Source organism: Caballeronia sordidicola (genome assembly GCF_001544455.2).
GTDB classification, from domain to species: domain Bacteria; phylum Pseudomonadota; class Gammaproteobacteria; order Burkholderiales; family Burkholderiaceae; genus Caballeronia; species Caballeronia sordidicola.
The window spans coordinates 1-115343 of sequence record NZ_FCOC02000017.1 but is presented as its reverse complement, the minus strand read 5'-3'; the positions used below and the strand labels follow the sequence as shown (position 1 = coordinate 115343).

Below are 115343 nucleotides of genomic sequence, written 5' to 3'. Positions count from 1 at the left end.
GCTACGTTTTGATTCGTCGCATACAACTGCGCACCGTTCACCGCGTCCGTGCTAGTTGCCGACGAGATGTCACCCGCTGCTACGTTCGTGATCTTCGTACCGCCCGTGCCGCCAAGCGTGATCGTGTCGTGCGCTGTGCTGTCGTACTTCACTGCATCGGCAATTTGTGTGCTTAGCGTGCTGATATTGCTTGTGTTGGTCGCGAGGTCGCTCGTATTTGCGGCAATGGCAGTCGTGTTTGCATCCACGTTTTGATTCGTCGCGTACAACTGCGAGCCATTCACGACATCCGTGCTGGTCGAAGACGAGATATCGCCCGCGGTAACATTCACAATCTTGCGCGTCGCGCTTGTTGTACCGACCGAAACCGTATTCGCGACATTTGCGACGGAACCGTACCCGAGCGCGACCGATCTGGTCGCCGACGCGGTCGATGTAGCGCCCAACGCAGACGAATTAGCAGCTTGGGCCCTTGCCATCCAACCCAATGAACTGGAATAGGTGCCGACGGTTCCGAAGGAACTTCCGTACCCAATCGACGTAGCGCCGGGCGCGCCAGCATTTGCACCACTGCCTAGTGCTGTCGCCTGGTTGGAGCCATATGCCCCCCCTCCAATTGCAGTAGCATCCCCTAGAGTGGCAAGTGAACCTCCCCCAATAGCAATGGAATTTCCCCCTGTTGCAGTAGCTGCGCTATCCATCGTAAGGCCACTTGCGGAAGTGCTGCTTCCTACAGCTTGAACCGCAAAGCTCACATCTTGAAGCTTTTGCGAGAAAGGATACAACTGCGACCCGTTCACGGCGTCCGTGCTCGTCGCAGATATAACGCCAGCGGCGACATTGGACAATCTTGTACCCGCGGTGCCCACCAGCGTGATGGTATTGTTCGTTGAATCATCGTAAAGGACAGATCCGCCAGTCGGCGTCGCGCCAAGCAGTTGCGAACCCAACATTGACGAACCCAGAAGCCTCCTGCCCGTTCCAGCAGTCGCGGCCGAGGAACTGTCATCAGGCAGCGTGGTTGCCGCATCCTCCAATGTCAAATTCGAGCGAGTAGCATCGTCTGGCATGGTCGCCTGTTGTTCACTCGCTGGCACGCTCTCATCCGCCACCGCATGCCCCGACGACAACATTGCAATCGATGCGCTCACAGCCAGCGAAGCCGACGCCACCTTCATGGCGAGCTTGCTCTTAGCCGGTTTCCCACTAGACTTGACGTTTTCGCTCGCAGCCACATAAGTACCCGTAGAGCGGTTCAAAACTGATTTAAATGACTTGTTCATAATAAATTTCGGATTCCAAAGTTTATGCTGTGCCTGCACACGAGCGATCGATTCGTGGCATCGCCCGAATCAGCGTTAAATACAGTGAGGTTTCACCGGCACCGAGTTATCCTGCTTCGGGGATTTTTAATCGGCTTTAGGTGGGGCGGGTAATGAATCGATGAATCGGATCAGGCAGGCCTGTTCATCACTCGCTTCAGAATCCAGTTTATTGGGACAAGTCGATGATTTTTATAGGCGCGCTCTTAATACACGTTTCGAATATTGAAACGATGCGTTGTTGCAAGTCTTATATGCGAACTTGAAAGCGCTTGCCAGTTGTCAATGCCAAAAATGACGAGGAAAGAAGAGGCGAGAGACACAAAGTTTTCAGTTTTCCTTAACAATAAATCGGTCACGCTTCGTGCAACGCTTACCTCGTCCCGTTACAAAAGCGAAAAAGGCGATCCGAACATCCGGATCGCCTTTTCGCTTCTTCATGAACACTCAAAATTCAGAGCTCATAGCCTACATGTACACATGGGCGCTTATGGCCATAAGGTGTCACCAACAACGCTTACCCCTCGTTGCCACCCGCCGTCACCCGCGCATTGGCCGACGCCACCGCCGTCATATTGATGATCCGCCGCACGGTCGCGGCCGGCGTGAGAATGTGCACCGGCTTGTCCGCGCCAAGCAGGAACGGCCCGACGGTCACGCCTTCGCCGCTCACCATCTTGAGCAGGTTGTACGTGATGTTCGCGGCTTCCACGTTTGGCATGATCAGCAGATTCGCCTCGCCGGTCAGCGTCGAAGCCGGCATTGCCGCTTTACGCACCACTTCCGACAACGCAGCATCGCCGTGCATTTCACCATCCACTTCCAGGTCCGGCGCACGCTCGACAATCAGCCGGCGAGCCTCGGCCATGCGCTTCGATGAAGCCGTTGGCACGCTGCCAAAGTTCGAGTTCGACAACAGCGCGACCTTCGGCACAATCCCGAACTTCTCGATTTCGCGCGCCGCCAGAATGGTCATATCGGCGAGTTGCTCGGGAGTCGGGATCTCGTTGACGTAGGTATCGCTGATAAAGAGGTTGCGCTTTTGCAGCATCAGCAAATTCATCGCGGCGAAGTTTTGCACGCCGTCTGCCTTGCCCAGCACTTGCTCGATAAATTTAAGATGGTCGTGATACGTGTCGATCATGCCGCAGATCATGCCGTCGGCGTCGCCGAGACGCACCAGGATTGCGCCAATCAACGTATTGAACTTGCGCAGCGCGGCCTTTGCACTGTCCGGCGTCACGCCTTCGCGCGCGGCAATGTTGTGATATTCCTGCCAGCACTTCTGGTAGCGCGGATCGTCCTCCGGATTCACGATCTCGAAGTCCGTGCCAGGCTTCAACTTCGAACCCATCTTCTGCAGCCGCATTTCCACTACTGCAGGCCGCCCGATAATAATCGGCTTCGCAATCTTCTCGAGCAGCACGAATTGCGCGGCGCGCAGCACGCGCTCGTCCTCGCCTTCGGCAAACACAATGCGCGCCGGCGCAGCTTTTGCGGCGGCGAACACCGGCCGCATCACCATGCCCGTTCTATAAACCGTCGTGCCCAGTTCTTCCCGATACGCGTCCATATCTTGAATGGGACGCGTGGCCACGCCCGAGTCCATCGCGGCTTGCGCCACGGCCGGCGCGATCTTGATGATCAGACGCGGGTCGAACGGCTTCGGGATCAAATAATCCGGACCGAATTCGAGCGAATGGCCTTCGTACGCCTTGGCGACTTCGTCGCCTTGATCTGTCTCTTCGGCCAGTTCCGCAATCGCGCGCACGCACGCGAGCTTCATCTCCTCGGTGATGGTGGTCGCGCCAACATCCAACGCGCCACGGAAGATGAACGGAAAGCACAACACGTTGTTGACCTGATTCGGATAGTCCGAACGGCCAGTCGCGATGATCGCGTCCGGGCGCACCTTCTTCGCTTCTTCCGGGCGGATTTCCGGTTCCGGATTGGCGAGCGCGAGAATCAGCGGCTGGGTGCCCATGACCTTAACCATTTCCGGCTTCAGGACGCCTGCGCTCGAGCAGCCGAGGAACACGTCGGCTTGGTCGATGGCGTCCGCAAGCGTGCGGTTCGTCGTGTTGGCAGCGTAGCGTTCCTTCGATGGATCAAGGTTGCCGCGTCCTTCGTAGATCACGCCTTTCGAGTCGCAAACGAGGATGTTCGACTTTTTGAGTCCGAGGTGAACGAGCAGATCGAGACAGGCGATCGCCGCCGCACCCGCGCCCGAACACACGAGCTTCACTTCGTCGAGCTTCTTGCCGACCACCTTGAGGCCGTTGAGAATCGCCGCCGATGCAATGATGGCCGTGCCGTGCTGGTCGTCATGGAAGACCGGAATCTTCATGCGCTCGCGCAGCTTCTTCTCAATGTAGAAGCATTCCGGCGCCTTGATGTCTTCCAGGTTGATGCCGCCGAGCGTGGGTTCGAGCATCGCGATCGCATCGACGAGTTTGTCCGGATCGGTTTCAGCCAGTTCGATATCGAACACGTCGATACCCGCGAACTTCTTGAACAGGCAGCCCTTGCCTTCCATCACGGGCTTGGCGGCAAGCGGCCCGATGTTGCCGAGACCGAGCACCGCGGTGCCGTTGGTCACCACGCCGACCAGGTTGCCGCGCGAGGTGTACTTCTGGGCGTCCAGCGGTTCGTCGAAAATGGCCATGCACGCCGCGGCCACGCCTGGCGAGTAAGCCAGCGACAAATCGAGCTGGTTCGACAGCGGTTTGGTCGGCGTGACCGAGATCTTGCCGGGCTTCGGATACTGGTGATACGCGAGGGCGCTGAGCTTCAGTTGTTCGTCCATGATTGGCCTGAGACGTTTGGGAAAGTTGAAAAAAGGATGAATGTGTTCTATACGCGAGCCGTGGCGCCGGCTTCGAGCGCCTTGTAGCGGCTCATTGAATCTCGCGTGGTTGGCAACAGGATTTGTTGGAATTGGCGCGAGCTCCGATGCGCCCGGTGAAGCACCTTACGCATGGAAAGCGCCGTAGCATTTCTGGGGGATAAATAGTGTACACCGCGAGATAATTTTGACGCGGAGCACCATTTTCGACAAAACACGCGCATAAGCCGCTAAACGCATCGCATGGATTGCGCGCTGACGGCGGGAAACCGGTCTGCGCCCATCCGTCGCGACCTCGTCTCGAAGCATGGCGGTTAATTTCAAAATAGGAATGCTTGGCCGAGCGCCTTTTCTTGCGATCACCCGCAGTGCTTTACGGCGCAGCGCGGCGCGACAGCATCGGCGAAATAATCAATGATTTTTTAATTACCAGCGAAATAAAAAATCCGCCTGTTTTGTCAACAAGCGGATTCATTTTTTAATTAAATTTAATTCTTATTCACTATCTACCGGGAAGGCGTCATCCAGATTTCCGTCGCCTACGTATGCTGATAGATTGAGTAATCCATTGCTTTGAGCATATTGAAACAATTCAGAGTCCCTTTCAATACCAAGTTTTCGCATGGCGGTATTTTTCTGCGTACTGATTGTTTTTATGCTTCGCTTCAATTGGGCGGCTATTTCGGTAATTGTCATGCCGGATACAAATAAGCGCACAACTTCCAGTTCGCGTTTGGATAACACCACGTCGCGTTGCTGGCCGCTTGCGGACAAGCCCATGCTGTCAAGTGCGATCCGAACCGACGGCCCGATGTATTCCTGGCCACGCATCACATGCACGATTGCAAGACCGATGTGACTCAGGTCATCAGACTTGTTGATCACTGCTGTCACGCCCACTTCGCGCAAGCGTTTGAGCAGCGCCGGGTTTTCAAGCATGGTCAATACGACAATGCGTACATTCGGAAACTGCCGTCCAACATAACCCAGGAGCGGCATGCCGTCACCGTACTGCCCGCCCGGCATGGCGAGATCCGACACCACCACATCGCATGGCGACTTTTGCAGAAGCTGAATCAGTTCCGTGGATTGACGTGCCTGTCCAATCACCTCGATTTCGGGAAATTTCAGCAATGCCTGCGCAGCGCCAAACAGAATAACAGGATGGTCATCGGCGATAATGACTTTTATCCGTTGACCCATTATTTACCCCTCGCTCGTAAATGGATAAACCCCTTGCGCATTATAGGCATGTGCTCTCGCTTATTACAGAATCCCTTCAGACTTGAGATCAGAATCCCAGTCAAACCCGAGTCTACTGGATGCCCGTTGCAGAGTAGTGTGCCTAACATTTGAAAAATTTTGTCCTTTCGCGCAATGTTAAACTTGAATCCAGCATTAAGCCTATTTCTGAGACAAAATACATCGTTACAGTGGGTGAAACGCCAGTTCTGGCTGCGCCCGAGACAGGAGAACTCGCACCATGCGCTTGGGGACCGGGCTTGTGGTTTGTGCTGTGTACCGTGTTGTTGGCTGCCGCGTTTTTCGCTTCCGAATCTCCCGCCGCTCGTTGCTGGTTCCATTTTTCTGCGCCGCGATGGTATCAAATGCGCCGGGCGCAGTCGCCGAAGTTGTTGCATCCGTTCCATTTACGTTGACAAGCACCGACGTCGTTGCAGATCAGCGTGCGCCGCTTTCCCTTGTTTTCAATCAAAACGATTGCAAGGGCGGCAATCGCTCCCCTCAACTTTCGTGGCACAACGCGCCCGCCAACACGCAAAGTTTCGCGGTGACAATCTTCGATCCGGACGCGCCCGGCCGCGGCTGGTGGCACTGGGCGGTCGCTGGAATCCCGGCGAGCGTGGCAAAGCTGCCGTCCAACGCGAGCGCCTCGGGCTTCTTGCGCAAGATGGGCGCAGTCGAGTCGCGCAATGACTTCGACATCGACGGCTATGCGGGCCCATGCCCACCGCAGGGCAAGCCCCACAGGTACATCATCACGGTCTACGCGCTCAACAGCAGCGACTTGCGTCTGCGCCAAAGCAACCCGGCACTGATGTTCGAGCACGAAATCCGCGCGACCACCCTCAGCAGCGCGCAACTCGTCGTCACGTATGGACGTTGATCGAAAACGCCGGCAACGGCGCGCTCAGTGTGAAATTTGGCTTTGCTAGACTGGGTCTTTCCGCTCAACCCGCGACACTGCGTCGCAGAGAAGGAACGACATGCCTAAAATCGTCATCGTTTATCACAGTGGCTACGGTCATACGAAAAAAGTCGCCGAAGCGGTTCTGACGGGCGTCACCGACGCGGGCGCAGAGGCCAGCCTCCTGACCGCTGCGGATCTGGACGACGCGGGCTGGGCCGAACTCGACGCGGCCGACGGCATCATCTTCGGCGCGCCCACGTACATGGGCGGTCCCTCCGCCGACTTCAAGAAATTCGCCGACGCCAGTTCCAAGCCGTGGTTCGCGCAATCGTGGAAGGACAAGGTCGCGGCCGGCTTCACCAACTCGGCGACCATGAACGGCGACAAGCATTCGACTATCGCGTATCTCATGACGCTCGCCATGCAGCACGGCATGATCTGGGCGGGCACCGGCATGATGCCGTCGAACACCAAGGCGGCAACGCGCAGCGACCTGAACTACATCGGCGGGTTTTCGGGCTTGCTTACTCAATCTCCCGCCGATGCATCTCCCGACGAAGCGCCGCCGCCCGGCGACCTTGAAACGGCGAAAGCGTTCGGCGCGCGAATCGCGGCCGTCACGGCCCGCTGGACCGGGAAGTAGGTCCGAACCTGCCGGGCCGCCGCCGCAACGGAAAATCGTCCCGCCGAATCGCGTCTAAATGGCATCGGACGATTCGCGGGACGCCGCATCCATTCAAAACCGGTACGACACCGCCAGGAACGTGATCAGCGGATCGGCGTTCAGCTTGCCTTTGGTCGTGGCAAGCTCGGTGCCGTCGGCCGCCTTGATGATCAGCGACGAGGTCGTCTTCAACGGGATATACGTGAGCGACGCAATCAGTCCCCAGTGTTTATCGAAGTTATAGGTCGCGCCGATGTTGAACACCGGTTGCCACGACGACGACGCCTTCGCGTCCACCGTCGTCTGCCCCGGCTTGCCAGCGGCGGCGGCCAGCACCGAGCCGAGATTGTTCTGCGTCGAGTTGATGAAACCGTTGGTGAGCTTGATGTTCGTGAAGAAGTTGTACGACACGCCAATACCGGCAAATGGCCGGAACGCGGCGGTCGGCGCGTTGAAGTAGTACTGGAATATCAGCGCCGGGCTCCATTGGCGCACGCTTTTCACAATCGGATTGGTCTGGTCCAGGTTCTGATTTCCCAGCGCGCCCGCGGGTCCCGGCGGCCGGATCGTGCCGTGACCGTCGAGTTCGAACTCGGGCGGCACGCCGCCAACAAACGTAGTCGCGATGTGATCGGTGAAAAAGTGTGTAAAGACGAGGCCGAAGGTATCGGCGCTTTTGGTCGAAAGGCTAGTACCCGGCGACGTGAATTGCGACGGCAGGCGCAGCGGCGTGTTGATCGGAACGGGCGCCACGTGCGTGGTGAGCTCGCTGCTCGAATCCTGTGGCATCACGTGGAACCAGCCGAGGCCCACAACGTTGTCGCCGGCGCTTTGCGCGTGCGCCGTCAGTGAAGCGCAAGCCAGAGCGCACCCAAACACCGCTGCCGCCAGCGGTTTTCCAGCAGCCAAAAACTTTCTCATTTCGTCTCTCTTCGGTTACAGGCCGTCGCGCTTCACGCCGCTCTTGACTGGCAAGGGGCGAGGTGAAACGCGCAGCCCTTCTTGATGGGCTGCCGGACGGTCATTCCACGAATGAGCCGATGGTGAAATACGGCGTCGTTGGATCGCTTTGATCGAGATAGCCGAACACGCCGCCAGAGAAAATGAACTTGCCGGTAGGCGTCGCGCCCGTGGACGCGTTGACGACCGCGGAGGTCACGAGCCCTTGCACGGTCTGCGTGTAGTCGAGATTCAACGCCCGCGACAACGCGACCTGCGAAGGCTGGAACGGATCGATGAGCGTGGCCTGCGCACCGGCCAGCGCCGTTGTGCGGTAGTTGAACTGGTTATCCACGCCAACGTATTCGCCGTTCACCGATCCCAGCGCCACGTTCGTTTGCGGCGAGAGCATGGAGATGCCGGATTCATCATCGGCGAAAGGGGGAATGCCGCCGGTGATCGTGGCGTTCGCCGTGCCTGTTCGGACCAGAATGGGCACGTTCGCGCCGCGCAGCTTGCCGACGATCATGTAGCCCTTGCCGAGCGGACCCGCGGCGAGCGTCGGCTTGCCTTGTCCAAGGAGGTTGTTGGTGACGAATGCGCCGCTGCCATCGGGCGATGGCGTGAAGTTCGATCCCGCCTGCTGGCATTTGCCCGCATTCACGCCCGTGTTGTCGCACTCTTGCCAGGTTCCGTCGGCGTTGATGGTGATCTTCGAATCGACGGCAATGCGCGCATAACTCTGCGACGGAACCTCGTGGTATCCAAGCTGGTTATACGATCCCGCCACATTGGCGAGATTTGTCTCCAGCGTCGAGAAGCCAATGAACGGGTAATACGGAAACGTGCGGTCCGGCACGACGCCCTGCCCCAGGATGCCGTTGAACTGAAGCCGCTTGCCGGGGATCGCGCCGCCCGCCACGCCTTCGCCCACGAAGATGCGCGCGGGACGCGTCGGGTCGAGTGTCGCGCCGTTCAGCTGATACGCACACTGGTTGAGCTTTTGCGTGGGCAAGCCCGTTTCCATCGTCAGCGTGCCGCTTTGCGTGGTGCCCGCGCGCGTCGGGGAGACGGTGCCGGTCGCGGCGGGAATCGGCGACTCGACGTAGGTCACTTGCCACGTGAGCTTGGTGGTATCGAGTTGCAGCTTGACGAGTTCGCCGTCGCCGCCGCCGCCGGTGAAGCTCGTCGTGTAATCAAGCGATGCCGGGCACAAGCGGACGACCGGAGCCTCGGGCGCGTCGCTGCCGCCGCCACACGCGCTCATCAGAAACGGCGCCGCGCCCGCTACCAATACAACCGCGCCAAGAGTTTTCCATTTCATGCTGCTGTCTCCATCCACATGTGTTCGTTCGTTGGCGGCCGACGCGCGCCGGCCGCCGTGTTTTCCACTTATTTGCTCAGCAACGCGCCGATGCCGAAATACGGGCTCGCGGGCGTATCGGCGTTCACGGATGTCGACGTCGGGCCGCCGTTCACCGTGCTTCCGCCAATGAATATCCCGTAAAGGCCCCCAGCCGATATCAGCGCGCCCTTGCCGCCGTTCTGGTCCTGAACGCCGATCAAACCGGGCAGTTGCTGCGCGTAGCTCATGCCGAAGCCGGTCTCGGTGCTTTGCGTCGATGGATTGATGAACGAGCCAACCGGCCCTTGCAGCAGCGCGGCCGTGTACTTGAAGTTCGAATCCGCGCCAACGTATCCGCCATCGAATGCGCCCGATTGCAGGGCGGTAGTCGGTGCGAGCATGGCGATGCCGGATTCGTCGTCGACTTGCGCGGCGTTCGTGTTCAACGGCGTTAGCGGCGACCGCACGAAGACCTGGCCCGTGCGCACCACAACCGGAACAATCGCGCCGTTGATCTTCCCGATCACCATGTTCGCCTTCGCCACCGCCGGGAACGTGAGCGCGCCGACGAGCGGCAGCGTGGGCGTCGAGCGCTTGCCTTGCACTTGCGGCGCAACCGCGCTGGTGAAGTACGCGCCGCTTGCGTTCGCCGTCCATGCGCCGCCGGTCGTCTGGCATGATGTATTCGACGCGGGTACGGGCACGGTGCAATTGCCGGCGGTATCGAAGGATTCCTGTGCCTGCGTGGTCGTGGTCGAGTAGTTATTCGACGGAACCAGGTGGTAAAGCAGTGCGTTATACGTGCCCTTCAGGTCCGCGACGTTCGTGCTCACGGACGCAAAGCCAATAAACGGATAGAAGTCGAAGTGCCGGTTCGGCACCGGGAACAACTGCGGGAAACCGGGAATGGCATGGACGCCATCGGCGGTGAGCGTCGCGCCGCTGTACTGCACGGTCGCGCCAGGAATGCCGCCGCCCGCCACGCCTTGACCCACGAAGATGGTCGGCGGATTCGCCTGGTTGAATGCGGCGGCGGTCGTGTAGGTCGAACCGTCCGACGCCTTGCCGCCGCCCGGCGTCAGCACGAATGCACAGCGCGTTTGCTCGGCTGTCGGCAACGTCCCCGCTGGCGGATGAACCACAGCGCCCACGATGGTCGTGCCCTTGCGCGTCGGATTGACGGTGCCGGTGACGAGCGGTATGGGCGACTCGAGCCACTTCAGCGTGTACTTCATGTTCACGGCGTCGATATTCAGGCTCACGATCTCGCCGCTGCCCGCGCCGCCCAGATACGTGTTCGCGACTATGTCCGCGTTGGCCGGACACAGTGGCGCGGCGCCTGCGCCAACGGCTGGCGCGCCCTGTGTGCCACAACTCGCGCCGGAGCATTGCGGCGTGTTGATCGGACCCGGATCGTCGGCCTTGCCTCCGCCGCACGCAATAAACAACGGAGCGGCCGCAAGTGCGAGCGCGAGTCCTTTCGAAATGGCATACGGCATACCGCTGTCTCCCTGTCTGGTTTTGCGCTGTAAATTCGCGATGAGCTTTTCGTATGTCAATTGATTGAATCGTCTAAAAAGGCGATTCAAACAGCCGCTTTTCCCGGACGCCTTGACCAGCAAGGCGTGCGCGGCCCATTGAAACAAAAATTCATGAACATGCTTATCAAGAGAATTTCTGTTTAGCCAATCGACGAAACGAAGAGCTTTAAACGCGAAAGCGCCCAATCATCTACGAACGAACGTTCGTTTATAAGTTAGGAGATTCCCTATGGAGATTGCGATGAATCAAGGGAACGGATTTGAAATTGAAACGCGTGGACGCAAAAAAGCCGGTTTCGCCTCGCAGCGGAAACCGGCTTTTTATCGATGAACGCGCGGAGCGTTCAGCGTTATTCGATCAAGCGATAAGGCCCGCGCCTTCGTCAGCGCCGATCGCGAGATTCATGCATTGGATCGCCGCGCCCGACGCGCCCTTGCCCAGGTTGTCCAGACGGGCGACCGTGACGAAACGCTCTTCATTGCCAAAGACAAACAGGTCGACACGATTGGTGTCGTTATTGGCCTGGACGTCGAAGAAACCGTCGTCGAGATTGCTGTCCGCGTTGAACGGCAGCACGCGCACGAAGGGTTCGTTTGCGTAGTACTCGGCGAAAAGCGACTGCACGTCTTGCGGCTTCGCGGCGCGGTTCAGTTGCTCCGGCGAGAAGTAGGTCGTGACGGCCAGACCCTTCAGGAAGTTACCCACGATAGGTGTGAAAACCGGCGCACGCTTCAAGCCTGACCGCACGGCCATTTCCGGCAGATGCTTATGCGCGAGGCCTAGCGCGTAAGGCCGCGGGCTCATGAGCTTCGGATTTCCGCCTGCCTCGAATTCCGCGATCATCTTCTTGCCGCCGCCGCTGTAGCCTGTGATGGAATAAGCGTGCGCGGCGAAATCGGCAGAAACCGTACCGCTTGCGACCAGCGGTTTCATGGCCAGCAGGAAGGCCGACGCGTGACATCCCGGCACGGCAATGCGCCTGGCCGTGCGAAGGCGTTCGCGCTGCTCAGGCATCAGTTCAGGCAGGCCATACGCCCAGTCGTCGTGCGTGCGAAACGCCGTGCTGGCGTCGATCATGACCGTGCGACGGTTATCCGGATCGACCAGCGACACCGACTCGCGCGACGCCACATCCGGCAAGCACAGGAACGTCACGTCCGACGCGTTGATCAGCCGGCGGCGTTCTTCCACGTCCTTGCGGCGCGCATCGTCGATACGCAGGATCTCGACGTCACGACGCGCCGACAGATATTCGAAAATCTTCAGGCCGGTGGTGCCTTCCTGTCCGTCGACAAATACTTTCGTGGTCATCTCGATCTCGCTGGTTCGGTCGCGCGGCTGGCGTTGAAACTCGTACTCGCCATTGCGCGGTAAAAACGTCATTTTAATGCGCTTGCGCGTCAGCACGATGGCATTGCGGCACGGCGCGTTAAAAAACCTGGGCAAAAAAAAGCCCGCGCATGATTGGCGGGCTGAATCCATATCAGTGGAGACATGGAGGAGACAGATTCACTTTACCAAAACCATTGGTGCAATGCAACATCTCCTTCCTTCTCTTGCAACCTGATGTCTCATCGATACAACACAACGCTCAAGGTTGCGTCATGGACAGGATAAAACCCAACTGATCGATGGAAACCGGCTTGACCAGGTGGATATCGAAACCCGCTTCCTGCGTCATTTCATGGTGTTGCGGCTGGCCCCAGCCGGTGAGCGCGACCAGCATCATGGAATGGCCGCCGGGCAACGCTCGCAGTGCGCGGGCGGCTGCGAGGCCATCCATTGGCGTCATGCCGAGATCCAGAATCACCACTTCCGGTCCGAATTGGCGCGCCACGTCGAGCGCCTGCATGCCGGAACACGCCTGCGCGACCTGATGACCGAGAGCCGTCAACAGATTGGCGAGACAGCTCAGGGCGTCATCGTCGTCATCGGCTATGAGAACACGCTTGCTCATGACAGTCCCCTCACTTGCTCGATACCGCGAGCATCAACTTGCCGGCGCCAGCGGTCGTCGCCGTCACCTGCGTGCGCTCACCGCGCGCGCCAATATAGAAATGCTGGCGCGCCGCCGAATTCTGGTCGTGCGTGGCGTCCGGCAGACACGAGGCGATATCCGCGGCGACGGCTTGCAGCGCATCGGCCGTCGAGCCTGAATCCGCCGTACGGGTCCACGTGCAAGTCAGCGTGCCGGCTTTCGCCGCGCATTGCGCGTCCTGTCCATATGGTTGGGCGACGGCCTTCGCGTCATCGGGCTGGATTGAAGAAAAACCGCCCGGCGCGGCCGCGACAATGCGCTTGAGTGCGCTACAGGGCGCGGGGGTATCGTCGGCGAGCGCCAGTGTTGGCGCGTTCAGGCAAAGCACGCCAATGCCCGCCGATGCCACCATGAACATGAGACCCCGAAGAGTGCTTTTCATATGGTCACTGTCCTGTCTCCGCATCATCTTTTTATAAGCCGGGCGAGAACGGGCATTCGAGCCAGTTCGCACACCGGTTTCCCGCCGCTCATGCCCTGTCAAAGCCTGCTTGCGGCGTGTCCGCGTGTCTGTGCGCCGCCGAATGCAACGCGCTTCAAACAAGTTGAAACACGATCCAAACGGCGCGCCAAGTATACGGAACGTAGCCGCCTGTTGTCGTTATTTATTGTCGATACAGCGCCGTCTTGCTTTTACAAGTGAGCAAAAATCAAACCTTCCTTCCTGCCCGGCGCGCCGCGACTTTTCCGAGCGCTGCAAAGTCCTTGTCGCCGTCGCCGTGGGCAAGCACTTCGATCAGGTTGTCGCGAACGAGGCTTCCAACCGGCAGCGCCACATTGACGGCGTCGCCGGCCGCGAGCGCCAGACTGACATCCTTCAAGCCAAGCCGCGCCTTGAACAGCGCGGGTTCATAGCGGTTATCGGCGATCATGCGGCCGTAGCCTTGATAGACCGGTCCGGGGAACAGCGTGTTGCTGATCACGTCGAGGAACGCGTGCGGATCGATGCCATAACCCGTCATCAGCGAAGCGGCTTCCGATGTCGTTTCGATCGCCGACGCCAGCATGAAGTTCGCCGCGAGCTTGAACACGTTCGCGTGCTGCGGCGTGGCGCCGACGCGCCAGGTCTTTTGTCCGATGACATCGAACACCGGCTGCAGGCGATCGATGGCGTCGTCAGCGCCGGCCGCGACAATGTTCAGCTTGCCGGCCACCGCCACGTCCGTGCGTCCGAGAACCGGCGCCGCGACATAAGCCACGCCGTGGTGCGCGTGCAGGCCCGCGAGTTCCTCGCACAGCGGCACCGAGATTGTCGCCATGTTCGCGTGCACGAGGCCTTTGGGCGCGCGCTTGAGCAAGCCACTGTCGATAAACACCGCGCGCAACGCGGCGTCGTCGGCGAGCATGGAGAACACGGCGTCGCCAGCAAACGCTTCATCCGGCGAGTCGACCACGGTCGCGCCTTCATCGGCGAGCGCCTTGGCTGCGCCGGGCGAACGGTTCCAGACGCGCACCGAGTGACCGGCCTTCAATGCATTCAGCGCCATTGCGCTGCCCATGCCGCCAAGTCCAATAAAGCCGATATCCATGTCCTGCTCCCATAGGTTGTGTGTGAAGCGCGCTTGCGAAGCAAACGCGTCGAACCGATGCGATACTCGAAGCCATGACGACTGCCACGTTCCGTTTTCATCGGGAGTTGAATGAGTTCCTGGCGCGATCGCAGCGCGACCGGGCGTTTGCGTGCGGGTGTCCGGCGGCCTCGACCACGAAGCACATGATCGAAGCACTCGGCGTGCCGCACACGGAGGTCGGACTGATTCTACGGAATGGCGCGCCGGTGCGCTTCGACGAGGCGATTCAGGAAGGCGATTTCATCGACGTCTATCCGGCTGGCGCCGTGTCGCGTTCGCCCGATACCGCGCATTTGCTGCGCGCCCCGCTGCGCCTCGAGACGCTGCGTTTTATCGCCGATGCGCACCTTGGCGCGCTCGCGCAGCGGCTGCGGCTGGCCGGTTTCGACACGCGCTACGACAACCATTTCCCCGACGATGAAATCGAACAGCTCGCGCTCGCCGAGCATCGCGTGGTGCTGACGCGCGATCGCGAATTGCTTAAGCGCCGCACGCTGGTCCACGGCTGTTATGTACGCGCGCTGCAACCCGACGCGCAATGGCGCGAAGTCGCCGCGCGCCTCGGCCTTGCGCAGCATGTGCGCCCTTTCCGGCTGTGCCTGATGTGCAACGCGCCATTGCGCCGCGCGAACGCCGAGGAAGTCAGCGACCGCGTGCCTGACGGCGTGCTCGAACGCCACACGCGCTTTGTCACTTGCGATGTCTGCCGTCGTGTTTTCTGGGAAGGTTCGCACTGGAAGCGCATGCGGGCGCGAATAGAAGACCTGCTAGACGATCAGGCCGGGACGCCGCCGGTTCCGGCATCGGGCTAAGGGCTAGCGGGGCGAGCGCGCGACCTGCGTACAATATGCGCCTCGGCCTTTGTGTCTCCATTGCTTCAGGAAAAACGCGTGAAAAAATTCGACCTCGAAAAAAACAAGGCGCTCAAGCTCGCCAACGAATTGAAGCAAGGCAATGCGGGCCGCTTCGGCGCGAATCCGGCCGAGCCGAAACTCGACAAGCGCGAACAACGCCGCCTGGATCAGGAAAAAGGGCTCGTGCCGTTTGCCTGCAAGCTCGACAGCCATCTCGTCAAGCAATTGCAGGAACGTGCAACGCAGCACGAAGGCGGCATGAGCGAGGCGCTCGCGGATCTGCTGGTTAAGGCCGGACTTGAACGCAAATCCGCAAGTTGAAAAAGTTCGTTTGATCTGAGGATTGATCCAGAAGCCGTTCCAATGTATCCAGGAACGGCTTTTTCACGCGATCAAACGCTTCCTTCCTTTTCGATCACCAGAATCCGCGCGATGCCAACGGGCTCGGCAATGTGTTCATCGCCGGATTGCGCGTGGAAAATATCGCCGGCGTTCAGCAGGAACGCCTCTTCCACGCCATCGCGCCGCACGCGCATGCGCACCTGTCCCTGCATGACCGCGAACACTTCCTCGCCGTCGTTCAAGTGCCACTTGTATGGCGCATCGGTCCAGTGCAGGCGGCACCTCACGCCGTTCATGGCCGCGATATCGAGCGCGCCCCACGCACGCTCTGCCGTGAATTCTCCGCTTCTTACGACTTGCATGAGCTTTCCATTGAAATTGGAAATCAGGAGAGGGCGCGGGCTTCGTCGACATCGGCGTGACGCGCGGACGGAATGAAGGCAATCGCAACTAGCGACAGCACAATGCCCGCCATCACATAGAACGTGGGTGCAAGCGGCGACCCCGTGACCTTGATCAGCCACGTCACCACGAACTGCCCAAAGCCGCCGAACAGCATCACCGCAATGTTGTACGCAATCGATAACCCCGTGGAACGGATATGCGCCGGAAACAGTTCGGCGAGCAGCGCGCCGAATGGCCCGTAATACCCCGCGAGCGTGATCGAAAGGATGGCCTGCACAATGATCAGGCGCGTGACGCTGGGCTCGGCGGAAAGCCACAGAAACAACGGATAGATGATGACGAGCGTGACGATCAGCGACCACATCGACAGTCCCTTGCGGCCAATCTTGTCGGACCATGCGCCCGCCACCGGCGAGAGCACGGTCAGCAGCAGATTCCCCACGATCAACGCCGTAAACGACTGCCCATACGGCAGCTTCAACTGCTTAACCGCGAACGTCGGCAAATAACCTATCAGCACATAAACCGTCACCGTCAGCGCAATCACGGCGCCCAGTCCGCACAGCACTTCGCGGCCATGTTCGCGGAACACTTCGCCGAGCGTCGCGCGCCGCGCCATCTTGCTCGCGTGGATGAACGCTTCCGTTTCGAGCATGTTCCGGCGCAGATAAAATCCCACGGGCCCGATAATCAATCCAAAGATAAACGGCACGCGCCAACCCCACGACATCAGCGCCTCGGGCGACATGCTGCGCGTGACGATCGACCCGGCGATAGCACCCAGCAGCAGCGACGCCGCCTGACTCGCCATCTGGAAACTGCCATAGAAACCGCGCCGCGAGAAAGGCGCCGCTTCGATCAGCAAGGCCGTTGCGCTGCCAAACTCGCCGCCGGCCGAAAAGCCTTGCAACAGCCGCGCGAACACAATGATCAACGGTGCGCCCAGCCCGATCGCGGCGTACGGTGGCGCAATGGCGAGCAGCAGAATGCCAAGTGTCATCAACGCGATCACCAGACTCAGCGCGGCTTTGCGCCCGGCGCGGTCGGCATACAGCCCGAGCACGATTCCGCCGATGGGACGCATCGCGAACGCCACGCCGAAAGTCGCGGTGGTCAGGAGAATGGAGGAATAGTCGCTTCCGGTCGGGAAAAACAGCTTGGAGATCACCACCGTCATGAAGCTGAAGACCACAAAGTCATACCACTCGAGCGCGTTGCCGATCACGGCGGCGACGACTGCGCGTGTGTTCGGTGTCTTGCGGATGATGCTTTCTGTTCTCACCGATGCCATGTCACCTCCGCCCGCGAGGGCGTGTTGTATCGCTTGGTTGCGCTGGTGGGAATTGCGAGCATCGACGATGCGGCTCGCCACGCCACGGATCAAATGCCTTGCGAGTGTAAAGACCGGTGAGAACGTTTTCAAGCGCCCATAAAAAACGCGCCCGGCCGGCATGGCGGGGCGCGCTCTACGCTTGCTGATTTTCTACCGGTTCACGCTTTCTTGTTATAGGCGTTGCACCAGCCTTTCGATGCCACTTGCTTGCCCGCGAACATCGGGCATGCGGCGTATGGCTCGGTCGCCTTGGCTTGATAGAACGAGCAGTTGCCGCAGTCCTGGCCGGCGGCGTAGCGCGGGAATTTGGCTTTATCGACGGTGGCGGCGTCTTGTTTGTAGCCGAGGCTTTGCGCCATGGGATCGGATTCCGGGAGCTTTACCGGTTCGGCGAATGCCGTGCGCGACACCGCCAGCGCCGATGCCATGCCAATGCTCGAGATCAGGAAAGTACGTCGTGAGGAGTTCATGGAGATGTGCTCTGTCTTTGATGTATTGGGGGAATGCCGTTCTTGGCGACGGCGATGTCCAAGAGCATATCAACGCAGCGTATTACGGACTGACTCAAATGGCGGAGATAAGAAATTCCCGAGGGCTCACCCAATAGGGATACATGCAGGCAGCTTACCCGCCCAGCATCCTGGCAACCTTCTCGGCAATCGCGAGCGATGCCGTAAGCCCCGGCGATTCGATGCCAAACAGATTCACCAGCCCTGCGACGCCATGCGCGGCGCGTCCCTGAATCAAAAAGTCCGCCGCTGGCTGCCCCGGTCCCGACAGCTTTGGCCGGATTCCCGCATAAGCCGGCTGTAGCGCGTCGTCGGGAAGTTCCGGCCAGTACGCGCGGATCGCTGCATAAAAACCGCTGGCGCGATGGGCATCGACGGAATAGTCGATCTTCTGGATCCACTCGACGTCCGGCCCGAACTTGGCCTGGCCGCCCATATCGATGGTGAGATGAACGCCCAGTCCGGCCTCGTTGGGCATGGGATAGATCAGGCGGTCAAACGGCGTGCGCCCACTCAGGCTGAAGTAATTGCCCTTCGCAAAGTAGAGCGGCGGCACATGGCGCGGATCGAGTCCGCGAATGCGCCGCGCAATCTCGTTTGCATACAGCCCGGCGCTGTTGATCACGCAATCGGCCTGGAAGCGCAAAGGTGCTTCGCCACCTGTCTCCACGATAAAACATCCGTCCCGCGCGTCGATCTGCGTGACCGGCGTATGGAACGCGACGGTCGCGCCATCGCGTTCGGCATCGCCCTGAAGCGCGAGCATCAACTGATGACTATCGATAATCCCTGTTTGCGGCGAAAACATCGCCTCCACGCATTGAAGGCGCGGCTCGAGCGCCGCCGCTTCCGCGCCGCTCAGCCGGATCAGACCCGTAACGCCGTTTTCCATGCCTTTGTGCTGGATCGCGGCGAGTTGCGGCAACTGGTTGCGCGCGGTCGCCACCACCAGTTTGCCGCAGCGGTTGTACGGCACGCCGTGCGCGTCGCAATACTCGTAGAGCATCGCGCGGCCGCGCACGCACAACTCGGCTTTCAGCGATCCGCGCGGGTAGTACAGCCCGGCGTGGATCACTTCGCTATTGCGTGAACTCGTGCCAGTGCCGACCGCTTCGCCCGCTTCGAGCACGATCACTTCGCGTCCGCGCGCCGCCATTGCCCGCGCAACAGCAAGCCCGATCACGCCTGCGCCAATCACTACACATTCGATCCTGTCCATCTCTTCATTCTAGGTGAGCCTGCTGCCAATGCGTTTGTTGCATGAAACACGATCACAAACCCGAAACTCGCAGAAACTCGCATTACTTTCCGAAATAATCAAGGCCAAATCGGAAAATATGGCGTTTTTGCCAGGAAAAAGTCAGTTTCAGGCCATATTTCGACTACTTTTCGCAGATTTCGATAAAACCGCCGCTCAAAAGCCGATCGCTTTCCTGCGGTTGCCGTTTCCCAATTCGATGTCCTTCGACTGCACTTCGTGCCGGTTATCGATGCGCGCATTGCCAAAAGCGTTCAGCATTGCGCGCCGCATTTCCCGCGGCGAAGCTTTCGTCAGCACGTCGAGCGGTGCGTCGCCGAGCGTTTCCGGAAAGCGCGCGCCCCACGCGTGCGCGCTGCGGATCTCGTGATAGATCGACTGGGCAATCCTGCGGGCGCCATCGCGATCCGGCGGCGCGATCTCGTACACGTTCATGCGGTTGAGCAGCGGTTCGGGAATCGTGTGGGCCTGATTCGCGGTCGCGATCCACACCACATTGCCCGCATTGATCGGCACCTCGGCGAATTCATCGATAAAACTCTTCGCCGTGTCGTGTTCCAGCAGCGCGTACAACGCGCCGAGCGGATCATATTGAGCGTCGCCGGTGGCTTTGTCGATTTCATCCACCGTCATGACCGGATTCGCGTAGCTGCCATTCACGAGCGCGTCGAACACCTTGCCCGGCTTGGCGTTGCGCCATTGCGACGACGCTCCCGACAGGATCCAGCCAGCGGTCAGCGAACTCATTGCGAGGTAATGACACGACGTGCCGAGCAGCCGTGCAAGCTGCTTCGCGAAATGCGTCTTGCCGATGCCCGGATCGCCGAGCAGCAGCATTGGCATCAATTCCAGCCGATCCTCGGTTTCGAGACAGAGCGCGATCTGCTTGCGGATGTCGTTGAGCGGTTCGGCGAAATTCGGCAGGTCGGCCACCAGATCGTCGATGGACGGCATCCGGTTCGGCTTCACGCAAAAGCGCAAATTGCCGGCTTTGAGCATCTTTTCGTAGGTGGCGCGCAGCGCTTCGCTGCTGCCGTCGCTCAAGTCGTTCAATGCAGTTTCGACTTCGTCCAGGTCATAGACCTTGCTGAACGACGCCACGGCGAGTTCTTGTCTGACTACGGCGGTGCTCATTGCTTTTCCCCGTTTTGATGATCGGCAAATCCAGTTTATCGGCCATTAATGCGCACGCAAGCGAGCAGTCGCGCGCGTGTGCTGCTAATCGGGATAAATTCGATGGCATCAAGCAGGCGAGCCGTTCCGCTTGTATGATCGTTGGGCTGAGCGGGTTCGAAACGTGCGTCTGCGAGCACAGTGAACGGCCGCAGCATGGCGGCGTGTCGTTGCATTTTGTAATTTTCGCGAGTGACCGCAACTGGCTTGCAGGCTGAACCCCCGAGCGGTACGGATGTCAGAAAACAGCTACCCGGATCGACGAACGGGCGAGACGCCCGGACACAGAAAGGGATCAGGAGAAAAGCTCATATGTTGAAACACCACACGGCCGCGTTGTTTTTTTGCGCTTCGCTTGCAGTTCCGTTCAGCGCTTATGCGCAAAGCGCGCCGCCGCAATCGGTGAAATGGGAATTGCAGGTCTTGCAGGACGGTCAGCAGATTGACAGCTTCACCGGCACAACGGCCGTCGGGCAGGCCCGTACCGACACCCATCATCACGTGGTCAAGAACAATGTAGGCTGCGCGGACAAACCCGCGGGCGATATAGACTTGCAGCGCACCTTGACCCTCTCGCCCGTGCACGCCAACGCCGACGACATCACGCTGCAAATCGACGCGCAGGAAACCTTGCAGGACAGCACGGCGCCGGTCACGGTCGCCGGGTGCAAGCTCCCGCCTCAACCGCGGCAAGTCAATGCCGCACATCCTGGACTGGTACTGAAACCGGGCGAATGGTCGACATGGCAGATCGTCGATAAAAACCCGGTTCTCATCTACAAGGTCCGCGCGACGCTCGCAACGGCTGCGCAGTAAGGGCAACCCATCTAACGCATGCGAAACCCAGAACATTTCAACTCCGGCATTCCCTCCGCTCGCGAAATTCCCGATTTCGTGGCCGTGAGCTGGAACTTGCACAAGGGCCGGTCGCCGCTCGGTCTCCAAGCCTGGAACGCGATGCAGCGCTGGGTGCAATCCACCAAAGCCGACGCGTATTTTCTGCAGGAAGCCATGGCGCGCCGGATGCCGCAACCCGTGCTGGCGGCAAGTTTCGGTAATCCGCTCGATGCCCCCAGTGACGACATCTGGCATTGTCAGGCAACCGAAATCGCGACGTCGCTGGATCTGCAAATCGCGCTGGGACAGAACGTGTTCAAGCCGTCGTGGCGACACGGCAACGCGATTCTTTCGCCGCATCCGCTGGATCTGGGCGGCCGCTGGGATATCTCTGCGCACCGGTTTGAGCGGCGGGGTTTGCTGGTTGCGCGCGCCACGTTCGCCGGCCGTTCGGTCACGCTGCTGTGCGCGCATCTGGCGCTGACGCGCGCCGCGCGCTTGCGGCAAATGAACTGGATCGCGTTGTGGATACAGAAGGAAGCGCCTGAAGGCCCGCTCGTTCTGGCCGGCGATTTCAACGACTGGCGCAACGATTCCGTGCCGCTGTTCGCCGAACTCGGCATGAGCGAAGTCGCAACCATGCTCGGAGAGTCCGGGCGGACTTATCCGGCGTTTTCACCGGCGCTCGCGCTCGACAAGATGTTCGTGCGCGGCATGAAACCCGTGGAATGGATCACGCCGACGCAGGACACCGCGTGGCTGTCCGATCATCTGCCGTACATGGCGAAACTGCGGGTGGAATGATGGCGTTTCAGCGCTTTCTCTTTCTATTTAGCGCGCGAAGGTATCGGCGATTACGGTTTCTATTGCCGTAAACGACACGGGTTTCACCAGATGATGGTCGAACCCTGCGTCATGCGCTTTCTGGCGGTCACTGTCGGCGCCATAACCCGTCAGCGCAATCAGCAAGGCCGACTTCGTCTGAGCGCGCGTTCTGAGTTCGCGGGCAATGTCAAAACCATTCATGCCCGGCAAGCCGATATCCAGGATCACCACCTCGGGCGCGAATTCATCGACCATCGCGAGCGCGCTCGGGCCGTCGTGCTTGACGCGTACATCGTGGCCGAGCGTTTCTAGCAACATGGACATGGCTTCGGCTGCGTCGACGCTATCGTCAACGAGCAATACCCGCCTGGGAAGTCCAGGGCCGCCCGGGGCCCCTTCGGTCGTGTTCATGATGCCTTTCCCTCAATTCTGAGATTCTTGAATGTTCTCGCGCGCTGATTGAATCAAGCGCGCGGATAATTTCGAGATGATACCGGGAAAGTCGGTCAGCGCTCGTTTGCGGGACCACGAGGCTGCCATTTGAAGCGCGCCTGTATGCGCTCGCCGGGCAGCAAAACGCCGCCGCCGACGTCATCTTGCGGTGCATCGAGATTCAGGAAATTCACCGTGTTCGATACCGGCTCCACGCACAGCAAGTCGGGATGCGCTGCGGGCGCGTAAAGCACCATGTGGTTGAAAGGTGCGTCAGCGGTAAGGGTCACGCTGCGGTTCTCGTCCCGCCATTCGATCGTCGCCGATCCTGACCAGCCGGCGAAGTTGTTATCGAGATCGAAGGCGTCGGCGGACATTCCTTCCGCCGACGCCAGCATGGCCACACTGTCATGCGCGCTCAGGATCGTGGGCAGAAGGTCCGGCGTTGCGTGCCACATCGCGCGGACCTGGGTGTGGATGCGCGTCGATGGCGTGCGCGGATAGTACGGATGATGGCCCATGCCGAAGGGCATGGGTTTGCCAGACAGATTGCGGACGGATATCGTGACCTGCAAATCGCCGGCGTCAGTCAGTTCAACGCGCTGCATAGCTTCATACCGATACGGCCAGTGATGCGCGGGTTCATCGCCAGGCTCGTGGCTCAGACTCAATTCCACTGCATTCGCGCGCGCCTCGACCACCCCCCACGGGCGTCGCCATGCGTGGCCGTGCAGCGCGTGATCGAACGCGTTGCCATCGCGGGACAAATCCACCGCTTCGCCGTTGAACACGAAGCGCGCGTCGCGCAGGCGGTTGCAATACGGAAGCAGCGGAAAGCTCGCCATGCCGAGCGGATTGCGGGCCGCAAGCGCTTCGGCCGAAGCGGGACGCAGCCAGTGAAGCGGCTCGTGCCGGTTCGTCAGGTCGTAGACCGCCGCAATCGCCCCGCCAATATGCGGCGCGATCAACGCGCGCCGATTCCCCGCGCGGAGTGCGATCAGCGCCGGATCGTTCAGCGCGATGCGAAACGCGTCGTCATCCGCGGCGTTCAATATGCAAACCGCTGGTAGCTTTCGTCGAAGCTGCGCGGCGTCCGGTCGACTTGCGGGTTGTATCGAAGCAGCCGTTTGGCGCGCGGCGGCAACGCCTCGAAGGTGGAGCGCGGCACCTGAACCTGAACCTCCGGCCGGAAATACCACGACCGGCTGTAGCCAATAACGACCATTGGCCGGGGGGCATCGGTGAGATTGGGGGTTCCACGATGCAGACCGCGAACGTCACGGATCATCACGTCGCCCAGTTTCATGGGCACGCGCTCCGCCGGATACGTGCCGTCGGCCAAGCCGGCCAGTGCGTCTTCCCGCGATATCCGATGTGTCCCGCGCGTGGTTTCCAGCGAGCCGTTCTGTTCATCTACATCGACGAGCGGAAAATTCACGGCCAACTGAAACGACGGCGTTTCCGCGAAGTTATCGAACAGAGGCGGCGTGTCGCGATGCCAGTCCTGAAAATCGGAGCCGTGCACGGGGGTATCGGTGGCGAGCTGGCACATGACCGGGTCCAGCCCGGCGATCAACTCGACAATGCCAAGCACGTCGTCATCGCAAAAAATGGCGGGATCGGCGAATTCGCCTTCGAACGGCAGCGTCACGTAATACCGGCCCGGCCCGCGATTGCCGCTGCCGCCCTTTTCGCGCGCCTGAATCACGTGCGGCGCGAACAGCGGCTCGAACGCCGCGCGCCATGCGCCGAGCGTCGCGCGCGGAAAATGATCCCGCAACAGCACGAAACCGTCGCGCTCGAAATCTTCTGCAAGCGCCTTGCGGGCGCGCTCGTCATAGCGGGCCATCTTTGTCTCCTGGAATTGCGCCACGTCATACGGCGCGGCCGGCGCGCATGTGTTTATGCCTTTCGTGTGGCCCCAGCCATGCGCACGTCCCGAGAATCGCATGACCAGCGCCGGATAGTCAATATTATTAGTAATAACACTTAGATAACATTGAATACGCTCTTAGCCTTTCCCATCAATGGTTTTCGAGCGTTGCTCGCTGGAAATATTAGTGTTACCGTCTGCGGCATCTGAAGACATGTTTGATTGCATCGATCACGCCGCTTTTGCGCGGCCCAGAAAATGAAAAAATCCACGCAACGCCGCCCGACGATGACGGACATCGCGAAGCTGACCGGCGTCTCGCAATCGACCGTTTCGCTCGTGCTGAACAACGCGACCAGCGCGAAGTTTTCCGACGCAACCCGCAACAAGGTGCTGAAAGCCGCGCAGGATCTCGGCTACCGGATGACGACGCGCGAACCGCTTGACGCAACGATCACGGCGGAAGAAAAGAACCTGATCGTGTATCTCGCCGATGAAATCTCGACGAGCCCGCATCCGGTCGTGAACATCGACGGCGCGCGCGATACGGCGTTCGCAAACGGCCGGATGCTGGCGGTCTACTCCACGCACGGCAACGCCGAAATCGAGCAGCAGGTTCTCGACGCCACGCTCACGAATCCGAACGTGCTCGGCGTGATCTACGCGACGGTGTACACGCGAAAAGTGAGCTTGCCGGCGGCGCTGTCAAAGGTCCCGACCGTGCTCCTGAACTGCTACACAAGCGACACAGAGCTTTCGTCGGTGGTTCCGGCGGAAGTCGCGGGTGGCCACGTTGCCACCGATTACTTGCTCAACGCGGGACACCGGAGAATCGGTTATGTGAACGGCGAACCGTGGCAAGACGCGTCGCGCGACCGGCTGAAGGGATACCGGATGGCGCTTTCCACGGCGGACTTGCCGTTCGCGCCGGAACTGGTGCGCGAAGGCGACTGGAGTTCCGGCTCGGGCTTCGAGCAGACGCTTTCACTGATGCGCGAACCGAATCCGCCCACGGCCATTTTCTGTGCGAACGACCTGATGGCGCTGGGCGCCATCGAAGCGCTCAAACAACTCGGTTTGCGCGTCCCGGAAGACGTTTCCGTGCTCGGCTACGACGATCAGGAAATCGCGCGGCACACGCATCCGCCGCTGTCCACGGTTGTGTTGCCCAACTACGAACTCGGCCGATGGGCGGTCGAAACGCTGCTGCAGGAAGAGCACAACCGCGCCGCCGGCGCACCAGTCCGGCGGCGTGTCGTTAAGCTCGATGGACCGTTGGTGGAGCGTGCGTCGGTAAGGGTATTCACCGAAGCAAAACAGCCCGCAATTAATAATATTAGCGATTGACCAATAATAAAACGCAGTGGAATAATCGTCGCACTTCGACTTTTTGAGACGGAGCAAGAGGACACGACGCAGCAACGCCGAAGCATTTAAAAAAGCAAGACCATCCATACCGGAGGAAGACATGCTGTCGCTTGAAAACCTGAAAACATGCAAGACCCCGTTCCGCGTGCTTGCCACGTCTGTGCTCGCGCTTTCCATGGCGGCGGCATTCGGCGTAGCTCATGCCGATGAATCCGGCTTGCCGAAGCTCGCGAACAAGAAACCGCTGCGTGTGGGTTTTGCGCAGACCGAAAGCAACAACCCGTGGCGTCTCGCCGAAACCAAGAGCTTCAAGGACGTGGCGGCAAAGTGCGGCTGGCAGATGGTGATGACCGACGCGAACAGTTCGGCATCGAAACAGGTCGCCGATATCCAGAGCATGATCGCGCAGCACGTCGACCTGATCGTGTTCCCGCCGCGTGAAGAAAAGCCGCTTGCGCCCATCGTGCTGCAGGCGAAGAAAGCCGGCATTCCGGTGATCCTGGTGGACCGCAACGTCGACCAGTCGGTGGCGAAGGCCGGCCAGGACTACATCACGTTCATTGGTTCCGACTTTATCGATCAAGGGCAGCGCGCGGCGAACTGGCTCGTGAAGACCACGGGCGGCAAGGGCAAGATCATCGAACTGGAAGGTTCGACCGGTGCGTCGGCGGCCAACGACCGCAAGAAAGGTTTCGACGACGTGATCGCGAAGAATCCGGGTCTGCAGATCATTGCTTCGCAGAGCGGCGATTTTGCTCGCGACAAAGGCCGGCAAGTCATGGAAACGCTGCTTCAGGCGCATCCCGACGTGACCGCCGTCTACGCGCACAACGACGAAATGGCGCTCGGCGCGATCGCGGCCATCAAGGCGGCGGGCAAGCAGCCGGGCAAGGACATCACCATTGTGACCATCGACGGAACGAAGGGCGGCATGGACGCCATCGCGGCCGGCGAACTCGGCGCGAGCGTGCAGTCGAGCCCGTTCTTCGGGCCGCTTGCGTGCGACGTGGCGCAGAAGTTCGCGAAGGGTGAAACCATTCCGCCGTGGGTGAAAGTTTCCGACCGCTTCTACGACAAGAGCAACGTGGCGCAAAGCATGCAGTACGGCTACTAAAGCTGTATAGCGACGCATCACTGGGTAACAAAGGTGTTTTGAAGCGGCGCGCCCGGTCTTTCGCCGGCCGTCGCTTCTTTTGTATCCGGCGGACCATCACGAAGGAGACGGATTCGATGAACACGCCCACTCAACCGCCGCTGCTCGACATGCAGGACATCGACATCAGCTTTGGCGGTGTGGCCGCGCTGCGGCACGCGCGGCTTTCGGTTTCGGCGGGAGAAGTGCACGCGCTGATCGGGCAGAACGGCGCGGGAAAATCCACGCTCATCAAGATCCTGACCGGCGCATACCGGCGCACGGCGGGCACGATTCGTTTCGATGGCCGCGAAGCCGATTTCCGCTCGCCGAAAGAGGCGCGAGAAGCCGGGATCAGCACGATTTATCAGGAGATCAATCTCGTTCCGTTCCGCTCGATTGCCGAGAACATTTTTCTTGGCCGCGAGCCGCGGCGGTTTGGTTTGATCGACTGGCAGACGATTCACCGGCGTGCGCAGGAACTGCTCGATTCGTTCGGCTTGCAGATCGACGTCAGCAAACCCGTACGCGAGTTTTCCACTGCAATACAGCAAATGGTGGCGCTTGCGCGGGCGGTATCGTCGGAAGCGAAGATGGTCATCATGGACGAATCCACCTCTTCACTCGATGAACGCGAAGTCGAATTGCTTTTCAGCGTCGTGCGGCGTCTGCGCGACGATGGCCGCGCGGTGATCTTCGTGTCGCATCGGCTGGACGAGTTGTATGCGTTGTGCGACCGCGTGACCGTCATGCGCGACGGGCAAACGGTCGCCGAAAGCCCGATGGCCGCGCTCGACAAGCTTCAACTGGTGACCACCATGCTCGGGCGCACGCTTGCAGCCGTCGTGCAGGAAGACAGCGCGGTGAAGGAAGCGAATCTGGCGAAGCGCGGAGCGACCGCGATCAGCGCGAAGAATATCGGCGCGGGCGCGAAAGTGACGGACGTCTCGCTCGATGTCCACGCAGGCGAAGCCGTGGGTCTCGCCGGCTTGCTGGGCTCGGGGCGCACGGAAACCATGCGGCTGATGTTCGGCGCGGACGCGGCCGAGCGCGGGGCGCTTTCCATCGATGGAAAGCCGGCCAACTTCAAGTCGCCGCAAGACGCGATTGCGCGCGGTATTGCGTATCTGACGGAGGATCGCAAGGGCGACGGAATCGTGCCGGAACTGTCCGTGCGCGACAACCTCACGCTCGTTTGTCTGCGCACGCTCACGCGGCACGGCGTTGTCGATGTCGCGAAGCAACGCGCGATTGTGGACAGGTTTATTGAATCGCTCGGGATCAAGCTGCGTTCGCCGGATCAGCCGATTCGCGAGTTGTCGGGCGGCAATCAGCAGAAGGTTCTGCTCGCGCGGTGGCTGGCGACAAACCCATCCTTGCTGCTGCTCGACGAACCCACGCGCGGCATTGACGTCGGCGCGAAAGCCGACGTTGCGAAGATCATCCGCGAGTTGCGCGACTCGGGGCTGGCGGTGTTGTTGTCGGCATCGGAACTGGAAGAACTGACGGCGGTCGCCGATCGCGCGGTCGTGATCCGTGATGGCAAGACCGTTGCCGAACTCGACGGCGCGCGCATGAGCGAGGCGTCGATCATGGACGCGATCGCATATGGATCGGGCGAAGAATCGGTGCTGGCGGAAGCCGTCGATGCCAAAGAAGGTCAACCATGAATCAGAAAACTCAGCCGGCCGCCGCCGTGGCGCCTGTCGGGCAAGCCGTGCAGAAGAAGAAATACCGCATCACGATCCAGCGCGAGATTGCGGTGTTGCTCGCCATGGTCGTCTTCAACCTGCTTTTCACGCAGCACTTCTGGTCGCTGCAGACGTTCAACGTCAACCTCACGCAAGTGGTGACGATCGTGATCGTCGGCATTGGGATGACGCTGGTCGTGGCGACGGGCGGTATCGATTTATCCGTCGGTGCTTCAATGGCAATAGCCGGTTCGCTCGCGCCGATGATCTTCATGAACGTCGCCGGGCCGTTCGGGATTGCACTGGCGTTTGTGTTGCCGGTTCTCGCCGCGGCGCTTTGCGGCGTGTTCAACGGCTTCCTGGTGACACGGCTTTCCGTGCAGCCGATTGTCGCCACGCTGGTGCTGTTTATTGCGGGGCGCGGCATTGCGCAGGTTTTCACGGATGGCAGCCTGCAAGCCTTCAACAATCCCGCGTTCCAGTGGATTGCATTGGGCCGCGTCGCGGGCGTGCCGGCGCAAGTGTTCCTGATGCTCGCGCTCGTCGTGATATTCGCGTGGATCGTGCGCAAGACCTTGTTCGGGCAGTATCTGCTCGTGACTGGCGGCAACGAACAGGCCGCGTATTTGAGCGGCATTCCGACCACGCGCGTGAAGATGATCGCCTACACGTTGTGCGCCGCGCTGGCGGGACTGGCCGGCTTGATTTCGATCTCCGTGAATTCATCGTCGGATGCGAATGTGATCGGCCTCGGTTCCGAACTCGATGCGATCGCCGCCGTCGCCGTCGGCGGCACGGCGCTGACGGGCGGCAAGGCTTACATAGTCGGGACGCTGATTGGCGCGCTGATCATCCAGTTGCTCAGGTACACCCTGCTCGCCCACGGCATTCCCGACGCAGCCGCGCTCGTTGTGAAGGCGGGCATCATCATTGCCGCCGTTTATGTGCAGCGGCGCCAGCGCTAGGGAGACATCGACATGAAAAAGAACCTTCCCATCCTGTTGGCGCTCGTGGCGCTGCTCGTATTCGGCGTGATCCGATACGACCATTTTGCGTCGGCCTACAACATCACCTCCTTCTGGCGATACAACTCGATGTTCGCGTTGATCTCCGTGGGCATGGCGTTTGTGATCATCACGGGCGGCATTGATCTGTCGGTGGGCGCGGTGGCCGCGCTGGCGAGCGTGGTGGCGGCGCTGGCGAGCCCGCATGGAGGCGTGGCGGGTGTGTTGGCGGGCGCGGGTGCAGGATTGGCGGTCGGCGTGTTGAACGGGCTCGTGATCACGCATATGCGAATCCTGCCGTTTATCGTGACGCTCGCGACTAGCCTTGGCGCGCACGGCATGGCGCTGTTGCTCGGCCATAACGACGCGGTTTCCATCGCGCCCGATTCCAGCTTTGGCAACTTTGGCCAGGGCGATTTGCTCGGCTTGCCAATACCGGGAATCGTCGCGGCCGTGGCTGCGGTTCTAGGCTGGCTCGCGCTCAGAAGCACGCGGTTTGGCCGCCACGCGCTGGCGATTGGCGGCAGTGAAGAAGCATCGCGGCTGATGGGCTTGAATGTCGACCGCACGCTGGTCCTGGTCTACGGGCTGAGCGGTCTGCTTGCTGGTTTGGCTGGCGCAATCCTCGCCGCGCAGTTCGGCGCCGGACAGCCGAACGAAGGCATCGGCTGGGAGTTGTTCGCCATATCGGCGGTTGTGCTGGGCGGGACATTGCTGACCGGCGGACAAGGATCGATAGCCATGACCATTGCAGGCGTTGCATTGCTCGGGCTCGTGTTCAACCTGCTGAACTTCGAGAATGGACTGGGCTTTATCAGCTTGTCGGCGTACTGGCAGTCGGTGATTCGCGGCGTGTTCCTGCTGCTGGTGATCGTGCTGCAGGCGCGGGTGCTGAGAAAACGCGTGACGGTGACGAAAGTGGCACATTGAACGGATACGGCAAATCAGTGCGCAAACTCTGGGATAAACAATCTGCTAACTTACGATGACCAACCCAAACCCGACGCTTCGCCATGTTCGACCTTTTCGACGATATCCCCAAGCCGGACATCGGCTGGCTTCCTGACTGGCTGGACGCGGCGACGGCCTCGGACACCATGGCGGCGTTGATCGATGAAGTCGTGTGGCAGCAGGACATCATGAATACGCCCGCCGGGAAAGTGCCGTTTCCGCGGCTCACCGCGTGGCAGGGCGATCCGGGCGCGGTCTATGTGTATTCGGGCATTCGCAACGTTCCCAAACCGTGGTCGCCGGCGGTTTTACTGCTGAAAACGAAAGCCGAAACCGCCGCGAAAACCGCGTTCAACAGCGTGTTGATCAACCGCTACAGGACCGGCATGGACAGCATGGGCTGGCACGCCGATAAAGAACGCGAACTCGGGCCGGAACCGGTCATTGCATCGGTGAGTCTTGGCACCACGCGAACCTTCGAGTTCCGCCATACAAAGACACGCCAGGTGCATGCGCTGAAACTGAACCACGGCAGTTTGCTCATCATGCGCGGACGCACGCAACTGGAGTGGGCGCATCGTGTGCCGAAAGAACCTGAGGCGCGCGGCGAGCGCATCAATCTCACCTTTCGCTACGTGGATGCAACGGCAAGCCCGCGCAGATAACACTCACCGCTTCGCGACGAAATCAATCTCCACGAGCGCATCGCGCGCCAGCCCCGTCACGCCGATGCACGTGCGCGCCGGCAACGGCTTGGGTTCGAAGTAGCTTTTGTAGACATCGTTCATGGCTGCGTAATCACGTTTGAATTCGGTCAGGAAAATCCGCACGCTGACTACGTTATCCAGCGACAATCCCACGCCCTCCAGCACGAGGATCAGGTTATCCATCACCCGGCGCGTCTGCGCCTGAACGCCTTCGGGCAAGGGCTTTGAATCGTCGTCGGGGTCCGTGGGCATCTGGCCGGTGAGGAACACCCAGCCATCGGCTTCGGCCGCGTGGGAAAAAGGCGCGACGGGCGTGGGAGCGGCGGCGACCATCGTGAAGGTGGGTAAAGTCATATGTGTTTCCTTGAAAAGGCACGGCCCGTTACCGTACCGGATCAAAATTACGGCCGCTTCGTAAAACGCGTCAAAATAGGGGCGTAACCATTTACACGAAGGCCCTGATGCTCCCTCTTCCCGTTCTCACCGATGTCGTCATCCGCATGTTCTGGGCACTCGCGATTGGCTGCGTTATCGGCGTGGATCGCGATCTGCACGGCAAGCCCACCGGCATGAAGACGCTCGGGCTCGTATCTCTTGGCGCGTGCCTGACGACCATGGCCGCGATGGGCTTTACCACTCAAAGCACGACGCTGAGCACGGATGTTTCCCGCGCCATTCAGGGCATTGTGACGGGCATCGGCTTTCTCGGTGCGGGCGTGATCGTGCAGACGCCAGGACAGCACCGGATTCGCGGACTGACCACGGCGGCGTCGATCTGGGTCACGGCGGCAGTGGGCATTGTTTGCGGACTGGGCGTGTGGAGCGTCGCTGTCATTGCGACATTGATGTTGATCGCGCTATTGATAATCGGCCGGAAAGTCGAGAAGGCGCTGCACAGGCAATGGATCGCGAAACCGGCTGCGGAGCGCGAAGCGAACACCGATCTTGAAGACCTCGGATGATCGCACGACCCTACAAAATCATTACAAATCAACGGCATGCGTCTTGCTCAATGGGAGCACCAACAGGACGATCCCATGCCCAAGAAAAAATCTTCCGCCCTTCCGGGCCCCAATGATCGTCAGGCGCGGCTCACTGCACGCCGCAACATGAAAATGGCCGAATCCGCGCACGCCTACGTGCGCGGCAACACGAGCAAATTCTATGAATGGCTCGACGGCATAGAAGGTCACACCTTGCCCGAAGGCCCGGCCATCTGGATTTGCGGCGATTGCCACACCGGCAATCTCGGCCCGGTCGCCAACACGGATGGAGACGTCGAGATCCAGATTCGCGACCTCGACCAGACGGTGATCGGCAATCCGGCGCATGACATCGTGCGGCTGGGTTTATCGCTGGCAACGGCGGCGCGCGGGTCCGACCTGCCGGGCGTCACGACTGCGCGCATGATCGAAGCGTTATCGGAAGGCTATGAACATGCGTTCGACGCCACCGCCAAGGATCGCCCGATCAAGAACGCGAAGCCTGAAGCGGTGCGCGTGATGATGAAGGAAGCCGTGCGGCGCACCTGGCAGCAACTAGCTATAGAGCGCATAGAGGACGTCGAGCCAAGCATTCCGCTCGGCAAGCGTTTCTGGCCGCTCGATAAAGAAGAACGCAGCGAGATAGAAGCCTTGTTCGAGCGTCGCGAGATTGCCGACATTGCCGTCGCGTTACGCAAGAACGCCGACGAGGAAAATGTCTCGGTCATCGACGCCGCGTATTGGGTCAAAGGCTGCAGTTCGCTGGGGCGTCTGCGTTATGCGGTGCTTCTCGACGTGGATGGTGGCGCGGTGGAAGGCGACGACCTGTGTCTTATCGATATCAAGGAAGGGCTGAAGGCTGCCGCACCGCGTTATCCCGGCCAGGACATGCCGCGCGATAACGGCGAGCGCATTGTGGAAGGCGCGCGGCATTTGACACCGGCGCTCGGCGAACGCATGCGCTCGGCGCGGCTGAACGATCGCTCCGTGGTGATTCGCGAACTCCTGCCGCAGGACATGAAACTGACGGTCGAGCAACTGACGCAAGAAGAAGCGATGAAAGCCGCGCGTTTCCTCGCAATGGTAGTTGGCAAGGCGCACGCGCGGCAAATGGACAAGGCGGGACGACGCGCGTGGTTATCGGAATTGCGGCGGGCGCGCAGCAAATCGCTCGATGCGCCTTCGTGGCTCTGGAAAAGCATCGTGGCGCTGGTGAGCAGTCATGAGGCGGGTTATCTGGAACATTGCCGGCGGTATGCGCTGACGCCAGCTTTATGACGTAGCAACAAAAAAGGCCGCTCGGTTCTGCGAGCGGCCTTCGGCAAATCAGTATCCGTGGCGATCATGCCAGCGATGCTCACGCCACTCATGATGCCGCCATTCACGGCGGCGCCATTCGCGTTCACGCCAGCCATCGTCACGATAGCCACCGTAACCAACCACCACGGGCGGCGGCGGTGCATAAACGGGCGCCTGCTGCGCGTAATATCCTGGTACGCCAATCCCCACGTCCACGTTGACATGCGCGGAAGCTGCCGCCGATGCCATCAGGACGCCCAGCCCCAGTACCGCACCCAGTATCTTCTTGTTCATCTAGTCTCTCCGCGCACTTGTTTGTGCTCTTGGCTTTTGCTTGTTTACGCAACCAAGTGTAGGAGCGGCATTCAGATACAGGTGCTACGGGAATGCGATAAAAGTAACCGGGCGTATCTTGAAAAGTCCGAATCAGAAGCCAGCCGCCAATCCATCTCTCCGGCTATCGCTCGCAGCAACGTAGCCGCGCTCGGGATCGTTACGGTCCAGCTTCCAGATGTACTGCCCGGAACCAAAGTCCATATAAGGATCATCGACGGATTTGATCGTGTGGCCGTATTCCTGCAGCGCCTTCACCGTTGCCGTATCCAGCGTCGCTTCAACGTCCACCGTGAAATCGCGATTGACCTTCCAGCGCGGTGCATCGCAGGCGGCTTGCGGTTGCTGGCCGTAATCGAGCATGCGCACGATGGATTGCAGATGCCCTTGCGGCTGCATGTCGCCGCCCATCACGCCGAAACTCATCACGGCCTCTTGCGCGCCATTCACCTTTTGCGTGAGGAACGCCGGAATGATGGTATGGAACGGACGCTTGCCGCCTTCGACCACGTTCGCGGACTTCGGGTCCATCGAGAAACCGAAGCCGCGATTTTGCATCGCAATGCCCGTGTCCGGCACGACCACGCCCGAACCGAAGCCCATGTAGTTCGACTGGATGAAACTCACCATCATGCCGCGCTCGTCCGCCACCGACATATAGATGGTCCCGCCCGCCGGCGGCATGCCGAAGTCGAAGTGCTTGGCCTTGTTCGGATCGATGAGTTTTGCGCGCTCGCTGAGATACGCGTCGTCGAGCATCTGCTCGGGCGTGACATCCATTGAACGCGGATCGGCGACGTACTGGTAGACATCGGCGAAAGCGAGCTTCATGGCTTCGATCTGCAAATGCTGCGACTCGATCTTGTCCACGGTCAGCGCCTTCACGTCGAACTTGTCGAGAATGCCAAGCGCGATCAACGCGGCAATGCCCTGCCCGTTCGGCGGAATCTCATGCACGGTGTAGCCGCGATAATCCTTCGATATCGGCTCGACCCAATCCGCCTTGTAGTTGCGCAGATCGCTGGCTGTCATCGCGCCGCCGTGCTGCTTCGCGAACGCCGCGATCTTCTCGGCGATCTCGCCTTCGTAGAACGCGCGCGGACCTTTCTCCGCGATGGTGCGCAGCGTCTTCGCGTGTCCCGGATAACGCATCAGTTCGCTGATTTCCGGCGCACGGCCGCGCGGCATGAAGGTCTCGGCGAAACCGGGGTAATCCTTCAGTTCGGGAATTGCCGCCGCCCATTTATACGCAACAATGCTCGCGACCGCGTGCCCGCGCTCGGCAATTTCTATGGCCGGTTCCATCAAATCGGCGAACGGCAGCGTGCCGAATTTTGCGTGCAGCGCTTCCCATCCCGCGATCACGCCCGGCACCGTTGCTGCATCCCAACCGCGCTTCGGATTGTTCGCAATGCCGTTCTGCTCGCCATACTTGTTCTTGAAGTAATCGACATTCCACGCCGCCGGCGATACACCCGACGCGTTCAGTCCGTGCAGTTTCTTGCCGTCCCAAACGAGCGCAAACGCGTCCCCGCCAAGACCGCACGATACCGGCTCGACCAGCGTGATGGCAGCGGCGGCGGCAATGGCGGCATCGACCGCATTACCGCCCTTCCACAACATGCGCAGGCCAGCTTGCGCGGCAAGCGGATGCGAAGTCGACACAATATTGCGCGCGAACACCGGCAAGCGCGGCGTGGGATAAGGGTTCTGCCAGTTGAAGCGGGTCATGGGAAATTCGTCCCTTTGAGTAGTGAAAGTGTTGCAGTCAGGCGTTGTTCAAAGCTCACGCGGATCGAGCGCGTCGCGCAGTCCATCGCCTAGAAGATTGAAGCCGAGGACCGCAAGGAAGATCGCGATACCGGGGAATATCGACATCCAGGGCGCCTGGCTCACGAAGTCCTTGGCGGTGTTCAACATCGATCCCCAAGACGGCGCGGGCGGCAATTGCCCCAGTCCGAGGAACGACAGGCTGGCTTCCGCGATGATAGCCATGGCAATGGTCAGACTCGCCTGCACGATGATCGGCGGCAGCACGTTGGGCAAGATGTACCGGACGATGATGCGAAAATGGCCGAGCCCGATCGCGCGTGCGCCTTCCACGTAATCCTCCGCCTTGACGCTGATTGCCTGGCCGCGCGTGAGGCGCACGAAGCGCGGCATGGCCGAGACGCCAATAGCGATCATTGCGTTGGTGAGGCTCGGGCCGAGGAACGCAGCGAGCGCGATCGCGAGGATCAGGAACGGAATGGAAAGCAAGGCGTCGGTGAAACGGGAGATGACGCCATCGACGAACCGGCCGAAATAGCCTGCAAGCAAACCCAGCGGCACGCCGATCACGACCGCGATTCCCACCGACACAACGCCCGCCAGCAGGGAAGCCCGCGCCCCCCAAAGCAGACGCGTGAGGACGTCGCGGCCGAGTTCATCGGTTCCGAACCAGTGACTCGCCGAGGGCGCCTGCCGCACGGTCATGAAGCTCGCCTGAACGGGATCGTAGGGCGAAAGCCAAGGCGCGAATACCGCAACGAGGATCACCAGCAGCACGATCACCGCGCCCGCAACCGCCGCGCGATTGCGCATGAAGCGGCCCAGCGCGCGGTTGCGCTTACGCGGCAACACGGCTTCCACAATGGTCGCCATTAGCTTCTCCTCAAGCGCGGATTGAGGAGGATGTACAGCACGTCCGCGAACAGATTCACCACGATAAACCCGACCGCCGTCACCAGCACCACGCCTTGAACGACAGCGTAATCACGATTGAAAACCGCATCGACAACCAGTTTGCCGAAGCCTGGAATAGTGAACACCTGCTCGGTCAGCACCGCGCCCGCGAGCAACTCGCCGAACAGCAAGGCCAGGACCGTGACAATGGGAATCAGCGCATTGCGAAAGCCGTGCTTCACAACAACCGTGCCCTTCAACAAGCCCTTCGCGCGCGCGGTCCGGATGTAGTCGCTGCGCAGAACGCTCAGCATTGCGCTGCGCGTATGGCGCATCAATTGCGCGCCGAGCGCCGCGCCAAGCACGAACGCGGGCATCAGCATGGTCTTGATGCTCAGCCAGAAATCTTCCGCCGGAGAAACATAGCCCGATGACGGCAACAACTGCCACTTCACCGAAACAACAAAGATCAAGATGATCCCGAGCCAGAAATTGGGTATCGACATGCCGGTGAGCGCGAGAATATTCGCGCCGTAGTCGAGCGCGCGTCCCTTGTTCGCCGCCGATAAAACCCCGAGCGGAATGCCAATGCCAATGGCAATGATCATCGCCATCACGGCGAGTTGCAGCGTCACCGGCAGCTTCTGCGCAATGAGCTTCGTCACCGGCACATCGGTTCGCAGCGACGCGCCCAGGTCGCCATGGAAAATATCCCGTACCCATAAAACGTATTGCACGGGCACGGGTTCATCGAGGTGATATTTCAGCCGCAACGTTGCGATGACTTGCGGATTCTGGTCTTCGCCGGCCATCGCCAGAACCGGATCGCCGGGCAGCATTTTTTGCAGGCCGAAGATCATCATCGACACCAGGATCAGCGTCGGGATTGCAACGAGCGCGCGGTTGGCGATGATTCGCAACATGAGCGCGTTATCCCTTGATGCTCACGCCGCGCAGACGAATCAAGCCGTCAGGATAAGGCGTGAAACCCTGCACTTTCTTCGACATTGCGTACGGCCACGGCTGCGCGTAGAGATAGATGATCGGGTCTTCGTCGGCGAGGATCTTTTGCGCGGCGTCGTAGGCCGTCTTGCGATCGGCGACCGTGGACTTCACGCGGGCGTCGTCCAGCAGTTTGTCGACATCGGGATTGCAATAACGCCCGTAGTTCAGGTTGCCCTTGCACGTCACGAACTGATGCAGATTGCCATCCGGGTCCGTGCGGCCCGACCAGCCGAGATACAACAATTCGAAGTCGCCTTTGGTCGACGCGTTGAGCGCGGCCGCGTAATCGGTCGGGCGCAGCTTCAGGTTGATGCCGGCCTCCGAAAGCATGGCTTGCAGCATCTGCGCCATCTGGTTCGACACCGTGTTATTGCCGAACGTCAGTTCAATGTCGAGCTTCTCGAAACCCGCGGCTTTCAGCAATGCTTTTGCCTTCGGGATATCGCGTTTGGTGGTTTGCAGCGATGCATCGAAGTACGGGCTGTTCTTCGGAATCGCCTGGTTGATCGGCGCGAAGATGCCGCCGCCAATCACCTGATTGATCGCGTCGCGGTCGATCGACAACTCGAACGCCTCGCGCACGCGCTTGTCCTTGAACGCTTTCGGCGCGCGCGCTCCGTTCGATACGTTAAACGTGAGATCGTAGAAACCTAAACCGCTCGTCGATATGAAGTTGAGGTTCTTGTCGCTTTTCACCGATGCCACGTCGGAAGGCGCAAGACGTTCCAGCATGTCGAGCGACCCCGAGCGCAGGTTCGCGAGACGCACGGTGCTGTCCGGAATCGGCTGGAAGACGACCTTCTGGATCGGGTATTTGCCGGCGTCCCAATAGCCCGCGAATTTCTCCAGCACAACGCGATCATTCTGCACGCGCTGCACGAACTTGTATGGGCCCGAGCACACCGGATGCGTGGTAACGCCCGCGTCATCGGTCAGCGTCTTGGGCGCGAGCATCATGCCGGCGCGATCCGTAAGCGTGGCGAGCAACGCGGCGTCGGGCGCTTTCAAAACAATCGCGACGGTGCCTGGATCGACCACGTCCACATGATCGATCGACGCCAGCTCGCTCTTGCGATTGCTCGCGGGCATGGAACGCGAACGGTCGAGGTTGGCTTTGACGGCGGCGGCGTCGAACGGTTCGTCGTCGTGAAATTTCACGCCCTGACGCAGCTTGAACGTGAGCGTCTTGTTGTCGGCGCTCATGCTCCAGGAGGTCGCGAGCATGGGCACGATCTTCAGGTCCGGCCCAATGTCCACCAGCGAATTGCACAGCGAACTGAACACAATCCGGTCGACCACCTGGCTGCTTCGCGCGGGGTCGAGCGTGCCGATATCGTCCTGCAAGCCGATACGGATGGTCGAGTTCGACTGTGCCATGACGGCGCTGGTGCTGGCGGCGAGCGCCGCGGCCAAGAGAATCTTTCGCATCTGAATTTCCCCGTTTTATCGTGTATTCGAATGTTCTTTGAGCGGTTCTTTAAGCGCGCCATCAATGACGCCCTGACGCTGCCGATACACCGCGAGCCGCTCGGTCAGCTTCGGACTCACAATGGAAACAAGCGGCGCACCGCCGCCCGCGTTCTGGATTTCGCGCCAGAAATGGCAAGCCACGCGATGCCCGTTCGGCAAGGTTTCGTTGACCGGCTGTTCGTCGGCGCACCGCGCTTTTGCGTGCGGGCATCGTGGATGAAAGCGGCATCCCGAAGGCGGCGAAGTCGGGCTCGGCAAGTCGCCCGCAAGCGCCGCCTTGCTGCGGCGCTGACGCGGACTGCTTGCCGGAATTGCCTGAAGCAGCGCTCGCGTGTAAGGGTGCAAAGGTTGATCGAAGAGATCGTCGACGTCCGCCATCTCCACGATTTCGCCCAGATACATCACCGCGACGCGATCGCTCATATGGCGGATCACCGCGAGATCGTGCGCGATCATGATCAGCGTGAGACCAAGTTCCTGCTTCAGCGATTCAAGCAGGTTAATTACTTGCGCCTGCACGGACACGTCGAGCGCGGACACGGGTTCGTCGCCGACAATCAGTTTCGGCTCGCCTGCCAGCGCGCGCGCAATGCCGATCCGCTGCCGCTGGCCGCCCGAAAATTCATGCGGATATCGTTCGGCATAGCCCGGTTGCAATCCCACCGTGCGCAGCAAATCGGCGACGCGCGCCTGAAGCGCCGCGCCTGTCGCGAGACCATGCAATGCAATCGGCTCGCCGATAATCTGTCCCACCGTCATCCCCGGATTCAGCGACGCAAACGGGTCCTGGAAAATGATCTGCATCTCGCGGCGCAAACGCCGCATGGGTTCGGTGCCCAGATGCGTGATGTCCTTGCCCTGATAGATCACGCGTCCTTCGGTGCTGTCTATCAGGCGCAGCAACAGGCGTCCAAGCGTCGACTTCCCGCAGCCCGATTCCCCGACAATGGCAAACGTCTCGCCCTGCTGCACGGAGAACGACACGCCGTTGACGGCATAGACGGTCGGCGCACGCGTGAACAGGCTGCGCGTGCCGCCAAAGTGCTTGGTCAGTTCCTGCGCTTCGATGATGGGCGGGTTCATGCAGCCGCCTCGTTATACAAAGCCACGGGCTCGACCGGCGCGACCCAGCACGCAACACGATGCGAGCCATCGATCATCTTGTCGGGCGGCACTTGTTCGATACACCGCTGCTCCACGAGCGGACAGCGCGGCGCGAACCGGCAGCCCCTCGGCATCTGTTCCGGCGACGGCACCGATCCGCGAATCGTCGCCAACGCGCCTTCGCGTTTTCCCACCGATGGAATCGCGCCCATCAAACCGATGGTGTACGGATGTTGCGGGTCATCGAAGATTTCATCCACCGAACCGTATTCCACGATCCGCCCCGCATACATCACGGCGACGTGATCCGCGACTTCCGCAACCACGCCCAGGTCGTGCGTGATCAGGACCATTGCCGTGCCGGTTTCGGCCTGCAGGTTGCGCACGAGCAATAAAACCTGCGCCTGGATGGTGACGTCGAGCGCGGTCGTGGGTTCGTCGGCAATCAGCAGTTGCGGGCGGTTGGCGAGCGCCATTGCAATCATCACGCGCTGGCGCATGCCGCCCGAGAGTTCGTGCGGATAAGCATCGAGGCGTTTTTCCGGCGCGGGAATGCGCACGAGGCGCAGCATTTCCAGCGCTTCCTTGCGCGCCGCCGCGCCCTTCAATCCACGATGCCGCTGCACGCACTCCGCAATCTGATGCCCGATGGTGAACGCCGGATTGAGCGACGTCATGGGCTCCTGGAAGATCATGGACATGCGGTTGCCGCGGATATCGGCGAGTTCGCGTTCGCTGAGCTTGAAGAGATCACGGCCGTCGAACATCGCCTTTCCCGCGACGATATTTGCTGGCGGGCTTGGCAACAAACCCATCATCGCGAGCGACGTGACGCTTTTCCCGCAGCCCGATTCCCCGACAATGCACAAGGTCTCGCCCGCGTTCACGGCAAACGAGACGTCTTCGACCAGGTTGGGCACGTTCGCGGTGCGCGAGAATTTCAGCGAGAAACCGCTGACTTCGAGTACTGGAGTTTTCGTGGGCTGATTGGAAAGCGGCTTATTCAACATCGACAAATTTCAACACTCCGCGGCGTGGCAAGACAAGCGGCGAACTGCGCCATAGCTTAAGCGTAGTCGCCCAACATTCATGTTCATTATGTCCGGCGCAAAGCATCAGGAAATATTAAACTTTCTTTTCGACACTTAATGTTTCCTTGAATAACGCCGATGCCGACCATCCGGATGCTGAAGACTTTTCGCGCGGTCGTAAGGACGGGTTCCTTCGCCGCTGCCGCCGACAAGGTTGCGCTCACGCAAGCCGCCGTCAGCTTGCAGATGCGCGGCCTGGAACAAGCGCTCGGCCGGCAGCTTTTCGATCGCAGCGCGAGGCAGATTGTGCTGAGCCGCCAAGGGCACGAGATTCGTTCGAAGGTGGAACAGATCCTCGATCTGCTCGATGAACTCGAGGCCACGCCCGCCGATTCCATGCAGGGACCGGTCGTGATCGGCGCGGTGGTATCGGTGATTGGCGCGTTGTCGCTCGGCGTGGCGAAGTTGAAAACTGCGCATCCGGGGCTCGACGTGCGCTTGTTGTCAGCGCGCTCGGACGAACTCGCCGTGATGGTGGAGCAGGGCGAAGTGGATATCGCCGCGGTCGTCGCGCGGCCCGATCAGACGCTGCCCGACACGCTGAAATGGACGCCGCTCTATACGGAACCGCTGATGCTGGTCGTGAGCCGCGATATCACCGATACCGATCCGCGTCGCATTCTGGCATCGAATGGATTCTTGAGGTTTGACCGGCGGGTGCGCACTGGCGTGGTCGTGGACCATGCGCTGACGGCACTCGGGCTGGAGGTGAAGGAATATCTGGAGCTGAATTCAATTGAAACGATAGTCGCGCTCGTCAGGAAAAACGTAGGCGTGACGGTATTGCCGGAACTGCATCGGGCGGGATGGCAGGCTGATCCTTCGCTGCGGCTGATTTCGATTGCGCAGCCGCCCATTTTGCGGACGGTCGGAATGATCGAGCGGGCTTCCTATGGGCGAAGCAGCATTACCGCGGCGATTATCGAGACGCTTCACGGCTGATTTTTCCCAGTTGGTCCGGGCATCTCATTATTCGCATATCCCGAAAACAGATTTGCGACTATCAACCACAATAAACCGATAGTAAGGGTATACACTGCATTTCATCGACGCAGTGAGCAGAACAAATCAGCCACTGCGCCCCTTATCACTGAATATCGGAGCGCATCATGAAAAAGAATCTTATTGCCACGTTGTTGATCGCCACTTCCGCAGCCTTGGCTGCGCCCGCATTCGCCAGCAGCGGTTACGGCCCGGCGCCGTCGTATAACCCGACGGTCGGCGCGCCCGCTTCGCAACGCGGCCAAAGCGCACAAACCGTCGCCGCTGAAAACGCACAAGCCAACGCCGAAGCAAAGTCCTACGGCGGCGTGCAAGACACGCAATCGCAATCGGGCAGCCGCGTCCGCGCGAACACCACGCAATCGCTGTACTCGCATAACTAAGTTTGATGAATTTGCTCAAAGCCGCGATCGTCAGACTGACCCACATCCGCGACTCACGCAAAACGTAGGAAGCGGGAATGCCAATGCCGGATGAACTACACGTTCATCCGGCATTGGTTTTTGCGTGGAGCGAAAAGCTTCGGTAAGACATAGGCTCGCGCGATTGCCGCAGCTTAATGTTGCCTTAAGGATCGAGCGCTATCCTAAAGTCTTGATCCCCCTGTAGTACCCCTCTAAGGCCGCCCAGCGGCCTTCTTTTTTGGCCCTGCAAATGAAGACGCTTTGGCAATTGTGTGTGGTTGCAGCATGTCTCATTGGCGGCGTTGCCTTTGCGGTGGCGATTTTCTCCGCGATTCTGCACATTGCCTGAATTCAAGCGCCCCTCTTCAATTGCGCCTGCATGTTGAACGCAAGTCTCATAGGTTGCCATTCGGCGCTCGTTGCATTCGGCAACGGCTGCTGAAAACTCGCCATCAACGCATTCCATTCCGTGACGCGCGGATGCGCATCGGGGCCGGCGACGAGTTTATCCGGGCTAAAATCGGGTCCGGTTTCGATCAGCATGACAAGCCGCGTTTCGCGCCGCCAGATCGTCATATCGATAATGCCCGACGCCTTCAACGCCTCCAGCACCTCGGGCCAGACAGCTTCGTGATATTCATCGTATTGCGCGATCACCGCGGGGTCGTCGCGCAAGTCGAGCGCCAGGCAATGGCGGCTAACGATTGCAATCATGATTCATGCCGCCGCGCGGCCATCCACGCGAACATACGTGCGCTGCGTTCCATGAATCGCGTCCCAATCCCAGTCGATCCCAATACCCGGTTCCATTGGCGCGACCGCATAGCCTTGCTCGATCTGGACCTGCTTGCCCGTCAACGCGTCGAGTTGCGGAATGTATTCAAGCCACGTTGCGTTAGGCACGGCGGCGCACAGACTCACATGCAACTCCATCAGGAAGTGCGGGCAGATCGACACGTTCATGGTTTCCGCGAGATGCGCAACCTTGAGCCACGGCGTGATCCCGCCAATGCGCGCCACGTCCGCCTGCACGATCGAGCATGCATCCCCTTTCAGGTAATCAGCGAACTGCGCCGGGTGATACATCGATTCGCCGACGGCAACGGGCGTTGAGCTTGCCGCATTTAAACGCCGATGCGCGGCGATGTTTTCAGCGGGCATAGGCTCTTCGAGCCATGCGAGACGCAGCGGTTCGAATGCGTTTGCACGCCGGATGGCTTCCGACAACGTGAAGCCCTGGTTTGCATCGACCATGATCTCGAAGTCATCGCCCATGGCTTCGCGAACCGCTGTGAGCCGCCGCATGTCTTCCGCCAGATGCGCGCGGCCAACCTTGATCTTCGCGCCATGAAAGCCAGCGTCGCGCGCCTGCACGGTTTGATCGACGAGTTCCTTATCCGGCAAATGCAGCCACCCGCCCTCGGTGGAATACGTGCGCGTGCGCGGCTTTGCGCCGCCCGCCGCAATCCACAAGGGGATGTTTGCCACCCGCGTATTGCGGTCCCACAAGGCGGTATCGATAGCCGCGAGCGCCAGGCTCGTGATCGCGCCGACCGCCGTGGCGTGCGTGTGAAAAAACAGGTCACGCCAGATTGCTTCGTACTCCGCTGGATTTCGGCCAATCAGACGTGGTGCGAGATGATCGTGCAATAGCGCAACGATTGACGACCCACCCGTGCCAATGGTGTACGTATAACCCGTGCCTGTGCTGCCGTCGCTGCAATGGATCGTGACGAGCACCGTTTCCTGGACCACGAACGACTGGATTGCGTCCGTGCGTTTTACCTTGGGTTGCAGGTCGACCTGACGAATGTCGATGGTATCGATAGTTGTCATTCTTCTATTTCCTCTCAGCTTGATTCAACCCTTGACGCCGCCGAGCGTCAGGCCCGCGATCAAGTGTTTCTGCACAATGAACGTCAGCACGATTGCCGGAATGATGATGATCACGGCCATTGCACACATGCCGGCCCAGTCGACGGAGAACTGCGCGGTAAAGTCCATGAGCCCAACGGGCAATGTCTTGGTGTCGGGGCTTCGGCACAACTGCGTGGCGAGCGCGAACTCGTTCCAGCTCGTGAGAAAAGCGAATATGCCCGCCGACGCAATGCCGCTTTTTGCAAGCGGCAACTCGATGCGCCAGAATGCTTGCCAGCGATTGCATCCATCGATTTGCGCGGCTTGCGACAACTCGATCGGAACCTCGCGAAAGAAGCCATCGATGAGCCATACGGTGAACGGCACGTTCATCGCGAGATAGACCAGAATTACGCCAATGCGTGTATCGAGCAGCCCCGTCCACGCCCAAAGCATGAAGATAGGCAACGACAACGCAATGCCCGGAATGGCGCGCGTGAGCATCAGCGTGACGAACATGAGCTTCTTGTGCTTGAAGTCGAAGCGCGCGAATGCGTAGCCGCCAAGTATGCCCACGGCAAGCGCGGCAACCGTGCTCACGCAGGAGATGATCACGGAATTAATGAAATACTGGCTGATGGGCAGCGACGCCATCTGCCCATAGCCGAACATGCTTTTGAAGTTATCCAGTGTGTAACTCGATCCAACCAGCGGCGATTGATTCGAGAGGATCGCCACGTTGGACCTGAACGCGTTGAGCACGACCCAAAGCCCGGGCAAACAGATGATCGCCATGACGATAAACACGCCGAACCACATTGCCGACTTGCGCATGAATGCGCCTTTGATTGCCATATCGCTCATGATGTCAGGCTGGCCCCATGTGTTTGCGCGCACCGCTTAGCTTGCGGAAAAAATACAGCGTGAAGAGAATCGACACGAGCACCGAAACGTACGCAATCGCGTTTGCATAACCCATGCGCGAATCGTCGTAGGCAATGCGGCCGACCATCGTCCAGAGCAACTCCGTGCGTCCGCCCGGACCGCCGTTCGTCATGATGCGCACGATGTCGTAGGCGCGGCCGACATCGAGTGAGCGAATCGTCATCGATATATAAACGAATGGCATCAGGTACGGCAGCGTCACGTACCTGAAGGTTTGCCACGACGTGCAGCCATCGACCTTCGACGCTTCTATGGGGTCCTTTGGCAACGCCATCAAACCCGCGAGCAGGATCACCGCGAAGATTGGCGTGGAGTTCCAGACCTCCGCCGCGATCAACGACGCAAGTGCCGAGTTTGCATCGACAAGAAACGGAAACGCCGACTTGGCGCCGAACAACGTCTGCATCAGGTTGTTCACAATGCCTGTGCTGTCGTTGAGCATGAACTTGAACTGGAAGCCGACGAGGACCGGCGAAAACATCATGGGAAACATCATCACCGTGCGCAGTGCGCGCTGTCCCCTGGTCACCTGATTGAGCAGCAGCGCAACGCCAAGGCCAAGCAGGAGTTCCAGATTCAGCGCGACGGTCAGGAACAGGATCGTGCGTCCGAACGCGGCCCAGAAGTCCGCGTTCGCAAACGCACGCCCGTAATTGCGCCAGCCGATCCAGTGCGAAAGCGTGTCCGGATCAGTGAGACGGTAAGCCGTGAAGCTCGTATAAAACGAGAACAACAGCGGCAGCACAACCACTAACCCGACTGCGAAAAACGCGGGCAAAAGCAGTTTGACCGGCAGCGGAATACGCCAGCGCGGTGTTGCCAGAGCGGGCTCGCCGCCGATCGAATAAGGCGTGTTGGATTGCATCGGAAGCCTGGAGTCGTTTCGGTTGGATCAAGCGTTACTGGTCCGCCGCGTCCTGCATGATGTCCGCAACTTTCTTCGCGGCTTTGTCGAGCGCTTGCTGCGAGGTTTCATCGCCAATGATCGCCTTCTGCAACTCCGGCCATAACGCATTGGAAATTTCGTTCCATTGCGCAATGCGCGGCGGTGTGAACGAGTCTTCCTTTGCGGCTTGGCTAAACGTGGCAATTGCATCCGCCATGAAGTGATCGTCCTTCGTCTTGAACTCCTGGACGATGGCTTGCTGCGCATCCACGCGCGAAGGAATGGAGCCGAGCCGCGCTTCAACCAGTTGCGAATCCTTGCTTGTCAGAAACTGGATAAAGCTCGCCGCCACTTCCGGCCGCGCGCAGACTTTGGTAATGGAGAAGCTATGCGAACCGGACCAGCCCGGCCGCTTGTTCGCGGCGCCCAGCGGCGCGCGGACCACGCCTACATTGCCGGCGAGCTTCGACGTCTTGGGGTCGTTATAGAACGACGCAAATCCCGGCCAGTCGAGATCAAGCGCGACCTTGCCCGATGCAAAGTTATTGCCCAGATCGTCCCAGACATAGCTTGGAACGCCCTTGGGCACCACGCCGGCTTTATAGAGATTCACGAACCAGTCAAGCGTCTTTACGCCGGCCGGTGAATTGAAGACCGGCTTCATCTTGCCATCGAGTAACTGGCCGCCGTTTGCGACCAGCAGCGAATAGAACGTGCCTGTCAGCGCCTCGTCCTTGCCGGGGAATTGCGTTCCATAGAAATTCGGCGCCTTGGTAAAGAACGTGGCTTGCTGCGTGAACTCGGCAAAGTTCTTTGGCGGCGCGAGATCCTGACCAAACTTCTGCTTGTAGGCACCGCGATTCGCGGGATCGGTGTAGGCAGTCTTGTTGTAGTAGAGCGCTTCAATGTCCGTCGACCTCGGAATCTGCACGAGTTGCCCCTTCACCTCGGACTGCTTCAATAGCGCCGGCGCGAACGCCGCGAGATAGTTCGCGGGGAACAAGCCTTTGAGATCACGGAAGATCGGGTATTGCGCGGAAAAGTTCGTGTGATTCGAGGACACGCAATAGTCGATATGCTGAGACGCAATGTCCTGCTTCAACTCGCGATCAAGCTCGAAGTGACTCTTGCGCGAGATGATCTCGACCTTCGCGCCAGTTTCCTTTTCCCAGAGCGGAATACGCGTGTAAAGCGCTTCGTATTGCACGCCGCCAATCAGCTTCACGCGCAGCGTATAGCCTTTGTATTCGTTCTCGGCGCGTGCAGCGGTTGTTGCGGCCAGGCTTGCTAGAGCCAGCACGGATACGGCGATCTTCACCGCGGTTTTCATCGAGTCTTTACGCATGGTGCATCTCCTTTGTTATATGCCGTGACGTCTCGCGCCAGAGCTTTCGTGTGTTCTTCTAGCGCAGCCTGCGGCCGGTTCCGGTATCGAAGAGCAGTGTGTTGTCCAGCTCCGCGGCGAGCCGAACGCTTTGTGCAGGCTGCAAAGCCAGGCGTCCATTCACGATCACGCAGCAGCGCTGTCCCGCGACCGTGCCGAACAATTCGGTCGATGCACCCGTAGGTTCCACGACATCCACGTTGAACGGAAGACCGCCGCTGTCCGCAACCAGAAGATGCTCGGGACGCACGCCGACCGTCACTTCTTGCCCTTCGCGAGCATTGACTAGCGGAACCGGCAATGAGAAGTCGCCAATGCGCACGCGCGCGCCGTCGCTCTGCAATTCATAGCGGCCGTTGAAAAAATTCATGGACGGCGAACCGATAAAACTCGCGACGAACACATTGTCCGGATCGTCGTAGAGTTCGAGCGGCGCACCGATCTGTTCGATCACCCCGCCATTCAGCACGACTATGCGGTCGGCCATCGTCATGGCTTCGATCTGGTCGTGAGTGACGTAGACCGTCGTTGCACGCAGGCGCTGATGCAACGCCTTGATCTCCGCGCGCATCTGCACACGCAGCTTGGCGTCCAGATTGGAAAGCGGTTCGTCGAAGAGAAATACCTTGGGATCACGCACGATGGCGCGCCCCATGGCGACGCGTTGCCGCTGACCACCCGACAAATGCCGCGGATAACGCCCAAGCAGTTCTTGCAGCCCGAGAATGGCCGCCGCCTGGTTGGCGCGCGTCGCGATTTCATCGGGCTTCAGATCACGCAGTTTCAGCGCGAACGTGAGGTTCTCCAGCACACTCATATGCGGATAGAGCGCGTAGTTCTGGAACACCATCGCGATGTCACGGTCCTTTGGAGGCAGGTCGTTGACCACGCGCCCGTCGATCATGATCCGGCCTTGCGTCACGCCTTCAAGTCCGGCAAGCGCGCGCAACAACGTGGACTTGCCGCAGCCGCTCGGTCCCACAAGCACGAGGAACTCGCCGTCCTTGACGGTCAGGTCGATCTGCTTCAACACCTGCACGGCGCCGAACGATTTCTGCACCTGTTTGAATGCCACTTCAGCCATCAGCGCCCCTTGTTTGTCGCACTCTTCACCGATGCAAATCATTTTAGAGATAAAACGCTCTTTCATATATGAATTTATGTCGGTGTTTTCCCGAAGGACGAAGGCGCGCTTTTTCTATCGAAGGAGGCGCGTTGGCGGGTCTACAATCACGCCACACAAGCAGGCGAACATTCTGTAAATGACGGAGGGACTTTGGACACCACGCGATATTCGGCGCCGGCGCTCGAGAAGGGGCTGGACATTATCGAATTGCTGGCGAGCCATCCGGAGGGCTTGTCGCTGGCCGACCTTGGCAAGACGCTCGGGCGCACCACCGCGGAAATTTTCCGCATGGTCGTCACGCTCGAGACGCGCGGATACCTGCTCGCCATGGGTGATCGATACGTGTTGTCGCTATTGCTATTTCAGCTTGCGCACAGGCATCAACCGGTTCGGTCGCTCGTGACCACCGCCTTGCCGCTGATGACGCAACTCGCCAACGACGTGCGGCAATCGTTCCATTTGTGCGTGTATCAGGACGGCCGCGTGCTGATTGTTGCGGGCGTGGAAAGCCCCGAACGGTGGGGGTTTTCGTTGAAGGTGGGCACGCTGATCGGCATGACCGATACCGCTTCGGGTCAGGTCTTGATGGCGTTCCAAGAAGAACTCGAACGCAAGCGCATGTTGAAGCTTCACGTCCCGGTAGATGGCGAACTGCCTGTCGATGCAAAACAGCTTGCCGCCGATCTCGCGCGAATCCGCGAGCGCGGACATGCGCGAATGCCTAGCCGGCAAGTCAGGGGCGTGAAGAATCTCGCGTACCCGGTATTTGGACGCACCGGACATGCAATTGCCACGCTGACAACGCCATTTATAGAACGCATCGATAACGCGCCCGTGCCCGCAATGAACGAAGTCGGCGAACGCATGAAAGCGGCGGCGCAGACGCTGACTGAATTGATGGGTTTGAACGTGTATTGGGAACCTGGCGCAAGCGGCGGTTGAACGCGGCGTTTTCGTTTTCAAGTCAGGTTTCGATACTACGCAGCGCCGCCGACGACCGGACGTCTCGCCTCGTTTCGATACTACGCAGCGCCGCCGACGACCGGACGTCTCGCCTCGTCCAGTCGCCGGCACGCCACCTCTCCCCTCGAACGCGCTGCTTTTCCCCGATATCCGATGCTGAACTGATCGATGTCAGCTTGTCCCCGTGCATCGTTGGGAGTATTTAGCCATGCGCCCGCGCGCAGCGCATCCCCACAAACGCATGGATACACACGGGTGGTCGTTGAAGCTGCAATCAGGATCGCGCCATGGATGCGCCCATTGCATCGAAATCAGGCGGCAGCGGTTCGACCGCGTAACCGAGCCGAACCCATTCGTCCAGTCCGCCGTACAACGTCCGCACATTCACGAAGCCTTTTGCGCGTAGCCGGCGGCTTACCCGGCGTGCGGCGACATCGCTCGAAGAGGAATAGACCACGATCGTGGCGGCACGAAGCGCGATATCGATACTTTCCAAGAAGTCCGGATCAAGCAAACGCGCGCCGGGAATCCGGACGCCCTGTTCGTCGCGATCAGCGCACTTGCGTGCATCGACAACCACTGGCGGCGAGTTCGACCGCATCAGTTCACTGAGCTTGCGCGGCGTGATGACCCTGCGGCGCAGCCAGCGCCTGACGCGCCAGCGCAAGACGTATCGATAAATCAGGTAGAACAGCGCGGAAGCCGCGAGCACGTCCAGAATAGACGCGCCGTATGGCCTCAACACTATTAACAGCATCGCCAACTGCTGCTCAAACAGCGCCCCGCCCAACAGCCAGAACGAGGCCCACGCAAGCGTACCGGCCGCGTCCCACGCAACGAACTTCAGCGGCGAAATCATCGTCGTGCCCATCAATGGCGGCGTGATGAGCGCGAGTCCCGGAACGAATTTCGCCACGGCAACAATCGCAATACCGAAGCGCTCGAACAGATTGCGCGTGGTCCGGATGCTGGCATCGACGGAAAGCGAGCGGCGCGAGAAAAAATCCGTGAGGCGCGCGCCATAGATCCGTCCTGCGGAAAACCACGCGAAGTCGCCGATCAATGCCGCCAGCACCGCGGCGAGCAAGACGTGCGAGAAGACCAGAAGGCCGGCTGCGATCGCCGAGCCCGCAAACAGAAGCACGGGGATGATCGGCAATGGCACGCCAAGCCGCGTCACCAGCACGTTGACGAAAACGACTGCGCTGCCCCAACTGGTTATCGCCGACGGTGGAATCTGGATCAAGTGGCCGCCTCCCCAAACCTTCATTACGCGGTATGCCCGCAATGTTGCATCATGCGTTGGCGCTGATGCGTTCCATAGTCGGCGTTATCGTTCGTCCGAGGCCACGAGCGTGACAGGAATGCCACCGCAACCGGCGCTTCTCGCGACCTCCAGTTCATGCCACGGCGAGCCGTCGCCGTGTGTTGCGATCATCGATGCAACGCCTTTGTCGGGCCGCAAGACGTTGAACGGCCACGCCGGACGCACCAGCCGCTCGTGAACCAATGCGCCGAGCCAGATCGGCGTGGGCGCCTGTCCTCCCCGATGCTCGACCACATACGTCGTGGGCCAGAAACGCAGGACATCGCGTTCGTCGGCGCTCAAGTGTTCGCGCGTGAAAACAAGCGCCGAGGGTTCACCATTGTTCAGTCGCGGCAACACAGGCAACTCGGTCGCCGTTGCGTTCGGTGAAACAAGCGACAAGATACTGCGCGCCGATAAACGCGTTCCCTTCGTCCAGCCCCGCTCCTTCAATTGCGCACTGATCTGCGCGGCGGTTGCGCTCCATTGAATAGTGATCGGCTCACGCCGGTCGCCGTCCATGCTGGATCGGTAGCAAGAAAAGGTCCGCCACACGGTATCCGTCCATTGCAGCGCCGTCACCTTGATTTGCGCGGGTGCAGGTTCCTGCGCCGTTGCCCGAATGCTCGCTTCCGATTGCAGCACGACGCTCGCGCCAACCAGCGCCAGAACAATGGCGGGCATCATCGGGCGGGCGGGCGGCTTCGCGGGGTATCGCCACACCGCGGTCAGCGCAATCAGGAAGACCCAGGCCGCCGCCAACGCCGCACCGCCAACGGCATCGGAGAACGTGAAGTGGCCGAAATACACGCCTGCAAATGCAACCGAAAACAGGATGGCGAGCGTGACCATTGCGGTCAGGATTCTCGATGCCATGCCCACGCGGCGCGCGATCAGGAACGCCAGGAATCCATAGATGACCACGCTCGCCGCAACGTGGTTGCTTGGAAACGCGCGCAGCCCGGACGCAACTTCGCCGGGCAGCGGATGCACCGTCGTGATCTGGATTGCGAGGATCAGTAACTGCGAGAATGCGACGGCGGTCAGCCAGTAAGCCATGGTGCGCCAGCGGCGCTCGATCGCCATCCATACGACCACCAGGATGACGAGTGCACCGAGCGTCGGGACGCTGCCGAGCGTCGAGAATACCGCGAGGACGGCGTCGCCCCATGATGACCGGAAAGCCTGAAGGAAGCGGTAAACCGATACGTCGATTTGAACCAGCGGATCGCCGTGCGACACGTCGTGCAAGATGGAGAAGAACACCGAAGCCGATACCAGCAGCAACACGGAGATGACGGCAATAAGCGCTGCGGCCTGATGCTTCGGATCGAGCACGCCAAGCACCACGCGCCCCGCGAAACCGCGGTCATGGCGGCGCGCCCAGGCAAGCACCCGGCGGCGCGACGCGTCCGTCCAGGCGCGTGCGTGGGATACCAGCAGCGCGGTCAGCTTGAAGGTGAACCACGTCACCGCGACCGCGATCGCCAGCAAGACCACGAGCCTGAACGATACCGCGCCCGCGAGTTCTATCGATGCCCCGAATACCACGCCCGGAAGAATATGCAAGGGCGCCCAGATCAGCGCGGACACAATGTTGATTGCAAGGAAGCGCGACGAGCGCATGCCGAGCATGCCGGCGACCACGGGCACGACTGCACGCAGCGGCGCGATAAACCTTGCAAAGACCACGCTCTTCGCGCCATGCGCTTCGAAGTAGCGTTGACCCGCACCCAGCATGCCGGGATGCGTTCGAAACGGCCGCGACTGCGCGATGCTGTCCTTGTAGCGGCATCCGAACCAGTAGCTCGCGGCGTCGCCCGCAACCGCGCCGGCAATCGCGCATGCGAAAACCCAGCCAAGGTTGAGCACGCCAGTGCCGACCAGCGCGCCGGCCACGAACATCGCCGTGCTGCCTGGTACGAAGGTTCCAATGAATGCTATCGACTCCAGGAACGAAGCGAGCACTACGACCGCCAGCGCCCAACCCGGGTGCCCTGCCAGGACGTGCAGCAGTTTGAAATAAGCATGCTCCATCTGCGTCTCCGGGGCTCTGCTCTTTTGTCGGATTTTAAGACCATCCAAGGTCGGCGGGAGAGGACGGCCGCTTGACCGCTTTCCATAAATGCTGCGGTGATTGTGAAGTATCTTGGTCTAGCGCGTTCGTTTGTTTGAATAAGGGCGACAACGCCGTTGGTCCGCGTTAAGCCTTCACCGGTAAGACTGACATTGCAGAGATGCATGCAATTATGGAACCAGCAAAAATGTCTTTGCACCGTTCACTTGCAAGCACTGTCGTTCACTAGAAACATCACGCACGCAAAATGCTGCTCCTGTAACATAAACGCACGAATAATCCGAACCGGTTAACTGAATGCAAAACAAATCCCTTGAAGAACGGCTTCGTCTGCAGGCTTACCATTTGTGGGAAGCGGACGGTCGCCCGCATGGACGCTCTGAAGAATACTGGCAAAAAGCGCGCGCACTTCTGGAAAGCGAGAATGCATCAGCAAGTGCCGATCAACCCTCAAGCGGCGCAGCTGTCAAAAAGACCACTCGGTCTAAAGCAAAAGCAACAGCAACAGCTCTAGATACAGATGGTAAGGATGCGCCGAAGGCCAAGTCCAAGGCAGCAAGCAAGCCCGCCGCCAGGAAAAGCACCAAGACGAAGACCGAGGACGCGGTTGAGAAAAAGCCAAAGGCTTTGGCTGAAACGCCTGACAAACCTGCAAAGAAAACCACGGCTAAGAGCAAGGCAGCCGCGGACGCAAAACCTTCTGTAAAGACGGCCTCGAAACCGGCCTCCAAGCCATCGAAAGCCGTTACGAAAGCTCCGAAGAAATAATCAAGGTTGTAATCGAGGATACGCAGCGCACTTTGCGCTGCGTTTATGGCGCAATCATGCGTAGGGTTTTTGGCCGCGGGATTTTTGATTGCGGCGGCAGGTGCGGCCTCGCCACGAATGCCGGCGTGCTTGTGGCGCGCTTGTGGCGCGCTTTCACCTGTCTAGGATCGTCCGCAGCTTTAAGCCGTTCGCGCGGACTTGCCGGCTTTGTATTTCGATCGAATGGCAGTCAAAGGGACAACATCAATATGCAATCCTTTTCTGACCGCCAGCGAGCCTTCAATAGGCTTATATAAAGCATCATCGATCTGCAAAGAATTGAAACAAATTCGGGGATACAACGGCAATTAATATCAAGACGGTTCGGAGTACTTCCGCAACGAGTTAGTGCATGGCATAGTGCGGACAACTACTTTTCAAGGAACCCAAAATGCCGACGCTCGAACAGATTCAAGCCAAGCTACGAAAGCTCAAGTCGCAAGAAGAGACGCTCATTGCAAAGCGCAATCAATCGGTCCTCGACAATATCCGCAAGCTCATGGAAGCACACGGTCTGACGACCGCTGACATAGATGCGCACCTTTCAACGCCCAGGAAACGTAGAGGCCGCCCTGCCGGATCGGCAGTAAAGCTGGCGAAAGCACAAAAATCAGCCAAGGCGAAGTCATCAGGCACGGCAACGGGCAACGGCAAGCTGCCGGCGAAGTATCGTGATCCGAAAACAGGTGCCACGTGGAGCGGATGGGCCCGGCCACCGCTCTGGATCAAGGACGTCAAGGACCGCTCGAAGTTCTTGATCAGCGGCAGTACGGAAATTGATCCGGCCAGGAAACCGGCGGCCAAGAAAGTAACCCGCAAAAACGCTGCCGCGAAAACTGCTGGCGCAAAGAAGCTGACAACGAAACGCGCATTCGCGGCTAAGGCCGGGCGAAAATCGGCCAAGGCAAATATCGTCAATCAGGAATCTGCGGATGCATCGGGGTTATACGCCACGCCCGCCGTTTGATCGATATTTGTAGTAGAAAAGAGCGGCAATCCCGAGCCATTGAAAGCCGCTCTGACTGACCCACGCGTCTATCGATGTCCGCCGCCGCCGTGGCCGCCGCCCCCATGGCCGCCGCCAGACCATTGGCCTCCGTGTCCGCCGCCATGCCCGTATCCACCGCCATAACCATGTCCGTGGCCATTCCAGTAACCGCCGTGACCGTGGTCGTAGTAGTGTCCGCCGCCCCAGCCTCCGCCGATATAAACGCTGCTATACGCAGGCGGATATCCGTAGTAATACGGCGCGGCATAGCCCGCGTCGTAAGGTTGGGCATAACCGTAGCCCGGTGCTACTGCGCAGCCGCCGAGCAAAACCAGACATAGCGCTAATGCAACTGACTTAAGCATTTGATCGTCTCCCGTGCTTCTTAAGTAGGAACCGAATACCGGTGCTTAGTTCAAGCGCAATTGTGTCCTTGGATTACGACGCCCAAGCGCGGCGCATAAAAAACAACAAGTGGAATCGCCGGCTTGCTAGCCGACGATTCATCGCTCTCCATTACTGGACACTCTTGGGCGAATTCATCGTGCTGTCAGGCGCCATGGCGTCCGTGCCCATGCTTTTGTCCATGCCCGGACCGCGCACGGTGCCTGACGTGGCGCTATTCGAACTTGATACCGGATCGCCCCAATGCGTCATTCCCGACGTAGCCGCGCCATGCGCATTTCCGCCGCCAGTACCGCCCTGCCCGTTACCGCCGCCTTGCGCGAAACTCGACCACGAAATACACAGCGAAGCAGCCGAAACGCCCGCCACCACAACCCTCAGCATGACTTTTTTCATGGATATTCTCCGTCGGGCGCGAGTGCGAAATTGCGTCGCGTCACAGCTATATACGTGACTGACAGAACGCCGGATGCAGCGCGGGAATTCCGGGCCTTTCTTATTTCCGGATTGGCTCGACAAGCGTTGAAAGCGCGCATTTGGAGACGCAATAGATCGCGTCGCATGCCGCGATCTATTCCCAATGAAAGCTGAGCGTTATTGCTTCTGCATTGTCACGATTGTCATCGTGCCGCCCACGTCTTCCACGCGCACCTTCACCTTGTCGCCCTCATGCGCCTGCTTGAGCATTGCCGCATCTTTCGCCTTGAACGCCATGGTCATGGCCGGCATGCCGACATTCTTCAGTGCGCCATGCTTGAGCGTGACCATGCCCGACGCGGGATCGACTTTCCGGATTTCGGCATCGGTCAGCGTGGATTGGGACGATGCCGCGGGACTCATCGATCCTGCGCTCATCTTCATCCCGGCCATGTCGTCGTCGGCAAAGACGGATTGAGAAATAGCGGACGCAGCACCGAACGCCAGTGCGATACAAACAAGCTTCTTCATTTGATTTCTCCAGAATAAATAGAAGGCACCTGAGTGCCGGGGGGACGCCGCAACTGCCGGCGCTTCACGAGCAACCATGCAGCGGGAATGACGAACATGGACAGCACCGGCGCAGTGACCATGCCGCCGACCATGGGTGCAGCAATGCGTTGCATCACTTCCGAGCCCGCGCCGTGGCCGAGCATGATGGGGATCAGCCCCGCAAGCACCACGGCAACGGTCATCGCCTTGGGACGCACGCGCAGCACCGCGCCTTCGCGAATGGCATCGAGCAGAAGCGCCTCGGTGATCGCGCGGCCGTCCTGAAGCCGGTGTTCGAGCGCGCGCTTGAGATACAGCAGCATCACCACGCCGAATTCGGCGGCGACGCCGGCAAGAGCGATAAAGCCCACCGCGGTCGCGACCGACACCGCATGACCCAAAGCCCATATCAACCAGAATCCGCCAACGAGCGCAAACGGCACGGTCGACATCAGCAGCAATGCATCGGCGGCCGAATTGAAGGTCAGGAACAACAGCACGAAAATGATCACGAGCGTGACGGGAATCACGGTACGAAGCTTCTCCGACGCACGCTCCAGGTATTCGAACTGCCCCGACCACGCGATCGAATAACCCGGCGGCAAGACCACCTTTTCGGCTACCGCGCGCTGCATCGCCGTGACGGCCGACTGCAGGTCGGTATCGCGGATATCCACGTACACGTAGCCTGCAAGCCGCGCGTTCTCGCTGCGGATCATGGGCGGCCCGTCTGCAATCCTGAGCGTCGCGACATCGCCGAGCGTGATCTGTGCGCCGCGCTCGGTGACAATGGGCAAGCGCCGCAGGTTTTCCAGCGAGTCGCGGACTTCGCGCGGATATCGGATGTTGATGGGAAAGCGTTGGCGTCCGTCGATCACCTCGCCCACGTTCTCCCCGCCTACCGCCGACGAAACCACCGACTGGACGTCGGCTATCGCGAGTCCGTATCGCGCAGCCTTGAGCCGGTCGATATCGACATCGATATAACGGCCGCCGTTCAAGCGTTCCGCGAGCGCGGACGATACACCGGGCACCGACTTCACCGTTGCCTCGACTTGCGTCGCGATCGTGTCGATCACGCCAAGGTCGCCGCCCGATATCTTCACGCCGACCGGCGTCTTGATTCCTGTGGACAGCATGTCCAACCGGTTGCGAATAGGCGGAACCCATACGTTCGATAGCCCGGGCACTTTCACCGTCCGATCAAGTTCATCGACCAGCTTTTCCGGTGTCATTCCCGCACGCCACTGATCACGCGGCTTGAACTGGATCGTGGTTTCGAACATTTCCAGCGGCGCCGGATCGGTGGCGGTATCGGCACGTCCCGATTTGCCGAACACCGTTGCGACTTCGGGCACGGTCTTGATCAGCCGGTCCGTTTGCTGCAATAACTCCGACGCCTTTTCCGCCGATATCCCCGGCAGCGCCGTCGGCATGTAGAGCAAATCGCCCTCGTCGAGCGGCGGCAAGAATTCGCCGCCCAGCCGCGACAACGGAATCGCGGTGAGCGCGAGCGCAATGACGGCAAGCGCGATCGCGGCCCAGGGGCGGCGCAATGTTGCTTCGAGCAAGGGCCGATACACGCGGACCAGCACGCGATTGATGGGATTCGCGTTCTCGTGCGGAATGCGCCCTCGCACCAGATAACCCATCAGCACGGGCACGAGCGTGACCGACAACAAGGCCGCCGCCGCGATGGTGTAGGTCTTCGTGAACGCCAACGGCGAAAACAGCTTCCCTTCCTGACCCTCCAGCGAGAACACGGGAATGAACGACATCGTGATGATGAGCAGCGAAAAGAACAACGCGGGTCCGACCTCCGCCGCCGATGCCGCTATCAATTCCCATCGCTGCCCGGGCGTGGTTGGCTGATCCGGATGCGCGTGTTCATGCGCTTCGAGATGCTTGTGCGCGTTTTCAATCATCACTATGGCCGCGTCGATCATTGCACCAATCGCAATCGCAATGCCGCCAAGCGACATCAGGTTCGCATTGACGCCCTGATAACGCATCACGATAAACGCCGCGAGCACGCCAAGCGGCAAAGAAAGAATCGCGACGAAGGCGCTGCGCAAATGAAACAGGAAAAGCGCGCAGACCAGCCCGACGATCACAAATTCTTCGATCAGCTTGTCGCGCAGGTTGTCGACGGCACGTTCTATCAGCTTCGACCTGTCGTAGGTCGTGACCACTTCAACGCCTGCAGGCAAGGACTTCCTGAGCGTATCGAGTTTTGCCTTCACCGCTTCGATCGTGGTCAGTGCATTCTTGCCGGAACGCATCACGATCACGCCGCCCGCCACCTCGCCCTCGCCATTCAGTTCCGCAATGCCGCGACGCATTTCGGGTCCGATCTGAATGCGCGCCACGTCGCCAAGCAACACGGGTGTTCCGGAATCGTTGGCGCGAAGAACGACATGGCGGAAGTCATCGAGCGAATGCAGATAGCCCGACGAACGCACCATGTAGTCAGACTCCGCCAACTCGATCACGGAGCCGCCCGACTCCTGATTGGCTTTCTTCAACGCAGTGGCAACGGTCTCTTGCGTGATGCCATAAGCGCGGAGTTTGTCGGGATCGAGCACGACCTGGTACTGACGCACCATTGCGCCAACGGACGCCACTTCCGACACATCGGGCACGGCCTTGAGTTCGAACTTGAGAAACCAGTCGTTGAGCGCGCGAAGCTGACCGAGATCGCGCTTGCCGGTTCTGTCGACGAGTGCATATTCGTAGACCCAGCCCACGCCTGTGGCATCGGGACCCAACGAAACCGTCGCACCTTGCGGAAGCCGGCTTTGCACCTGATTCAGATATTCCAGCACGCGCGAGCGCGCCCAATACTGATCGGTCTTGTCGTCGAAGAGGACATAGACGAAGGCATCGCCGAACGACGAATACGCGCGAATCGTCTTCGCCCCCGGCACGCCGAGAAGTGTCGTGGTGAGCGGATACGTCACCTGATCTTCAATCACCTGCGGCGCCTTGCCCGGATACGACGCCTTGATGATCACCTGCGTATCGGACAGGTCGGGCAGCGCGTCGAGCGGAGTCTGCATGACTGAATACACGCCCCAGCCTGTGATCAAAAGCGTTGCCAGCAGCACCAGGAAACGGTTTTGAATCGACCATCGGATCAGTCGCTCGATCATTTGGCGGCCTCCATGCGTTCGACCTTCGTCAGTTCGTAGCCATCGTCCGATTGCCTGAAGTGGAAGTGCACGGTGTCGCCGGTTTTGACATCGGAGAACGCGGGTGCAGACGGTTTGCCAAAGGACATGGTCATCGCGCCCCATCCCAATGCCGCTACGGGTTGATGCGACAGCGTGATGTCGTGGCCGGTGACGGCTTCGACCTTGCCGGTGGTTTCATAGACCTGCGCGGCGACGTCCGATGCGGGTGCTGATTCAAGCCTTGGAAGCACCGACTTCAAGCTCGCTTCCGAATCGATCAGGAATTGTCCTGACGCCACGACCTGTTCGCCTTCGGTCAAGCCGCTGAGTACTTCGGTGTCGCTCCCTGTGTCGCTGCCTGTCGTGACCGCCACAGGTTGCAGCCGGCCATCGGCCTGCTTGACGATCACAACGGAACGCTTGCCGGTCGCGATCACCGACTCGGACGGCACGACGAGCCGCGATGCGGTAGTCGCACCGCCAATGCGCGCGCGCATCAGCATGCCGGGCGTGAGTTGCTGATCCTGGTTATCGATGGAAAGCCGCGCTTGCAACGTGCGGCTGCTCGCGGTGATGCCGGGCAGGATCTCGCGGATATGGCCACTGAAATGCCGGGTGGCATCGCCCGCGAACACCGCGTCCACGCTCATGCCGGTCCTGACTTGCAACGCCATGGTCTCCGGGATTTCGACCACGAGCCAAAGCGGATTCAAACCCGCGATCCTGGCAAGCGTCTGACCGGGCGCGACCATTGCGCCGTCGCGCACGTTCAGTTCGCTGACAACGCCGCTTGATGGCGCCGTGAGCGTGACATGCGTCTGCACCTTGCCGGTGTGATCGAGACTTGCGACAAGACCATCGGGAATCGACAACGCGCGCATCCGGGCACGCGACGCCGCGAGCATGGAGTCGTCCATGCCGCTGCGTTTCAACGCGAGATATTCCTCTTGCGGCGCAAGCCAATCCGGCACGAACAGCGACGCAATCGGCGCACCTTTGCTCACGCGCTGCATGGGCGCGTTCGCATACAACCGGTCGATATAGCCCGTCACGCGCGACTGAACCACGTCGGTCAGCGATTCATCGAACTGGGTCGCGCCCACGGCTTCGAAGCTTGTCGCCACGTTGACGCGGCGAGCGGTGGCGTATCGAATGCCAAGGTTCTGTTGAAGCCCCGCGTCTATTTTGATGCCGGTCGATCCCCCTCCTTCGTCCGCGAAAACGGGCTCGAGCTGCATGTCCATGAAGGGCGACTTGCCGGGTTTGTCGAAGTGCTGGTTGGGCGACATCGGGTCGTGCCAATAGAGCACTTTGCGCCCCGTCTTCGGGTCCACTTTGTCGCCGCCGGACGCAACCGCTAGCGCGGGAGCATCAGGATTCGCACGACGCGTCCCGGCCACGTATCCCGCACCCAGCAACGCGGCTGCCGCGAACATCAAGAGGACCGCGCGAGTGATTTGCAGTGTGTTCATCGTTACCTCACTGTCCGTAGGTCATGGAAGGCGGCACGACCTGATACTCGAGCTGCGCCCACGTGAGCGAGACATCGCGTTGAAGATCGAGCACTTGAAGCCGCGCATCGAGCATCGCGCGCCTGGCGGCGAAGGTATCGGCGAGCGATCCTGTTCCCGCGCGGTAAGCTGCGGTCGATAACTGCAGGCGCTGGTTCGCAGCCGGCAAAAGAGCCGTGCTCAGGTTGTCAACGCGCTCGCGCCCGCTTGCGAGCGTGGCGGCGAGATTACGGATATCGGCATTGACTTGTCGTTGCGCGTCTTCGTACATGAGACGCGCCTTGGTGCCGAGCTCGGCTTTTTCGGCGGTATCGCGGTCCTGGCGATCGCGCCGGTTCAACGGGATCGGAATGCTGACGCCCACCGACACCATGTTCGAGAACTGACCGCCGCGCTGCTGATACGCCACTTCCCATGTCCAGTTCGGATTGCGATTGCTTTGCGCCACGGCTGTGTCCGCGTCGGCCACGGCTATTTCCGAGGACGCGCTGATCAGCGCCGGCTCGACCCGCTGCAACTCCTCGGGCGGCAGCGACGCCACCACGGACTGCGGCGTGGGCGGCTCGCCGGATATATCGGTGACGGGCGCGGCGGTCCATCGCGACAAGCCAATGAGCGCCGTCTGCAGCACTTGCTGCGCCTTCAGCAATTGATCACGCGTTTGCGCGAGCATGACCTGCGCTTGGGTGACATCGGCGGCGCTGGCTTTGGCGCCCCGGTACGACGCCTGAGTGGCAGACAACTCGTGCACCATGTGATCGACGAGTTCCTGCTGCAGCGACAGCGCTTTCTTGGCATACGCCGCGTTGAGCCACGCGGTCGCGGTTTGCTCGCGCACATTCACCCATTGCGCAAGATAACCGGAGCGTTCGCGATCGACCTCCTGATTCGCGAGCGCGCTACGCAAGCGCCTTTTCTCCGACGACACCCATTCCTGTTCAATGCCGACACGCCGCATCGTCATGAAGTCTTGCCCTATGGTGAATCCTTGCGGACCATTCACAGGCAAATTGTCGATACCAGCCTTGAGTGTCGGATCGGGCAACTGGCCAGCCCTGACCACGCCTTGCGCACTCGCACGAATCGATGACTGCGCCGCCTGCATGGAGGCGGATCGATCGGTTGCCGATTGCAGCGCGGCATCCAGTGTCAAAGGGGATTCCTGAGCGCTGGCCTTAAGGGTCGCGCCGCCCAACATGAATAAGACAAGAGCGGCCGCGCGCACTTGTCCATGCCGCAATATGGGCACAATAAAAGATGAACACATTTCTCAACCCCGACGGTCGAATCCCATAGGGAATCACGTCCTGGATGCAGGACGACCTCGCCGCGCAAGCAGCGAACATTTAGCGAAGGGAATTAGAGCGGGCGAGGAGGTTTCCACAAGCCGTCAGGCTCGCGGACAAAGAGCGACTGCGTGGCGTGGAAAAACACGGGACGATAAGCGCGCAAGCTCCGCGCAATGCTTGGCGCAGAGGCCGGAATAGTCATGCAGCCCATTTGGCATTGCACGTCCATCTTGCACAGAGGACTTTTGGATTTGCTGTCATGTCCCGACATGGAATCCGATGCCATGGAATCACAACCCGGCATGGACTGCGACATGGCGCTTGCGGTGTCCATTGTCATGGTCTGCATGGGACAAGGTCCGGCCGAGCCGCTGGCTGCCAGCCCGGTTAAGGGCAGCACCGCGCAAAGCCACAAGACGAACAATGTACGCAGGATTTTCACGACGGGAAGTATAGCTCAGCGATAATTTCCGTGGTTTGACACGCCAGCATTTTCTTAGGGCTTAGTATTTGTTGAGCGGCGGAAGCGGCGATTGCATCGCGCGTTTCTTACGCGTTCGTTTAACGGCGCTACCAAGCGCATGTTGCGATTTGCGCCAATCGGACCTGCTGACCGGCTGATTGGAATAATGCGCATGAACTGCGCTAACCAGCGCGTCAAGCTGCGGTCCGCCTAGCGCATTTAATTCATCCACTTGCGCCGGATGCTTGAGATCGGAACTTCGATCCATCCATCGATACAACAAGGGAATGGTGGACTTCAAGGGCCCTTTGCGCGCCGCAACCTGCAATGCCCGCCACGCTGGCGCAGCGCTGTCTGCATGGCGTTTTCGCGCATCCAGCAACGCTTGCCTGACATGCCTGAAGCGTGCAGCCAGCCCCGGGTAAGCCCAGACCAAAGCCACCGCGAACACCAGAAGTCCAGCCGCCAGAATCGCTTGCCATCGGTCAATAATCAGAATTCGATGCACGCCGCCTTTGGACAGCGCGTCGGCGGGGATATCGAAAAGAGGTCTTTCATTGGCCGATGACGCAGAGAAGCTCACGGCTGGCAAGACAATCGATTCCTTTCTTTTCCCCGCCGTATTCCACCATTCGATAGTCACAGGCGGCAGTTTGAACTTGCCACTGCGATCGATTACATACGTCGCGGAATCCGTGCGCTCGCCGGCGACCAGCCCCGCGCGATCCTGAATGACATTCCGGGTCGCCGACTGCTTGGGGTAACGCTTGAGCCCGTCGACCTCGCTGAACTCGACTGGCGGAATCAGCATCGACTCGGTTCCAGCGGCGACCTGCGTGACGCTGCGCGTGAGCGATCCACCCGCCTTGAGATCGTGCAACGACGGCGTGAGTGTCTGGGTAGCGCTCAGCTTCTGCGTCGGGAAAAAAATGCGCATGCCCTCGGCCCCTTCAGGAACCGTGGCGACGAATTTCAATGCGGGCGTGGTCAACGTTGCTGGCACATTCGCGCCGCCCGGACCAGGATGCACCGTGATCGCAAAAGCCGGAATGCTGAGCGCGCCGGCTGCTTGCGGCACGATCCGGTACGCTCGGCTTACGCCGTACCAGGCGACGCCGTCGATGGTCTCGTGCAGGTTCTCCGCTTGTTCGTCCGGAAGAGCCACCAGCGCGCCGGGCACGTTGAACAACGGCCAGTCAGGCGCCTCAGTGAAAAACGTCGTCGTCAGGCACTCCACGACCAGCTTGACTTCCGAACCCGCCACCACTGTGCCCGATGGTTCGAGATGCGCGCGGACCTTGAGTTGAGGCACGCCTTGCGCAAAGATCGACGCCGACGCCAGCAGCGCCGCGATCATCCATATCCGCGTGATCCATCGTACTGTCATGGCGCGCTCGCGGAGTTGGCGTCGGATTCCTGCTCGAACCGCCGATGCAAAAACGCAGCCGGCGACGTATTCAGATTGCGCATCCATACGTCCTCTGCCGGAACGGCAATGAGCGTGCTCTGCTCAATCTTGCCCTTCTTCTTTTCGATCTTTATGTCGTCCGATTCTTCGTCCTCTTCGTCTTGTTGCGGATCTTGCTTGGGTTTCGCTAAAAGCTTCTTGAGCAGGTCGCGGTTGAATGCCGCCTCGCGCATGTCGGGCTTGAGCGTCAGCGCTTTGTCGTAGGCCTTGATTGCGGACGGATAGTCTTCCAGATGCGCCAGCGTGTTGCCTATGTAGAAATACGACTGCGCAGTCTTCAGCCTGGAAAAGGCCTCGAGCGCGCCGCTGAAATCGCCCGCCAGATACAGCGCGCGGCCCTTCCACAAAGGATCATCGAAGTGTTGAGCGGCCGCCTTGAAATCCGCGTGTTCGAAATACCAGCGGCCTTGTTGATCGTGCGTGGCGAATAAGTCCACCCAGTTCCACGATGCCGCTTGCGCATCGCGAGGGGCAGCGCTGAAGGAGAATGCAACCAACACGGCCGGCAGCCATTTGACCGTCCAGCCCCGGCGAAAACCTAAAGCCCCGAGTACGAGCAATGGCATGACAAGCCAATAGCCCGTCTCTTTCCAGCGCGGAGTTCGTTTCGATTCGTCGGCTTCAGCGAGCCACGTCTGCGCGCGGCGCTGCACCCACGCGACGTCATCGCTGTCTGCGCGCACGCTCGCGAGCGGAATGCCTGCGTCGTGCGCCACTTTGCGGATGCCTTCGGCATCGAATGTACCCATGATGGGCAGACCGTCGGAGCCCAGTGTGAGCGCGCCGTTCGCGCCGCGAATCGCGCCGCCATCCTCCGTTCCAACTGCGAGCCAGAGAAGCTGATGATGCGACTGCGTGGCCTTCGCAACGAATGCATCGGCATGATTTGGATCGAAACCGTCGCTGATAAAAACGATCGTTCCCGCCACCGGATCCCTCGCGAGGAGTTGCTCCGCGATCTCGAGGCCCGCATTCGCATTCTTGCCATCGCGTGGCATGACGGCGGGCGTGAGCGCTGGCAAGTACAACTCGAGCATGGCTGGATCTTCGGTTGGCGGCACGACGAGATGCGCCGTGGACGCGAACACCACGAGCCCCGTGCGCGCGCCCTTGCGCGCATTCGCGAGGTCGAGCACCTTTTGCTTGGCGCGCTCCAGCCGCGTTGGCGCCACGTCCGTTGCATCCATGGAATGGGCAAGCTCCAGCACGATCACAAGGGGCGCCTTGTCCTGATTGAACGGCCGGCGCTCTTGCTGCCACGTCGGGCCGGCCACCGCCACGGCCGCCACGCCGATAAACACGGCAAGCGCATGAACTGGCTTGATCCGTCGGCGCGCTGCGTCGCCCACAATCAGATGTTCAAGCAGCGCGGGCGAAATGATGGCGCGCCAACGCGCGCGCGCGCTATTTCGCCGATGCCAGCAGACCGGCAGCAGCACAGCCGGAACGAGCAGCCACAACCAATAAGGCCGCAGGAAATGGAAAGCGGTGAGGTCAATTTCCATGCGCCGCACCTTTGACCTGTTCGTGGCGCGGCGCGCGAAGTACGGCAAGCAGCAACGCCAGGCAGTGGTATAGCGTGAGCAGCAATAGCGCGACTGCAAGCGGTATCCAGAAGAAATCGCGCTGCGGACGATACGTCTCGCGCTTCACTTTTTCGGGCGTCATCCTGTCGAGCGTCGTGTACACGTCCGCGAGTTCCTGCGGATTGCCCAGCGCGTGAAACGACTGGCCACCGGTGATATCCGCGATGCGCTTCAACGCATCGAGATCGACTTTGTCTTCGCCCGTCGCGCTCGGGTCGCCTATGCCTATGGTGTGGATCACCAGCTTGTGATTCTTCGCAATATCCGCTGCGCGTTCGGGCGGAATGGCGCTGCTGGTGTCGTTGCCATCGGTCAGCAGGATCAGCATTTTCTCCTGGGCCTGTGACTTGTCCATCAGCTTCACTGTCAGGCCGATAGCATCGCCAATGGCCGTACGGGGACCCGCCATGCCGATCTGCATCTGGTTGAGCAGTAGAAGAACGCTGTCGTGATCGAGCGTCAGCGGCGCTTGCGGATAGGCCGCCTCGCCGAATACCACCACGCCAATGCGATCCCCTTTGCGCTTTGCCACAAAGTCTCTCACCACACTTTTAACCGCCGTCAGCCGGTCCATGCGTTCACCGGTTACTGCGTTCACGAAGTCGCGCGTGCTCATGGATTCGGACAGATCGATTGCGAGCATCAGGTCTCGCGCGGGTTCGTCGTGAGTGACAGGCGGTTCGACAAACACCGGCTTCGCCGCAGCCGTGACAAGCAGCACCCAGAGCAGCGGCATGGTCAGGCGCTGCAAGATGTTGCGTCTCAAACGCACGCCGCCGGGCGCGGGTTCCTCGCCCGCCGCTTGCGCCATCTCGTGGAAAAATGGCATGCGGATCGCCGATGTCGTCGTGCGCCACGCGGGCACGGACCACCATACGATCAGCGGTATGGGCAGCAACAGGAACATCCACGGGAAGTCAAATTTCCACATGATGGCGCTGGATCCAGTCGCGCGTGGCGCTTAGCAGCGTATCGATTTCGTTCTTCGAAAGCGCCGCGATTTCTTCAGCGGGTGCGTAGCTCATCACGGTCAGGAGCGCACCGCTGCGTTCATCGAAACGCCCGTTCGTCCGCTTGAGAAACGCGAGCCATTCGTTGCCGCTCAAAGCAGCAACGTGCTCTTTCGGCATGGCAGCGAGCGAGGTCCGTTTGATGAGCGCGGGAATCGCCGCAAGCGCAACGGCGCGGCGCGACTCATCGTCCAGAGTCGCTTCAATCTGCTTGAGTTCCTCCAACGCCGCCCGCCGATACCGCTCCCTCCTGTGCCGACGCCATCCTGCCCACGCAACCCAAAGCGCAAGCAGAATCAGTACGATGCCAACCGCCAGCCACCCGGGCGTTTGAGGCGCCCAGGAAGCCGGTTGCGGCAGTGGCAATTCCTGCAGCGTACTGAGCGCGACGGGTGTGTCCGCAGGCTTGAGCGACGCGTTTTGCGGGCCGTTCATAAGCCGCTCGCAAGCGCCGGATGCGCACGTTCGCCGAACAGGCGCCGGACCTGTTCAACGGCAGGTTCATCGGTCGATAACGCCATCAACGGCACGCCACTCGATCGCAATAACGCCGCGACTTCGTCAGTACGATCCTTGAACAACCCGGCAAGCGGCGTCCTCACCTTCTCCTGCTCGATGCGCAATTCGACCTGCAACTGCCCTTCACTGATCACCAGGGCGCGATGCTCCGGCATGCGCTGCCAAAGCGGGTCGTAGACCATCGCCGCGATGACGTCGTTGTGCCTGGATAGCTGCCGCAAAAGCTTGCGGGTGCGCTCGGTCGCGCCCGCAAAATCGCTCGCGATGCAAATCAGGTAGTCGTGTCCCGCAAGTTGCAGCACGCCTTGAAGCGCGGCGTCGAGCTGAGCGTAATTCGTCCTTGTGGCGCTATCGGCATGCAGCGCCTGGTTCATCCTGGCTAGGACGCCAAACAGCACCTTGATGCGGCTGCGGCTGCGCAATGGGCGGATGCGGACAACGTTGTTGTCGTCGAAGATCACGCCGCCCACGCGGTCGCCCGATGCAAACCCCATCCATACGGCGAGCGCCGCAACCTCTGCCGCGACCACCGACTTGAACGCGCGGCTCGAACCAAAGAACATGCTCATGCGCTGGTCGACAACAACCAGCAGCGGCCGGTCGCGCTCTTCCGTATAAGCGCGAATTTGCGCCTTGCCCAGACGCAACGACACCTTCCAGTCGATGTGACGAATATCGTCGCCGGGAAGATAACTGCGAATCTCCTCGAAGTTGAGGCCGCGTCCGCGCAACCGGGACGCATGACTTCCCGACAGGATGCTCGATACCGGCGCGGGTGCAACGAAACTCAAGCCATGCGCACGAAACTCGAGACGCGCGAGATGCGCAGCGTCTACATACACGCGGCCAATGTCGGATTCGGATGTCACGGCCATGATTAGTGCTCCCGCGTCTAAAGCTGGTCTTTACGCTGCTACGGCAACACGTTCGATGAGACGATCGATCACGTGGTCAGCGCCGATGTTGTCAGCGTTGGCATCGTAGGAAAGAATCAGCCGGTGACGCAGCACAGGATGGATAACGGCGCGGACATCGTCGGGTGTGACGTAGGTACGACCCTGCAGCCACGCATGCACGCGGCTCGCGCGGTCAAGGCCAATCGCGCCGCGCGGACTTGCGCCAATCTCGATCCATTTGCCGAGATCCGGATCGATCTCTCCGCCATGCCGCGTTGCGTTGACAAGCGACACGATGTATTCGTCAATAGCAGGCGAAACTGTGATTTGCCGAACGGCACGGCGCACCGCGAAGATGACATCCTGCGAGAGCGTCTCTGTGATCCGGGGCACGTCGTTGCTTTCGCGCCTGAGCATCCGCAACATCTCGCGCTCGCTCTCCGGCGACGGATACGTGATCAGCACCTTGAAGAGAAAACGGTCCATCTGCGCTTCAGGCAGCGGATACGTTCCTTCCTGTTCTATTGGATTTTGCGTTGCCATGACCAGGAACAGTTCAGGCATCCTGTGCGTTTTTCCCGCAACCGATATCTGCCGCTCTTCCATTGCTTCCAGCAACGCCGACTGGACCTTGGCGGGCGCGCGATTGATTTCATCGGCCAGAATCAGGTTGCCGAATATGGGTCCGGGCTGGAAGCTCAGCGTTCTTTCCGAGCCGGATTGCAACAGCGTCTCGGCGCCAGTGATGTCTGATGGAAGCAAGTCAGGCGTGAACTGGATGCGGCTCATGCTCGCCGCCAGCCGAGTTGCGATCGCCTTGACCGTGCGCGTCTTCGCAAGACCGGGCAAGCTTTCGATCAGCACGTGACCGTCGGCAAGAAGCGCTATCAGGATCTGGCGAACCACGGCTTCCTGGCCGACTATCGCCTCGCAAACACTGGCCTCGAAGCGCAGGATCGTTTCACGCATGGTTTTTAATCCCCTGATCGTTTCACTTCCGGTGGTCAGGCTGTTACCGCTTGTCCTTATGGACGTTAATGCACGCGGCGCGCTTCGTCAAAGATTCAGCGGCTCCTGAAAAATCCACTAAATGTCGCGGAAAAGTTGTTGCTTGCGCTTGGCAAATATGAGATTGGTGACTACTGATGACGGCGACGTCAGAACAGCAAAATGGAATGGGCATCGCTTAAAGCGCCTCTTTAAGCGGGCGCGATGGAGCGTGCGCCAAAATCTTCCGCTTCTTTTTTCTTCTCGAAAGAAACCTCGGGGCGAGAGATTGCCGCCACGAATAAAGCCGGCATTTTCAATGGTTAAATTCAAATTATTAGAAATGCTAATTTAATTTTCGTAATGGAAATCTGTAATTTCATCCGCCGAATATTCAAAAACCTGCGGAACGTTTGACGTTGGTCGACACAAGACGTCGAACCCGTGCGAGAGAACAAGCCATGAGCGTACGCAAGCCCGTTTCGGCCAAATCAGTCACTGCAAACACCGGTCAGCGACCATCGCGCATTGCCAGGTCTTATCGGAAGCTGGTTTTTTGGGGAGCGTTGCTGGTCCTCGCGCCGGCAGTCGTGGGCGCGGCCGTCAGTCTGGCCGTGAAGTCGCACGAGACACCCCACCCGCAGATTGTTTTCGGCGACGGTTCCCGCGGTCCGCTCGAAATGGCGTGGGTTCCGGGCGGTCAGTTCGAGATGGGAAGCGACTCAAAGCAGGCGCAGGCCAACGAACGTCCGGCGCATAAGGTACGCGTGCATGGCTTCTGGATGGATCGTCATCATGTCACCAATGCCCAGTTCGCCGCGTTTGTGAAAGCAACCGGCTACGTCACGACTGCGGAGAAAAAGCCCGATTGGGACACGTTGAAAGTTCAACTTCCGCCGGGGACGCCGCGACCGCCTGACAGCGCGTTGGTAGCGGGTGCGATGGTTTTTGTCGGCACGGGTCAGCCTGTGCCGCTGGAAGATTATTCGCGCTGGTGGCGCTATGTGCCCGGCGCGGACTGGCGCCATCCGACAGGTCCGGACAGCAGCATCGCGGGAAAAGACGATCACCCGGTCGTGCAGGTTTCGTATGAAGACGCGCAGGCCTATGCGAAGTGGGCTGGCAAGCGCCTGCCTACCGAGGCGGAGTGGGAATTCGCCGCACGAGGCGGTCTTGAGCAGGCCACCTATGCATGGGGCAACCAGTTCGCGCCCGGTGGCAAGCAGATGGCCAATGTGTGGCAAGGCCAGCAGCCGCAGTCCTTCCCGGTCGTCAATCCCAAGGCGGGCGGTGCGGTGGGAACGAGTCCTGTCGGCACGTTCCCGGCCAATGGCTACGGCCTCTCCGACATGACCGGCAACGCGTGGCAATGGGTTGCGGACTGGTACCGGGCGGATCAGTTCAGGCGCGAGGCGACGAGTGCGGGCGTGATCGAGAACCCCGTGGGGCCCGGGGATTCGTGGGATCCCGCCGATGCCGGCGTGCCGGTGGCCGCACCCAAGCGGGTCACGCGAGGCGGTTCTTTTCTGTGCAACGAAGACTATTGCCTGAGTTACCGGCCAAGCGCGCGGCGCGGCACCGATCCTTATAACAGCATGTCGCATCTCGGTTTCAGGCTCGTCATGGACGAGAGCACCTGGGCGGATCTGCATAAACGCCAGCAGTTGGCACGCGCCGATATCCCTGGCGGCTGAACATACCCATGCAGGCGAGCCACGCCATAGCGCGATCCAAAACGCTGTTTTCTCCGGTCAGGGAATCGCATTACCTCGGATGGACACGCTTGATGCATCTTCTTACCCGACGCCAATGGCTGACCCGCATCTCCGGATGCGCTGGCGCAGCACTTGTCGCGCTCTGCCTCGCGGGCTGCGCGGGCCAAGACCAGGCAAGCGGCACTGCGCCAGTGGCGGCGTCCGGCGCGCTCCCCTCATGGAGGGACGGTCCGGCCAAGCAGAGCATCACCAGGTTCGTGGCGGACGTCACGCGCGAAGGTTCGCCGGATTTCGTACCGGCGGCCGACCGTGTTGCCGTATTCGATAACGATGGCACGTTGTGGAGCGAACAGCCGTTGTACTTCCAGTTCGTCTTCTTGCTGGATCAGGTCAAGGCAGCGGCGCCGAGCCATCCGGAATGGAAAAACAACCCGGCGTTCAAGGCGCTGGCAGACAAGGATTACGGCGGGCTCGCGAGTCATCAAAAAGAGTTGCTGCAACTGGTCGCGATGGCAAACAGCGGCATGAGCGTGGATGACTACGACAAGACCATCCGCGAATGGCTTGCAACAGCGCGGCATCCGAAATTCGATCGTCCTTACACGGAGCTCGTGTACCAGCCGCAGCTAGAACTGCTCCGCTATTTGCGGGCGAACGGATTCAAGACCTTCATTGTTTCGGGCGGAACGATCGAATTCATGCGTCCGTGGGCGGAGAAAGTTTATGGCATACCGCCCGAGCAAGTCATTGGATCGAGTCAGGTTGTGAAGTACGAACTGGTCAATGGCAAGCCCACGCTCACGCGCATACCGAAGCTCGATTTCATCGATGACGGTCCGGGCAAGCCCGTCGGCATCTACCGGAACATCGGGCGCAAACCGATCCTCGCGTTCGGCAATTCAGATGGAGACCTTCAGATGCTGCAGTACACGGCGGCAGGAACGGGTCCGCATCTCGCGCTGCTGCTGCATCACGATGATGCCGCCCGCGAGTTCGCGTATGACCGCCAATCGAAGATCGGCAAGCTCGATAAAGCGTGGGACGAAGCCGTGGCAAACGGCTGGACCGTAGTGAGCATGAAGGACGACTGGCAGACCATCTATCCGCCTGCGAAATATCAGCAATAAGTAGTGGTATGCAGCAGCAAAAACGATCGGCAAGCGACACGCGATCGATCAGGTCATGCGGCATCGTTTTATGAACGAGAAGCAGTGACTGGCAATGACGTCATGGAGCAACACGATGAGACCGTTCTTTCGAAAAGGGCGCTATGCCCTGGGGGTGTCGCTTGTCGCCCTCGCCGCAATTGTTGCACTGGTGGTGCCGCCCACCAGATTGACCGCGCAGACGCAGGGCGCGGTCAAACCTGCCGCACCCGCTGCAACGAGCACGGCCAAACCTGCCAGCCAAAGTTCGTCCAAGCCGAACATTCTGGTGATCTTCGGCGACGATGTCGGCCAGACGAATATCAGCGCCTATTCGCACGGCGTGGTGGGCTACAAGACGCCGAACATCGACCGGATCGCGGCGGAAGGCATGATGTTCACGGACTACTATGCGGAGAACAGTTGCACGGCCGGGCGCTCGTCGTTCATTACAGGCCAGAGTCCACTGCGTACCGGGTTGTCGAAAGTCGGCGCACCGGGCGCACCTGTTGGCCTGCAAAAAGGCGACATCACGATTGCGCAGGCGCTCAAGCCGCTGGGTTACGCGACCGGCCAGTTCGGCAAGAATCATCTTGGCGACAAGAACGAGTACCTTCCGACCAACCATGGTTTCGACGAGTTCTACGGCAACCTGTATCACCTGAATGCGGAAGAAGAACCCGACCGCGACTACTGGCCAACCGACAAGAACGACCCTTACGTCAAGAACTTTTCTCCGCGTGGCGTGATTCACAGCACCGCTGACGGCAAGGTTGAAGACACAGGTCCGCTCAACGAAAAACGGATGGAAACCATCGACGATGAAACCGGCCAGAAAGCCGCCGACTTCATCACGAAGCAGGCCAAGGCGGGTACGCCGTTCTTCGTGTGGATGAACTTCACGCGCATGCACGTCTTCACTCACGTGCGTCCAGAGTTCAAGGGTAAGAGCGGCATGCGCGGAAACGAGTACGCCGACGGCATGTGGGAGCACGATCAGGACGTTGGCAAGCTGCTCAAGCTGCTGGATGACTTGAATATCGCGAAGAACACCATCGTGATCTACACGACGGACAACGGACCCAACCAGTTCTCCTGGCCGGACGCCGCTACCACGCCATTTCGCAGCGAGAAAGACTCGAACTGGGAAGGCGCGTTCCGAGTCCCTGCAATGGTTCGATGGCCGGGCGTCATCAAGCCGGGCGCGGTGGCGAACGATATGTTCTCCGGGCTCGACTGGTTCCCGACCTTGCTCGCCGCGGCTGGCGATGGTGGCGTGAAGGATCGGCTACTGAAAGGGTGGTCGCCGAAAACTGGCGGGGCCAGTTTCAAGAACCATCTCGATGGCTTCAACCAGTTGCCGTATATCACTGGCAAGTCGCCCAAGGGCGCACGCACGGAGTTCTATTACTTCGATGACGACGGCCAGCTTGTCGCCATGCGCTGGGATTCGGAGGGCATGGCGTGGAAGGCCGTATTCTGCGAGCAGCGGGCAAAGGGTAATTTGAACATCTGGCAGGACCCGCTTGTCTGCTTGCGCTTGCCGAAGATCTTCAACTTGCGCATGGATCCGTACGAGCGCGCGGACATCACGTCGGATCAATACAACGATTGGGTCGTGAAGAACGCATACCTGACGGGTATCGCTACGTTGAAGGCCTCGGCGTTCCTGCAGACCTTCGTGGCATACCCGCCAAGCCAGCGGCCGGCGAGCTTCAGCGTAGACGGCGTGCGCAGGCAGGTCGATAAGAAGATCGACGAGTCGTTCAAGAAGCGCGGTCTGGAGTAGACGCTTCCATGACGCCATCCGCCGCGTCCGCCGGTTTCAAAGCCGGCGGACGCGGCTCATTTGCCGAGCCGCACATGACCCAGACGCTTGCCACGCGTGCCAAGGCGCAACATCGCAATAAACGCGAACACGCGCCGCGTCGAACTGAATCGCTTTCTTTGAGCCACCCCGGCGAGCGCGGCGGTTCTTCGTTGCACATCGGCTGGGCTGCGCTGCTGTTGTTTGTATCGGGCGCGGCATCGCTGATTTATCAGGTGCTCTGGATCAAGCAACTCGCGCTTGTGGTCGGCGCAGAAGTGCAGGCGGTGACAACGGGTGTCAGCGCGTTTTTTGCGGGCCTTGCGTTAGGCGGCTGGTTGTTCGGACGTCTTGCCGATCAACAAAAACAACCGCTGCGCGTGTACGCGTATCTTGAGTTGTCCGCAATGATACTGGCGGTCGGCGCCACGTTCGCACTCGCTCGCGCTGGGCGGCCGTTCGCTGCGATGCAGGATCACACCGGCATGCTGGCGTGGGTGCTTCCCTTCGCGCTCGTCGGCGTTCCCGCCATTCTGATGGGCGGAACCCTTCCCGTCCTGATGCGCGCCCTCGCACCGCGGGCCGGTCATGTTGGGAGAGCGGGAGGGCGCTTGTATGCGGTGAACACTGCAGGCGCGATTGCGGGAACGCTTGCGGCTCCGTTCATTCTTATTCCGTCATTTGGCGTGCAAGGCAGCGCCATTGTTGCTGCCGCGCTCAATGCCGCGGCGGCGATGCTTTCCTTCCTCCTCAGCCAACGGATATCGGATCGCGTACCCGTTGAAACACGAAAGGCGGAACCTTTCGAAGGTATCGGACGCGCACGTCTCGCACTCGTGCTGTACGCGGTCGCAGGTGGCATTGCTTTGGGATACGAAGTAGTCTGGTCGCAGGCTATCGTCCAGTTCATCAGCACACGAAGCTTCGCGTTTTCCATCGTTCTGGCTACCTATCTTTTCGGTCTCGTGCTCGGCAGCGCGCTCGTATCTCGTCACGCTGACCGCGCCCGCGATCCGTGGAGTGCATTTGCGTTTCTGATCGTCGCGGCGGGACTCGTTGCGTTGCTCGAAATCGCGTTGCTCGGCGAATGGTTGCTGCGCGGGCAGGCGCAGGTATCGAGCATGGTGTTCAGCGCGACCGGCAGCATGCTCGCCGCAATGTGCGCGCGCTTCGCGCTGGCGGGCTTTTGCATGGTGTTCGTTCCCACCTTGCTGCTAGGCGCGGCGTTTCCGTTCGCGCTGCGTCTGAGTGTCGATAGCCGCAAGGTCGGGCGCGGAGTCGGCATGATCGTCGCGGTGAATACGGCGGGCGGCATAGCGGGGACCTTGATTGCGGGTTTTGTCCTCGTGCCGCTGCTCGGGCTCGTTCACACGCTCGCCGCGCTCGCACTCGCGGCGAGCATGGTTGGCGTGATCGCGGTGACATGCGCGGCGGGCAAGCGCTCGAACCTTCGATGGAGCGTGTTCGCACTCGCCGTCGCCGCGCTCGGCGCCGCGCTGCTCGCGCCGCCTGACCGGCTCGCCGCGATGCTCGCCAAAGCACGCGGCGGCGATCTGACTTTCTATGCGGAAAGCGAAGGCGGCATGGTAGCGGTCGTCACGCAAAACGCCGGCGATAACCACTTCAAACGCCTCTACATACAAGGCGTTTCCAACTCCGGCGACGCAATGACGTCACTGCGCTACATGCGCCTGCAAGCAATGTTGCCGCTGCTGATTCATCGCGGTGAGCCCCGTTCGGCGCTGGTGATCGGATTGGGTACGGGGATCACTGCCGGTGCACTGCTGCCCTACCCCGGACTCGAGCAACGCGTCGTGGCCGAACTGCTGCCGGCGGTCGTTGCGGCTGCGCCGCAGTTCAAGGGCAATTACGGCATGAGCACGGACCCGCGCATCGAAATCCGTCTTCACGATGGCCGTCGCGAACTGCTGCGCAACCCGCAGCGCTACGACCTGATTACGCTGGAACCGCCGCCGCCGTCCGCAGCGGGCGTGGTCAATCTGTACTCTTCGGATTTCTACAGGCTTACCGCGTCGCGCTTGCGGGACAGCGGTCTCGTCGCGCAATGGCTGCCCTTGCCGACGCAAAATGAAGACGACACGCGCGCGTTGATCAAGAGCTTCGTCGATGTATTTCCGTATGCCACGCTCTGGACCACCGAGTTACACGAAATGATGCTGATAGGATCGATGCAGCCCATCGAACTCGACATCCCACGCATTACTTCACGCTTCGAGCGACCCTCGGTTGCAGCAGCGCTGCGTGAGGTTGGCATTGCTTCGCCAGCGGCGCTCCTCGCCACCTGGATCACGGATCGCGCAGGACTTGCGTACTACGCCGCTGACGCCCCGCCCGTCACCGATGATCGTCCGGCGATCGAATACGCCGCATGGGTGCGTTCGACGGAGTTTCCGAATGTGCTGACACATCTGCTGGCGTTGCGCGCGCAGCCGCCGCTCAAGGGCACGGACGAAATCTTCACCAACGCCATGCAAGCGGAGTATCGGACATTGCACACTTTCTATGATGCCGGGATCAATGCGTATCGTGGTGATCGGGGTTCGTGGCAAGCGAATATCCGCAACGTCATGCGCGACGATGCGGACAATCCGTATTATCGGTGGTTCGTAGGGAATGGCGGTTAGCGGGCATGCGGCCGGGCTCGACCCTGGCCGCACACACCGGAACCGCTGAAACCGTCTTACGCGACGTGCTCACGCACACTGCTGCTCCCGCTCCTGATGACGCGCGCGCATTGCATGCAGATGCACCCTCTGGCGTTCGGCCGCCACCAGTTCGCGCTTGCCCTTGAGCGTCGCGCTCTTGAATCGCGGGTCACCCATCGCGGCAACATACGTGTCCCATCTGTGCTTTTGATATCGGCGGAAAAACTCCGGACCGGGCAAGCCGTTGTCGCACGCGAGCAGCACACCATAATCGATGTCGGGCGCATCATTGAGCGATCGCAGCGCGGCGTCGAGCACTTCATAGCGCCGTGTTAGCGGAACCGTACGCGGAAACAGCACGTGAAAGCGTTTGTACGGCAGCACCGTACTTTGTAATGCGGCCCGTTCTAGAGCCCGGATGACAAGAGCCAGCGGATTCGAGTCCATACCTATCTCCGGTTGATCAAGATTTATCGTCAGGATGCGCGTCAATTCATGCCAATCACGTTTTCGAAAAACGATAAGCACTCCGCACCGTGACGCCAAGGAAACCAGCCGGTATCGATATCGATTAGCGAAGACCGGCTGGGCGTTGAAGCAACTTACCTGGGCGCAGTTACCACGATGTACTGCACTTGTGTCCCGTAGTACTGCGGCTGATACCAGTTCGGACCGCAATGCTGGTAAGCAATGCCGTTGACAATCACGCTCGAACAGCTTGGCGGCAATGTAGCCACCGTCGCGCCGACGACAACCGCCGTAGTCACGCCCACCGCTACACCAACCGCGACCGGGTCGACGTACCAGCCGTCGTGGTAGTGATCATCATCGTGATGATGATCGTCGTCGTGATGGTGGTCGTCGTCATGGTGATCGTCGTCGTGGTGGTGGTCATCGTCGTGGTGGTGGTCATCGTCGTGGTGGCCATCGTCATGGTGGTCGTCGTGGTGACTGTTGTTGCCGCCGCCATTGTTGTGGCCGCCACCGCCGCTGTTACCACCGTTGTTGTGATCACCGCCGCCGCTGTTATGACTGCCGCCTCCGCCGCCGCTGTTGTGACTGCTTCCGCCGCCGTGACTTTCGCCAACGTTGCCGCCATGCGCCGCGCCGCCGCCCGCATGGCCACCTTGCATCCCGCCTTGCATCCCGCTTCGAGGAGCGCCGCCGTGAAAGCCTCCTCCGCCGCCATTAAAACCGCCACCGGGTGGCGCGTGGATACTCGTGCGTGCGCCGCCGCGAAAACCGAATGCGTGCACGCTTATGGATGTCGCGAGGAAAACGCCGGCTATGCCGGCAACCGCAAGTTGTCTGGTGCGAAACATCATTCACTCCCCTCAAACGGCGTGCGCGAAGCAGGCTTGAGTTCAATAGCCTTCGCGTTCGCCGCCGGCCGGAAAGTAAAGGTCGATGCCGGGAATTCCGGATTGATCTTCCAGTGATAAGTCGCGACATGCCGAGGACGCGCACTCTGCGATGTATCGACAATCGCCATGCGGCATGGCAGCGGCCTTGATCCGCTCTGGATCCATATCTCCCAGTCGGCCCCGCTCTGCTGATACGCATAATGGTTGCACCAGCGAGTATCCACGCGCTCCAGTCCAAGAAACAAAGCAGAAGTCAGCGTGACGTCGTCCACCTTGCCGTTGCCCCAATAGAACAGGTCGGCAAGCGGAGTATCGATGTTGTAGGTCGTCGATAATTCACGCACGAGCAAATCGTTCGACGGGGGCGCGGGGTTCGTCGAGTAATAGCCTTCCGCCGTATTGAAGATCGTGAAATGCCGGCCATCGTAGATCAGGCCTTTTGGCGCACGGCTGCCCGTGACGTCCGCCCTCATGCGATTGGGGCGCTCCACCTTGAGATCGGTCTCGTGAAGGAAGGCAACGGTCTGGCCGCTATCGAGCACGGCATCGGTTGACGTGGACGCGGTGACATCGAAGCGATTCAGCGAGCGCAGGTACTGCGACATGGCGCCCAGTGCATCGAGTGCCTTTTGCTGGCGCTCGGGCTGTGCGGTCGCGGCGGTGCTGCTCGCGGGGGTTGGGTTTGACTGCGCGATCGCGTTCGTCGCGCTGACGCCGTATGCGACGCACGCAGCGGCACACGCAACGGCAAGCGCAGCACGCGCGGTTTGAGGCTTACGGCTTGGCACATCGTCCTCCTTACTGAAAAGTAGCACCGACCGAGAGCTCGACGGCATTCCCCTTCGGCCGGTTGAGCACATCAAATTCGTCAACCATCTTTGTGCTCGTTTTTCTAGCGCCTCACCTGTCACCTATTGGACGGTATAACCACGTCCCTGCATGCAGGCGCCATATGAGCGCCAGTAGGTATTCATTTCGGACTGCGTATTAGCCTGTGCGTTCTGCGCTTGCGCCGCGTGCTGACGGCGGCTGCGCACCCCGCCCGCCACGGCGCCCGCCGTCGCCCCGACCGCTGCGCCGTGTCCGGGATCGTTATGGTTGACATCGCCGATGAGTGCGCCCGCCGCAGCGCCCCGCGCAGCGCCGCCTACTCGCGCACCTGTGGGCCCTTGCGGCGGAGGCGGCGTGCCCGCAACCACCGCGGGATCAATGCCCGTGTTCTGTTTTGCCCATGCGTAGCACGCGCCATCGTCCTGTGACTGTTTGCTGGCGCTTTGCCCATGCGCGGGATAAACCGCCGGCTTCTGGGCAAGCGCCGCGTGTGTGGCGACGGTAAGCGTGGCAGCTATTGCCAGATAGGATGTTTTCATGACGACCTCGAAAAACAATTGGTGCGATGGAGCTTCCCGCTCGCCGGATGCAATAACGCCGCTTTGTTTTGTAGTCTCGTTTGCGCGCGCAATATTTGCGGTACGCCGATCGAACCGTTTGATCCCAGAGCAGGATTGGGCGCAGGAGAAAAATCGTTTGTGCGGGCGTTCGCGCCAAAGGCGCTTGCCGCATGGTGCTTTTTGAGCATTTAATGACGCAGCAAAAATCGGCGCATTATTGCTTTTATTAAGATTGTCCGCGCTGCTTTTCCCGAGCGCGGACCTCGACAATATTGCGACAATCGAACTGTTACAGAACGATCGGACAATTTTCGACGGACGAACACGCATGGCTTTTCCGATTTAAAAAACCGAAGCGCATAGTTAGCCCAAAAGCGTTAATCAAACGACGCTTTCATTTCAACTATGCGAATTGATCCCTCCAACTCAGGAGAGGGATTGAAGTGATTCCATAAAATCAGTCTCCGCTAAACCAACGCGGTGATGCGGCTCAGGCTATACGCCTGAGCGAGTAAAGGCCATGCATAAATCCTCTCAGGGCGAAGGCAGGTGTGGACGAGTCCGACAGATTTCGGCCTTGCGCAGCACTTTTTTGGCTTACGTTTGTAGCGGATGCTAGCAAACGTTTTCTGGTTTGCCAAACTTATTTTGTAACGGTACCCAGTCTTAATTCAAATGATCAAAGCGTTTCAGAAAACGTTAGCAAACATTCGACACGGTTTTAAACTTCATCTCTCGATAGGCGAATTCGGACGGAATATCAAGCAGAAAAATTTCTCCGAGATCGCCCCAAATCGCGTGAAACGAGATATTGGTGAAAACATTGAACCCATTAGAACCATAACGCCAATGACTAGAGCAAATAGTTATTAATTATCTAGTAAATTATTAAATTTCCAATTGTCTTCTCGTATTGATTCTCCTCTGAATCAAAACGAATCGCTGGACTGTTTCAGTATGAGATCCAGAAACTGCGACGAAGCGGAGATAGAAACAAGCGGCGACGACCACCGTGCATTCCTGAAGACAAGGACATTCGCACAGATGCTTTCTCAGCCCGAAAACCTGCCTAGCGTTGTGCGCCGGATGACAGCGGGCCAAATGCTGCTTGACGGAGCCTCAGTGGAGAACGTGGCTGAAGAGCTTCACTTGTCCCTGGCAACGGTCAGGCGCTACAAGGCGCTTATCGACGCGGGCGGCCTCGATGCATTGCGGCAGCTGGGCGTTGGCGGCCGATCCTCAGCGCTTGATCAACACGCGCTCGAATGGATATCGGCGGCGTTGCAGGGCCCGGCGAAAGTCCACGGCTTCGACAGCGACGCCTGGACAAACGCGCGCCTGCGCTCGCTCATTGAAACGCGATATGGCGTGCGCTACTCGCGCGTCTATATCTGGCAAATCGCAACCAATCTGGGCCTTGGTCACCTTTTGTCGAAGTCTCGCAGGTAAGCAATACAACGAGCAACGCTGCGCCACTCGTCCGTCACACTCTGCATAGGAACTACATATGAAAAGTCATTACCGCACGCCCTCGTTCAGCATGCACGTTGCACGAACTGCTCTAATCGTCTGCGCTCTGTTCGCGGCGCCCGCAATGGCGCAAACGGCGGCATCGAGCGTCGGGCCCGACGGCATTGGCGCGGCCGCGACCGCCGAGACACAGGCGCAGGTCGTCGGTATCGATACCGCGTCGAACAGCGTCGCCCTGCGAGGCAAGAGCGGAAAAATCGTGAACGTCGCGGTCAACCCGGACATAGCGGATGTCGGCAAGCTGCAACTCGGCGACACCGTCGATATCCGCTATGAAAATGCCCTGCTCGTGCGTGCGACCAAGGTGAAGTCCGACGGCATACGCGAGCGGATTGTCGAGACTGCGGCCGTTCCTGAATCCGGCGGATCGACCGCCACGGCGCGCCGCGTACAGGTTGTCGCGACCGTCCAGAAGGTCGATCAGGCGCATCGGACCATTACGCTTCGCGGTCCATACAAAACGGACACGTTGCGCGTCGGTCCGGACGTGCCGCTTAAAGACATCAAAGTGGGCGATAGCGTGCGGGCGGAGTTTGTGGAGGCAACCGCCGTTCTCGTGACCCGCAATGGCGCTCCAGTCAAATGAGCGGCCATCGAGACGAAGGCCCGGACGTCGATCACAAGCCCGGCAAGAGAGGCGTTAATGGCGGGTGAAAGCAAGCTGGCGTCGCGCATCGCAATGGGCAAGGCGTATCGGGAAAACATGGGCCGGTCCGCGCACGCGAAGCTCGGCAAGATCGACCGCGATCCAGTGGAATTGCTCGAACAGAGCAGCCTCGGGCGCGTGAACCGGCTGGTTCCGCTCCGATACGGACGGATGATGGCATCGCCATTTTCGTTCTTCAGGGGTAGCGCAATCCTGCAGGCAAATGATCTCGGCAAGAGCCCAAGCACGGGGCTCGTCTTGCCCATCTGCGGCGATGCGCATCTGATGAACTTTGGCGGATTCGCGACGCCCGAGCGCCAGCTCATCTTCGATCTCAACGATTTCGATGAGGTCGCTCTCGGCCCGTGGGAATGGGACCTGAAACGGTTGACGGCAAGCTTCATGGTGGCGGCGCGCCACATGCGCCTGAGCCGGCTGGCCGCGGAGAAACTGGTCGAGACCGTGGTCGCGCAATACCAGACCCGGATGCGTGAGTACGCGGATTTCAGCGCGCTCGAACTCTGGTATGAGCGCATCACGTTCGAACGGATGCTGGATACGGCTGTCACTCCTGAACGCAGGCGTCTCCTGCGCAAGGGAATGGAAAAAGCCGCGAGCCGCACGCACGAAAGCATGCTCGAAAAGGTCGCCGAGTTCGACGGCGAGAATTGGACCCTGCGCGACATGCCTCCAGGCATGTTCCATATTCACGGCGCCAACACCCTGTTCGATTCAGACGACGACTGGTTCAAGCTCGGCAACTGGGAAGCAGTGATCAAGCGCATGTTCGCGCAATACGTGAAGACGCTTGCGCACGATCGCCGCGCGCTGCTGCGCCATTTCACCGCGCAGGATCTGGCCTTCAAGGTAGTGGGTGTAGGCAGTGTTGGAACCCGATGCCTCGTGCTGCTCATGATGGACGAACTCGGCAAACCCATGTTCCTGCAGATCAAGGAGGCGCGCCTGTCGGTAATCGAGCAGCACTTCGAGGCAGAGAAGCTCGCCCATGCCGGAGAACGCGTGGTTCGCGGTCAACGCGTGATGCAGGCCGCCAGCGATATCTTCCTTGGCTGGGGTACGGGTCCTTCCGGGCGTCATTTTTATTTCCGTCAACTGCGTGACATGAAGCTGTCGGCGAATATCGAATTGTTCGATGTCGATGTACTCGAAGGCTACGCACGCCTGTGCGGCTGGATCCTCGCGCGTGCGCATGCAAAGGCGAGCGGCAAGGCGATCGAGATCAGCGCGTATTGCGGACAAGGCAGCCAGATGACAGAAGCACTCGTCTCTTATTCGACGGCCTACGCGGATCAGGTCGAGCGAGACTTCGATCTTTTCACCCAGGCCTGCAGAAGCGGCCGGCTACTCGCACGCACCGACGAAGACATGGCGGCGGACTTTCACGTCTGAGAGCCAACACAGCAGTCGTGAACATTGGAAAAGACATGTTGATGTGGTCGATTTTTAAAATCCCTGACCTACACTAATTGCGTAACCGACAGCACCTATTCACTAACCCCGAGTCAGCAGACAAATAGTCAGTACGACTAGCTACAAGGCCGATCATCGAAGGAAAATAGTGTCGGCCAACAGAAAGTCAGTTGAAGCAGTCTGCCGGCTTATATCGCAAACCGTTAGAACTAATGGAAGGCACATCATGCGATTACACCAACGTCTCACTGCGGAATTATTTGGCACGTTTTGGCTAGTAATTGGCGGATGCGGCAGTGCGGTGCTTGCCGCAAAATTCCCGGGTATTGGAATTGGTTTTGTGGGGGTATCGCTGGCATTCGGATTAACCGTGCTGACCATGGCTTATGCACTCGGCCATATTTCGGGCGCCCATCTGAATCCGGCAGTCAGCATTGGCCTTTCGGTCGCCGGCCGCTTTCCGCCCAGGGAACTCCTGCCGTACATTGTTGCGCAGGTGATTGGCGCAACGCTCGGCGCATTCGTGCTGTATCTGATTGCATCGGGCGTACCGGGATTCGACGCCGCCGCTAGCGGCTTCGCCACCAATGGTTACGGCGCGCGCTCGCCTGGCGGCTATTCGATGACCGCCGCCTTGATCTGCGAAGTCGTGATGACGTTCTTTTTCGTACTTGTCATTCTGGGTACAACCGATGGCCGCGCAATTTCCGGATTCGCGCCGCTCGCAATTGGCCTGTGCCTGACGCTGATTCACCTGATATCCATTCCGGTCACGAATACGTCGGTCAACCCGGCGCGCTCGACCGGACCTGCGCTCTTCGCGGGCGGCGCGGCGCTGGGACAACTCTGGCTATTCTGGGTGGCGCCGATTATTGGCGCGTTTATCGCGGGGGCGTTGTATCCGCGGCTCTTCCCGGAAAAAGTCACGGCGGTCGCGCCGGCGCCGCTTGCTATCGATGCCGCACCCTGACTCGGGTAGAACTGGGACCCGCACCATAAAAACCATAAAAAATGGCCCGCCGAAGCGGGCCATTCAGTCATGCAATCAAGCTAGCTGTAGCGAATTACAGCGGCTGGATGTTCGATGCTTGCAGACCCTTCGGGCCTTGCTTCGCTTCGTAGCTCACTTTCTGGTTTTCCTGCAGGGTTTTGAAGCCTTCCGTGCGGATTTCCGAGAAGTGCGCGAACAGGTCGTCACCACCGCCGTCCGGCGTGATGAAGCCAAAACCCTTCGCATCATTAAACCACTTCACAATACCTGTTGCCATTTGCTGATTTTCCTAGAAGAGACGTAATTCCGTTTGGTAGCGCCACCCGCCGTCAAACGGCAAAGCGTTGCTGCCTCCTTTTACCACGCGAAAATGACACTCGGCAATTGGATTCTCCCCGAAGTTTTGGGAATTTACGTCCAAATGCCCGTGTACATCGTGCGGAGACGCTTGCCGTTCATCCGAGCGGACATGCGAATAATAATTAAAACATTTGGTAAGGCAAAGAAATAAGTCGATTTTTATCGATCATTGATCGTCCCTAGACGCCGAGAAATGAGAAAAGCCGTCGATACCGGCGTTTGCGGCGCCGTTGTTTTTCGCGAGCGATCTCAGGAACGGTGAAGGTTGCGTGTAGTTCGTCCTCACCGTCAACCGTATGAAAGTTGTTTGTAACAAACGGGTCTTGGGGTCATCAGCGGGACTTATAGCGGCAGCCGGCAGCACCGCGGTATTTGCGCGGGACGCTTGCGATCAGTGCCGACAATCCGCTGCCTGCCTCGGCAGATACGCGGCTAATGCGCAGCCGGCGTTTGCATCGGCTGGAACCGGCGCATTGAACGTACGCGGACGGCTTACGAACAAGGAGTGGGCGCAAATCGCTGGTGCTTGTCGTGCCTCGAAATTACATCAGACGAACGCCAGCAGTGCGCTCAACACGGCATTCGGGCCGCATGAGTCGTCACTTGGCCGACTGCGCGTCAGAGGCGGTAAGGCAAGCGGTTCCAGCACGTTGCTGATTAACAACGTCGGCGGCACGGGCGCTGCGACCGCTGCTAATGGCATACCGCTTCGTCGCGCAGTCCGTGACCGCGAGCTATCCCGCCAATCCCGGTGGCTCGCATCAACTGATGATTGGCGGCAATGCCGCAGTCTGATGGAAATGGTGGAACCCGCGCCTTTATTGGCCGCGTTTCGGGGCGCTGCAATCGGGCGCGCCGTTGGCTTTGAGTAGCGGTGTGATTCCCTGTCCTTCGGCAATGAGGTATCGGCAGCCCGTTTCGTGATCCGTTTCCAGCTGAAGGTTGATGTCCTCGGTCGTCTCGCGCGTGAATCTGTTAAATCCTGCGCTGGAGGCAGATCGCGGTTCGGTGTTCTGGGCATGCGCCGCGAATGACGCACTTGCCGTGAGCAATACAAGCAACCACTTCATAGGTGTCCCTCGTGACATTTTTTGCGCAAGACTTTGCGCAAAACAAGCAATTCCGTTCGATGGAATCCTTCACCCGAGGTTCAACTAACCGCACTGCTCGCGCAAATAGTTATCGAAGATGCCGAGGACATCGGGCAGATTGCGCCGTCCCACGCCAATGCGAATGTGCGTGTCGCCGTGATCCAGCAGCGCCCCGGGAAGCAGAAGCACGCCGGTACGCTCAAGCACTTGCGAGCAGAATCGCGCCGCTCCGCCCTGCTTCAGACGCGGGAAAGCGACCGTGCCCGCTGTAGGCCGCTGCCACTCCAGAATCTCGTGATGACGCGCAAAGAACGGATCGAGTGCGGCCAGATTGCTCCGGACGATGGCCGTATTTCGTTGCGTCAACGCATCGGTATGGCGCACGGCGATGGTCGCAAGATATTCGCTCGGCGCGCTATTGCAAATGGTTAGGTAATCCTTGAACGTGTTCATGGCGGCGAGCACATCGCGATCGCGCGTCGCGACCCAGCCTACGCGCAAGCCCGCAAGTCCATGCGACTTCGATAACGCCCCGAGCGAGATCGCTTTCTCGTAGACATCGCATGCGGCAGGAAGCCGGTGCGCAGGATCGTGTTCGAGTCCCCGATAGACTTCATCGCTGAAAAGCCATAGCCCGCGGCTGCGCGCAAAGCGCACGATTGCATCGAACCGTTCGCGATCCGGAAGATAACCCGTTGGATTGTGCGGCGCGCAGATGAGCAAGGCCTTCGTCTCGGGGCGCACCAACTTCTCCAGTTCGTCAGGATCGAGCGCCCAGCCCTCGGACTCCCGCGCCATCCATGGCGACACGGAAACACCCAGCGCCTGCGCCACCGAGTAATGCGACTGATAGCCAGGCATGTGCACGATCATGTGATCGCCGGCCCTGAGCATGGTGTTGACGAACGAGAAGATCGCTTCCTGCGCGCCGGTGTGCACGATCAGATCATCGATACCAATCGATTCATACAACGTGGCAAGTTCACGCCGAAGCGCTGGCGCGCCGGGGTATTCCGTATAGCCGAGCCACGTGTGGCTGAAGTTATCGGCGCAACCGGGTTCCAGCGCAAGAAGATCCGCAATCGACATGGATTCCGGGTCGGAACTGCACATCAGATAACGGGCGGTGAATTCGTGAACGGCGAAGTATCGTTCAAGCTGAAACGGCGCTGGATTCATGTCGGGTCCAAGGAGAAAAGTCGTGGCGTCCCGCTTCTGGACGCGCACGACAGAGAGGCGTAGTCTGCGCGTCGTCTGCGCTTAAAAAAAGCTAACTCTCCTAATGCCACTTAAGAAACGCTAATGCTCGATTACGCCCTCCTCGATGCGCTCGGCGCAGTTGTGCGCCACGGTTCGTTCGATCGTGCCGCGCGCGAGCTCAACGTCACGCCATCAGCCGTATCGCAACGCGTGAAGCTGCTGGAAGAACGTGTGGGAAGCGTGCTCGTGAAGCGCGGCCAGCCGTGCATGGCGACGCCGCCGGGCGCGTTGCTGTGTCGTCATATAGAACGCGTGCGGCGGCTCGAAACCGAGCTTGGCAGCCAGATGCCGGCGCTCCCCGGCATGCTTGCAGAGGCGTGGCCGACCTTTCGCGTGGCGGTCAACGACGACAGTGTGGGCACGTGGTTTATCGACGCGGTATCGGATTTTTGCGTCGAGCGTGCAATGCTGCTGGATCTCGTGATAGACGACCAGGACCACACCGCACAACAACTGCGAGATGGCAGCGTGCAAGGCGCGGTGACCACGCAAGCCGAAGCTGTCCAGGGATGCCGCTCGACCAGGCTCGGGCGCATGCGATACCTGCCCGTATGTTCTCCCGTGTTTTTTGATCGGCACTTCGCCGCAGGTTTGACACGCGACGCCTTACGCCATGCCCCGCGCGTCGAGTTCAACTCGAAGGACCAGATGCAACGGCGCTTTATTCGCCGCATCACGCGCGCGGATCTCGACCCGCCGCGACATCTGATTCCGCACGTGGCGGGTTTCGTGCGTGGCTGCGCGTCCGGAATGGGTTGGGGCATGTGTCCCGAGCGCATGATCCGGCCGTTGCTCGAAACAGGTGAACTCGTTCGGGTCGTGCCGGGCGCGCATATGGATGTCGATCTTTATTGGCAAAGCTGGCGGTTGTCCATCGGCTGGCTCGACGACTTCAGGACCATGCTGCAGAAAAGCGCGAAGGCGTTCCTTGACTAGCACTGGTTCCGTCGTTATTGCTCATCCGCCGCTCATTTGCCGATGTCCCGGCGATGCAACGCACGTCTGCAGCGCGTTTATTGCCACGCTCGCCAGATTGAGCGTTTCCTCGCAAGCCGCCACGTCGCTCAGCACGCGGCATCCGCCGCCGCGATTCACTTTCGTCACCGCTGCCCGCGCTGTGTCGAGCGCCGCTTCCGGCGATCCATTGTCTTTTATGAAGGCAGACATATTGAAGACGCTGCCTGCTCGCGACTCGACCAGTTGAGGACATGAATCAGTCGCTAAGACATCTGTCGCGAACAGCGTCGCAGAGAAAATCACGGCGAGTATCATGCGGCCATGCTTGATACGGAACGGAGCTTTCATCGGCAGCACCTCGTTACGGCGTGAAGTTCGGCGATGGCCGGATCGCGCCCGCAAAAGGAATCGAAGAGAATAGAAAGCCCATGCTCCGAGCCAGGCGCTGGCGCAGCGCGGCGACCTTGCCACGTTATCTGCCTTGCAGCACGAAAGGTGCGGGCTTCAAACCGTAAACTACTCGTTCAAAATTACGATCAACAGGAAATTTCGGCTTGTGCGTGGCTCTGTCTATCTCTGGCACGCCGTTTGCTGTGTGTTCCAGTTCACTTAAGAGCATTGGGGCAGCACATGACGTCGACAGTTTCCGTACCTGCCAAATATCGATCGGTACTCGCCGAGCGAGAGATCGATCACCTTGAAAAGATGTTGCGCTTATCCAAAGCGCACGGACCCGTTCCACATTTGAATGGCGCTTATTGGACGGCTCGGCTTACATTCGTGCAGGACCATTTCGATCTGGTCGCCGAGCAGGCAAAGCGCGTCAAGGCGCTGCTTTGTGTATCAGAAAAATCCGACGCTCCGGAGGCAAAGGGCAAGGGAACCAGTGGACTTAACGGCGGCATGCGTTCGTGGGCAGCCTAGGCGCATTGCGCCCGTTCATCAATTGCGGCCTGCTTGAGCGGCCTGCGAAACAAGTCGTCGTGCGGACACGCTCGACGCATCCACAGCCGACGCTTGCGCAGCGTTATCCGAGACACATTGCCAGTCGCCAACCGCACGGCAATGCCATGCGCGATGCAAGAGACTGTCGCGTTGCTGTTCGCGGCTAGCGAGTTCAGCCTGCATCTGTTGCAACTGACCGCTTGCGCTAGCCCTCTCCAGCATATCCGCCAGGCGTCGATGCGCAACCGTCAGATTCCGGTTTTCGAGCGCGTGATAAAACTCGCCGACGCGCCCATCCGCAGCGTTCGTCGCAGGTTGCGTTAATGGCGGATTACTCGCCGCCGCTCTTGCAGACTGAGCCGGAATCACCGCGCCGGTGACGAACGCATTGGGCGCAGCCGCTTGCGGTTCCAGATCCATGCCTGAAAAACGCGGTCCGCTAAAAGCCCAGACACCAACTGCACCGGCAGCGAGCACAACGGCCCACCAGATTCGCGTCGAGCGTTTCCTGCGCGCCCGATAAAACTTCAGCGCGCCCTCGGCAAGTCCGGGATAAGCGCCTCGTGAACGCTTGGGACGCGAAATACTTTTCCCGCCCAAAGCGGCGCTCGCGAAACTCGTCACGCGACGCAAGAAGTTCGGTGCATGACCGCAACGCCCGCATCTGTAAGTGCCCGCGGGAAAATCATTGCCACACTCTTCGCATGTCGTCCACGCTGTGTGGCCGATAGACTCCAGCATGCGCATAAAAGTCATGGTTAAGTGGGTATCGATGAAATCACAGAGCTTGGGCCGGATTGCCGGCCTCGTGCATTTCCTCGCTCGAGGTCCGTGTGGGCATTCCCAGATCCTGCATGAGCCGGTGCAAATGAACGCGGGAAATACCAAGACCGCGAGCCGCGTCCACGACCCGGCCCTTATGTAAAAACAGCGCCATTTCGATGGCACGCCTGTCCGCCGCCGCGCGCGCCTCCCGCAGCGAATCCGGTGCATTCGCCACGTGCGCGGTTAGTTCGAGATCCTCAGCAGTGATGTATTTTCCCTCGGATAAAATTATTGCGCGACGTACGCGATTAATAAGTTCGCGGACGTTGCCCGGCCAGCCATAGTTATGCAATGCGGCTATCGCATCTGGCGCAAATCCATGTATTCGGCGTGCACGTTCGTCCCGGAATCGCTCGAGCGCATACAAAGCCAGTTCGGTGATATCTTTCCCGCGAACGCGAAGCGGCGGCTCTCTTATTTCCAGCACGCAGAGACGAAAGAAAAGATCGGCTCGGAAGCGGCCTTCGTCCACCGCTGCATGCATATCCACATGAGTAGCGGTGATCACGCGTACGTCCACATCTATGCTTTCGATGCCACCCAGTCTTTCGATTTTCCGCTCCTGAATAAAGCGCAGCAACGCGGCCTGACTTTCCGGCGGAAGGTCGCCAATTTCATCGAGGAACAAAGTGCCGCCGTGAGCCTGCTCGACGCGGCCGATCTTCCTTTGCGTGGCGCCCGTAAACGCTCCGCGCTCGTAGCCAAACAATTCCGAATGCAGCAGTTCGTGTGGAATCGCACCACAATTCACAGCAATGAAAGGCATATCGCGCCGCGCCGATCGCGCGTGAATCATCTGCGCCGTCAATTCCTTTCCCGTGCCCGATTCACCTGATATGAACACCGTTGCATCAGTAGCAGCAACTTTTCCGATCGCTCGATGAAGCGCGCGCATGACTTCGGATGATCCAATCATGCCGCTCGCCAATGCGCGGTTCGCCAGCGCCGCATCGTCCTGGAATCGCAGCGCTTCCATGCCAACCGCTTGCGACACTACATTCAGAATGCGCTCGTGCGAGGTAGGCATCGTGACAAAGTCGAAGCAATACTTGGCAATGGCATCGCGCACTGCCTGCAAGTCCCGCGATTGCCGCGATACCAGCGCAACCCACGCCACCGGCGCAAAACGGGAAAGCTGGTCAACCCTGTCAATGTGAACGTTGGACACTCCCTTGGTCAGATCGAGGAGGCCCGGCATCGGCGTTTCGGGTAGCTCTCCAAGCATGTTCGCGCTGGTTGCGTGCATCACTTTCCACGCGCCATTACTGAGGCTTTTCAAAAGCGTTTCGTCCGGTTTTTCGCCTATATACAGAAGCGTACGATGCACGCGGTCCATGGTTGCGAGAGATTCTCTGGTAAGCCATCTTTACACTTGAATGGGATCAGCTTCGGGCAAGGGCAGAAGACGCATTTGACCGGGTGACCCATCCTATCGATGCACATTCGTGACAGGTGAAACGAAAAGTTAGTTTGCGTTTCCATCGATGAAAAAGCTTGCTATATGTAACTGCGTGCTTCATCGGGACTGGGCACGTTGTTTGCACCAACCAGATCGCCGCGTCAACTTGCGGCTTGCCAGCAACAACGTGCGCGCGAAATCGGCGATACCGCCATTAACGCGCCCGGATAGTCCACAATGCGCAACCCACCTTACGGAGTACGCTATGGAACCTGTTTCGCATGGAATTATTTTCTGGCTCATCATCGGCGCAATCGCGGGTGCGCTCGCTGGGCGAATTGTCGACGGAGGTGGCTTTGGCATCGTCGTGGACATCATTGTGGGGATCGTCGGCGCTTTCATCGGCGGATGGCTTGGAGGCGCGCTCGGGTTGCATCTGGGCAGTGGCGTGATCGGTTCGCTGATTACCGCCGTGATTGGGGCGGTGATCTTGCTGATCATCGTGCGGCTCTTCAGTCGTGGGCGCGCCGGACCAACGGTATAGCGCTGTGGATGACGAAAACCCCGTGCCTGGCACGGGGTTTTTTGTTGCGCGTCACTTATGGAATCAAGGCAGCACAACTGCTTACAAATCCCGCATAGAGCAAAGTGCTGAAGCTTTCGATGCGTCATGCACAGCTTTCATCAATGTGCACGCGGTAACTACACGTTACCAATCTCGCAAAGCCGTTTCACTTGCGCGAGACGACTGCACATAGACTTTCATCGCCGGGAAGACATCGATGTCACCGGATGCTTCCAGGGATCAGGAATGAATAAACAGATTGTGATTGCCGCTCTATCGTCGATGTTGATCGCGGCAGCCGGCTCGGCCAACGCTGCGGGATGCCTCAAAGGTGCGCTTGTGGGTGGAGTCGCGGGCCATGTTGCCGGGCATCACGCGGTCGTCGGCGCGGTGGGAGGCTGCATTGTGGGACACCACATGGCAAAGGAAAAAGCTAAAGAACGGGCTATGGAAGCAAGTCAGCATTCCACCGTGAGACCTTCCTGAGCGCAGGACTGGAATGGAGAGAAACTCATGCTGCGACCCCGGAGCCTTCGAGTAACCGCACAGACAGAGGGCGCGCAAATGGCCGCCGACTACTGCGAGGAAACCGGCCGCCTTCGCATTCTGCGGGACGAAGTGCCCTTGCGCGAATGGTTTCCACCCAACTCCTGGATGGCCATTGCATCCGTGGCAGGCGCACGCAACTGGGGAACACGCCCGGACCTGAACGAGCTTCGCGCACTGCTCGCGAGCCAGATGATGCTGATGAACATCGGCTGATTGCTGGCACGGGTTGTTCGCCATTGCCTTTGGATAACTCCGGCATAACAACACGGATTGGTGTGCGCCGATTCTTGATAACCACGGCCGTTAGCGGATGCCGCTGAAGTTATCCAGCGACACATCGCGTTGTCCAATAAGCACGTCCGATGTTATGGATTCTGTAGAGCGTTGATCCAGCGAGAGATTCAATGCTTGTCCACAGAAACAAGCGATGCTTGTTAACTATTACTACGTATACATATCAATCAAGATGAAACATTAATGCGCGATGCGTAGTCGTGGTCGATGGCGCTTATAAAGTGAGCACGCTTTCACGTCACAGCAAATGTTCGATGTTCAGCCTGCCAGACCACTGCGAATTCAGATATTCGACTGCAAGTCTTCTATGGCATCTATCAGGCGTGTGCTCGCTGCAAAGCAAACACGCGCCGTCGAACATGACGGCGTCGAGATTGCTCTCGACTCGCCGCTTCGCAAGCAACTCAATGTAGGCCGCTGCGTATGCATCCCATGTCAGTTCGCCGGATTGGTATCGCTTGAGATGGTCTCGCTCGGGCGCCAGTTCGCGAAGGTCGATGTACTGGACATCGAGTAGACCGGAAAGGAAGAACTCAAGGTCCGGCTTCTTCGAGAAGCCAGCCAGTTGCGATGTATTGTTCAGGCGCACATCTAGCAGCGTCCGGACTTCGGCATCTTTCAACAGCGTGAAGAACCGCTCCGCAGACTTTTGAGTGAAGCCGATGGTGGTGACTTTCATGGCGAGGGACTTGGTGGGCAAGCCGTTCAATCATCAACGCACTACGTTCCTGACTGGTCAACGATCGAGCGCTCACACGATTCCGTACTGCTTCAGATCTATTCCTTGGTGCCGCTTTCGTCCCGGAGGAATTCAATCAGAGTATCGAGCATTCGATGCCGACGCGTCGGCGCGCGGCGCACTACAAAACGCCAGGATGCAGGACGCGAGAGAACAGGAAACAGACGCACCAGACGTCCGCTGCGCAGTTCCGGATCAATCAGCGGTGAACGGCCGAGCGCGAGTCCCGCGCCGCCCACCGCTGCGCCAATGACCTGACTGAAGCTGCTGTATCGGACGATCTTTGTTTCGAAGTCCTCTGGAAGTCCGAAATCGTCCGACCAGTTGCGCCAGTCGATTTCAGGAGAATTTTCGTGCGCTTCCTGCAGCAGACGGCAACGGCAAACAGCCGTCGACGCAAACGGTTGCAACTCCGGGCTGCATACAGGAAACACTTCTTCCTGCAGAAGGACGATGTCGTCGGAGCGCAGCGCATGCTCCGCCACGTGCACGATAGCCAGATCGATGTCGTACCGCGAAAAGTCCGGCTCGCCTTCCTGAATGATGGCGTTCAACGGCGTCTCGGGATAACGGGCAGAAAACTCGGCAAGGCGGCGTGCGAGCCACATCGAGGAAAAGGGTGCGTTGGCCGAGACGGTCAGTTGCCGGGCCACGCCCTTGATTTGCGAACACGCCTCTTCCAGCAGCGACAGCGCGCCACTCGCCGCGGGCAGGAGGCTGGACCCTGCAGGCGTCAGCCGAATCCCGCCAATGCCAGTGCTGCGCTCGAGAAGCCGCGCGCCCAGCGACTCTTCCAGGCTGCGTATCTGATGGCTCACGGCGCTGGTCGAAACGCTCAGCTCGGCGGCCGCGCGGGCGAAGCCGCCGAGCCGCACCGCTGCTTCGAAGGCGCGAAGCGCCGACAGGGGAGGAATATTGGACATCGGGGTATTGTAGGATATTCAACACCCCATGAAAAACCATCTTTTGCCTGTGCCCTGCAACCGACGGTAAGGTCCATGGTCTTGCAGTGAAAAAGTAAAAAGCGGACCAACCGGAGGCAGGAATGTATTTCGATGGCAAGTTGTGGACGATGATGAAAGGCCTTCGGCTGCGCGTTGCCGCAGCAGTGGCCCTTGGTCTGATCGCCATGGTATTTGGGGTGCTGCGCTTCGTTTTCCTCGGCCGCGTTCTCGCGCTCGCTTATGAAGGGGCGCCATCGCGTCAGATTGCCCTTGCTGCAGCCGGCACGGTGGCCTGCATGATGCTGCGGGCCTGGCTCGATCATCGCCGGATCGTGCTGGCGCAGGGCACCGCCGGTCAGGTCCAGTCGGTGCTGCGCGCGCGGCTGTTCGACCGGATTGCCGAGCTTGGACCCGCCTGGTTCGGGGCGGAGAGAACCGGGGGCGTGATGCTCGCTGTCATCGACGGCGTGGAGCAATTGCAGACCTTCTTCGGCGCCTACGTGCCGCAACTGATCATCGCCGCCTGCGCGCCTGTGGTGATCTTCGCCGTGCTGGCGTGGTGGGACATGCCGACCGCGGCCGTGCTGCTGATCGCCGCGCTCGCGACATTGGCGCTGCCCATGCTGGTCCACAATGCCGACAAACACGCGGCAATCGCCCGAGCGGCGGCATTCAAGTCCTTCGGCGAAGAGTTTCTCGATGCAGTGCAGGGCCTGCCGACACTCAAGGCGTTTGGCCAGGGCGGAGCCTTCGCGCAAAAACTTGCCGCACGCGCAAGAGCGCTCTCCGACAGCACCTTCTGGGTGCTCGCGCTCGGCTTGCTTACCCGATTCTTCACCGACCTCGGCACAGGCCTGGGCGCGGCCGCCGCCATCGCACTCGGCGCATGGCGCGTAAGCCACGGCGCCATGAGCCTGGAAGCGCTGCTGATTGTCCTCATGGCGGGAACCGAGATCTTCCGTCCGCTGCGTGATCTGCGTTCCGTGCTGCACCAGGGCATGATCGGCCAGTCGGCGGCGAGTGCCATCCATGCGCTGCTGGAAGCACGCAGCGATGCTCCGGCTACGGGCGCGCCGCGGATTCCGGCGCTTGCCGCGAGCATCGCGTTCGAGAATGTCGGTTTCTCCTATCCGGGTCGTCGCGCGGGTGCGCATGCTGCGCTGAGCTTCGAGATTGCGGCTGGCGAAACGATCGGGATCGTCGGGCCGAGCGGCGCGGGGAAGTCGACCATCCTGCGCCTGCTGCTGCGCCAGCATGACGCGCAGGCGGGCGTGATCAGCATCGGCGGCCACGACATTCGCGCGCTCGACCCGGAACAGGTACGCGGCATGATTGCGATCGTCGCGCAGGACACCACGCTGTTCGACGGCACCATCGCCGATAACCTGCGCCTCGGACGATTCGATGCCAGCGACGCCGACATGATCGCCGCCGCCACCGCGGCCAACATCCACGACTTCATTGCGGCCCTGCCCGATGGCTATGCAACGCGCATTGGCGAACGCGGCGCGACGCTCTCCGGCGGTCAACGCCAGCGCATTGCCATTGCTCGCGCGCTGTTGCGCGATGCGCCCATCCTGGTGCTGGACGAAGCCCTTTCCGCCGTCGATGCCGAGAACGAAGCGCTCATCCAGCAGGCGCTCGACCGCCTGATGCGCGGGCGCACGACCTTGATTCTGGCGCATCGCTTGTCGAGTGTTATCGGCGCCGACAGGATTCTGGTGCTGGATCATGGCCGCGTGGTCGAGAGCGGCACGCATGCGGAACTGATTGCGCGTCCGGGGGCGTATCGCCGTCTGATGGGTCCGCAAGTCGCCGCGACCGGCGACCGTCCGGACGTGGCAGAACGTGCGAGCACCGCGCCGGCTTCCTCGGGACCGCAAACGCGTGCGCTCGCCGAAGACGCCGCCGAAATCGGCTGGAGCGACACCTTGCGCACCCTGCTGCGCTTCGTGCGGCCATGGCGAGTGAAGTTGGCGCTGACCGTGGTGTGCGGCGTTGGGCGGGTGTTGAGCTTTATCGGCGTTGGTGCGCTCGGCGCGCTCGTTGTTGCGGGCGTTGCCTCGGGGCGGCCGGTGCTGGGGTTGACCATCGGGCTGCTGTTTGCCGCTCCGGTTGCGGCCACGCTCCACTGGCTGGAATCATGGCTCTCGCATGACATGGCTTATCGCCTGCTGGCGGAAATGCGCATCGCGCTGTTCGCCAAACTGGAGCGCCTGGCTCCCGCCTATCTGCTGCGACGGCGCTCCGGCGATCTGGTTGCGCTCGCCACCCAGGACGTAGAAACGGTCGAGTACTTTTATGCCCACACGGTCGCACCGGCGTTCGTCGCGGTGCTGATTCCGGCCAGCGTGCTGGTCGTGCTGTCAGTTGTCGCATGGCCACTCGCCCTGGTGTTGCTGCCGTTTCTGGCCTGGGCCAGCCTCGCTCCGGTCTTCGCTCGCAGCAAGATCGACCGGCTTGGCGGTCAGGCGCGCGCGGCGCTGGGACAACTTGGCGCGCATCTCACGGAGACAATTCAGGGCTTGGCCGAACTCGCTGCGTTTCAGGCAACGGATCGTCGTCGCGCTGTTTTTCTCAGCGATACCGCGGCTTATCAGGAACATCGGTCAGCCCTGCTCGATGATCTGTCCCGTCAGAGCGCCCTCCTCGAAATCGCAACCGGCCTGGGCGGACTCGCCGTGGCGTTGCTGGGCGCGTTGCTCGCCTCGCGGGGCTGGTTTGCGCACGAATGGCTCCCAATGCTGGTGCTGATTTCCGTTGCAGCCTTCATGCCGGTGGCGGAAATCGGGCAGGTGGCGCGCCAGATGGCGGACACGATTGCCTCCACGCGGCGGCTGCATGTTGTAGAAGCCGAGAATGAACCGGTTGTGGATGGAGACATGTCCGTTTCACCTAACCCGCAAGTGCAACTTCATGCGGTGAGCTTCGCGTATCCGGGTCGCAGCGCGCCCGCGCTCGATCACGTTAGTCTGGCCGTGCGGCCGGGCAGCACTGTCGCGCTCGTCGGTGCTTCGGGCGCGGGCAAGTCAACGATAGCCAATCTCCTGCTGCGCTTTTGGGACCCGCAGGAAGGGACCGTCACGCTGGGCGGCATCGACTTGCGCCGCTTGCGGCTCGATGAGTTACGCAGTCATATTGCGCTGGTCGCGCAGGATACCTATTTGTTCAACGACACGCTGGAGGCGAACATCCGTCTCGCCGGCCGCGCTGTATCCGACGCCGATGTCCGCCGTGCGCTGGACCGGGCTGCGTTGAGCGAGTTTGTCGACCGTTTGCCTGAGGGCCTTGCAACGCGCGTAGGCGAGCGCGGCGTGCAACTCTCGGGGGGCCAGCGTCAGCGGGTCGCAATTGCTCGCGCGTTCCTCAAGGATTCACCGATCCTGATCATGGATGAAGCGACCTCGCACCTGGACACCATCAGCGAGCAGCAGATCCGCGCGGCGCTGGAAGAATTGATGGCACATCGCACGTCGATCATCATCGCGCATCGTTTGTCGACCATTCAGAACGCGGACACGATTGTGGTCATGGACGCCGGACGAATTGTTGAAGCTGGCAGCCATGCCGAACTACTGGCCGCTCGTGGCGCGTATGCACGGCTTGTGGCGCATCAGTCCGGCGTGCTTGCCGCGTAGAGTATCGGGGATTGCAGCGGACCGCTGGCTTGATGTGTGCGCGGTAGTCAGTCTGATAACCGGACGACGGTTCCAGTGCGCCGTTGATGCTGCGGGGTCTGGTTCTGTTGATTCCATGCTGCGCGTGGTCCGCTGGAAACGCGTGACGCCAAATATCCAAGAGCTTCGCCAAGCGCGTAAAACTGAGGTGCCCGGCTATAGCCGGAAACGGTAGCAAGCGGTCCGGTTGATCCTTGTCCATAGTGGATTGTGAAGCTGTGGTTCATACCGCATCCAACTTTATACCGTTCAACTATGCAAACCGGTGACGTAGTCTTGTTGGCGAAGCGCGGCATTGGCCGCCGCATACCTACAGGAACGGAAAATGTCAGTACGTACATGGTTCATCACCGGCATCAGCAGCGGCCTCGGCCGCTTGATGACCGAGCAGCTTCTTGAACGCGGCGAGCGTGTTGCCGGAACGGCGCGCAAGCCGGAATCGGTGGCCGATCTGCAAGCCCGTCATGGCGAGCAATTGTGGGTGGCATCGCTTGATGTGACCAATACGCCCGCGATTCGCAATGTCGTCAACGCCGCGTTCGCGCATTTCGGGCGTATCGATGTTGTGGTGAACAATGCCGGCTACGGGCTTGTTGGCGCGGCGGAGGAGTTGACGGATGAGCAGATCGTCCAGCAGTTGAATACGAATGTCATCGGCTCCATTCAGGTGGTACGCGCCGCGCTGCCGCATCTGCGCGCGCAAGGCGGCGGCAGGATCATGCAGATATCGAGCATGGGCGGACAGTGGGCGATGCCGGGGCTGTCGCTATATCACGCGTCGAAATGGGCGGTGGAAGGGTTCCTGGAGTCGACGATGCTCGATATTGCTCCGTTCAACATCGAGGTGACGATCGTGGAGCCGGGAAGCGCGCGTACGGAATTCGCGGCTAACAGCGCGGCAATTTCTCCCGCGATGGACGTTTATGCGGAAACGCCGGCTGGCGCGGTACGGCGATTGATTGAACCCGGCTACAGGACTCAGCCGGGGGATCCGGCCAAGATGGTTCGCGCGATGATTGAATCGGTGGATCTGAGTCCGGCACCGAAACGCCTTGCTTTGGGCAGCGATGCGTATAGGAATATTAAAAGCGCGCTGTCGCAGCGGCTGGCAGAACTGGAAGGTCAGAGGGAGATTGCGGTGTCGACGGATTTTTTGGGGTGAATTGGAGCGGATGGGATGGTAGGGGGTTGATTGGAGCGGTAGTCGTTAGTTACCGCGTCTTTGCAGCAGGCGATATTTCATCGTTGAGAACGGACGGTTGTTAACGACCTTGAGATGCGCGAGGACGGTTCGTTATTGACGGGTCTTGCCGGTCGCAACCGGCGGCAATCGGACCCTGAGCGGCTGCTTTTACTTGACCCTTCTCAACGGCGGCTCTTCTAAGGCATCTCCCTGCGATCCCAAGGCGGTTCATCGCCGAACGCCTTGGCGAGGTAATCGACGAACCACCGCACTTTGAGCGGTATGCGCCGCACGCTCGGATAAACCGCCTGAATCGTCAGGTCGGCGGCGCGATAGGCCGGCAGTAGCTCCACGAGTCCGCCGCGCCGGATGTGCGCACCGAACACAAAAGTCGGGCCGTACACAATGCCCGCTCCGGCAATCGCGGCGGCTAGCAGCATTTGGGTATTGTTGGCCGTCATCCGGCAAGGCCCATCGATGATGTACGCGCGGTTCTTGCGGTCGCGCAACGTCCAGTCTCCGGCCGACACGGCCTCGCTGAACGCCAGTCGTTGCGCGCTCAGCAAGTCGTCCGGCTTGCGCGGCGTTCCGTGGCGCTCAAGGTAGGCGGGAGAAGCACACATGACCATGCGGCAAGGCGCGAGCCTGCGCGTCACAAGTCCCGGGTCCTCCAGCCGTCCAATCCGGATTGCGACGTCAACGCCCGCATCGACGAGATCGACATAGCGGTCTCCGAGCTGCACTTCCACGTTGACGTGCGGATGATCCTCCATGTAGCGCGCCACAACCTCGCCCAGGTGCATCGCGCCGAACGTAACAGGCGCGGCGATGCGCAACACGCCGCGCGCCGTGCCTTGCGAATCGCTCGCTTCCCGCTTCGCTTCGTCGAAGGCTTCGAGAATCCGCTTGCAGCGTTCGTAGTAAGTCTGGCCGGTATCGGTCAGATTCAAGCGCCGCGTGGTGCGGTGGAGTAGCTGTGCATTCAGTTCGGCCTCGATTGCACTCACGTGCTTGCCGGCCATCGCTGCCGACAGCCCGAAGCGGCGCGCCGCTGCCGCGAGGCTGCCTTCTTCGACAGCGGCGACGAATACGCCGAGGCTCGTAAGTCTATCCATATTGCCCCCTTGATTCGATAACCGAATTATCGACTGAATACACTGCTCAGGTAATTATCAAATAAGGGAATCGAATCTACTATTCGGGCATCAGCTACGGACAAGGGCACAAAAATGGTAATCCAGTCGAACGGTACGCGGATTCATGTGACGCAGCGGGGCAACGGCGAAGTGGCGCTGGTGTTCCTGCACTACTACGGCGGCTCGGCTCGCACGTGGGACGCGGTAGCAGACGGACTGGCCGACCGGTATCTGATCGTAGCCACCGATCACCGCGGCTGGGGCGACTCCGAGGCGCCTGCCGACGGCTACCGTATTGCAGATCTCGCCGCCGACGCCGAAGGCGTTATCGAAGCACTGGGGCTGCGGCGCTACGTTTTGATCGGTCATTCGATGGGCGGGAAGGTCGCTCAACTCATCGCATCGCGCCGGCCGGACGGCCTCGAAGGCCTTGTGCTCGTCGCGCCGTCGCCACCGTCGCCGATGCTCCTTTCCGACGAGCAACGCGCGACGTTGACCGGCGCCTATCAAACGCGCGAATCGGTGCAATTCGTCATCGATCACGTGTTGACCGCGAAACCACTCGACGCCGCTCACCGCGAGCAGGTCATTGAGGACAGTCTGAAGGGAGCACCGCAGGCCAAGGCGGCCTGGCCAGACGTGGCCATGCGCGAAGACATTACTGCGGCGACGGCGTTGATCGAGGTGCCGACGATCGTCATCTCCGGCGAACTCGACCAGGTGGATCGCATCGCAACGTTGCAGGCGGAACTGCTGCCTCGCATCCCGCACGCGACGATGCACGTCCTGCCTGGAACGGGACATTTGTCGCCTCTGGAGGCGCCGGCCGAGGTGGCGCGGCTCATCGCGCGATTCGTCGCTGTGATCGAGAGCAAATCAGTCGTGTGCCACTCGCCCGAGCAGGTCCCGGTCGCTTTCGATGCCGCGCTGAACGCCGGCGATCTCGATGCCGTGCTCGGTATGTTCAGTAACCAAGCCACGATGCGCATGACGAGTGGCGAGGTGGTGCAGGAAAGCCCCGCCGGTTTGCGCGTCGGCCTGGCTCAGTTGCTGGCATTGCGCCCGCATATCCGCAACGAAGTGCGCCGTGTACTGACGAGCGGCGACATAGCCCTCGTCCTGCTCGACTGGATCCTGAACGTGACGCTACCGGACGGTCGCGCTCAAGAAGAGCGCGGCACCGCTACGCAGGTTATGGAAAAGGGTCGGGACGGTGGGTGGAGGCTGCGAATCGCAAATCCGGCTGGATTGAACTCAACGGCGCCGGAGGTGTAACGCCCCTCGCATATCCGAAGACGCGCAACGAGCGACTTTTCGAATACAGCGGGAATTCGCTCGCCGAACGGCTGTTCCTGGCCGAAAACCGACGTCCAGACTAGATGTCGCCAAAGGCCACTAACACCGCACGAGTTGAGGCAACAATAACGCCAGCACTATCAAGTGGCCGTCCGCTCGCAATAATGGCATATCAGCCGAGCGTGACCTCTCAACGCCCATGCCGAGCCGACGCAAAGGTGACCGCAATTGCGCCGCTACGCTGAGGCGGCACAGCGAGCGCTTCAAACATTGATCCGTTCAAAGCATCAGGGCCACTCCTTTCTACGGATCCACGCCGCACCACCGCCACTGCCACCGATATCGCAGCATCGCTTCGAACCAGTCTTATCTTCGGATAACACACAGTCATATTCGTCCCCTTGCGAAGACCCATTGGACCGCTACAGCATCAATCCGTAAAATGAATGTTTCGACCGATACGATTACTCCAAGGAATGGAACTCAAACTCCTCCGAGCGTTCTTGACCGTAACTGAACTGCGCCATTTCGGTCGCGCGGCCGACGCACTGCACCTTAGCCAACCGGCTCTCAGCAAGCAGATCGCTGGATTGGAAACGCTGCTCGGCGGCCGCCTGTTCGAGCGTGGCCGTCATGGGGCGGACCTGACAGCATTTGGAGAAGCCTTCCGGCCAGGCGCGTTGTCGCTGATCGGTGAGGCAGATGACCTGCTTATTCGCGCGCGCGAAGCCAGTAGCGGTCAGCGGGGACACTTACGGGTTGGATTGGGGTTATCGGTTCTAAAGGTCGCGCCGCAATGGCTCGCAAGCTTCCGGTCGATGAATCCGGGCGTCGGTGCAACGGTGAAAGACATGTCCTCATTCGATCAGACCCGTGCACTGCTTTCCGGGCAACTCGATGTCGGATTCCTGCGGCTCCCGGCTGATCCCGGCTTAGCGACTATCGCCGTGCTGGATGAGTCGCTGATCCTCGCCGTCCCGGATCACGTAAAGTGGAAGCGTTTGCCGGCAGACCTGAACAAGCTCAATGCGCTGGGCATCGTTGCCCTTTCGCGCAGTGTTGGCCCCGGACTGGCCGCGCAAATCGATCAATGGTGCGCGAACCGCAAGTTCGTTCCGCGAATAATCCAGCGAGCCAACGACATCCAGTCCGTCCTGGCGGCAGTCGCAGCAGGCGTAGGCGCTGCGTTCTTGCCTTCTGGCGCGCAGTATCTACTGCGCGATGCAACCATCATTCCTCTACATGACGATCTGACCAGATGGCAAATTGGTCTTGCGTGGAACATCACGCGCAGCGACCCGGTCGTAGACAAGTTCGTGGCCCATGTTCGGGCGTCAATCAAGAACCCGTTGTAGGCGCGCTGGCTTGACACAAGTCTGCGGCTCTTCGGAATTGAGATTGCCTGAAACCGCGCCGCACTTAAGCCGCATGCTTTTGCCGTGTATCAGTTTGCATCGTTACGTGGCAGCCAATAATGAAAGTGTACCTCGCCAATTTTTCAAATTGCTGAACCGCCCGACCAGCATGACTTAGCGGGATATGGGGAACACTTCTATTTTTTGGCGACACTCCCCGAAACTGGTCGAATTTTCGTTTTTGAGGGTCGGCAGGAATGAAAGTGTTCCCGGTCAGTCCCGGCGGGCGTTTGAGCGGGATTCACCCCTCTTTACTATCGCTAGTTCTCAGAGCGATACCGCCGCACCTTGCCACCGAGCGAGCCATCTCACCAATCGATATCGATATGCTGTTCGGTGTCGATTGAGCTGTACGCCAAGACTCCTTGAGCCGGTTCTCGCTCCCGTTTTGCGATGCCGCTTTCGTTGCCATTCAGCATTCCGCTGATAAAGGCTGCGTCCTCAGCGCTGGCCACTTCAGCTGCTCGAGCCTTGGCCGCTCGCTTGTCAGGGGTGGGCAGCCCATCTATCTTCGCCATCCGACGCTGCTTCTCCTTAGAAACCACGTTCTGCGGCGCCTCCTCCGGCTTGGGATGCTTGCGTGCCTTATCGCGAGCTTTCTTCAAGGCCGCATTCGTGAGCATCGAAATGAAGTCGTGCACGAACTTGTACCCGTCACCGTATGAGTTCTCCGTCCTGTCGGTTGCCTCCAGCAGCTCGAAACCATCACCTGTGTCCCAGAGAAGGTGCAGCGGAGAGGTGAACATCTCGAAACCTTCAATTCGTATCGACCCACCGTTACTAATTTCGTACTCTCTCGCCCGGTCCTGCAGCCGCAGCGAGGTGTAGCACCTCTTCTTGATGGTTACGATACCGTCAGGCGCCACTTCGTTAAACGGTACGGACAGCATCCGATAGACTTTCTCTTCCTCCCACTCCCAGGCTCTATCGCCACGGCGACGTTTCTTGTTAAAAAGATAGACCTCTTTGGGAACAGGGGGAATGCCCCGTTTGGTCATTTTCTCCGTGCAAAGGTGCCTAACATCTGCTGTCAGATTATGTTTGCTGATTGCCGTCAACAATGCCTGCATGAACTGCCGCATTGTGAGCACGGCTCCCTTTGGCGCATCTTGTAATTTCTGCCTGTTGCGCCGTCTTGCTGCGTCCTTTTGGTCACCTGCTCCTCTAACAGGCTCGCGATACGAAGAGCCGGGCAAATTGCCGATTTCCTTCTGCATCAGCCCTATCAGATTTTCGACGTCTCCCTTGCCTTTAGCATTACCCGGTTCGGCAATCAGGATGCGTTGCTTCATCTCGCTGACGATGGTTTTCTGCATCTTTTCGGACATGCCTGCATACCGGTCGACAAATATCGACCGCGCACACCCGTAGACCATTCCGTCGAGATGTTGCACTCCCCATCTCACCAGTTCCCGCTCCTTATCGGTGTATGCACTGAATACGCAGGCGAGATAAGCATTGCTATTTTCAACTCCGAGGGTGACATACCAGCCGACAATCGCCCTACTTCCTCTGTCGACAGCAAGCAGTATCGTGGGTTTCAGAGCACCAGCGATACTGATTGGATAGTCGCCTAGCCGGAGGAACTGGTCGGCCACCGTGCCATCAATGTCGAGTACATCAAGGTCACCGTCCGCCAATTGAGACGTGTTGCCTCGTTGCCTGCCTTCGTTTTTGCAACGAGCCAGTTCAATCCGGGCTGCGTCGAACGCCACCTTCCCTTTGATTAGCAGGGACTCGTCTGACGGGTAATTTCTGGGGTCGATTGGATAGCTGCGCAATGCGCCCTCGCTATCTCGATTGTGGCCAACCAGCTTGCCCTTGAACCGGTAAAGGAGCCGGCTCAGCGTCATCCCCCTCTCGCCGGCGTGCTCCCAAATGAATTTGACCCAGCGAGCCAGCATCTTCGGTCGAAGTTGTTTTCGTTTAAATCTCGTGTTGGGGTCCAGTTTCTCTGCATCGGTCTTTCGGCCTTGGGCTACCAGCTGTCCGTTCACCATGAGACCGAGGCGAGGCTTCTTCGGCCCACCCCTTTTCCAGTTCTGGTCAGCCGTAGCGTTTCGGTGACCGCCGTAAAACAGGTAGCGCTCATAGTACTTTCTTACAGTTTTCTTGGCGACGCGGAACAGTGTTGCCGCGCATTCGACCATTTCTGTATAAACCTCGGGGTCGGTAAAAGGAGCGTCGCCGAATGACTCATCGATATATCTGACCAGTCGCCTGCGCATCCTCACATCCACCGAAGCCCGTGGACCGCCTTCAGGAATGTGTTCGCGCCATTTTTCGGCATCAACGCCAGTCGGTTGAGCATCGTCAGTTCCGCCGTTCACGCCGCACGCTCTGTCAAAGGACGAGTCATTCTCTCCAGCATCTGCAACCGCCGCCATCTCTGCGGGTATTCCGCGCTCCGACACGCGCCTCATACACTTGGTGCGCATATGCTTAACAACTTCAGACTTCAGCAGCCGGACTCTGTTTGCGACTTTATCGTCGTCCTCCGCGAGCGCCAACTGACCGTCCTTCGCCTTTCCAATCTTCACTGCAAAGACATGCTTCTCGGTCTCGCCGAGATAGCGGTACAAAACTTCGTTCCCGCTTGGAAGCGTGTGTACAAAGTTATCAAACTTTCCAAATACGGCTCCGCTATCTAATTCGAAATCCGTAGTGTTCATCGCAATCTCCCATCCCGTTTCCAAATCGAACGTCAGCAACTTCGCCCTACCAGACGAGGCAAAGCGGACCAGTTGGGTCAAACTTTTCTCTGTGGTTCCAACGAAGATGGCCGAGAAAGAATGCGATGGCGAATATCCGGTAGGTCTCGTTGAAGCTCCATTGCTGCCTCCTTCCAACCATGGAGAGGATGCGGTCCATCGACCCCTGAGCCTTGGTCGTTCTCAATTTCTGCGCAAGGGTTGCTGCAGATGTTGAAAGAGCCACAATGTCTTCTGGTTCTGCCTGTTCCATCGCGGCGAGCATACGGTCGTAGTTTCTTGCCTCCTGCGGCGAAACGGTGAGTTCGCTCATCGGCTCATGAGTGCCCCCCCATTCCCACAGTCCATCGGCCTCGTTCTGGTGACGCGTGACCACGCGGGGTTCGTCGAGCTTCCCTGATGGTTTCGCAGAAACTCCGTGATAAACGTAATAGGGGATTCCCGGCAGCATGAGCGTGAGCATGAAATCAATCGTTCTCAACCGTGGCTCGGGGTAGCGTGCTCCGCTCAAGCAATACTCCCGAAAATCCTCTCTATCCCACTGAGGATATTGCGTTCTGATTTCAACAACGAGCGGGCACATCTCGAAAAAGTGAAGCAGACGGGCCTCGAGATGAGAATGACAGGCAACCCGTCCCTGCCCCTTGAAACTATAGTAGTACCCGGCCACTCCGATTTTGCTGTCGCAGGCCTTCTTCCAGCATTCGAAGCTGGTAGCGCTTGATATGCCTCTAGGGTCGACTTCCGGCAGCCGGATAGGTACTTTGAGTATCGGTCGACCAGCCATCCTCCTCAAACGGATAGATGCGGGATTCTCGGGGTCGTAATTCCTCGGTTCAAGCAGTTCGATTTCAGGCGGTTTCGTCGAGAGCAACGACCACGGCGAAGTGTGCTTCGGTCGGATGCCATCGGCTTCGGCTTGGCCGCGCAGTCGCTCACCCTCCGCTCGCGAGAAGGGGAGATGCGATACGTCGCCAATCATTTTGCGTGCTTTTTCAACCATTTCTTTGCCCCATTATATTGACTAATAAATTGTGGCCTTGTGAGCCCACGCCACCTTGCATAGTCGGTGTAGTGGGTCTTGATATTGCACGCGCGGATGACTTTCACGAGACGCCTCATGCGGCGTTGGTCATACGTATCATCGGTGTCGATGCATTTCGCCAATGCTTCCTTAACGCCATCGAACTGCTCTGCATAGCCAGGCTTGGATTCACAAGGTGAGCCATTGAGCAGATTTGCCCGTCTTATGCGCTTGTCAGGATGGTCCCTTGTTAAGCATCTACGTTGAGCATGAATGTGCCTGACCAGTTCTCGCCCGCGAGATTCTGCCCACTCACGAGTATTAACCTTAATAAACGAGGGAGCAGGTCTCGCGGGGAGTTCTTTATCAAGCCACGCGGTGTCCATGTGCAACGCAAATCCATAGTGGATATTCCCTGACGGATAGCAGCGCAATTGCCCTCTGCGTAAATTTGGGTTGTCTTCGAGTGCGCTAAGAATGCAAGCTCTAGCGGCGGCTTTATGTTCTTCGAATTCCTTTTCACCCAGACCTTGATAGAACTTGATTCGCACTGCGAGCGGAAGATGCTTAAAGTCCGACCGCTCCCGTTGCGGACGCCTGATGGCGGCACGTTCATACGAAGCCCGGTCTGACTTCAGAAGTTTGAACTCTTCATTTACCGCACCCCATCCCCCGAAAACCGCGTAGGCCACTGCGATATTCGTTAAAGGATTTTTTACGAAGCCGTTTTCTGAATCTCTACCAGCAAGCCTGGCAACTGTTTCTTTGCCGATGCAAAGCATGTTCAGCGCTTCGGTACCGAGGCGCTCTTGAAGAACCTCGGTTAGTGTGCCCACTACACCGAATCGCCCCTCCAACCCCTCACGGGTCAATCGACCACGAGTCAAAGTCGGAAGTTCGCAGTCTGTTAGTAGCACTCGCGCCTGCCCTTTCAAAAGTTGGTTTGCCATGCGGTCAACCTTCATTAGTGAGTCTTCCGCTTGAGAACTTTTGAAGTCTCTTAAGACACGCAGCGTTTTCCCACATAAGCATTCAAAGGAGGGAGACAAACGGCGGTTGTGCCGCCGATTGCCAAGTTCGCACGAGCGACAGAAGGTTAATAACGGAGCTTCGTGGTCAGAACAAAACGAAACCCCAGGTATCAAGTGGGCACGTCGCCAGAATGTGAACCCAAGCGTTTCCAGGTCGGATTTCACACATTCCATGCACATGCCTAATCTCACGCGCAGCATGGAGTTAGCTGTTCCCGCTAACTGCGCGCCCCCTGATTTGCCATTCCCTCTGTGATGACAGTACAACTCGTGCCGTTCCGTTTTTGAGAGGAAAGGAGCAAATAGCGGGAAACGTGTGTGCCCTTGAAGAACCTCTCTGAATGCCGGCAACAGAGGGGTCAGGTGCTGCACTGCGCGCTGAAGCTTTGTAGGGAACGCCCATGCCAAACGCTCCGACGTATCGTTCAAAAGCCTCAGCAAATGCTTGCGGTTATTGGTAACACGATAGTCGAGGGTCCTGCACTGGAATCCAGTTATGTCCTCTTCCGGTTGGATAGGCGAGCTGATGAATAGCAGCTCGCTCAGTTTGTTGTTACTTACTGCCATGAGTCCCCAGTATCAATTGTTCAATTGTTGACTTCCGCAGCCCAGTCGCCTTAGCCATGCGCCAGACAGGCATTCCGTCTTGGACGGACGATTTCCTTAACGCCCATCGCACTCTGTTCATCAGAAAATCGCGTCGAGCTTCAAGCTCTGTATGAGCTCCAGCAGCCAACGAGCTGGAGTTCCACGCATACTCGGACAAACCCAATGACGTCCACATCCGGAAGCTCGAGCTTCGTACCGGTCGGCCGGCTCCGTTCCTGAAACGACTGGATGCCACTTTGGCCGCAACGCCCAGAATGCGGAGTAACGTGACGTTCCGAACAGGCGTTGCCCGTGGTCTACATCTCACGTCCCGGGGACTGTGCTGCTTTAACCAAGGATGAGCTGCGCGCCGAAGGCGAGCGTAAGATGCCGGGTCGCGTCGCCTTAGCGAGGACACGCCCTCATGCGGAAACTGTTCTACCAACGCAAGCCAGGCCTGCTTCGTTTTCTCGATACGGTCCAGCGCCGCGTGGTCGCGCGGAAACGCCAAATCCGGAATCGCGGCGATGACGCGATAGATGGTGGTGATAGACAGGCGCGTTACGCGCGATACATCTACCGGCTTCTTCCCGGCTTTCAACAAAGTGACGATGCTCTCAAGCATGCTGTCGTCCAGGACCTTTGAACGGACCGAGCTTTCGATGCCCGCCAGGCGACAAAGCAATGACACTTGATGCACGCTCGTGTGTAGAACCTCGGCAACCTTGGTCAGTGTTCCGTGTTGGCTCAGCAGATTGCGGACGGTTCCGGCGTCGACAGCCGGCGCGTGTCCCGCGTCCGCTTGCTCGCTGACCTGCTCAATAGCTTTTCGCGACACGAGAGACGCAAACGAACAGTCCCTTGCGAACCACGCCATGAGGATGCACCAGGCAGGATGCATCGCCCTGTCGTCTCGCATTAAGGCTCTTAGCGCGTTGCCTACATGTTCGTGCGAACTGGTCAGCAGCATGAGCCTGATGTCAACGAACGCACCGGAGTAGAAGCAGACAAACGTATCAATCAGAGCGTCGAGTCGCATACGCCCGCTTGCCGTTATCCAGCCAGAGTCGGTTAGGGATTGTCTTACGCACGACTTCTGATACAGGCCGCCAACAATGTCATCCTCGATGCACTCGATGCTCCGGTTTGCAAACTCGACCGCTTTGGATAGCTGATACTCCGTCGGCGTTGACCTGCAATACTGGTCGAAGAGCAGCCCCTGTCTGGAAGATGAATCTAAAGGTCGTCGATGCCTCGCACAGACACTGACAAAGGGCGCAACATGGACGCGATGTACGTATCCGAAACCGTAGACAGCAACTGATTCCCTCTCGCATTCCGGGCAAACGAGATATTCTCCTTCCGAAGGAGTGAGCATCACAGGAAGCCGGCATAGCCGTACCGGACCATGCAGTTTCCCAAGCAGTCTCGCGCGCTGCTCCGCGACTCGACTGTCGGGTAAGCCTCTGCAGTAATAGTGGTAGTGAGTGTGCCGTTGCAACAGCGTGTGTATGTCGCAGTAGAGATGACCTACTGACGCGTGAAATTCAGCGAGGCAACTCGGCATGCCGTCGAGTCCAGGCTTGCGAGCAAGGAATCGCCGGGATAGCTGCTGAAACGAAGCAAAGTCGTGCATCTCATTTACCCGCCTCACGAACGGATTAACGAGCTCGCCATCGGGGAACGCGGGGAGCGGATAAACCATGCATTCATCTGCGCGCACGACGTCCCCTCGATGGCTCAAGATACGCCGTCATTTTTAGCGTGCGGGCTGTCGTGGAAGAAAAGTGGTCCATACACCGCATAAAGTCATCCGAATCGATGATTTCGTTGTTGTCCACTGCTCCAATCACGCGCCTGACATCTTCATAGGCGAGCAGCGCACGCTCGAAGATTTCCGTGACCGTTTTCTTGTCCAGTTGTGTCAGTAACGCTGGCTTTCGAATGAGCTTCAGGTGCAAGTCGCCGAAGCCGACCGACAACCAGCCTACGCGGCCGAGGCAAACTTCGTACGTCCAGTGGACGAGCTCTGCGGGCATAGGAAAGGTGTCTTGGCAGAAGAGCCCCGCTTTCCAAAACCAGAGGCAGTATCTCTGCCAGGGAGATTCCCCGCGGCGCTCTTTTTCCACAGGCGCAGGAGGTAGCACATCCAACGTTGAGACCTGCGTACCCAAGGCCTCCCTGATGAAAGGAGGGCCCAAAGCCGCTCGCTGGAAAAAGAGCTCTGAACAGGAGAGCACCACTGGGATGTTGTAGCGCTTGAGTTCGAGGACAAGCTGCAAGATGCCTTCGTATTGCCCCGCAACGTGGTGAGCGCATGCGCCATCAATAGCCAGCAAACCGACGTTGAAAATCACGCAAGCTGCGACTACGGCGTGCACGGCAGCGGCCCCTTGCAGATGACGCAGTACAACCTCCTCGTTTCTGAGCGGGTCCTTTATCTCGGCTACAAGGGCTTTCCGGAACGACTCGCAGAGACCTTCGACCGTGTTGCAAGCTGGCCAGTCGAGCTTCACCATCGGGATGTACCAAATCTGTGGCGGCGCAGTGGTAATGGTCGGCAGTACCCGAACGGGCGGCCCAAGGAGGCTACGAAGTCGACGAAGGAACGCCGAGCGTCCAGTTCCCGAGCGTCCCATCAACGTGAATACCGCTCCCGAGTCCGATTCCAGATTCTCTCGGGGCTCTAATGGCTTTCCGCTCACCAATACTTGGGGAAGTGAATAAAAGAGTCGCTTGAACCTCGGATTGTCGACTTTGCGGGATTCCGCGCTGTCTGCAATGGCCGCGATGATAGATGCGGTCAAGTCGCGATGCTCCTGCAGAGGCAGGAAGCCATGACGGAACTTCGACATTGCGGCAACGCGAACTCCTTCTGGCGCGGTCCAGAGGCTGCTGTCATCAGGTGTGCAGCGCCGTCGCAACCGGTCATTCACCCATGCGTCACTCGGTGCCCGAATCGGCTCCGGGAGTTCAGAACTTGTATTGAAATACTTATCCTGAGTCGCGCCCGGGTTCCTTTCGGCCAGGTCATACGGTGACTCTGTAACGGGCGTGGTCCGGGACGAGATAAGTTTCGTCTGAGGGTCCGAGACGTCGCTGCTCCATACAAGGGGACTCGTCTCATCAGACATCGCGCCGGTCCCGTATCTCAAACCGATGCATGTCCAAACCGTATTTGCGTTGCATTTCCGATTGGACTTCCAGCCATAGCGCTTCAACCGCTCCACGACATTCAAACTCCACCCGAGGTTTCTTCGGGCAACTGGAGAGGCCCTGCGTGCAGGTGTTAGCTGCCTGAACGCGCCTGATGACCAGTTCGCAGAACTCTGACAATGTCAGAACCATATTCCGCTCCTTCTCCCAAGAAGATGTTGTTAAGAAAATTCACTCGGTGACCGGTGCCTCTTTTTCGCATCCAGATTGGAGCTTGCGTGCGGCGATAGCGAGCGCACCCGCACGCTCCCGCATGGCGCGACTGTTAGCGCGAGAGGCCATCGACCGATTAGCGAAACACGAGCACTCGAGTGGTGCTGACGAGGTTCAGGCGGAAGGACGCATCAACGGGTCCGATGCAAACAGTCGCCTAAAGTCATCGTCAGACGACGAGAGCCTTAGGCCCGAATATTGGCCACCGTGCCCATGCGGCCCGGTTCGGAGCTAGCGTGCTGCGACGAAGCGATAATCAGCGAGGAAGGGATGCCATCGGGCATGCGGTAGCAACTACGAGAACGACCTGCGCGGATGCAGTGCGCGTGGGCATTTCTGGTCACCGGGTTGCGCCTAGCGATGTAGTCGAAGGCAAGCGGCCGCGAAGGAGTTGGGCGGCGATTGCTCCGAGAGCGACTCGAGTCGTCCAGAAGGGCGACGGAGGTGTGAAGCGGAGGAGAGTTGGTCTTCATAGGGTCTCTTTTACCGCAAGCTTTCGTAAGCAAGCGGAAATTAGTTGACTCAGCGCCCCCTATATGAGACCCTACGCGCGCGCAAGCGGTGGGGCATCCTCCAAGGGGTGCGCCATCACGGCTGGACGGTTGCCGCCGTCCAGCCGTACTTTTTTGTGGGTACGCATCGATGTTGACTAAGCTGGTGCACTACCTCCACATTGAGCTAGGTTCGCGCCGACGAGGCCCTGCATCAGGGTTGTCGGCGCTGTTAGACGGCGAAAATCTAAAACGGAGACGACCGAGCATCTAAAACGCTTGCGCATTTTAGATTCGCCCCGTACAATCCGTTTTAGATTCAAGAGTCGTATCTATTTGATGGACGCGATTATGCGTCCGCACATCCCTTTTCGTCAACCGGTTCTCGGTTGGCCACTTGTTCCCTTTGCCTCTACCCGTACTAAGGCTGCTATCTCGGTGCTTAGGTGCTGTTTCGCGGCGTCAGCAACTCCTTCAGCCGTACCCAATCACTCTCATCTGCAGCCCAGAGCCCACTGTCCGCAATCAGCGCGACGTGGCGAAACTGCGTCGGTATATACCTAAAGTCATGGTCCAGTATCGCGATGTGGTCAGCCTGTCGGCGCTCCATGTCGTCTTCGAGCCACCCATGACGGTCCACCCTTTTTCCGGTCCGATTGCCCAGCAGCCGATTTCCCGGGATGGTCGCACCGATTGTCCTGTGGCGAATCCCGTCGCTGAGCAAGCCGAGCGTTGCGCGGTAGCCCACGGTCTGAACCAGAGCCGAGTTGACCACAACCTTCGTGTCGGCCTCGTCGAGCATGTACTCGAGACGCTGGATGTGAATGCCAGTGGCTTTAAGCGTTCCATCACGGGCAGATGACATGCTCGAGGACAGTGGAACGAGCAAGCCTTCAATGGCGAGATATAAAACGGAGCCGTCGGACATGACTTCCCGCCTTCCTGATACAAGCGCGCCTCAATCCGACTTAAAATCGGAGAAGGTGCGGTTTTCTAGTGGCCGGCGGACTGGACACGATTATTCTGCTTCTGTCCGGCCATGTCATTCTAAGTGCGATTATTTTCGCACTTCACTTTAGTCTAAGACGCAAAAAAAGCAAAGGGATTTTGTGAGCGAAGCGGAAACCCAGTGGTCGAGGCTCGCATCGCGCGTAGCGCGTGTTGTCCTCGCGAGGAAAGACATCACGTACGCTTCGCTTGCGGTCGCGCTTGCGGCACACGGAAATACCGATGGTGAGCGCGCGCTCGTCTCCCGCATCTCACGCGGCACTCTGAAGGTCAGTTTCCTTCTACAAATCATTGCAGTCACCGCCGCCACGCCGCCCGAGCGCTGGGCACAGGTGCTGAGTCGGGAAGGCTCGTGGGACGCCAAGGCGCGCGACATCATTGCAAGCGAACTTGCACGTCAACCGCTGGTGAATCGGACCGAACTGTGTCGTCGGCTTGCAAGCCTGGGAACGCCTTTACCCGAACGTTTGCTCGAGAACCAGATTGCGACGGGCAACATGTCATTGGCGCTTTTCCTCCAGTTACTCATCGCGCTCAGTTCCAATTCACTGGACCGGTTCGTTGACTACGACGACCTCATCGAAGCTGCTAAAGCGACGTCTTCGGACTAAACCAAGCTCCTTTCGGCCATCCGGCCTTCGTTTTTGCAACCCTAGATATACTGAATAAGTGCGAAATATTTCGCACTTATTCAGGGCGCAAAAAGTAGAACGACAGGCGTCCGTTGCAGTCCAGAGCGATGTGCCCGGCAACCTGCATGACAGCGCCGGCCAGGTCTGGACTCTTATCTCTTCACGGAGATGTGGACGTGCCAATCTGGTCCCCTGCTTCGCTTGAGGCCGAGCCCAAAATTTCTCTGCTGAGCTGGCACATCATCGAAACTGAGCTCGATGAGTGTCATTTCATTGGTGTCCGACCGGATACTAAAGCCGCGCGGATAAGCTCTCCCATCTATCAATTCGATTCGCTCTCCAAGCTTGGTGTCACCAGCACCGGCCGCCGGTATCAACTCATTGGCGACCCGGGATGGTCGTACGACACTGTGTACCTGCTGGTGAACTGGGCTCGCCAATACGGCGTGATTTCCTGCGACGACGTGACAGATAGCTTCCTCGGCAGCTCGCCGCAAAGGGTGTTCGGCGGAACGCTTCTTCAATGAGCTCAGGACACGAGGCCTGCCACAAAGCACCATCGATGCTTTCAGCAGGCATCGACTCGCGCCTATCGACGAGAGTCGATGACTCCAGTTCCATCTGTCCTGACTAGGGGCGAGCGTGCGCTTTCAGATTGCGTCAGACCTCCACCTCGAAATGCTCTACCGGTTTCCGGGCTATCGGGTCATTGAGCCCGCGGCGGACGCTGACATGCTCATTCTCGCGGGCGACATCTATTCGCACACCCATGCGGTCAAGGTGTTTGCGGACTGGCCGGTTCCTGTGGTCTATGTGCACGGCAACCATGAAGCCTACGGCGCGCACTACTACGGGGTTGTCCGGGAGCTTGCGCGTGTGGCGGCTGGCACCAACATTACTTACCTCGACCGCGAGACGCTGGAAACGGGAGGCATTCGAATCCTCGGGACATGTCTGTGGACGGACTACGCTCTTGATGGGAATGCCCCTGCGGCCATGCAGGAAGCGGGGAAATCTCTGCGGGACCATCACTCCATAAGAGTTGGCAAGGGCGCGCCCTTTAGTCCGCAGCTCGCACTCGCCGAACATGTGAAGTCCCGGCAATGGCTTTCGACCCAACTGGCTTCGCCATTCGACGGTAAGACGGTCGTTGTCACTCATCATGGTCCCCATCGGAATTCGGTACATCCGCGGTACGGCAATGACCTGCTCAACGCCGCCTTCGTATCGGACCTGACGCCGCTGGTTGAACAGGCGCATTTGTGGGTGCACGGGCACGTGCATGACTCATTCGATTACATCGTTGGGAGCTGCCGCGTCGTGGCTAACCCGCGCGGATATGCACGGCAACGATACGCCGCATCTGTAAGTCAGCTCGAATGGGAGAACCCCGCATTCGACCCATCGCTGGTGGTCGAGATATGAACAGCAAATCGCCTCCAAAGCGTCGGATGGTTGACCGGGTGTTAGATGCGGTTCGTGCAAATCCAAGCATCGTTATTCTGCGCTCCGAGCTTGCTGGTTTGGGCAGCGAGTCACAGTTGAGCCGAGTGCTTGCAATGCTGCTCAAAGACGCAGCGCTGGTCCGGGTCGGTCACGGCATATACGCCAAGACCCGATGGAACAGGTTTGCGAAAGGGCCGATGCCGGCCGGGACGTTTGAGCAGATTGCCGCCGAGGCGTGTCGAAAGCTCGGAATTCAGATTGAGCACGGGCAACTGGCACGCGACTATAACGCTGGGCTGACCACGCAAATTCTCATGGTGCCAATTGTGAGCACAGGAAGTCGAAGGATTACCCGAACTATTCAGGTAGGGACAAAGAGGTTGCTCTACGAGCGAAATGTGGGAAAGGCGAGTCGCAGATAAACCAACGACGCAAGTGCAGAACACCCGGTCATGGCAAACGAGATGGCAGCTTTCTTGGCGACAACTATGGCTACTACTTTCTTCGTAAGCGCGAATTTATCAGCACATAGCGCCCGAATTGGGAGCAAGGCAAGCTGTGTCCACTGATTAACAGTGGACAC

105 protein-coding genes and 2 pseudogenes (1 of these 107 running past the window's edge) are annotated in these 115343 nt (G+C 59.5%); 43 read left to right on the top strand and 64 right to left on the bottom strand.

From position 1 onward, the window contains the following. The 4 genes and pseudogenes from AWB64_RS23145 to AWB64_RS23135 all read right to left on the bottom strand — a co-directional run. Positions 1–479, bottom strand: the 5' end (the start) of a protein-coding gene (locus AWB64_RS23145) for a YadA-like family protein (RefSeq protein ID WP_244164169.1). It extends 2698 nt beyond the left edge of the window; 479 of the gene's 3177 nt are visible here — the first part of the coding sequence; its start codon is at positions 477–479; its stop codon lies off the left edge, out of view. Positions 480–761: 282 nt separating this feature from the next. Beyond that, positions 762–1283 (bottom strand): annotated as a pseudogene (locus AWB64_RS32750) (ESPR domain-containing protein); the annotation flags it as partial. 556 nt (positions 1284–1839) lie between these two features. After that, complete coding sequence (locus tag AWB64_RS23140) at positions 1840–4128, bottom strand: NADP-dependent malic enzyme (protein WP_060857768.1); 2289 nt, start codon at positions 4126–4128, stop codon at positions 1840–1842. Positions 4129–4662: 534 nt separating this feature from the next. Further along, positions 4663–5370 carry a response regulator gene (locus AWB64_RS23135; RefSeq protein ID WP_060857767.1) on the bottom strand — a complete coding sequence of 236 codons (708 nt, stop codon included), beginning with the start codon at positions 5368–5370 and terminating at the stop codon, positions 4663–4665. 394 nt (positions 5371–5764) lie between these two features. Between AWB64_RS23135 and AWB64_RS23130 the strand changes: the two genes are divergently transcribed. Together AWB64_RS23130 and AWB64_RS23125 are read left to right on the top strand one after the other, a co-directional pair. Then, positions 5765–6292 carry a YbhB/YbcL family Raf kinase inhibitor-like protein gene (locus AWB64_RS23130; protein WP_082850604.1) on the top strand — a complete coding sequence of 176 codons (528 nt, stop codon included), beginning with the start codon at positions 5765–5767 and terminating at the stop codon, positions 6290–6292. Between the two features lie 100 nt (positions 6293–6392). Continuing rightward, a complete protein-coding gene (locus tag AWB64_RS23125; protein WP_060857766.1) occupies positions 6393–6959 on the top strand; it encodes a flavodoxin family protein in 567 nt (188 codons plus the stop codon). A 93-nt stretch (positions 6960–7052) separates the two neighbouring features. On the opposite strand, the gene AWB64_RS23120 is transcribed toward AWB64_RS23125, so the two are convergent. The 7 genes from AWB64_RS23120 to AWB64_RS23090 form a co-directional block, all read right to left on the bottom strand. Next, positions 7053–7901 (bottom strand): OmpW/AlkL family protein, encoded by an 849-nt coding sequence (locus AWB64_RS23120; protein ID WP_060857765.1) that lies wholly within the window; start codon positions 7899–7901, stop codon positions 7053–7055. 100 nt (positions 7902–8001) lie between these two features. Further along, positions 8002–9243: a DUF2957 domain-containing protein gene (locus tag AWB64_RS23115; protein ID WP_060857764.1), complete on the bottom strand. Its 1242-nt coding sequence runs from the start codon at positions 9241–9243 to the stop codon at positions 8002–8004. A 68-nt stretch (positions 9244–9311) separates the two neighbouring features. Continuing rightward, positions 9312–10763: a DUF2957 domain-containing protein gene (locus AWB64_RS23110; protein ID WP_060857763.1), complete on the bottom strand. Its 1452-nt coding sequence runs from the start codon at positions 10761–10763 to the stop codon at positions 9312–9314. 400 nt (positions 10764–11163) lie between these two features. Next, positions 11164–12117 carry an N-acetyl-gamma-glutamyl-phosphate reductase gene (gene argC, locus AWB64_RS23105; protein WP_060857798.1) on the bottom strand — a complete coding sequence of 318 codons (954 nt, stop codon included), beginning with the start codon at positions 12115–12117 and terminating at the stop codon, positions 11164–11166. A gap of 280 nt (positions 12118–12397) precedes the next feature. Further along, the gene (locus tag AWB64_RS23100) at positions 12398–12763 is read right to left on the bottom strand and encodes a response regulator (protein WP_060857762.1); all 366 of its coding nucleotides are present in this window, start codon (positions 12761–12763) and stop codon (positions 12398–12400) included. Positions 12764–12773: 10 nt separating this feature from the next. Then, positions 12774–13226: a hypothetical protein gene (locus AWB64_RS23095; RefSeq protein ID WP_060857761.1), complete on the bottom strand. Its 453-nt coding sequence runs from the start codon at positions 13224–13226 to the stop codon at positions 12774–12776. Positions 13227–13494: 268 nt separating this feature from the next. Further along, positions 13495–14373, bottom strand: coding sequence for an NAD(P)-dependent oxidoreductase (locus AWB64_RS23090; protein WP_060857760.1), 879 nt, complete (start codon positions 14371–14373; stop codon positions 13495–13497). Positions 14374–14447: 74 nt separating this feature from the next. Here AWB64_RS23090 and AWB64_RS23085 point away from each other — a divergent pair, with 74 nt between their 5' ends. Next, entirely contained in the window at positions 14448–15227 is a 780-nt protein-coding gene (locus AWB64_RS23085) for a Mut7-C RNAse domain-containing protein (protein ID WP_060857759.1), read from the top strand. Positions 15228–15305: 78 nt separating this feature from the next. After that, positions 15306–15590: a hypothetical protein gene (locus tag AWB64_RS23080; protein ID WP_060857758.1), complete on the top strand. Its 285-nt coding sequence runs from the start codon at positions 15306–15308 to the stop codon at positions 15588–15590. 71 nt (positions 15591–15661) lie between these two features. On the opposite strand, the gene AWB64_RS23075 is transcribed toward AWB64_RS23080, so the two are convergent. The 5 genes from AWB64_RS23075 to AWB64_RS23055 form a co-directional block, all read right to left on the bottom strand. Further along, on the bottom strand, positions 15662–15973 hold the full coding sequence (locus AWB64_RS23075; RefSeq protein WP_060857757.1) for a cupin domain-containing protein: 312 nt from the start codon (positions 15971–15973) through the stop codon (positions 15662–15664). Positions 15974–15996: 23 nt separating this feature from the next. Continuing rightward, positions 15997–17307, bottom strand: coding sequence for an MFS transporter (locus AWB64_RS23070; RefSeq protein WP_060857797.1), 1311 nt, complete (start codon positions 17305–17307; stop codon positions 15997–15999). Between the two features lie 200 nt (positions 17308–17507). Next, positions 17508–17819: a high-potential iron-sulfur protein gene (locus AWB64_RS23065; protein ID WP_060857756.1), complete on the bottom strand. Its 312-nt coding sequence runs from the start codon at positions 17817–17819 to the stop codon at positions 17508–17510. Positions 17820–17973: 154 nt separating this feature from the next. Then, positions 17974–19077, bottom strand: coding sequence for an NAD(P)/FAD-dependent oxidoreductase (locus tag AWB64_RS23060; protein WP_060857755.1), 1104 nt, complete (start codon positions 19075–19077; stop codon positions 17974–17976). A 195-nt stretch (positions 19078–19272) separates the two neighbouring features. Beyond that, positions 19273–20250: an AAA family ATPase gene (locus tag AWB64_RS23055; protein WP_060857754.1), complete on the bottom strand. Its 978-nt coding sequence runs from the start codon at positions 20248–20250 to the stop codon at positions 19273–19275. Positions 20251–20601: 351 nt separating this feature from the next. Between AWB64_RS23055 and AWB64_RS23045 the strand changes: the two genes are divergently transcribed. Together AWB64_RS23045 and AWB64_RS23040 are read left to right on the top strand one after the other, a co-directional pair. Next, positions 20602–21105 (top strand): hypothetical protein, encoded by a 504-nt coding sequence (locus tag AWB64_RS23045; protein ID WP_060857752.1) that lies wholly within the window; start codon positions 20602–20604, stop codon positions 21103–21105. A gap of 18 nt (positions 21106–21123) precedes the next feature. Then, positions 21124–21930 (top strand): endonuclease/exonuclease/phosphatase family protein, encoded by an 807-nt coding sequence (locus AWB64_RS23040; protein WP_060857751.1) that lies wholly within the window; start codon positions 21124–21126, stop codon positions 21928–21930. Positions 21931–21957: 27 nt separating this feature from the next. Here the strand turns inward: AWB64_RS23040 and AWB64_RS23035 are convergent, their stop codons facing one another. From AWB64_RS23035 to AWB64_RS23025, 3 genes are all read right to left on the bottom strand, one after another. Beyond that, the gene (locus AWB64_RS23035) at positions 21958–22362 is read right to left on the bottom strand and encodes a response regulator (RefSeq protein WP_060857750.1); all 405 of its coding nucleotides are present in this window, start codon (positions 22360–22362) and stop codon (positions 21958–21960) included. A gap of 95 nt (positions 22363–22457) precedes the next feature. Next, positions 22458–23435 carry an aldose 1-epimerase gene (locus tag AWB64_RS23030; protein ID WP_244164168.1) on the bottom strand — a complete coding sequence of 326 codons (978 nt, stop codon included), beginning with the start codon at positions 23433–23435 and terminating at the stop codon, positions 22458–22460. Beyond that, on the bottom strand, positions 23432–24232 hold the full coding sequence (locus AWB64_RS23025) for a phytanoyl-CoA dioxygenase family protein (RefSeq protein WP_060857795.1): 801 nt from the start codon (positions 24230–24232) through the stop codon (positions 23432–23434). The genes AWB64_RS23030 and AWB64_RS23025 overlap by 4 nt, the downstream gene beginning before the upstream one ends. A 312-nt stretch (positions 24233–24544) precedes the next feature. Here AWB64_RS23025 and AWB64_RS23020 point away from each other — a divergent pair, with 312 nt between their 5' ends. The 6 genes from AWB64_RS23020 to AWB64_RS22995 all read left to right on the top strand — a co-directional run bounded on the left by AWB64_RS23020 (position 24545) and on the right by AWB64_RS22995 (position 31067). Then, the gene (locus tag AWB64_RS23020; RefSeq protein ID WP_060857794.1) at positions 24545–25603 is read left to right on the top strand and encodes a LacI family DNA-binding transcriptional regulator; all 1059 of its coding nucleotides are present in this window, start codon (positions 24545–24547) and stop codon (positions 25601–25603) included. A 121-nt stretch (positions 25604–25724) separates the two neighbouring features. Next, complete coding sequence (locus tag AWB64_RS23015) at positions 25725–26738, top strand: ABC transporter substrate-binding protein (RefSeq protein ID WP_060857749.1); 1014 nt, start codon at positions 25725–25727, stop codon at positions 26736–26738. Between the two features lie 116 nt (positions 26739–26854). Further along, the gene (locus tag AWB64_RS23010; protein WP_060857748.1) at positions 26855–28426 is read left to right on the top strand and encodes a sugar ABC transporter ATP-binding protein; all 1572 of its coding nucleotides are present in this window, start codon (positions 26855–26857) and stop codon (positions 28424–28426) included. Further along, positions 28423–29412: an ABC transporter permease gene (locus tag AWB64_RS23005; RefSeq protein WP_060857747.1), complete on the top strand. Its 990-nt coding sequence runs from the start codon at positions 28423–28425 to the stop codon at positions 29410–29412. Before AWB64_RS23010 ends, AWB64_RS23005 begins: the two co-directional genes overlap by 4 nt. Positions 29413–29424: 12 nt before the next feature. Then, entirely contained in the window at positions 29425–30381 is a 957-nt protein-coding gene (locus AWB64_RS23000) for an ABC transporter permease (protein WP_060857746.1), read from the top strand. Between the two features lie 83 nt (positions 30382–30464). Beyond that, on the top strand, positions 30465–31067 hold the full coding sequence (locus AWB64_RS22995) for an alpha-ketoglutarate-dependent dioxygenase AlkB family protein (protein WP_060857745.1): 603 nt from the start codon (positions 30465–30467) through the stop codon (positions 31065–31067). 3 nt (positions 31068–31070) lie between these two features. Here the strand turns inward: AWB64_RS22995 and AWB64_RS22990 are convergent, their stop codons facing one another. After that, entirely contained in the window at positions 31071–31463 is a 393-nt protein-coding gene (locus AWB64_RS22990; protein ID WP_060857744.1) for a RidA family protein, read from the bottom strand. A 107-nt stretch (positions 31464–31570) separates the two neighbouring features. Here AWB64_RS22990 and AWB64_RS22985 point away from each other — a divergent pair, with 107 nt between their 5' ends. Together AWB64_RS22985 and AWB64_RS22980 are read left to right on the top strand one after the other, a co-directional pair. Continuing rightward, positions 31571–32071: an MgtC/SapB family protein gene (locus tag AWB64_RS22985; protein WP_060857743.1), complete on the top strand. Its 501-nt coding sequence runs from the start codon at positions 31571–31573 to the stop codon at positions 32069–32071. Between the two features lie 75 nt (positions 32072–32146). Then, positions 32147–33370, top strand: a complete 1224-nt coding sequence (locus AWB64_RS22980) for a DUF2252 domain-containing protein (RefSeq protein WP_060857742.1) — start codon at positions 32147–32149, stop codon at positions 33368–33370. 48 nt (positions 33371–33418) lie between these two features. Here the strand turns inward: AWB64_RS22980 and AWB64_RS22975 are convergent, their stop codons facing one another. From AWB64_RS22975 to AWB64_RS22945, 7 genes are all read right to left on the bottom strand, one after another. After that, positions 33419–33685 (bottom strand): hypothetical protein, encoded by a 267-nt coding sequence (locus AWB64_RS22975; protein ID WP_060857741.1) that lies wholly within the window; start codon positions 33683–33685, stop codon positions 33419–33421. Positions 33686–33817: 132 nt separating this feature from the next. After that, a complete protein-coding gene (gene ggt, locus AWB64_RS22970; protein ID WP_060857740.1) occupies positions 33818–35455 on the bottom strand; it encodes a gamma-glutamyltransferase in 1638 nt (545 codons plus the stop codon). A gap of 48 nt (positions 35456–35503) precedes the next feature. Beyond that, complete coding sequence (locus tag AWB64_RS22965; RefSeq protein WP_060857739.1) at positions 35504–36367, bottom strand: ABC transporter permease; 864 nt, start codon at positions 36365–36367, stop codon at positions 35504–35506. Continuing rightward, positions 36367–37311 carry an ABC transporter permease gene (locus tag AWB64_RS22960; RefSeq protein ID WP_060857738.1) on the bottom strand — a complete coding sequence of 315 codons (945 nt, stop codon included), beginning with the start codon at positions 37309–37311 and terminating at the stop codon, positions 36367–36369. The genes AWB64_RS22965 and AWB64_RS22960 overlap by 1 nt, the downstream gene beginning before the upstream one ends. Positions 37312–37318: 7 nt before the next feature. Then, positions 37319–38821, bottom strand: coding sequence for an ABC transporter substrate-binding protein (locus AWB64_RS22955; RefSeq protein WP_060857737.1), 1503 nt, complete (start codon positions 38819–38821; stop codon positions 37319–37321). Positions 38822–38836: 15 nt separating this feature from the next. After that, positions 38837–39946 carry an ABC transporter ATP-binding protein gene (locus AWB64_RS22950; RefSeq protein ID WP_060857736.1) on the bottom strand — a complete coding sequence of 370 codons (1110 nt, stop codon included), beginning with the start codon at positions 39944–39946 and terminating at the stop codon, positions 38837–38839. Then, positions 39943–40977: an ABC transporter ATP-binding protein gene (locus AWB64_RS22945; RefSeq protein WP_060857735.1), complete on the bottom strand. Its 1035-nt coding sequence runs from the start codon at positions 40975–40977 to the stop codon at positions 39943–39945. Before AWB64_RS22945 ends, AWB64_RS22950 begins: the two co-directional genes overlap by 4 nt. 159 nt (positions 40978–41136) lie before the next feature. Here AWB64_RS22945 and AWB64_RS22940 point away from each other — a divergent pair, with 159 nt between their 5' ends. Next, a complete protein-coding gene (locus AWB64_RS22940) occupies positions 41137–42000 on the top strand; it encodes a LysR family transcriptional regulator (protein ID WP_060857734.1) in 864 nt (287 codons plus the stop codon). 167 nt (positions 42001–42167) lie between these two features. Continuing rightward, a complete protein-coding gene (locus AWB64_RS22935; RefSeq protein ID WP_060857733.1) occupies positions 42168–42443 on the top strand; it encodes a hypothetical protein in 276 nt (91 codons plus the stop codon). A gap of 372 nt (positions 42444–42815) precedes the next feature. On the opposite strand, the gene AWB64_RS22930 is transcribed toward AWB64_RS22935, so the two are convergent. From AWB64_RS22930 to AWB64_RS22905, 6 genes are read right to left on the bottom strand one after another with little or no spacing between them, the layout of a single operon-like run. After that, a complete protein-coding gene (locus tag AWB64_RS22930) occupies positions 42816–43178 on the bottom strand; it encodes an L-rhamnose mutarotase (RefSeq protein ID WP_060857732.1) in 363 nt (120 codons plus the stop codon). Positions 43179–43181: 3 nt separating this feature from the next. After that, positions 43182–44300 carry a mandelate racemase/muconate lactonizing enzyme family protein gene (locus AWB64_RS22925; protein ID WP_060857731.1) on the bottom strand — a complete coding sequence of 373 codons (1119 nt, stop codon included), beginning with the start codon at positions 44298–44300 and terminating at the stop codon, positions 43182–43184. A gap of 24 nt (positions 44301–44324) precedes the next feature. Then, the gene (locus AWB64_RS22920) at positions 44325–45176 is read right to left on the bottom strand and encodes a carbohydrate ABC transporter permease (RefSeq protein WP_374728644.1); all 852 of its coding nucleotides are present in this window, start codon (positions 45174–45176) and stop codon (positions 44325–44327) included. 13 nt (positions 45177–45189) lie between these two features. Then, complete coding sequence (locus AWB64_RS22915) at positions 45190–46131, bottom strand: carbohydrate ABC transporter permease (protein ID WP_060857729.1); 942 nt, start codon at positions 46129–46131, stop codon at positions 45190–45192. Positions 46132–46165: 34 nt separating this feature from the next. Continuing rightward, the gene (locus tag AWB64_RS22910; RefSeq protein ID WP_099050589.1) at positions 46166–47497 is read right to left on the bottom strand and encodes an ABC transporter substrate-binding protein; all 1332 of its coding nucleotides are present in this window, start codon (positions 47495–47497) and stop codon (positions 46166–46168) included. A 58-nt stretch (positions 47498–47555) separates the two neighbouring features. Next, positions 47556–48620: an ABC transporter ATP-binding protein gene (locus AWB64_RS22905; protein ID WP_060857792.1), complete on the bottom strand. Its 1065-nt coding sequence runs from the start codon at positions 48618–48620 to the stop codon at positions 47556–47558. A 192-nt stretch (positions 48621–48812) separates the two neighbouring features. On the opposite strand from AWB64_RS22905, the gene AWB64_RS22900 reads away from it, so the two are divergent. Next, on the top strand, positions 48813–49604 hold the full coding sequence (locus tag AWB64_RS22900; RefSeq protein ID WP_060857728.1) for an IclR family transcriptional regulator: 792 nt from the start codon (positions 48813–48815) through the stop codon (positions 49602–49604). Between the two features lie 295 nt (positions 49605–49899). Here the strand turns inward: AWB64_RS22900 and AWB64_RS22895 are convergent, their stop codons facing one another. Both AWB64_RS22895 and AWB64_RS22890 read right to left on the bottom strand, forming a co-directional pair. After that, positions 49900–50871, bottom strand: a complete 972-nt coding sequence (locus AWB64_RS22895; protein WP_167353939.1) for a VTT domain-containing protein — start codon at positions 50869–50871, stop codon at positions 49900–49902. Between the two features lie 84 nt (positions 50872–50955). Beyond that, positions 50956–52968, bottom strand: coding sequence for a VTT domain-containing protein (locus AWB64_RS22890; protein ID WP_060857727.1), 2013 nt, complete (start codon positions 52966–52968; stop codon positions 50956–50958). A 337-nt stretch (positions 52969–53305) separates the two neighbouring features. Here AWB64_RS22890 and AWB64_RS22885 point away from each other — a divergent pair, with 337 nt between their 5' ends. Continuing rightward, on the top strand, positions 53306–53776 hold the full coding sequence (locus AWB64_RS22885; protein WP_060857726.1) for a DUF2934 domain-containing protein: 471 nt from the start codon (positions 53306–53308) through the stop codon (positions 53774–53776). A 430-nt stretch (positions 53777–54206) separates the two neighbouring features. Next, on the top strand, positions 54207–54782 hold the full coding sequence (locus AWB64_RS22880) for an H-NS histone family protein (RefSeq protein ID WP_060857725.1): 576 nt from the start codon (positions 54207–54209) through the stop codon (positions 54780–54782). A gap of 68 nt (positions 54783–54850) precedes the next feature. Here AWB64_RS22880 and AWB64_RS31675 read toward each other — a convergent pair whose 3' ends face one another. The 6 genes from AWB64_RS31675 to AWB64_RS22850 form a co-directional block, all read right to left on the bottom strand. After that, positions 54851–55168, bottom strand: a complete 318-nt coding sequence (locus AWB64_RS31675; protein ID WP_075643326.1) for a hypothetical protein — start codon at positions 55166–55168, stop codon at positions 54851–54853. 151 nt (positions 55169–55319) lie between these two features. After that, complete coding sequence (locus tag AWB64_RS22870; RefSeq protein ID WP_060857723.1) at positions 55320–55604, bottom strand: hypothetical protein; 285 nt, start codon at positions 55602–55604, stop codon at positions 55320–55322. 198 nt (positions 55605–55802) lie between these two features. Next, positions 55803–56156, bottom strand: coding sequence for a copper-binding protein (locus AWB64_RS22865; RefSeq protein WP_060857722.1), 354 nt, complete (start codon positions 56154–56156; stop codon positions 55803–55805). Further along, the gene (locus AWB64_RS22860) at positions 56153–59329 is read right to left on the bottom strand and encodes an efflux RND transporter permease subunit (RefSeq protein WP_060857721.1); all 3177 of its coding nucleotides are present in this window, start codon (positions 59327–59329) and stop codon (positions 56153–56155) included. The genes AWB64_RS22865 and AWB64_RS22860 overlap by 4 nt, the downstream gene beginning before the upstream one ends. Beyond that, positions 59326–60822 (bottom strand): efflux RND transporter periplasmic adaptor subunit, encoded by a 1497-nt coding sequence (locus AWB64_RS22855; RefSeq protein ID WP_060857720.1) that lies wholly within the window; start codon positions 60820–60822, stop codon positions 59326–59328. Before AWB64_RS22855 ends, AWB64_RS22860 begins: the two co-directional genes overlap by 4 nt. Positions 60823–60829: 7 nt before the next feature. Continuing rightward, positions 60830–62128, bottom strand: a complete 1299-nt coding sequence (locus tag AWB64_RS22850) for a TolC family protein (RefSeq protein ID WP_060857719.1) — start codon at positions 62126–62128, stop codon at positions 60830–60832. A gap of 306 nt (positions 62129–62434) precedes the next feature. Between AWB64_RS22850 and AWB64_RS32620 the strand changes: the two genes are divergently transcribed. Continuing rightward, positions 62435–62617, top strand: coding sequence for a hypothetical protein (locus tag AWB64_RS32620; RefSeq protein ID WP_157766685.1), 183 nt, complete (start codon positions 62435–62437; stop codon positions 62615–62617). A 36-nt stretch (positions 62618–62653) separates the two neighbouring features. Here AWB64_RS32620 and AWB64_RS22840 read toward each other — a convergent pair whose 3' ends face one another. Genes AWB64_RS22840 through AWB64_RS22815 form a run of 6 tightly spaced genes read right to left on the bottom strand, consistent with a single transcriptional unit; the run spans position 62654 to position 69061 of the window. Then, the gene (locus tag AWB64_RS22840; RefSeq protein WP_075643324.1) at positions 62654–64000 is read right to left on the bottom strand and encodes a BatD family protein; all 1347 of its coding nucleotides are present in this window, start codon (positions 63998–64000) and stop codon (positions 62654–62656) included. Next, a complete protein-coding gene (locus AWB64_RS22835; RefSeq protein WP_060857716.1) occupies positions 63997–65586 on the bottom strand; it encodes a VWA domain-containing protein in 1590 nt (529 codons plus the stop codon). The genes AWB64_RS22840 and AWB64_RS22835 overlap by 4 nt, the downstream gene beginning before the upstream one ends. Beyond that, complete coding sequence (locus tag AWB64_RS22830; RefSeq protein WP_060857715.1) at positions 65576–66598, bottom strand: vWA domain-containing protein; 1023 nt, start codon at positions 66596–66598, stop codon at positions 65576–65578. The genes AWB64_RS22835 and AWB64_RS22830 overlap by 11 nt, the downstream gene beginning before the upstream one ends. Continuing rightward, positions 66585–67112, bottom strand: a complete 528-nt coding sequence (locus AWB64_RS22825; RefSeq protein ID WP_060857714.1) for a DUF4381 domain-containing protein — start codon at positions 67110–67112, stop codon at positions 66585–66587. Before AWB64_RS22825 ends, AWB64_RS22830 begins: the two co-directional genes overlap by 14 nt. Continuing rightward, positions 67109–68071 carry a DUF58 domain-containing protein gene (locus AWB64_RS22820; protein WP_060857713.1) on the bottom strand — a complete coding sequence of 321 codons (963 nt, stop codon included), beginning with the start codon at positions 68069–68071 and terminating at the stop codon, positions 67109–67111. Before AWB64_RS22820 ends, AWB64_RS22825 begins: the two co-directional genes overlap by 4 nt. 30 nt (positions 68072–68101) lie before the next feature. Then, positions 68102–69061 (bottom strand): AAA family ATPase, encoded by a 960-nt coding sequence (locus AWB64_RS22815; RefSeq protein ID WP_060857712.1) that lies wholly within the window; start codon positions 69059–69061, stop codon positions 68102–68104. A gap of 479 nt (positions 69062–69540) precedes the next feature. Between AWB64_RS22815 and AWB64_RS22810 the strand changes: the two genes are divergently transcribed. From AWB64_RS22810 to AWB64_RS22795, 4 genes are all read left to right on the top strand, one after another. Continuing rightward, entirely contained in the window at positions 69541–70773 is a 1233-nt protein-coding gene (locus AWB64_RS22810) for a formylglycine-generating enzyme family protein (RefSeq protein ID WP_082850599.1), read from the top strand. Between the two features lie 92 nt (positions 70774–70865). Then, a complete protein-coding gene (locus tag AWB64_RS22805) occupies positions 70866–71921 on the top strand; it encodes an HAD family hydrolase (RefSeq protein WP_060857711.1) in 1056 nt (351 codons plus the stop codon). Positions 71922–72036: 115 nt separating this feature from the next. After that, entirely contained in the window at positions 72037–73728 is a 1692-nt protein-coding gene (locus AWB64_RS22800) for an arylsulfatase (RefSeq protein WP_082850598.1), read from the top strand. Positions 73729–73736: 8 nt separating this feature from the next. Then, on the top strand, positions 73737–76391 hold the full coding sequence (locus tag AWB64_RS22795) for a fused MFS/spermidine synthase (RefSeq protein WP_244164166.1): 2655 nt from the start codon (positions 73737–73739) through the stop codon (positions 76389–76391). Positions 76392–76460: 69 nt separating this feature from the next. On the opposite strand, the gene AWB64_RS22790 is transcribed toward AWB64_RS22795, so the two are convergent. Next, entirely contained in the window at positions 76461–76859 is a 399-nt protein-coding gene (locus AWB64_RS22790; protein WP_060857710.1) for a hypothetical protein, read from the bottom strand. A gap of 230 nt (positions 76860–77089) precedes the next feature. On the opposite strand from AWB64_RS22790, the gene AWB64_RS31665 reads away from it, so the two are divergent. Further along, positions 77090–77851 (top strand): hypothetical protein, encoded by a 762-nt coding sequence (locus tag AWB64_RS31665; RefSeq protein ID WP_157766684.1) that lies wholly within the window; start codon positions 77090–77092, stop codon positions 77849–77851. On the opposite strand, the gene AWB64_RS22780 is transcribed toward AWB64_RS31665, so the two are convergent. Beyond that, positions 77734–78564 carry a DUF2092 domain-containing protein gene (locus tag AWB64_RS22780; RefSeq protein ID WP_060857708.1) on the bottom strand — a complete coding sequence of 277 codons (831 nt, stop codon included), beginning with the start codon at positions 78562–78564 and terminating at the stop codon, positions 77734–77736. The genes AWB64_RS31665 and AWB64_RS22780 overlap by 118 nt on opposite strands. A gap of 123 nt (positions 78565–78687) precedes the next feature. Then, entirely contained in the window at positions 78688–79146 is a 459-nt protein-coding gene (locus tag AWB64_RS22775) for a glycine zipper domain-containing protein (protein ID WP_060857788.1), read from the bottom strand. A 978-nt stretch (positions 79147–80124) separates the two neighbouring features. Between AWB64_RS22775 and AWB64_RS22770 the strand changes: the two genes are divergently transcribed. The 4 genes from AWB64_RS22770 to aqpZ all read left to right on the top strand — a co-directional run bounded on the left by AWB64_RS22770 (position 80125) and on the right by aqpZ (position 83744). After that, the gene (locus tag AWB64_RS22770; RefSeq protein ID WP_244164165.1) at positions 80125–80616 is read left to right on the top strand and encodes a helix-turn-helix domain-containing protein; all 492 of its coding nucleotides are present in this window, start codon (positions 80125–80127) and stop codon (positions 80614–80616) included. A 58-nt stretch (positions 80617–80674) separates the two neighbouring features. Beyond that, a complete protein-coding gene (locus AWB64_RS22765) occupies positions 80675–81283 on the top strand; it encodes a copper-binding protein (protein WP_063493263.1) in 609 nt (202 codons plus the stop codon). A gap of 57 nt (positions 81284–81340) precedes the next feature. Beyond that, positions 81341–82753 (top strand): DUF2252 domain-containing protein, encoded by a 1413-nt coding sequence (locus tag AWB64_RS22760; RefSeq protein WP_060857707.1) that lies wholly within the window; start codon positions 81341–81343, stop codon positions 82751–82753. Between the two features lie 247 nt (positions 82754–83000). Continuing rightward, positions 83001–83744, top strand: a complete 744-nt coding sequence (aqpZ, locus tag AWB64_RS22755) for an aquaporin Z (RefSeq protein WP_060857706.1) — start codon at positions 83001–83003, stop codon at positions 83742–83744. A 94-nt stretch (positions 83745–83838) separates the two neighbouring features. Here aqpZ and AWB64_RS22750 read toward each other — a convergent pair whose 3' ends face one another. After that, a complete protein-coding gene (locus AWB64_RS22750; RefSeq protein ID WP_056364527.1) occupies positions 83839–84042 on the bottom strand; it encodes a cold-shock protein in 204 nt (67 codons plus the stop codon). 379 nt (positions 84043–84421) lie between these two features. Between AWB64_RS22750 and AWB64_RS32340 the strand changes: the two are divergent. Further along, positions 84422–84784 (top strand): annotated as a pseudogene (locus tag AWB64_RS32340) (hypothetical protein); the annotation flags it as partial. A 495-nt stretch (positions 84785–85279) separates the two neighbouring features. On the opposite strand, the gene AWB64_RS22740 reads toward AWB64_RS32340, so the two are convergent. Beyond that, positions 85280–86395, bottom strand: coding sequence for an aminotransferase class I/II-fold pyridoxal phosphate-dependent enzyme (locus AWB64_RS22740; protein WP_060857704.1), 1116 nt, complete (start codon positions 86393–86395; stop codon positions 85280–85282). A gap of 123 nt (positions 86396–86518) precedes the next feature. On the opposite strand from AWB64_RS22740, the gene AWB64_RS22735 reads away from it, so the two are divergent. Further along, entirely contained in the window at positions 86519–87412 is an 894-nt protein-coding gene (locus AWB64_RS22735; protein ID WP_060857703.1) for a LysR family transcriptional regulator ArgP, read from the top strand. Positions 87413–87433: 21 nt separating this feature from the next. On the opposite strand, the gene AWB64_RS22730 is transcribed toward AWB64_RS22735, so the two are convergent. Continuing rightward, positions 87434–87781 (bottom strand): hypothetical protein, encoded by a 348-nt coding sequence (locus AWB64_RS22730; RefSeq protein WP_063493262.1) that lies wholly within the window; start codon positions 87779–87781, stop codon positions 87434–87436. Positions 87782–88063: 282 nt separating this feature from the next. Between AWB64_RS22730 and AWB64_RS22725 the strand changes: the two genes are divergently transcribed. Then, positions 88064–88357, top strand: a complete 294-nt coding sequence (locus AWB64_RS22725; RefSeq protein ID WP_157766683.1) for a hypothetical protein — start codon at positions 88064–88066, stop codon at positions 88355–88357. Between the two features lie 18 nt (positions 88358–88375). Here AWB64_RS22725 and AWB64_RS22720 read toward each other — a convergent pair whose 3' ends face one another. Then, positions 88376–89011, bottom strand: coding sequence for a hypothetical protein (locus AWB64_RS22720; RefSeq protein ID WP_060857701.1), 636 nt, complete (start codon positions 89009–89011; stop codon positions 88376–88378). 145 nt (positions 89012–89156) lie between these two features. Continuing rightward, positions 89157–90539 carry a sigma-54 dependent transcriptional regulator gene (locus AWB64_RS22715; protein ID WP_060857700.1) on the bottom strand — a complete coding sequence of 461 codons (1383 nt, stop codon included), beginning with the start codon at positions 90537–90539 and terminating at the stop codon, positions 89157–89159. Between the two features lie 328 nt (positions 90540–90867). Between AWB64_RS22715 and AWB64_RS22710 the strand changes: the two genes are divergently transcribed. The 3 genes from AWB64_RS22710 (at position 90868) to AWB64_RS22700 (ending at position 91929) form a co-directional block, all read left to right on the top strand. Further along, positions 90868–91146 carry a GlsB/YeaQ/YmgE family stress response membrane protein gene (locus AWB64_RS22710; RefSeq protein WP_060857699.1) on the top strand — a complete coding sequence of 93 codons (279 nt, stop codon included), beginning with the start codon at positions 90868–90870 and terminating at the stop codon, positions 91144–91146. Between the two features lie 267 nt (positions 91147–91413). Next, a complete protein-coding gene (locus tag AWB64_RS22705) occupies positions 91414–91653 on the top strand; it encodes a hypothetical protein (RefSeq protein WP_060857698.1) in 240 nt (79 codons plus the stop codon). 27 nt (positions 91654–91680) lie between these two features. Beyond that, positions 91681–91929, top strand: coding sequence for a hypothetical protein (locus AWB64_RS22700; protein ID WP_060857697.1), 249 nt, complete (start codon positions 91681–91683; stop codon positions 91927–91929). Between the two features lie 319 nt (positions 91930–92248). Here AWB64_RS22700 and AWB64_RS22695 read toward each other — a convergent pair whose 3' ends face one another. Continuing rightward, entirely contained in the window at positions 92249–92689 is a 441-nt protein-coding gene (locus AWB64_RS22695) for a DUF488 domain-containing protein (protein ID WP_060857696.1), read from the bottom strand. Positions 92690–92787: 98 nt separating this feature from the next. Beyond that, the gene (locus tag AWB64_RS22690) at positions 92788–93672 is read right to left on the bottom strand and encodes a LysR family transcriptional regulator (RefSeq protein WP_060857695.1); all 885 of its coding nucleotides are present in this window, start codon (positions 93670–93672) and stop codon (positions 92788–92790) included. 122 nt (positions 93673–93794) lie between these two features. On the opposite strand from AWB64_RS22690, the gene AWB64_RS22685 reads away from it, so the two are divergent. Further along, positions 93795–97331 (top strand): ABC transporter ATP-binding protein, encoded by a 3537-nt coding sequence (locus AWB64_RS22685; protein WP_060857694.1) that lies wholly within the window; start codon positions 93795–93797, stop codon positions 97329–97331. Positions 97332–97695: 364 nt separating this feature from the next. Then, a complete protein-coding gene (locus tag AWB64_RS22680; RefSeq protein ID WP_060857693.1) occupies positions 97696–98532 on the top strand; it encodes an SDR family oxidoreductase in 837 nt (278 codons plus the stop codon). 218 nt (positions 98533–98750) lie between these two features. Here the strand turns inward: AWB64_RS22680 and AWB64_RS22675 are convergent, their stop codons facing one another. Next, the gene (locus AWB64_RS22675) at positions 98751–99668 is read right to left on the bottom strand and encodes a LysR family transcriptional regulator (RefSeq protein ID WP_060857692.1); all 918 of its coding nucleotides are present in this window, start codon (positions 99666–99668) and stop codon (positions 98751–98753) included. Between the two features lie 114 nt (positions 99669–99782). Between AWB64_RS22675 and AWB64_RS22670 the strand changes: the two genes are divergently transcribed. Together AWB64_RS22670 and AWB64_RS22665 are read left to right on the top strand one after the other, a co-directional pair. Then, positions 99783–100964, top strand: coding sequence for an alpha/beta fold hydrolase (locus tag AWB64_RS22670; protein WP_060857691.1), 1182 nt, complete (start codon positions 99783–99785; stop codon positions 100962–100964). A gap of 497 nt (positions 100965–101461) precedes the next feature. Then, positions 101462–102340, top strand: coding sequence for a LysR family transcriptional regulator (locus AWB64_RS22665; RefSeq protein ID WP_060857690.1), 879 nt, complete (start codon positions 101462–101464; stop codon positions 102338–102340). A gap of 368 nt (positions 102341–102708) precedes the next feature. On the opposite strand, the gene AWB64_RS22660 is transcribed toward AWB64_RS22665, so the two are convergent. The 6 genes from AWB64_RS22660 to AWB64_RS22630 all read right to left on the bottom strand — a co-directional run bounded on the left by AWB64_RS22660 (position 102709) and on the right by AWB64_RS22630 (position 112602). Beyond that, positions 102709–105072 (bottom strand): TnsB C-terminal domain-containing protein, encoded by a 2364-nt coding sequence (locus AWB64_RS22660; protein ID WP_157766682.1) that lies wholly within the window; start codon positions 105070–105072, stop codon positions 102709–102711. Between the two features lie 46 nt (positions 105073–105118). Beyond that, on the bottom strand, positions 105119–106114 hold the full coding sequence (locus AWB64_RS22655; protein ID WP_157766681.1) for a PDDEXK family nuclease: 996 nt from the start codon (positions 106112–106114) through the stop codon (positions 105119–105121). Next, positions 106090–107733 carry a TniQ family protein gene (locus tag AWB64_RS32010; protein WP_167353938.1) on the bottom strand — a complete coding sequence of 548 codons (1644 nt, stop codon included), beginning with the start codon at positions 107731–107733 and terminating at the stop codon, positions 106090–106092. The genes AWB64_RS22655 and AWB64_RS32010 overlap by 25 nt, the downstream gene beginning before the upstream one ends. Beyond that, positions 107720–109459: a TnsD family Tn7-like transposition protein gene (locus AWB64_RS22645; RefSeq protein ID WP_060857686.1), complete on the bottom strand. Its 1740-nt coding sequence runs from the start codon at positions 109457–109459 to the stop codon at positions 107720–107722. The genes AWB64_RS32010 and AWB64_RS22645 overlap by 14 nt, the downstream gene beginning before the upstream one ends. Before the next feature lie 4 nt (positions 109460–109463). After that, positions 109464–110609, bottom strand: a complete 1146-nt coding sequence (locus tag AWB64_RS22640; protein WP_060857685.1) for a P-loop NTPase family protein — start codon at positions 110607–110609, stop codon at positions 109464–109466. Between the two features lie 1507 nt (positions 110610–112116). After that, positions 112117–112602, bottom strand: coding sequence for a hypothetical protein (locus tag AWB64_RS22630; RefSeq protein WP_060857683.1), 486 nt, complete (start codon positions 112600–112602; stop codon positions 112117–112119). A gap of 181 nt (positions 112603–112783) precedes the next feature. On the opposite strand from AWB64_RS22630, the gene AWB64_RS22625 reads away from it, so the two are divergent. The 4 genes from AWB64_RS22625 (at position 112784) to AWB64_RS22610 (ending at position 115182) form a co-directional block, all read left to right on the top strand. Beyond that, positions 112784–113293 carry a DUF6471 domain-containing protein gene (locus AWB64_RS22625; RefSeq protein WP_060857682.1) on the top strand — a complete coding sequence of 170 codons (510 nt, stop codon included), beginning with the start codon at positions 112784–112786 and terminating at the stop codon, positions 113291–113293. Positions 113294–113490: 197 nt separating this feature from the next. Then, the gene (locus AWB64_RS22620; RefSeq protein ID WP_063493265.1) at positions 113491–113841 is read left to right on the top strand and encodes a hypothetical protein; all 351 of its coding nucleotides are present in this window, start codon (positions 113491–113493) and stop codon (positions 113839–113841) included. A gap of 115 nt (positions 113842–113956) precedes the next feature. Continuing rightward, complete coding sequence (locus tag AWB64_RS22615) at positions 113957–114739, top strand: metallophosphoesterase (RefSeq protein ID WP_060857680.1); 783 nt, start codon at positions 113957–113959, stop codon at positions 114737–114739. After that, positions 114736–115182: a DUF6088 family protein gene (locus tag AWB64_RS22610; protein WP_060857679.1), complete on the top strand. Its 447-nt coding sequence runs from the start codon at positions 114736–114738 to the stop codon at positions 115180–115182. The genes AWB64_RS22615 and AWB64_RS22610 overlap by 4 nt, the downstream gene beginning before the upstream one ends. Positions 115183–115343: the final 161 nt, after the last annotated feature.

Excerpts from the sequence above, each read along its gene's own strand:
- AWB64_RS23140 (WP_060857768.1), bottom strand. The coding sequence starts at position 4,128 with ATGGACGAACAACTGAAGCTCAGCGCCCTCGCGTATCACCAGTATCCG.
- AWB64_RS23135 (WP_060857767.1), bottom strand. The coding sequence starts at position 5,370 with ATGGGTCAACGGATAAAAGTCATTATCGCCGATGACCATCCTGTTATT.
- AWB64_RS23130 (WP_082850604.1), top strand. The coding sequence starts at position 5,765 with ATGGTATCAAATGCGCCGGGCGCAGTCGCCGAAGTTGTTGCATCCGTT.
- AWB64_RS23125 (WP_060857766.1), top strand. The coding sequence starts at position 6,393 with ATGCCTAAAATCGTCATCGTTTATCACAGTGGCTACGGTCATACGAAA.
- AWB64_RS23120 (WP_060857765.1), bottom strand. The coding sequence starts at position 7,901 with ATGAGAAAGTTTTTGGCTGCTGGAAAACCGCTGGCGGCAGCGGTGTTT.
- AWB64_RS23115 (WP_060857764.1), bottom strand. The coding sequence starts at position 9,243 with ATGAAATGGAAAACTCTTGGCGCGGTTGTATTGGTAGCGGGCGCGGCG.
- AWB64_RS23110 (WP_060857763.1), bottom strand. The coding sequence starts at position 10,763 with ATGCCGTATGCCATTTCGAAAGGACTCGCGCTCGCACTTGCGGCCGCT.
- argC (WP_060857798.1), bottom strand. The coding sequence starts at position 12,117 with ATGACCACGAAAGTATTTGTCGACGGACAGGAAGGCACCACCGGCCTG.
- AWB64_RS23100 (WP_060857762.1), bottom strand. The coding sequence starts at position 12,763 with ATGAGCAAGCGTGTTCTCATAGCCGATGACGACGATGACGCCCTGAGC.
- AWB64_RS23095 (WP_060857761.1), bottom strand. The coding sequence starts at position 13,226 with ATGAAAAGCACTCTTCGGGGTCTCATGTTCATGGTGGCATCGGCGGGC.
- AWB64_RS23090 (WP_060857760.1), bottom strand. The coding sequence starts at position 14,373 with ATGGATATCGGCTTTATTGGACTTGGCGGCATGGGCAGCGCAATGGCG.
- AWB64_RS23085 (WP_060857759.1), top strand. The coding sequence starts at position 14,448 with ATGACGACTGCCACGTTCCGTTTTCATCGGGAGTTGAATGAGTTCCTG.
- AWB64_RS23075 (WP_060857757.1), bottom strand. The coding sequence starts at position 15,973 with ATGCAAGTCGTAAGAAGCGGAGAATTCACGGCAGAGCGTGCGTGGGGC.
- AWB64_RS23070 (WP_060857797.1), bottom strand. The coding sequence starts at position 17,307 with ATGGCATCGGTGAGAACAGAAAGCATCATCCGCAAGACACCGAACACA.
- AWB64_RS23065 (WP_060857756.1), bottom strand. The coding sequence starts at position 17,819 with ATGAACTCCTCACGACGTACTTTCCTGATCTCGAGCATTGGCATGGCA.
- AWB64_RS23060 (WP_060857755.1), bottom strand. The coding sequence starts at position 19,077 with ATGGACAGGATCGAATGTGTAGTGATTGGCGCAGGCGTGATCGGGCTT.
- AWB64_RS23055 (WP_060857754.1), bottom strand. The coding sequence starts at position 20,250 with ATGAGCACCGCCGTAGTCAGACAAGAACTCGCCGTGGCGTCGTTCAGC.
- AWB64_RS23045 (WP_060857752.1), top strand. The coding sequence starts at position 20,602 with ATGTTGAAACACCACACGGCCGCGTTGTTTTTTTGCGCTTCGCTTGCA.
- AWB64_RS23040 (WP_060857751.1), top strand. The coding sequence starts at position 21,124 with ATGCGAAACCCAGAACATTTCAACTCCGGCATTCCCTCCGCTCGCGAA.
- AWB64_RS23035 (WP_060857750.1), bottom strand. The coding sequence starts at position 22,362 with ATGAACACGACCGAAGGGGCCCCGGGCGGCCCTGGACTTCCCAGGCGG.
- AWB64_RS23025 (WP_060857795.1), bottom strand. The coding sequence starts at position 24,232 with ATGGCCCGCTATGACGAGCGCGCCCGCAAGGCGCTTGCAGAAGATTTC.
- AWB64_RS23020 (WP_060857794.1), top strand. The coding sequence starts at position 24,545 with ATGACGGACATCGCGAAGCTGACCGGCGTCTCGCAATCGACCGTTTCG.
- AWB64_RS23015 (WP_060857749.1), top strand. The coding sequence starts at position 25,725 with ATGCTGTCGCTTGAAAACCTGAAAACATGCAAGACCCCGTTCCGCGTG.
- AWB64_RS23010 (WP_060857748.1), top strand. The coding sequence starts at position 26,855 with ATGAACACGCCCACTCAACCGCCGCTGCTCGACATGCAGGACATCGAC.
- AWB64_RS23005 (WP_060857747.1), top strand. The coding sequence starts at position 28,423 with ATGAATCAGAAAACTCAGCCGGCCGCCGCCGTGGCGCCTGTCGGGCAA.
- AWB64_RS23000 (WP_060857746.1), top strand. The coding sequence starts at position 29,425 with ATGAAAAAGAACCTTCCCATCCTGTTGGCGCTCGTGGCGCTGCTCGTA.
- AWB64_RS22995 (WP_060857745.1), top strand. The coding sequence starts at position 30,465 with ATGTTCGACCTTTTCGACGATATCCCCAAGCCGGACATCGGCTGGCTT.
- AWB64_RS22990 (WP_060857744.1), bottom strand. The coding sequence starts at position 31,463 with ATGACTTTACCCACCTTCACGATGGTCGCCGCCGCTCCCACGCCCGTC.
- AWB64_RS22985 (WP_060857743.1), top strand. The coding sequence starts at position 31,571 with ATGCTCCCTCTTCCCGTTCTCACCGATGTCGTCATCCGCATGTTCTGG.
- AWB64_RS22980 (WP_060857742.1), top strand. The coding sequence starts at position 32,147 with ATGCCCAAGAAAAAATCTTCCGCCCTTCCGGGCCCCAATGATCGTCAG.
- AWB64_RS22975 (WP_060857741.1), bottom strand. The coding sequence starts at position 33,685 with ATGAACAAGAAGATACTGGGTGCGGTACTGGGGCTGGGCGTCCTGATG.
- ggt (WP_060857740.1), bottom strand. The coding sequence starts at position 35,455 with ATGACCCGCTTCAACTGGCAGAACCCTTATCCCACGCCGCGCTTGCCG.
- AWB64_RS22965 (WP_060857739.1), bottom strand. The coding sequence starts at position 36,367 with ATGGCGACCATTGTGGAAGCCGTGTTGCCGCGTAAGCGCAACCGCGCG.
- AWB64_RS22960 (WP_060857738.1), bottom strand. The coding sequence starts at position 37,311 with ATGTTGCGAATCATCGCCAACCGCGCGCTCGTTGCAATCCCGACGCTG.
- AWB64_RS22955 (WP_060857737.1), bottom strand. The coding sequence starts at position 38,821 with ATGCGAAAGATTCTCTTGGCCGCGGCGCTCGCCGCCAGCACCAGCGCC.
- AWB64_RS22950 (WP_060857736.1), bottom strand. The coding sequence starts at position 39,946 with ATGAACCCGCCCATCATCGAAGCGCAGGAACTGACCAAGCACTTTGGC.
- AWB64_RS22945 (WP_060857735.1), bottom strand. The coding sequence starts at position 40,977 with ATGTTGAATAAGCCGCTTTCCAATCAGCCCACGAAAACTCCAGTACTC.
- AWB64_RS22940 (WP_060857734.1), top strand. The coding sequence starts at position 41,137 with ATGCCGACCATCCGGATGCTGAAGACTTTTCGCGCGGTCGTAAGGACG.
- AWB64_RS22935 (WP_060857733.1), top strand. The coding sequence starts at position 42,168 with ATGAAAAAGAATCTTATTGCCACGTTGTTGATCGCCACTTCCGCAGCC.
- AWB64_RS22930 (WP_060857732.1), bottom strand. The coding sequence starts at position 43,178 with ATGATTGCAATCGTTAGCCGCCATTGCCTGGCGCTCGACTTGCGCGAC.
- AWB64_RS22925 (WP_060857731.1), bottom strand. The coding sequence starts at position 44,300 with ATGACAACTATCGATACCATCGACATTCGTCAGGTCGACCTGCAACCC.
- AWB64_RS22920 (WP_374728644.1), bottom strand. The coding sequence starts at position 45,176 with ATGGCAATCAAAGGCGCATTCATGCGCAAGTCGGCAATGTGGTTCGGC.
- AWB64_RS22915 (WP_060857729.1), bottom strand. The coding sequence starts at position 46,131 with ATGCAATCCAACACGCCTTATTCGATCGGCGGCGAGCCCGCTCTGGCA.
- AWB64_RS22910 (WP_099050589.1), bottom strand. The coding sequence starts at position 47,497 with ATGCGTAAAGACTCGATGAAAACCGCGGTGAAGATCGCCGTATCCGTG.
- AWB64_RS22905 (WP_060857792.1), bottom strand. The coding sequence starts at position 48,620 with ATGGCTGAAGTGGCATTCAAACAGGTGCAGAAATCGTTCGGCGCCGTG.
- AWB64_RS22890 (WP_060857727.1), bottom strand. The coding sequence starts at position 52,968 with ATGGAGCATGCTTATTTCAAACTGCTGCACGTCCTGGCAGGGCACCCG.
- AWB64_RS22885 (WP_060857726.1), top strand. The coding sequence starts at position 53,306 with ATGCAAAACAAATCCCTTGAAGAACGGCTTCGTCTGCAGGCTTACCAT.
- AWB64_RS22880 (WP_060857725.1), top strand. The coding sequence starts at position 54,207 with ATGCCGACGCTCGAACAGATTCAAGCCAAGCTACGAAAGCTCAAGTCG.
- AWB64_RS31675 (WP_075643326.1), bottom strand. The coding sequence starts at position 55,168 with ATGCTTAAGTCAGTTGCATTAGCGCTATGTCTGGTTTTGCTCGGCGGC.
- AWB64_RS22870 (WP_060857723.1), bottom strand. The coding sequence starts at position 55,604 with ATGAAAAAAGTCATGCTGAGGGTTGTGGTGGCGGGCGTTTCGGCTGCT.
- AWB64_RS22865 (WP_060857722.1), bottom strand. The coding sequence starts at position 56,156 with ATGAAGAAGCTTGTTTGTATCGCACTGGCGTTCGGTGCTGCGTCCGCT.
- AWB64_RS22860 (WP_060857721.1), bottom strand. The coding sequence starts at position 59,329 with ATGATCGAGCGACTGATCCGATGGTCGATTCAAAACCGTTTCCTGGTG.
- AWB64_RS22855 (WP_060857720.1), bottom strand. The coding sequence starts at position 60,822 with ATGAACACACTGCAAATCACTCGCGCGGTCCTCTTGATGTTCGCGGCA.
- AWB64_RS22850 (WP_060857719.1), bottom strand. The coding sequence starts at position 62,128 with ATGTGTTCATCTTTTATTGTGCCCATATTGCGGCATGGACAAGTGCGC.
- AWB64_RS32620 (WP_157766685.1), top strand. The coding sequence starts at position 62,435 with ATGGAATCACAACCCGGCATGGACTGCGACATGGCGCTTGCGGTGTCC.
- AWB64_RS22840 (WP_075643324.1), bottom strand. The coding sequence starts at position 64,000 with ATGACAGTACGATGGATCACGCGGATATGGATGATCGCGGCGCTGCTG.
- AWB64_RS22835 (WP_060857716.1), bottom strand. The coding sequence starts at position 65,586 with ATGGAAATTGACCTCACCGCTTTCCATTTCCTGCGGCCTTATTGGTTG.
- AWB64_RS22830 (WP_060857715.1), bottom strand. The coding sequence starts at position 66,598 with ATGTGGAAATTTGACTTCCCGTGGATGTTCCTGTTGCTGCCCATACCG.
- AWB64_RS22825 (WP_060857714.1), bottom strand. The coding sequence starts at position 67,112 with ATGAACGGCCCGCAAAACGCGTCGCTCAAGCCTGCGGACACACCCGTC.
- AWB64_RS22820 (WP_060857713.1), bottom strand. The coding sequence starts at position 68,071 with ATGGCCGTGACATCCGAATCCGACATTGGCCGCGTGTATGTAGACGCT.
- AWB64_RS22815 (WP_060857712.1), bottom strand. The coding sequence starts at position 69,061 with ATGCGTGAAACGATCCTGCGCTTCGAGGCCAGTGTTTGCGAGGCGATA.
- AWB64_RS22810 (WP_082850599.1), top strand. The coding sequence starts at position 69,541 with ATGAGCGTACGCAAGCCCGTTTCGGCCAAATCAGTCACTGCAAACACC.
- AWB64_RS22805 (WP_060857711.1), top strand. The coding sequence starts at position 70,866 with ATGCATCTTCTTACCCGACGCCAATGGCTGACCCGCATCTCCGGATGC.
- AWB64_RS22800 (WP_082850598.1), top strand. The coding sequence starts at position 72,037 with ATGAGACCGTTCTTTCGAAAAGGGCGCTATGCCCTGGGGGTGTCGCTT.
- AWB64_RS22795 (WP_244164166.1), top strand. The coding sequence starts at position 73,737 with ATGACGCCATCCGCCGCGTCCGCCGGTTTCAAAGCCGGCGGACGCGGC.
- AWB64_RS22790 (WP_060857710.1), bottom strand. The coding sequence starts at position 76,859 with ATGGACTCGAATCCGCTGGCTCTTGTCATCCGGGCTCTAGAACGGGCC.
- AWB64_RS31665 (WP_157766684.1), top strand. The coding sequence starts at position 77,090 with ATGCTGGTAAGCAATGCCGTTGACAATCACGCTCGAACAGCTTGGCGG.
- AWB64_RS22775 (WP_060857788.1), bottom strand. The coding sequence starts at position 79,146 with ATGAAAACATCCTATCTGGCAATAGCTGCCACGCTTACCGTCGCCACA.
- AWB64_RS22770 (WP_244164165.1), top strand. The coding sequence starts at position 80,125 with ATGAGATCCAGAAACTGCGACGAAGCGGAGATAGAAACAAGCGGCGAC.
- AWB64_RS22765 (WP_063493263.1), top strand. The coding sequence starts at position 80,675 with ATGAAAAGTCATTACCGCACGCCCTCGTTCAGCATGCACGTTGCACGA.
- AWB64_RS22760 (WP_060857707.1), top strand. The coding sequence starts at position 81,341 with ATGGCGGGTGAAAGCAAGCTGGCGTCGCGCATCGCAATGGGCAAGGCG.
- aqpZ (WP_060857706.1), top strand. The coding sequence starts at position 83,001 with ATGCGATTACACCAACGTCTCACTGCGGAATTATTTGGCACGTTTTGG.
- AWB64_RS22750 (WP_056364527.1), bottom strand. The coding sequence starts at position 84,042 with ATGGCAACAGGTATTGTGAAGTGGTTTAATGATGCGAAGGGTTTTGGC.
- AWB64_RS22740 (WP_060857704.1), bottom strand. The coding sequence starts at position 86,395 with ATGAATCCAGCGCCGTTTCAGCTTGAACGATACTTCGCCGTTCACGAA.
- AWB64_RS22735 (WP_060857703.1), top strand. The coding sequence starts at position 86,519 with ATGCTCGATTACGCCCTCCTCGATGCGCTCGGCGCAGTTGTGCGCCAC.
- AWB64_RS22730 (WP_063493262.1), bottom strand. The coding sequence starts at position 87,781 with ATGAAAGCTCCGTTCCGTATCAAGCATGGCCGCATGATACTCGCCGTG.
- AWB64_RS22725 (WP_157766683.1), top strand. The coding sequence starts at position 88,064 with ATGACGTCGACAGTTTCCGTACCTGCCAAATATCGATCGGTACTCGCC.
- AWB64_RS22715 (WP_060857700.1), bottom strand. The coding sequence starts at position 90,539 with ATGGACCGCGTGCATCGTACGCTTCTGTATATAGGCGAAAAACCGGAC.
- AWB64_RS22710 (WP_060857699.1), top strand. The coding sequence starts at position 90,868 with ATGGAACCTGTTTCGCATGGAATTATTTTCTGGCTCATCATCGGCGCA.
- AWB64_RS22705 (WP_060857698.1), top strand. The coding sequence starts at position 91,414 with ATGAATAAACAGATTGTGATTGCCGCTCTATCGTCGATGTTGATCGCG.
- AWB64_RS22700 (WP_060857697.1), top strand. The coding sequence starts at position 91,681 with ATGCTGCGACCCCGGAGCCTTCGAGTAACCGCACAGACAGAGGGCGCG.
- AWB64_RS22695 (WP_060857696.1), bottom strand. The coding sequence starts at position 92,689 with ATGAAAGTCACCACCATCGGCTTCACTCAAAAGTCTGCGGAGCGGTTC.
- AWB64_RS22690 (WP_060857695.1), bottom strand. The coding sequence starts at position 93,672 with ATGTCCAATATTCCTCCCCTGTCGGCGCTTCGCGCCTTCGAAGCAGCG.
- AWB64_RS22685 (WP_060857694.1), top strand. The coding sequence starts at position 93,795 with ATGTATTTCGATGGCAAGTTGTGGACGATGATGAAAGGCCTTCGGCTG.
- AWB64_RS22680 (WP_060857693.1), top strand. The coding sequence starts at position 97,696 with ATGTCAGTACGTACATGGTTCATCACCGGCATCAGCAGCGGCCTCGGC.
- AWB64_RS22675 (WP_060857692.1), bottom strand. The coding sequence starts at position 99,668 with ATGGATAGACTTACGAGCCTCGGCGTATTCGTCGCCGCTGTCGAAGAA.
- AWB64_RS22670 (WP_060857691.1), top strand. The coding sequence starts at position 99,783 with ATGGTAATCCAGTCGAACGGTACGCGGATTCATGTGACGCAGCGGGGC.
- AWB64_RS22665 (WP_060857690.1), top strand. The coding sequence starts at position 101,462 with ATGGAACTCAAACTCCTCCGAGCGTTCTTGACCGTAACTGAACTGCGC.
- AWB64_RS22660 (WP_157766682.1), bottom strand. The coding sequence starts at position 105,072 with ATGAACACTACGGATTTCGAATTAGATAGCGGAGCCGTATTTGGAAAG.
- AWB64_RS22655 (WP_157766681.1), bottom strand. The coding sequence starts at position 106,114 with ATGGTTGAAAAAGCACGCAAAATGATTGGCGACGTATCGCATCTCCCC.
- AWB64_RS32010 (WP_167353938.1), bottom strand. The coding sequence starts at position 107,733 with ATGGCAGTAAGTAACAACAAACTGAGCGAGCTGCTATTCATCAGCTCG.
- AWB64_RS22645 (WP_060857686.1), bottom strand. The coding sequence starts at position 109,459 with ATGGTTTATCCGCTCCCCGCGTTCCCCGATGGCGAGCTCGTTAATCCG.
- AWB64_RS22640 (WP_060857685.1), bottom strand. The coding sequence starts at position 110,609 with ATGTCGAAGTTCCGTCATGGCTTCCTGCCTCTGCAGGAGCATCGCGAC.
- AWB64_RS22630 (WP_060857683.1), bottom strand. The coding sequence starts at position 112,602 with ATGTCCGACGGCTCCGTTTTATATCTCGCCATTGAAGGCTTGCTCGTT.
- AWB64_RS22610 (WP_060857679.1), top strand. The coding sequence starts at position 114,736 with ATGAACAGCAAATCGCCTCCAAAGCGTCGGATGGTTGACCGGGTGTTA.